The sequence below is a fragment of the Actinomyces marseillensis genome (genome assembly GCF_900155605.1).
Taxonomy (GTDB): Bacteria; Actinomycetota; Actinomycetes; order Actinomycetales; family Actinomycetaceae; genus Pauljensenia; species Pauljensenia marseillensis.
In genome coordinates this window covers 788998-904340 of record NZ_LT707420.1, presented here as the reverse complement: position 1 = coordinate 904340, position 115343 = coordinate 788998, and the positions used below count along the sequence as shown (strand labels likewise).

Sequence of the window (115343 nt, the reverse complement as noted above, 5' to 3'; positions counted from 1 at the left end):
TGACGAGGCCGGGGCAGCTCCCGGGAAGACGATCGTCGTCGTGGGTGACGGGGCCGTGGGCCTGGGCGCAATCATTGGCGCCAAGCAGCTGGGCGCCTCGCGCATCATTGCGATGTCGCGCCACGCGGATCGCCAGGCGCTAGCCCGTCAGTTCGGCGCGACGGACATCGTCGAAGAGCGCGGCGAGGAAGGTATTGCCCGGGTCAAGGAAATGACTGGCGGTCTAGGTGCAGACGGCGTTGTCGAGGCGGTGGGCAATGAGGCAGCTTTCGATCAGGCGCTCGGCTGCGTGCGCCCCGGCGGACATCTGTCTTTTGTGGGTGTGCCCCACGGTGTTTCCTTGGACATGGGCCACATGTTTAATGCCGAGGTCCACATGTTCGGCGGTCCCGCTGCCGTGCGTAAGTACCTGCCGGCAATGATTGATCTGATCTTTGGCGGCGAGATCAACCCGGGCGCTGTCTTCGATCTGGTCCTGCCGCTTGAGCGGGCGGCCGAGGGCTACGCTGCCATGGATGAGCGTCGCGCAACAAAGGTCATGTTGACACTCTGATCAACAGGCCTGTTCGCTCTTAGTGCCCTGTCTTCGCCGAAGACAGGGCGCTATGCTATTCACTATGTCCGAATCGACACTGACACCAAGCCCTCAGGAATCACACTCACAGTCGAGGTGCTGCGCTGGGCAGAGCGAAAATGCCTGCGGAGATACTGCGGAAAAAGTATTAGCGAGCAGCCACGAACACACGCATTCCCATAGTCATGATCATTCGCACGGACATGCTGCTTCTCGCAAAAGGCTTGCGATCGCACTAGCAATCACAGCGACGGTTTTCAGTGCAGAGCTTGTTGCCGCTTTCTTCACGTCTTCTTTATCTCTAGCAGCCGATGCCGGACATATGGCGGTCGACTCTGCCGGACTGATTATCGCATTCATTGCTGCGAGCCTGACCATGCGACCTCGTGATAATCGCAGGACGTGGGGATGGGCGCGTTCAGAGGTTCTCGCCGCCGCTTTCCAAGCGGGCATGCTGGTGATCATCACTCTTTTGGTTGCGATCGAAGGCATTCAGCGCTTAGTCTCCCCCGTTGAGGTCCGTGCAACGCCCATGCTGTGGGTTGGAATTTTGGGATTGGTCGCAAATGCGCTCTCTCTCATGGTGCTCATTGGCGGGCGTCACGCATCGCTCAATATGCGCGCAGCCGTTCTTGAAGTAGCAAACGACGCTATGGGGTCTTTTGCAGTCATCATTGCTGCAACTGTTGAATTGATCGGCGGGTGGAGTCGCGCGGATGCCCTAGCCTCAATTTTCATCGCACTCTTAATGGCCCCGCGCGCATACATGTTATTGCTTCGAACCCTGCGGATTTTGATGGAAGAAGTACCCGCAGAGATTAATCTTGAACAGGTCCGTCAGCACATGCTGTCGATTCCCTTGGTCGAGGATGTCCACGATCTTCACGTCAGTTCGGTGGCTTCAAACCTAGTGACGGTTACCGCACATATTGAGGTTTCCGAGGCGGTTACCGCCGGTCAGCGAGACCAGATTATCCACTCTCTGAACGAGTGCGCGATGCACCATTTCCCGGTCGAAATTGCCCATTCGACCTTCCAAGTTGAATCGATTTCGCACGCGCAGCACGAACACCTCCGACACTGAAAGACTTTTCCTTTCCAGAGGGACGTACGCCGTCTATGGATTAATAGATAAGCCCCCACCCCAAGGCAAGCAAAAGCGGGCCGAAGCCACTGCCTCGGCAATGACGACGACCCGCACAAGCTGCGAGCTACCCCTCTAGCGATTCGCGCGGTAGAACTCGATGAGCGCGCGAGTGGAGGAATCCTGCTCGGCCAAAACGCTCTGGTCACCCTCGATTGCGGGGAGGATCTGCTTGGCGAGAACCTTGCCAAGTTCCACGCCCCACTGGTCGAAGGAGTCAAGACCCCACACAGCGCCTTCAACGAAAGTGATGTGCTCGTAGAGGGCGATGAGCTGACCGAGGACAGCGGGAGTCAGCGCGGGCGCCATAATCGAGGTCGTCGGACGGTTTCCGGTAAAGACTCGGGCCGACACCAGCTCTTCTGCGGTTCCTTCGGCGCGAACCTCTTCTGCAGTCTTACCGAAAGCAAGCGCCTTGGTCTGTGCGAAGAAGTTCGACAAGAATAGCTCGTGCATATCGGCCTCGCCGTCACGGATGGGCCAGGTCGGGCGGGCAAAGGCGATGAAGTCTGCCGGAACCATGCGGGTTCCCTGGTGGATCAGCTGGTAGAAGGCATGCTGACCGTTGGTGCCGGGTTCTCCCCAGAAAACCTCACCGGTGTCGTAGAAGACCGGAGAGCCATCGCGACGAACGGACTTACCATTGGACTCCATGGTGAGCTGCTGGAGGTAGGCGGGGAAACGGTGCAGGTACTGCGAATACGGGAGCACTGCGTGGGTATCAGCGCCCAAGAAGTTCGAGTACCAGACGTTGAGAAGGCCCATGATCAGCGGGAGGTTTTCCTTCGGCGCTGCCGAGGCGAAGTGCTGATCGAGCGCGCGCATTCCGCCGAGGAATTCTTCGAAGTGCTCAGGGCCGATGGCGATTGCCAGCGAGGTACCGATTGCGGAATCTACCGAGTAACGTCCGCCCACCCAGCTCCAGAATCCGAAGGCATTCGCCGGGTCGATACCGAATTCAGCAACCTTATCCAGTGCCGTTGAGACCGCGACAAAATGCTTGGAGATTGCATCCTTCTCCTGCTCGGGATCATCGCCGATGACACTCTTTTCACGCAGCGACTTCAAGAACCAATCGCGCACGGCGTGTGCGTTGGTGATGGTTTCCAAGGTGGTAAAGGTCTTCGAAGCGACGATGACCAAAGTGGTTTCGGGGTCCAGATCCTTAGTGGTCTCCCCCACGTCGGTCGGATCAATATTGGAGATGAAACGGCACTCCAAGCCCTCTTGGACGTATGGCTTAAGAGCTTCGTAGGCCATGACGGGACCCAGATCAGAGCCACCAATTCCCACGTTGACCACAGTCTTCACGGGCTTGCCAGTGACACCAACCCATTCACCCGAGCGAACGCGGTTTGCGAAGGAATAGACGCGTTCCAAAACCTCGCGAACATCGGCGACAACGTTGCGTCCATCGACGATGAGTTCCTCGCCCGCCGCGCGACGAAGTGCCGTGTGGAGGACGGAACGGTTTTCAGTCACGTTAATGCGATCGCCTCGCAGCATCGCATCACGAAGAGCGAAAACCTCGGTTTGATCGGCCAGTGCAAGAAGCTGCTCCAAAGTGGCATCATCGATCAGGTTCTTGGACAAATCAACATGCAGGTCTGCCACATTCAGCGTCCACTTTTGGGCGCGCTGCGGATCGTCTTGGAACCACGCGCGCAGGTCAGGGTTAAAGACCTCCGCGTGTTCGTCCAGTTCTGCCCAGGCAGGGGTCGTCGTCGGGTCAATTGCGCTCATCGTGCATTCTCCTGATTATCGAAAGTTCCGGTATTCCCGCTCAGTGGCCAAAGCCCTCAGCCTGAATAATAGTCACTGGCTGTAGTTCACGCGGCGGGGCTTGCACCGATACTGCAGCAAGAATCGGACGAAGATCGCGCCACCATTGGTTGAAGGGGCGCCGGTTTGCAAAGTCGAGGTCATCGAACATGCGCTCAACAGGACGCACCTGAATTGCATTCCCCATATCGCCTACGTAGACGGCTTGTGCTCGCCCGTCGGCAAACTGGTCTGCGCATTCGCTAAGTGCAGCATTGACTAGGCGAGTCGCAAGAAGGCGATCATAGGGAGTTGGAGTTCCGCCCTGCTGGAGATGGCCCAGCGCGGAGGAACGCACATCATAGAGACCTCCACTTTCGGCCTCGAAAACGTTAGCGAGGAATTCGCGGTTGTAGTGCGCATCAGCCTCTTCGTTGACAACGACAAGGAAAAGTCGACGCCCGTTTTCGAAGGTCTGGTGCATGCGATGCGCGTCCTGATCGATTTCAGCCAGAGTCGTGTTTTCTTCATTCAAGTAGGCGTATTCCGCGCCCGAGGCGATGCCTGCCATGAGGGTCAGGTATCCGCAGCGGCGTCCCATGAGTTCCGCTACGAAACACCGCTTCGAGGCCGCGGCGCTTTCCTTGATCCGATCGAGCGCCCACACCGCGTTGTTGAGCGCAGTATCGGTACCAATTGCCAGTTCCGCACCGGGAAGGTTGTTATCGATCGAGGCCGGAACCAGAACGATCGGGATGCGGAACGCCGGGTAGCGATCCAATTCAGTCGTCATTTCCTTAACGGCGAGGTAAGCGTTCAAACCGCCAACCACCAAGAGCGCATCGATCTCATTGCGCTCGATCGCACGGCCCAGTGCGTAGTACTCGTTGACGGGGGGAATTGGGCGACGAGTGCCCAGTTCAGCACCACCTTGGAAAGCCCAACCTTCAACGTCTTCCCACGTCAATTCGCGAACTTGGTTATCTGCCAAGCCGGCCCATGAACCGTCAACGCCGAGCATCGTCCAGCCCTTGGCGATGCCGAGCCTGACCGCTGCACGTGCCGCGGTGTTCATGCCCGGCGCAAGGCCTCCGGCGTGCAGAATGGCGACGCGCTTGCCGCTTTCCTTCGGGGGATTATCCGCAAGATGAGGAGGCGTCGCCAGAAGCTGGTTGATCCCCACCATCAAGGTAAAGGAACGACCGCGAGCAGCCTGAGCAGACTGGAAATCTCCGGACTTGATGAGGTCTTTAACGCCGCGAGTTTCATGAACCGCTTCCATGAGAGGAATGCGGGTCACGCGGTTGTGCCGCACGCCCAGAATCGAGGCAACATCGGGATCTGCGGGATCAAGGATCTCTTGAACTGCGGCGTAGCCAAGCAGGGTCGACATCCAGCGGTCATAGGCCGAGGGGGTACCGCCTCGTTGGACGTGGCCCAAGATGGTGATTCGCGCGTCTTCGCCGGTACGTTCCTTGAAAGCATCGGCAATGTCTTGAGAAGTAATGGGGGTTCCCGCGCGATCCATTGCTCCTTCGGCAACGATGATGATCGATTCACGTCGACCTGCCGCGCGCCCTTCCTTGAGCAGATTGACCATCTCGTCTTCCCAGCCGTCACGAGCCGGGTCTTCGGGAGTGAAGACATAGTCTGCGCCGCCTGCGACTGCAGACATCAGGGGAAGGTAACCACAGTGACGTCCCATGACCTCGACAATGAAGGTGCGCTGGTGCGAGGCCGCGGTTGAAGAAATCTGGTCGATTGCGTCGACGATTCGGTGCAGTGCAGTGTCCGCGCCAATCGTCATGTCGGTGCCGACCATGTCGTTGTCGATGGAACCAACCAGCCCGACGATGTAGAGGCGTTCGTGGGCTTTCGCCTGTTCGGCGCTGATCTGGCCTTCATTGACCAGCTCGCTCAGGTGTTGGGCCCATTCCGTGCGGAATTCTTCAGTTCCCGACAGAGATCCGTCACCACCGATGACGACGAGGCGGTCGATCCCCTGTTCGATCAGGTGCAGTGCCGCTGCATGACGCCCTTCGTACTCGCGAAATTCTGGACAACGAGCGGTACCAATTACCGTTCCGCCCTGCGCGAGGATTCCCGAGGCGTCGGTCCAGGTCATGGGGCGAATACTATCGCCGCCTTTCACTGCGCCCGACCAGCCGTCGAGAATTGCAAAGGGGCGAGCGCCTCGGGCAAGAGAGGTTCGGACGACTGCGCGAACCGCGGCGTTCATTCCCTGCGCATCCCCACCAGAGGTGAGGACACCGATCTTTATCGGTTCTGACGTGCTATCGATGGCGACTTGCTCCACGAGTCATGCTCCATTCCCACAGTGATCAACAGCGAACGGCGTGCATTAAGTCTATTGCTTAATGCACGCCGTTGCATCCACCTTAAATTCGCGGTGAGAGATTGTTCAGGAACGCCCACTCTCGGTAATGGTTGTACCGTTCAGGGCAGCAGACTCCGCGAGCTCTTCGGGGCTCACAACACCCTCGACAGAAACCTTGTGGAGGTATGCCATTCCATCGAAGGCAAGTTCGCGGGTGTGCTCAGAATCGCCTTCGGGCCCCAACTTGCCGCCGGTGACGCGATCCATGATGATCGCGATCGCACCGTCACCCGTCACGTTCGTTGCAGTTCCGAAGGAGTCAAGAGCAATGTAGGTGGCAATCATCAGAGCAACTGCAGAATCATCGAAGCCCAGCATCGACTGCAAGATACCGGTGGCGGCCATAATTGCGCCGCCGGGGACACCCGGAGCAGCAACCATGGTGATGCCGAGCATGAAGATAAATCCGACCCACTGAGTGGTGGTAACCGTCATACCCTGGGTGTAAACGATCGCAAAGGCGAAAGCGAAAATCTTTGAGGTTGAACCCGCCAAGTGAATCGTTGCGCACAGAGGAATGGTGAAAGAGGAAACGGCATCGGACACGCCATTCTTACGGGTCTGTCGCAAGGTGACAGGAATCGTCGCTGCCGAAGAGGAAGTTCCCAAGGCGGTCAGGTACGCCGGAAGCATGGTGAAGAGCGCCTTAAAGGGGTTGACGCGTCCAATGGCGCCAGCAACGAAGTACTGGGTCAGCAGAATGACAACTTCAAGGATGAGCACGATCACGACGACGCGGATGAGCGTGCGCATAATGTGCACTGCTTCACCGGTGTAGGTCAGGTTCAAGAAGATACCGAAGATGTGCAGGGGCAGAAGAGGAACGATGATGTTCTCAATCAAGCGGGTGATGATCGCGCGGAACTCAATGAAGCCCTTACGCAGAACGCCCCGGGGCACCAAGGACAGACCGATTCCAACAACGAAGGACAGCAAGAGTGCGGTCATCACACCAACGACCGGAGGCATTTCGATGGTGAAGTAGGTCTTGAGGACTTCCTTCGGAGTTTCTACCTGAGTCAGCTGTCCAACAAGAACCTTCGGGAAGAAGTATGCGCATACACCGTAGGTCAAGAAGCCTGCGAACATCGTCGAGGCGTAGGCGAGCGCTGCGGTAAGCCCCAGCCAGTGGCCGGCTCCCTTACCGAGGTCTGCGATTGCAGGGGTCACTAGGCCGATGATGATCAGCGGAATAGAGAAGGACAAGAACTGCCCGAAAATAGTAGAGAAAGTGACGAACACATTGCCCAGACCGGAGGGCATAATGTGGGATCCACCAACGGTGACGGAGCCGAGGACCAAAGCCAAAACAATAGCCGCCAGCACCCATAAAAGGATGCCGCTTTGTTCGAGGAACTTTCTCATTGCATAAACCTCTTGTGATTGATTACGGACTTGGCAAGAGTCTCAGGTTTAGAACAAGAAGTCAGCAATGCCCACAATATGAAACAAATGTTTACTGGGTCACATTAGCCGAGACCAAGGGTTGCGGTGTAGGGAGAGAAGTACCAGATAAGCGCTCCAAGAACGACATAGAGCCCAACATCGGCCCACCGACGGCGCGAAGCGAACCATGGGCGACCAGGCCACACTGCGCGCATTGCCGCCATGACGAACATGGTCACCACCAGGAGAAGAACCGCTTTATGAGGATGATTCATCACCGCAAGAACAGCCATCGCCATGCAGGAGAGGACAACAAAAGCAACGCTCGCTAGCGTCGCAATTCCGCCTGTCGATCCTGAGGATTCCTCTTCCATAGCTCACAGCCTATCGCGTCAACGGGGATGAGCGCGACGCACTCAACACGGGAGGACTACCATGGTCTCGTTGGCTTCCTTGGTTTTCAACCAATGAGCCCCGCTAGTAGACCCAACACACAAGGAGCATCCGTGACCGCCCGTTTTATCGTCATTGCCGCACAGGCAGAAGCCGCCTCACAGGTCAGTGACGACTTCGCCAAGCTTGTCCCCTCTTCAACGCTGGCACGGGTGAGCGCCGGTGGCACCTCGACAATCGAGGCCATCACCTCCAACCCCGAGCAAGCCCTCCCCCGCGTCCTGGAAGATATCCGCTCTCACACAGAAGACGTCGTCCTCATTGATGCACTCCCCGAGGGCTCCGTGTCGACTTTTGACACCTTGGGCTGGAACCTCGACGTCGCTGCTTCAACCAATGCGCGCGTGATCGCCGCTTTTGACACCGAAGGCGCATCGCCCGAGCTCGTGCAGCGCGAGATTGAGGTTCTTGAGCGCCGTGCACGCCAGCATGCAACCCGCCTCGCAGCGGTTGCTCTCCCCGCGGCCATGGCCTCGCACGTTCAGACGGAACTACCCATTCTGGAACTACCTTTCAGCGCACAGACTCTGGAAGCGGCCTCGGCGCTTGAGGCACCGCAGGTTGTCACTCCCCTGTCTTTCCAGGCAGACCTCATCGAGCGCGCCCGCTCGAACCGCAAGCGCATTGTCTTGCCCGAACCCGAAGATGATCGCGTCCTGCGCGCAGCCGCAATCGTTCTTGAGCGCGGAATTGCCGACCTCGTATTGCTCGGCGATGCTCAGGCGATCAACGCACGTGCAGCGGAACTTGGCTTGGATGTTTCGGCAGCTACCGTCGTTTCCGTCGATGACCCCGCATACGCAGAGCGCTACGCCGAGGAATTCGCACGTCTGCGCGCCAAGAAGGGCGTAACCATTGAGCAGGCTCGCGATAAGGTTCGCGACGTTTCCTACTTCGGCACGATGATGGTCCACATGGGCGACGCCGACGGCATGGTGTCGGGCGCCATCCACACCACCGCTCACACCATCGTTCCTTCCTTCCAGATCATTAAGACCGCCCCCGGCGTCTCGATCGTTTCTTCGGTCTTCCTCATGCTACTGAAAGATCGCGTGTGGGCATTCGGCGACTGCGCTGTCAACCCGAACCCGACCCCCGAGCAGCTCGCAGATATCGCAATCTCTTCGGCCGCGACCGCGCGCCAGTTCGGCCTCGATCCGAAGGTTGCCATGCTCTCCTACTCCACCGGAACCTCCGGTTCGGGCGTGGACGTGGATGCGGTTGTCGAGGCCACCCGCCTGGCCCGCGAGAAGGCTCCCGAGCTGGCCCTTGAGGGACCGATCCAATTCGACGCTTCCGTTGACGAGGCCGTCGCCTCGGTCAAGCTGCCCGACTCCCCCGTTGCCGGCCACGCGAACGTCTTCATCTTCCCCTCGCTCAACGCTGGAAATATTGGATACAAGGCCGTTCAGCGTTCTTCCGGAGCCGTTGCGATTGGCCCGGTTCTGCAGGGACTTAACAAGCCCGTGAACGATCTCTCACGCGGCGCTTTGGTTGAAGATATTGTCAATACCGTCGCCTTGACAGCCGTTCAGGCACAGGGCTAACAGATTTCGAGGGTGTGGGGACAATCCCACACCCTCGAATCACGTCCGCGTAATAGACGCGAGTAAAATTCAGTTAACTGCCCACAACAATCCGGGCGGACGGCCTCCGGCTTCGTCGAGTTGCCCCGGGTCGTCAGCACTCCCAAGGAAGGTATGTCGTGACCGACACCGTTCTCGTTATTAACTCTGGTTCTTCCTCCATCAAATACCAGCTTGTCAACCCCGATAATGGTGACGCGATCGCCAAGGGCCTCGTTGAGCGCATCGGCGAATCTGAGGGCCACATCCAGCACAAGTACGGCGAGAAGGTCGTCGATGTGAACGAACCTATTGCCGACCACGAAGTTGGCATGCGCGAAGTTCTGCGCCTCTTTGATGAGGTCGGCCCCTCTCTTGCCGAGGCCAACATTGTTGCCGTTGGTCACCGCATCGTTCAGGGCGGTAAGTACTTCGACGGACCGGCACTGATCACCGACGAAGTCCGCGACCTCATCGATGAGCTGTGCGCCTTGGCTCCCCTGCATAACCCCGCACACCTCAAGGGCATTGACGTTGCCCGCGAGCTCATGCCTGACACCCCTCACGTGGCAGTCTTCGATACCGCTTTCTTCCAGCGTCTTCCCGAAGAGACCGCAACCTATGCTCTCAAGCAGGAAGTCGCTGAAAAGTACGCTGTGCGCCGCTACGGCGCTCACGGCACTTCTCACCAGTACGTCTCCGGTCAGGTTGCTCGCCTCATGGGTAACGATGCTCTGCGTCAGATCGTCCTTCACCTGGGTAATGGCGCATCGGTGTCTGCGGTCAAGGCCGGCCGTCCGATCGATACCTCGATGGGCCTGACCCCTCTTGAGGGTTTGGTCATGGGAACCCGCACCGGCGACATCGACCCCGCCGTCGTTTTCCACCTGCAGCGTCAGACCGGCTGGAGCGCCGACGAAGTCGACGATCTCTTCAACAAGCAGTCAGGTCTCAAGGGATTGACCGGAGAGAATGACATGCGCGCCGTTCGCCACATGGTCGATTCCGAGGACCCCGAAGTCGCACGCCGCGCACGCCTCGCCTTGGACATCTACGTCACCCGCATCATCAAGTACATCGGCTCCTACACTGCTGAGCTCGGCGGACTGGATGTCATTACCTTCACCGCTGGCATTGGCGAGAACGATGCGGATCTTCGCCGCGAGGTCTGCGAGCGTCTCCTCCCCTTCGGTGTGCGCATCGATGACGAGGTGAACAACCAGCGTTTCTCGGCCGCAACGACCATTTCGACCGACGATTCCTCTGTTACCGTCATGGTTGTTCCCACGAACGAAGAACTTGCGATTGCACGTCAGGCTCTCACTCTGATCTGAGTTCAGACGCGACTTTTCATCGCAATACGAGGCCGGGGCTGCCATGTGCACCCCGGCCTCGGCGTATTCTTGAAGGCATCGAACGACAAAGGAGTTACGGTGTCCACTGATATTTCAACCCTTACGAATTGGATTCGCACCTCTCCTTCAACAGTATTTTTCGGTGGGGCTGGCGTCTCCACGGAGTCAGGCATTCCCGACTTTCGCGGCGCGAACGGCTTCTACTTCCAAGAGCGCACAATCCCCTTGGAGCAGGTCCTCAGTATCGATTTCTTTTCGGTTCACCCCGAGGCCTATTGGGAGTGGTTCCGCGAGGTACACAAGCCGGTAGAACCCAACGGCGCCCACCGCGCACTTGCCACGCTCGAGGCAGATGGGCTTCTCGAGTGCGTCATTACCCAAAATATCGACGGTCTTCACCAGCGCGCCGGCTCACGCACAGTCTGGGAGCTTCACGGAAATTGGGAGCACCTTCTGTGCACCGCTTGCGGCGCTGGCTATTCGCTTCCTTCCATTCCCGATGCCCTGGAAGAGCTAGTCCCAACCTGCCGTCGCTGCCACGGACAGCTCCGTCCTGATATCGTCATGTACGGCGAGGCACTGAACGAGGACGTCATCAGTGGCGCCGTGCAGGCAATCTCGCACGCCGATCTCTTAATCGTGGCTGGAACATCTCTGGTCGTCTATCCCGCTGCGGGATTACTTAACTATTTCTCGGGTTCACACCTGGTCTTGATGAACGCGACGCCGACGAGCGCCGACGCTGACGCAGACCTCATCATCCGCGACCCCGTTGCTCACTCTTTTGAACAGATCATGAACGAACTGAAGTAGACACACCAAGCCAGCTACGACCTCGAGAAGGCGCAAGCCGCCCAAGTAGGCGACAATAGCCCTAGCGACTCAGGAGGAAAGCCATGAACTTCCATTCCCTTTACGACCAGGGCTTCGCACGCGTGGCGGCAGTGACGCTCCCCGTTCATCCCGCACAGCCACTGGCCAATGCCGAAGAAATCATTGCAGCCGCGCGAAGCTGCGATGAACGCGGCGTCTCGATCGCGCTCTTCCCTGAGTTGTGCGTTTCGGGGTATGCAATCGATGATCTTCTCCTTCAAGACGTTCTTCTTGATGAGGTCGAGCGCGCGCTGACCACCATCATTGCTGCCAGCGCGGATCTTCTCCCCCTGATCGTCGTCGGCGCGCCACTACGCAAGGGAGCAGCCCTCTACAATTGCGCGGTTACAATCCACCGAGGCCGCGCACTTGCCGTCATCCCGAAGTCCTATCTTCCAAACTACCGCGAGTTCTATGAAAAGCGTCATTTCGTGACTCCGCCGAGCTTTGATAACGATCTTCTTCAGGCTCCGTGGGCCCCAACAGAGCCCTACACGGGCGACGCTCCCCTATTGCCTTTTGGCTCCGTCACAATCGACGTGACCGACATCCCGGGGTTGTGTGTGGGTATTGAGGTCTGCGAAGACATGTGGGTTCCCGTCACCCCCGCTTCACTCCTTGCGCTCGCAGGCGCAACCGTCCTGCTCAACCTGAGCGCCTCCCCCATCACCGTCGGACGAGGCGACGAACGCAAGCTCCTTGCACAGTCGACCTCCGCGCGCTGCGCCTGCGCGTACATCTACACCGCAGCCGGCCCGGGTGAGTCAACGACCGACCTTGCGTGGGATGGGCAGACCCTGATCTACGAGGCCGGGCAGCTTCTTGCCGCCGGGCAGCGTTTCGCCTCGGGAACCCAAATCACCATCGCCGACGTTGATGTCGAGCATCTGCGCACCGAGCGCACGCGTCAGAATTCTTTCACCGACAACGCTCAAAAAATGCTTGAGGGCCTCTCAATCCCACGCCCCTACAGCATCGCCATTGAGATGAACCCGCCGCGAACGGATCTGGGTTTGGAACGCGAGGTCGATCGCTTCCCCTTCGTCCCCGACGACCCGAACCAGCTGGAGCAGGACTGCTACGAGGCCTACAACATCCAGGTTGCGGGGCTCGCAAAGCGTTTGAGCGCTATAGGCCAGCCCAAGGTTGTCATTGGTGTTTCTGGCGGCTTGGATTCAACGCACGCGTTGATCGTTGCGGCTCGAGCAATGGACCTCTTAGGTCGTCCGCGTACAGATATTCTGGGCTACACGCTTCCCGGCTTTGCAACTTCTGCGCGCACGAAGACCAATGCGATTGCGCTGTGCGAAAGATTGGGAGTCTCCTTCAAGGAAATCGATATCACCCCTGCGGCTAGGCAGATGCTGGCTGATATCGATCACCCCTACGCCGATGGCCACGACGACTATGACGTGACCTTCGAAAACGTTCAGGCAGGACTGCGCACGGACTATCTTTTCCGCCTCGCAAATCACCTGGGCGGTATTGTCTTGGGTACCGGTGATCTCTCAGAGCTTGCGCTGGGTTGGTGCACCTACGGTGTGGGCGACCAGATGAGCCACTACGCCGTCAATACCGGCGTCCCCAAGACGATGATCCAGCACCTGATTCGTTGGGTGGTATCTTCTGGCCAGTTCTCCCCCGAAGTTGGCGAGATCTTGCTGTCGATTCTGGGAACCGAAATTTCTCCCGAGCTCGTCCCAGCAAAGCCAGGACAGAAGATGCAGTCCACGCAGGACAAGATCGGCCCCTACAACCTGCAAGACTTCAACCTGTACTACGTGCTTCGACGCGGGGCTCGCCCGTCGAAGATTGCATTCTTGGCAGAGCACGCCTGGTCAGATGCATCTCGCGGCAACTGGCCAGCCGGCTACCCCGAAGAGGACAAGGTTTCATACTCCTTGGACGAAATCGTGAAGTGGGAGCGCCTGTTTATCCGTCGCTATTTCACCCAGCAGTTCAAGCGCAGCGCGCTTCCCAATGGCCCCAAGGTCATGGCTGGCGGATCGCTCTCCCCGCGCGGAGACTGGCGTATGCCTTCGGATGCTTCCGCCGAGGCCTGGCTGCGGGAGTTGGACAGCGCCGTCAGCGGCCTCGTCGACTGAATCTCTCACACGAAAGGGGCTGGGTTACTCACAAACCCAGCCCCGATCAACATTTTCTCACCTTACTTCTTTGGTGATCGCTCACGTGAATCCAACATGAACAGCGCCATCTTGGAAGGCTCAAGCGCGCGCACGGCGTGAGGCAGTCGCGTTCCAAAGTGGATCACATCACCGGGGCGCAGAATCACTGTACGACCGTCAGCGGTGATTTCCAGGGCCCCCTCAAGGGTCTGAAGAATCACGGGCATTGCCGCAGTGTGCTCACTAAGTAGTTCGTCGGTATCGAAGGAAAAAAGAACCAGTCGCATTCCCTCACAGTGCATAACCGTGCGAGAAACCGTTGCCCCCTCATTGACCTGAATCATGGACGCAATGTCTTGAACATCGGTCATGATCGGCACGGGGACCTCAAGATTGGTGTCGTCACTGAGCGTCATTGGTGTCTCCTTCCAGCGGCTTGTGGGCCACGATTGTCACCCCGCACATTGAATCTTGATAGGTGCGGAAAGTCTTTCTCATTCCTAACACACGGGCCCGCAGCTCTCGATCCGAAAGAACATTTCGAATGATTCGCAGTGTCTGTACAAAGCCTTCGTCACGGACATTGCGCGAGAAATCGAGTAGAGCCATCGGCGCGGTTTGGATCGTTTCAACCACGAGGCCGCATTCTTCCAATAGTTCCGCCCACTGCTCGCAGGTCAGCGGGCGCGCGTTCACGTGAATAGCTCGCGCAAGATCTTGACGAATCCGCGTGTGCAATTCTTCGTCAATGTCGTCAGGTTGGACGGCAAGCTCATGGATCGCATAGCGGCCTCCCGGTGCCAGCAGCCGCACGGCCTCGGAAATGATGGCTTTCTTAGACTTCTCTCCCTGCATGGTGAGCATGGCTTCACCAACGACAACATCAGCAGACCCCGACTCCAGTCCGGTGTCGGCGGCATCAGCATTGATCACTGTCCCCCGCGTGCCGACCAACTCTCTTACGTGTTTGGCGGCAACCGGATCTTTATCGACCCCCGTGTACGAGGCCGGGCGTGCAGCAAGAATTTCCGATGCGGTTCGTCCCAACCCGGGAGCGTATTCAACCACCCGGGAGCCCGTTAGCTTCGCCTCGGAGAGCATCTGAAGAGTCAGTTCCAAGCCGCCGGGACGTAGAACTTTCTTTCCGACTCTTGCGAGTACCCAGTGCCCGGGAGCGTTCGAGGCCGGGCGTTGTGAAATGGGAAGGGCCTCGCTTACGTCTGCGTGTTCACCCGTCTGATTCGAGTCACTCACCACATATCCCCTTACTCAAAGAGCTTCTGGCCGACATAGGTGTCCTTCTCACGCACTCCGGGGAGCATGAGGTAGACACCCGACGCCAGGTGCTGAAGGTATTCAGTCAGCTGATCGCTCTTCATCTTCGCCAAAACGGGAATGAAACCCTCAGCGGGGTTCCGCACATAGGCAACGAAGAAGAGGCCCGCATCCAAGCGCCCCAAGTAGTCCACGCCTTCAAGGTAGTTGTATCCACGTCGCAGCATGCGCCGCCCCGAATTGTTATTCGGGTTCATCATGGCGACATGCGAATCTGGAGCAATTGCCAGACCTGAAGATCCAACAGTGGGGTTACCCTCTTGTCCTTCCTTCGCGAAGTCCGGATTCGTGAATTCTTCGCCGCCCGACAAAGGTGCTCCATGGATCTTGTCGCGTCCGATGATCTGTTCTTGTTCGGCCAAGACCAGATCGTCCCAGACCTCCATCATCATCTTGATTTTGCGAACGCACATGTAGGAGCCTCCTGCAGCCCATGCACCCTGATCGTCACCGGCTTGGATCCACAGGTGCTTATCCAATTCGGCTTGAGAGTCTTCGGCCTTGATGTTGGAGGTTCCGTCCTTGAAGCCAAAAAGATTACGAGGCGTTTCCTGGGACTTTGAGGTCGATGAGGTTCGCCCGTACCCCAGTTGCGTCCAGCGCATGGTCGCGCGACCAAAAGCGATGCGCGTGAGGTTGTGAAGGGCGTGGAGATTGACCATGGGGTCTTCGGAACAGGCCTGGATGATGAGGTCTCCGCCGCCGCGCTTGGGGTCGAGCTTTTCTGCTGCCATGGGCGGAATGCCGTCACGCAGAGCAACGGGAAGTTTATCGCCAAGACCAAAGCGATCTCGGCCTTCATCGTCGATGAACAGGGTTTTTCCTACACCGAAAGTGATGGTCAGACCTGCAGGGCCAAGCCCCATCGATTCACCGGTATCGGCCGGCGCCTTCGTCAGTGAAGTTGTGTAGTCCTTGACGAGTTCGCCATGAGTCATGCGTTCAGCGGCCAAGGTCCAGTCTTGGAGAAGCTCAATGAGCGTATCACGGTTCGTGGTCGACAAATCGAAAGCGGCAGTGTGCATCTGCTGCTGAGCGGGAGTAATGATTCCCTGCTGGTGTTCACCGCGGAACTCGTAGGTCTTCTTCATGACATCGGAATCGATGCCATCACCCGCGTGGCGACCGAGGGCAAATCCGCCGCCACCGCCCAGCCCAAGGGTAAGTGCACCGAGGCCGGCTAATCCTAAAAATTGGCGACGCGAGAGTCCTTCTTTGGTGCCCTCGTGATCGGCATTGCCATTGTTTTCAGCTGCTTCGTGATGCTGAGTCATGACTGGGTCCTTTGATGACAGACGGATGGTGAAAGTGATGCCGTTGGGCGTGGCGCGCCTTCAGGTGCGCCACGCCCAACGAGTTGTAACTAGTACTTACTGGACAATTGCTGCCGTCAGCTGTGCCAGGGGCAAGCGAAGCGCATTGACCTTGTCGGAAAGCGCCTTACGGCCAGCTTCGTCGATGCTGTCGTAAGAGACGTAACCGTCGCCGTCCTTGTGCTTATCGAGCTCGTGCTGAAGCTCGGTGAAGGCATCGGTAATCTTTCCTGCCAGCTTGGGATCCTTTGCCTTCGCAAGATCTTCAACGTCACCGTAGGCAACCTTCGCGCCCTCGACGTTTGCGACGAAGTCATACAGATCAGTGTGAGAGAAGGCTTCTTCTTCGCCGGTGATCTTCGTGGTGGCAACCTCTTCAAGCAGCGAGATTGCACCGTTGGAAATATCCGACAGAGAGATCTTGAAGTCGTTGGAGTAGACCAGATCGTAGAGCTTCTGAGTATCTTCGACCAGCTTGTCAGCCATTGCTGTGCGCTGTTCCTCGCTCAGCCCCTGGTAGCCATCGGGACGCCACAGGTCCTTTTCGATTGCGTGCCAGCCGGTCCATTCACCGTCAGCACCTTCTTCCTGCCAGTCAGCTTCGCGCTGGTCCAGTGCGGGGTCAATGTCACCGAAGGCCTCGGCAGTGGGCTCAATGCGCTCGTAGTACATACGGGCGGGAGCGTATGCCTTGCGAGCCGAATCGAAGTCACCCTTCTTGTACAGCTCGGCGAAGGACTTGGTTTGCTCCAGGAGCTGACCGGACTGATCGCGGACGTATGCGGTGTAGTTGGTGACGGCGGCATCGATCTGTGCCTTCTCGTCCGAGCTGACCTCGACTGCCTTGCCCGAGTCGGTCACGGTGAACTCCGCGGCACCAACCAGCGCGCCAACCATGTTCTTCTTGCAGGCGGTGAAGTACTTGCCGGGCTGCAGGGTGACGGTGTAGTCGACCGAGGTTCCGGGGCCCAGATTTTCGCGCTCTCCAACAATGCGGAGCTTGTCTTCGGCAAGAATTTCAAACTCGTTGCGGACGGTTCCGTTGTTGGTCAGCTTGAAGGTGACGACGCCTGAAGGAACGCTCGCGGCAGAGACCTTACACGTGTCATCGGTGATGGTCACGGTCAGCGGTGCGTCGCTTGCGCCAGCACTTCCCGAAGCCGAGGTGCTTGAGGGATTATTGGCGACGCATGCGCTCAAACCCAGCGCAGAAACAGCCGCAACTCCAATGACGAGGCGCGTGCGGGAGGTTTTCATTGTTCTCCTTTAGGGGTGGGGTGTTTGGCGCCGACCATTCCGGAACGGACCAGGAAGAGCGGCAGAATGATGACGATGTAGAGCACCCAGCCGATGAGCTGGAGATGTGTCGGGGAAGCATTGACGTTGAACATTGCTTCCAGAAGGGTCCACCACCACGAGGAGGTGGTCAGCCACGAGTAGACCGAGCCATCTAGGTATGCGGTGATGTTATAGATGGGGATGCCCCATCCGGGAAGTACGGACGATTCTTGAAGGTCTCCAATACCGTAGGAAACGATTCCTGCAGCGACGAAAATTAGAAGAAGACCGGTGATATTGAAGAAGATTGAAAGGTTAATTCGAGCTGCGCCGGTGTAGATGAGCCAGCCGATAACAACGGCGACGAGCAAACCGGTGACCACTCCGAGTGCGGGCGCTGCAATTGCATTTTCAGCAGAAGATTTGATTGTTGCCCACACGAAGAGCGCGGTTTCAATGCCTTCTCGTGCAACTGCAATGAAGGCAATCCACACGACTCCCCACTCTGAGCCAGATGCAAGTTGCGCTGCAGTATCCTCACGAAGTTTGCGCGCAAATTGGCGGGAGTTTGAACTCATCCACAGGATCATCCACGTCACCATGGCAACGGCGACCAGTGAGAGCGTTCCGCCGAGGATTTCCTGCGCCTGGAATGACAGGGTGTAGGGACCCCAGGTCATGATTGCGCCGAGGCTTAAGGGCAGCGCTGCGGCAATGATGACGCCAAACCATACTTTGGGGAGCAGGTTCCTGCGTCCAACCTTCACCAAGTAGGCCGCTACAACTCCGACGATCAGTGCGGCTTCAACGCCCTCTCTGAGGGCAATCAAGAAGTTCGCGAGGAACATTCATCTCCCAACCGAATGATTTACGACAACCATTCATAACCTAATTTACTGAACTTAGGATAACCTGTGTTACCTAAGTACGTCCCCTTTCGTTGTCTTTCTCACGCTGAACAGACGAAAGGCGGTGTAGGCTCAACCCAGAAGCCGCATCAGAAGGAGAACCCATGCGTCCCATCCACTGGATCATCGTCTTGATCGTTGTCCTTGTTCTTTTTGGCGCTCAAAAGCTCCCCGACTTGGCACGCTCCATCGGCAAGAGCGCAAAAATCCTCAAAGAGGAAATGAACGACCTGTCTCAAGACTCCTCATCCACCAGCGAGCAGACATCCATGTCTGAGCCTGAAAACACAGATTCGTCGAAGTAATTCCCTTCTCAACGCGCCATCATTTCGCTGCGAACCAATGACCCGGGCTGATTCTGACGCATATATGTCATTGACGCGCCACCTCCTCGAGCTGCGCGCGCGGCTTCTGCTCAGTCTTGCAGGCATCCTCGTTGGAGCAATCGGCGCGTGGTTCCTCTACACTCCGGCAACCACGTGGCTCACGCGTCCACTCGCCTCAGCCGGGGCCTCGGGAATCAACTTCCGCACGATCATCGGCCCCTTTTCGACACACATCACCTTCGCACTCTGGGCGGGCTTCATCCTGACAACTCCGTGGTGGCTGACCCAACTCTGGCTCTTCATCGCCCCCGCTCTCACGCGCACGGAAAAACGACGCACCGCACTGATCGCAATTCCCAGCGCGATTCTTTTCCTTGCGGGAGTCGCCTCGGCGCTGTGGTTCCTCCCCCACGCGGTCAGCCTTTTACTTTCTGAGCTTCCCCAAGGCACCTCTGCGCTGCTGGATTTTGATTCCTATATCAGCTTCGTCGTGATCCTGACTTTGGTGATCGGTGCGTCTTTCCTTTTCCCCATGATCATCATCGGGATTCACACCCTTGGCTTGGCCTCGACTTCTCAGATTCTGCGCCGCTGGAGGTGGGCAGTCGTGGGTGCGACAGTTTTTGCGGCGATTACGAATCCACTCCCCGACCTGTGGTCGATGATTCTTCAGATGTGCGCACTTCTTGCCCTGTATTTTGGTGCGCTTGGGGTGTGCTGGCTTCGCGATCTTCTTGCGAGGCGTCGGAAGCGTAAGCGCGAAGCTGCGCCATCGCCTGATCCGATTGGCTCCTGAACGAGGCCGACACCTCCAACCAGCGTCTGCGCACTTCGAGGATGCGTCGCGCAGCCTCGCTCATTCCCTTGGGCCCCAGAACCACGAGGACCACCACAGCGATGATGATCGCTTCGGGCCCGCTGATTCCTAAGAAGTCCATGTCGTCACTCTTGCACGTTAACGCCCCTGCGGGCAAGCACAGTTGAGGTCAGGACCAGCCCCGCGCCCGCGAGTGGGATGACGATCATCGCCGAAAGCAACGAGGTGTGCTGCACAACGAGGCCGACAAGCGGGGGTGCCGCAAGGAAGGCGAGGCGCCCCAGCCAGGAGACGATCGTCAGTCCCGTGGCGGGGTTCATCCCGCGGATATCGTGGGCTGCGTTGTAGGCCAGAGGTACCGAGGCCGCGCATCCCAGTCCTGCGGCGGCGAAACCAACGAGAAGCGCGGGGAATGTGCCAATGGCGAGAGCACTTCCCATTCCGATCAAAATGAGGGCTCCTCCCCCACAAATGACGGCACGGGGGCCATAACGATGAACAAACGAATCAGCGATAAAACGACCACACGCATGCGTTGTTAAGAGAACGACATAGCCCGAACCAGCGAGTCCCGCACCGGCGTGGGCATAGTCTCGCATGAAGAGCGTCGCCCACGAGGAGGCGGCGTCTTCAATCAGCATGCCTGAAATACACAAGATGACGAGCAGAGCAAGGACAAGGACCGGATGCCACGAAACTGTCCGCACTCGGGAGGAATCATCGGCCTCGTCTTCGTTGTTGTCTTGTGGGTCTGCACCGCGGATAGTGAAGGGCATCACCGCGAGCCCAAGTACGATGCAGATGCATGAGGCGACGAGGCTGTGGATCAGAAGAGAAATGTGAAAAGTAGTGGTCAAGACGCCAAAGAGACCACCAACCGCAGCTCCGACAGACCACATCCCGTGGAAAGCATTGATGATTGGCCGACCGTAGAGGCGCTGGAGACGAAATCCCTGCATGTTCTGTGCAACATCAACAATTGAATCGCTGCAGCCATTGAGGAGGAAACTCGAGGCAAGAATGACGTAGAGAATTGTGGCAACAGTTGGCGAGACACCTGCATGGGCGCGAAGCGTTGAGGTGAGGCCAATGAAGAGAACCGCAAGACCGACCCCGATGGTCATGACCGAGGCAACCACGCGCGAGGTTAAGCGGCGAACCGCTCGCGCAGCGAAAGGACCAGCGAGAATTCCTCCCAGGGATGACAGCGCGATGGTTGCACCATAGGCACTGGAGGAAAGACCGAAGGCATCTTTAATTTCAGGGAAGCGTAAAACAAGACTGCCCAAGAGCGCGCCATTAGTGAAGAAAAGCGCAAAAATCGCAGCGCGCGCCCTGCGACGCGCACTGCGGGTCACAACTGCTTGTTCCACCTAACACTCCTTGACGATCGACAGAGCGCGTCGCGTTCTAGTGGATCGTAGCAGTCAAAGATGGGAGAAAACTCATCGCATCAGCGGCTATCACCACCGCGAAAGTCGCTGGCTGGTCCACTCGCGCTCTTGCGTTTTCTATTTTCTGTCTAAGGCTAGGACGAGTGACCCCTGAAAATTGGCACTCTCCGAGTAGGCTTAAGACGTACATTCCTGGTCACAGATGTGAAGGAGGCACTCGTGGCAGAAAATACTCGTACCGAATCCGATTCCATGGGCACCGTTGAGGTTGCTGTCGATCGTTACTGGGGCGCACAAACAGAGCGTTCGCTCCACAACTTCGACATCGGTCGTAACACTTTCGTGTGGGGACGCCCCATGGTTCGCGCACTTGGCACTTTGAAGAAGGCTGCTGCGCTTGCAAACGCCGAACTCGGCGAGCTCCCCCAGGACATCGCAGACCTGATTGCTCGCGCCGCCGACGAGGTGATCGAGGGCAAGCTCGATGATCACTTCCCGCTGGTCGTCTTCCAGACTGGATCCGGCACGCAGTCGAACATGAACGCGAACGAAGTCATCTCCAACCGCGCGATCGAGCTTGCTGGTGGCGTCATGGGCTCCAAGACTCCCGTTCACCCCAATGACCATGTGAACCGCGGCCAGTCCTCGAATGACACCTTCCCCACTGCAATGCACATTGCTGTGGTCCAGGAACTCCAAGCGATGTATCCGCGCGTTGAGCAGCTGCGCAATACTTTGGATGCAAAGTCAAAGGAATACGCGGATGTCGTCATGGTGGGACGCACCCACCTGCAGGACGCCACCCCCATTACTCTTGGCCAGGTTATTTCCGGCTGGGTTGCGCAAATTGATTTCGCCCTCGACGGCATTCGCTACGCGGATTCTCGCGCACGCGAGCTGGCGATCGGTGGAACCGCAGTGGGAACGGGCCTTAACGCTCACCCCGCTTTCGGCAAGCTCGCCGCGAAGAAGATTTCTGAGGAAACCGGCATTGAGTTCAAGCAGGCCGATAACCTCTTCGCAGCCCTGGGCGCACACGACGCACTCGTTTTGGTCTCTGGCGCACTGCGTGTTCTGGCCGATGCGCTCATGAAGATTGCCAACGATGTGCGCTGGTACGCCTCCGGCCCGCGCGATGGCATTGGCGAACTGATCATTCCCGAGAATGAACCCGGTTCGTCCATCATGCCCGGCAAGGTCAACCCGACCCAGTGCGAGGCCATGACCATGGTCGCGACCCAAGTCTTCGGCAACGACGCAACCGTTGGTTTCGCCGGCTCTCAGGGCAACTTCCAGCTCAACGTTTTCAAGCCCGTTATGGCGTGGAACGTTCTGGAATCCATCCGACTGCTTGGCGATGCGTGCGTTTCCTTCGATATCCACTGCGCGTACGGCATCGAGCCCAACCGTGAGAAGATCCAGCATCACTTGGATATCAACCTGATGCTGGTGACCGCTTTGAACCGCCACATCGGTTATGACAAGGCTTCAAAGATTGCGAAGAACGCACATCACAAGGGCATTTCTCTGCGTGAGTCCGCTCTTGAGCTGGGCTTTGTCACCCCCGAAGAGTTCGACGCGTGGGTTGTTCCCGCCGACATGACGCACCCCAGCGCAGCAGATCAGTGATCTAGGGCGCCTCTAGCGAATTACTGAGTGGTCCCCGGTCTGGATGTCCAGGCCGGGGACCACTTTTCACGCTCTAAACCATTGACGAAGCATCACTATTTATGCATGTAGCTGGAAACTATTCAGCCGTAATATGCACACAGTCGCAGACTTAATCAAAATCACAAGCGCTTGTACTGAAGCTCCCTCTACCCAGATTTATGATTTTTTCGTGAGAAAATCCCTAATCACTCCCATCATCCTTGCAGTCGCCCTTTTCGCCTGCGTTTTTGCTCCAGCACTGCGCCCCATGGTTCTCGTTGCGGGACTAGTGGCCGCAGTCTTCTTACCTTTTGCAGCGATCTGGCATCAGACCGCTTCTGAAGGCCCCTCATACCAACGAAATCTCTACGGCGCACTAGCCTTAGCTCTGATTCTCATCAGCCCGGCGATCACTGCCCTGGTGATGAACACAGCCGCCTAAAGCCAAGCACCAACCCCCTTCAATAGTTGTGGGGCGATCACAACTGTGGTCGCCCCACATTTTTATGCCTTGACCTGCAGAAAAACTATTGACAAGGGATTAAACACCCGGGGATAATTATTCATGGGTGCACCAAAGAACCGCTGCACGCCACCTGTCTTTCCTTCGCGGCTTCCCTCACCGCCACCGCCAGCTTTGCGCGACCACTTTCCTTCAATTTCAAGGAAGAAGTCTAGTTCACTCCAAACTGGCCATCGTTTACATAATCGGCTCCTGCTGCAACCAATGGGATCCGAATTCGTTCCACTAGGAGGAATAATGTCAAATCTACGCAGCGCGACTGTCGACACTCAATGGAACGCATGGGAGACATCCACCTATCTTGTTTTCGTTGGCGGCCTTCCACTTCTCTTACTTTGGCTTCCACCTCTCTTCCATGACAACCCATTAATTTGGCTCACGAAACCAGTCGCTATCGCCATTGTTGTTGGGCTCTTACTGGCACTCACTGGAAGCATTCTCAGGATTAGAAATATCGTCGGTCCCTCACGGGTGATTCGAATTATTTCAGTCGTTGTGAATTTCAGTATTCCTCTAATCGTCATTGGAACACTGTTGGGGACGCTCCATATGACCGCCGCCGAAAGCTTCTATGCTTTCTCACTAGAGTACGAAAACATTCTCTGGCCGAGCTGCTTGTCTTTGGCCTTTGCTGGATTCACGGCATTGGATCTGTGGGTTCCACGACCGGAAGTTGCTTCGCTCACTCTTCACAAACCAACCCTCTAACTGATCTGGGTGGCGAACTAAGACGTTCGCCACCCAGAATTTTGTCTCAGCGCACATAGGGGCTGACGACGACTTCCGCCTTTTGCAGGTCCTTCACTTCCGAATACCCTGTCGAGGCCATGGTCCTCTTAAGCGCACCGATGAAGTTGAGCGTTCCATCCGCTCGCGTCGAGGGACCGTACAAGATTTCACTGAAGGTCCCCGAAGTTCCCACGCGCACGCGGTGACCGCGCGGGAGTTCTGGGTGCGTGGCCTCGGAACCCCAATGCCAACCGCGTCCGGGGGCCTCCTCGGCGCGCGCAAGGGCAGCCCCCATCATTACCGCGTCTGCACCACACGCGATTGCGCGCGTCATGTCACCGGAACGCCCAATTCCGCCATCCGCAATCACGTGGACGTAGCGACCGCCAGACTCATCCATGTAGTCACGGCGTGCGGCAGCAACATCAGCGATTGCCGTGGCCATGGGAGCATGGACACCCAGGGACTGGCGAGTTGCATGGGCCGCTCCCCCGCCAAAGCCGACCAGAATACCTGCAGCACCCGTACGCATTAGGTGCAAGGCAGCGGTGTCGGTAGAAACTCCACCGACAATAACGGGAACATCAAGCTCATAGATGAAGCGTTTGAGGTTGAGGGGCTCTGCACGCGAGGAGACATGCTCGGCAGAAACCGTCGTCCCACGGATCACGAAGAGATCAACACCCGCCTCGACAACAGCGCGCCAATAGCGCTGGGTCCGCTGGGGGGAAAGCTTTCCGGCGACCACGACTCCCGCGTCTCGGATGTACTGGAGGCGTTCGGTGATGAGATCAGCCTGGATGGGTGCCGAATAGATTTGCTGAAGCCGCGCGATCGAACCTTCGGCGGGGAGCTGGGCAATCTCATCCAAGATCGGTTGAGGATTTTCGTAACGAGTCCACAGACCATCCAGGTCTAAAACCCCAATTCCACCGAGCTTGCCAAAAAGAATTGCCGTATCAGGACTCATCACCGAGTCCATGGGGGCGGCCATGATGGGGACGTCGACATGGTAGGCATCGATCTGCCACCCAACGTTTACGTCGGCAGGGTCCCTGGTTCTGCGTGCCGAAACAAGTGCGATGTCATCTAGCGTGTATGCGCGGCGGCCTCGTTTTCCTCGACCGATTTCGACCTCATTACCCATGGAGCCATTGTAGTCACTCCCCCGGTGGGGCGATATTGTCCCCGCATCGAAGACACGCCACATACATCAACATTAAAGTGGCACATTTCACAGTTGGCTTGCATTCTGATACGACTTTACCTTTGACCAGAAAGCTCTGTGGAGACATGACGATCACCCACAAATTTTTACCCAATTTTTAGAATATTAAGGACGAGGCCATGGGTGCACTTCACCAGTTCCCAACCTTTTACTTTTCCATCCACACCTGCAGAAACCACCCTGAACGCCGAGGATGAAAAACACTTGAAGAGAAGGGCAGCAATGCGCAGAATGTATACGTCATCACAAATACACCCGCAAGTGGTGTTCGCCATTTGATCCGCAGGAGGTCATCATGTTGACAGCAGCAGCTGCCACTCAAAGGGATTTCCGTCGCAGTTCACGCGCGGAAAGCCGCATTGCGCAGGACGTATCGCGCCGCACAAACGAGCGCACACCCCGTAAGTTGGGATCTCGCGATCGCGCCCAGATGCCTGGTGCATACACGCGTTTCTCATTCCCCTTGCCTTTGCATCCCTGATTCATCACAGTTCATCTAGCGATGTCCCACTTCCAGGACGAAGTGGGACATCTTTTTATCCGGATCCGAAATTGGACGCAAATGACGGAGCAACGGTGCACACTTAAGGCATGACACACACATCAGTTCCCTCGTGGGACCAACTCCCCTGGCTTGGCTTTGATACTGAGACGACTGGGGTCAACCCACACACTGACCGCTTGGTTACCGCGGCGCTGGTGCTGCGCGAAGGCGGCGCCGCAGCCGCTACTGGCTCTGACGTCATCACGACGTGGCTTGCAGACCCCGAAGTTGACATCCCTGACTCGGCGGCCCAGATTCACGGGATCACGACCCAGATGGCACGAACCCAGGGCCGCCCGATCCGTGAAGTTCTTGAAGAGCTTGCCGCTTCTCTCGCCTCACATATGGGACACGGATATCCCGTTGTCGCGTTCAACGGAAGCTTCGATTTCACCTTGCTCGAAGAAGAACTCCGCAGACATGGACTCCCCACTCTCGCCGAAAGGCTCGGCCTGAGCGAACCCGCGCCCATCATCGACCCCTTGGTCTTGGACCGCCATCTTGATCGCTACCGCAAGGGGAAAAAGCAGCTTTCTCTCATGGCCAGCGCATACGGGGTCCCCGTTTCAGAAAATGCGCATACCGCCGAATATGACGTGGTCATGACCCTGGATGTACTGGCAGCAATCGCCCGCAAGTTCCCGGATTGTGCAACGCAGAGCTGCGCTCAAATCCACGCATTTCAAAAGGAAGCTCACGCTGCCTGGGCAGAAAACTTTGAAAGCTTTCTACGTTCGCGGGGACGGGACACACACATCGACCGAGAGTGGCCCCAGATCACGCCGAGAGGTCGTAGCGACGACCAGGAGTAAGCATGCTTCGTGCGGGTACACCGAGTACCGCCGTTTTCACCATGTCTTGGGAATCGCCTGCGTCTGGGCGCCTGTACGAGGAAGCCGCCGGACAACGGCCACGGTACCCGGCGTAGAGGCAGGGCTTGGTCGATCTTCGAGCCGAACGCTGAACTGCAGGCTCGCTGCGCGGACAGCGGGCTGGTGAGAGAAAGCCGAAGTCTCGGTTCTGGTCCTCGATAGCGGCGTCGGTCGCGGTGACCTACATGCCTTCGCACACAATGCATGGGATTGCAGCTACCCCCTCGCGGGAAACGGGAATCTTGATGAAGAGGTCGCCGCCGATCTCGCGGTGCAGAGCGCGGACCTCGGCGACCATGTCGTCAGCGCGCTGGGAGACGTTCTGGACGCGCAGTTGGGCGCCCGTCGGGCAGGAAGATGTTGAATTAAGTGCCGAACGCCGAGGAGTTCCTTGTCCTCCCGGTGCAGAATCGTTCGGACGGTCGTCACTCCGTCGATGGGCGGCCATTCCAGAGGCTTTGCTGTGGAATAGACATCCGCATGATCGATGAGGATGAACATTGGAGCGATTCTTTTGCACTCTTGCGAGTTTTCGTAGCTCTAAAACAGTGCGGGCGGGGAGCAGCCCGTCGACTGCACCCCGCCCGCGTTTCACGCTCGATTGAGCCGTTCGACGATGAGCTTCGCAGCTTCTGCATTGCCACCTGCGTTGCATGTCTCTCTCCGAAACTCGGAAAGACGCGTGTGACACTCACGATCAGATAACACACGCATGGCAGCCTCACGAAGCACATCGGCAGTTACTGCATCGGCCTCCAACACTTCGCCCAATCCCAGCTCTTTCACCCGCCGAGCCACAGTCGGCTGATCGTTACCAACTGGTACCACCAGCATCGGCACTCCGTAGAAGAGTGCCTCATTAACGCTGTTCATTCCTCCGTGGGTAATAAAGAGAGATGCTCGTGCAAGCACCTCAAGCTGCGGAACCCTGCGGCGGACCATAATCGTGGGTGGCAAGGAGCCCAGGCTTTCAGGACGTACAGACCCACCGATCGCCATAACAACGCGCACGCCACAGCTGCGGAACGCTTCCACACACCGACGGAAGAAACGCTCGGACTTATTGAGTTCTGTCCCAAGAGATATGTAGATGAGGGGGCCACTACCCCCGGGAGGCGAAAATGACTCACTGCAACGTCCATCGATAGACGCCCCTACGAACGCGTATCGAGATGAAGGAAATTCCTTGGCATATATCTGAAAGCTCCGGGGCGTATAGACGATATTGAGGCTAGGGCTATTACACGCAATCTCGGCTTCGATCTCTCGGAAGCGTCACCCATATCTCCTACTTAAAGGTGCAGAAATGAGCGATCTAAGGCGCGGAAAACGGAAGATCGAGGTTAAGTACAACCCACCGCTTCGCCCGAAGTCGTCCAGTACATGCTCATTGAGCGCAAAGGTTGAGAAGATCCTGATCGGGACTATCCCCAAACGGTCGGCGAGTGCTTTTCCTGAAACAAAGAGCATCTCGTAAATAAGGCAATCGTAGTCTGAGCCGACACGCAGCACCGTCCGGTAAGCAGCACTCCAGCAGTGCATGCGATCCTGGAATGGACTCGGACAGAGGGGATAGTCGTCATAAGGGACAAAATGTGCGCCCGTATCTTCCACAGCTTCCCGCCACGTAGGCGAATGAATGTAGGTCACACGATGTCCCATATCAGTGAGTACCCGAGCTAAGCCGAGCGTCGGGTTCGTGTGCCCAGAAAACGGTAGATTCACCATGAGAATGGAGTAGAAATCACGCTCATTCATAGAAACGACCTACCCCATTTTTGATGACTGCGATAGAGTCCTCACTGAGCACCGGGGCGTCGAAACGCTCGAGGAAAGCAGCGATAAAATCCACCTTTTGGCACTTTCGCTCATAAGAATCCGAAACGATCAGCGGGTCAATCCACACATCTACAAGCAGAACCAACACTTCAGCGACTTCACCCGGGAACGCACAGCCAATTTCACCAGACTCCATTCCCTGGCGCAGCATTCGTTCCAAGTGGGGCGCGAGCGTTGTCAGGGAGTGACGCAATGATCCCAGCAAGGCTTCAGGAACCTCGCTTACCCAGTTGGCGCGCCCGATACCATTTTGCGGACCGGAGGCGACCATATGCGCCGTGAGGCTTGTCATCCTATCGATCACCGACACATCCGATTGTGCAGCCAAATCTTCGACAAATGCATTCAAATACTGCAACTCACCCTGAATAACGGAACCCAACACCTCCTGCTTCGATGAGAAATGGTGATAGATCGCCCCCTTCGACATTCCACTTGCCCCGACGATATCTTGCATGGTTGTACTGTCGTACCCGTTCTCCGCGAATAGCTGTCGGGCAGCTGCACAGATCATCTCCCGAGTACGCTCGGACTTCTCCGCCTGATTCATACAACCTCCATAACAAACCGCTGGTCGGTTTTATTTTAACGCCCTCCCCACACTGCCGCGACTTGACGGAAGAACCAGCTCCCGCCCCGCTTTTCCCAACACCTATCTACACAGCGGCTATATAAAAATTTAATTACCTCCAAAACACGAACGCCCCTACCGCCTCAGACACCATCATTCGTCCCGGTCACCTTCAGCAATAGAAAGCGGGCGGGAGCAGTCCACCGACTGCTCCCGCCCGTCACAAACGCTCGAACCGCGATTACTTCGCCGAAGAGTGATAGTTCGGAGCCTCAGTTGTCATCTGGACATCATGCGGATGCGACTCGCGCAGACCCGCAGACGTAATGCGAACAAAACGACCATTACGCTTCACAGCATCGATGGTTGAGGCGCCCAGGTAGAACATCGTCTGGTGCAAACCGCCAACCAGCTGGTAGACGACGGCTGCAAGTGCCCCGGTGTAGGGAACCTGACCTTCGATACCTTCGGGAACGATCTTGTCGTCCGAAGACACATCCGCCTGGAAGTAGCGGTCCTTCGAGTAGGACTTGCGTCCACGCGAACTCATCGCACCCAAGGAGCCCATGCCGCGGTAACGCTTGTACTGCTTACCGTTGGTGAAGACAACCTCACCAGGAGATTCTTCACAGCCTGCCAGCAAGGACCCCAGCATGACCGTGTCGGCGCCGGCAACGATGGCCTTACCAATATCGCCCGAATACTGCAGACCACCATCAGCGATGAGCGGAACACCCGCAGGCTTGCAAGCCAAAGAAGCCAAGTGAATCGCGGTCACCTGAGGCACACCGACGCCCGCGACGACTCGAGTCGTGCAGATCGAGCCCGGTCCAACGCCAACCTTCACAGCGTCGACACCCGCATCGATCAGAGCCTGAGCACCTTCGGTCGTTGCGACGTTGCCGCCAATGATCTGAACGCCATCAAAAGTCGGGTCCGCCTTGATCTTACGGATCATCTCCAATGCCAAAGCTGCGCCGCCGTTTGCGGTGTCTACTACCAAGACATCGACACCCGCATCACGAAGCGCACACGCACGCTCCCAGGTATCTCCCCAGTAGCCCACTGCAGCGCCAACCATGAGGCGGCCGCGTTCATCCTTTGTTGCATTCGGGTACTGCTCAGTCTTGACGAAGTCCTTAACGGTAATCAGACCCGTTAGTCGCCCATCCTCATCGATAATTGGCAGCTTTTCAACGCGGTTCGTCGCAAGCAAAGCCTTCGCTTCTTCACGGCTAGTTCCAACCTTTCCGGTTACCAGTCGCTCGCGAGGAGTCATGCAATCACGAACCTTCAAGGAAGCCCACTGATCCGTGGGAACGAAGCGTAGATCGCGGTTGGTAATGATGCCGATGAGCTGTTGGTCATCATCCACGACAGGCAGGCCAGAGACGCGATAGTGCCCACACAGCTGATCCAGTTCTTCGATGGTCGCATCGGGGCCGATGGTCACGGGATCCTCGACCATTCCCGACTCGGAACGCTTCACCTGACGAACCTGGGAGGCCTGTTCTTCGATCGAAAGGTTGCGGTGCAGAATTCCGATACCACCTTGGCGGGCCATCGCAATCGCCATGCGCGCCTCGGTCACCGTATCCATCGCCGCAGAAAGCAGAGGAATACGCAGGCGGATCTTCTTCGTCAGCTGCGCCGAGGTATCAACCTGTGAGGGAACAACATCGGTCAGTTCGGGAAGAAGCAGAACGTCATCGTAGGTCAGTCCGGTCAAAGCAAAAGGATCATTGTGAATGTCTGCCATGAACGAAGTCTAGGCCTCTTGAAGCCCAAGAGCATACTGCCGTCGACCGAAATACCGCGAGGCGTGGCTAAGGTCACCAATAATGAGCCGTATTACTCCGCGAGTTGCTTGAGAGCCAGGGCAAAGCAGGGAGTGTTTCCGACCTGCGGGAGCAGGAGCATCTGGGCCACATGGTAAGCATCCGCCTTGCCTTCCCACGTCGTACCAGACTCCACACCCGAGGCGTCCACTTCATGAATCCAACGCCCCGTGGCCTCGCGAAGATAACGGTCCGCCCAATCAACCCACTGCGCATACAAGGTACTCAACTCAGCCACGCGGGAAGCGTCCCCTGCTTCTTCATGAACTCGACCAAGCACACACGCACTATTAACGGCCTCGCACAAGACCCAGTGCATACGGGTATCAACGACCGGGCGACCGTTCCAGTCGGTTGTGTAGACGAAGCCTCCGGCGCCATGGCGATCCCAACCATCGGCGCACGAACGATTAAAGAGTTGTTCAGCAGCTTCGACCATCCAGTCATCGTGATCACCGAGGCCGATCAGTGCTGCGCGCGTATGAAGAATCAGGCGCGCCCACTCCATACCGTGACCGGGGGTGGCGCCATAGGGACGGAAAGGATCCGAAGGGCGATCCGCATTGTGCTCGGGGAGCATATTCCAGTCAGCATCGAAGTGTTCAGGAATGCGCCAGTGAAATTGCTCGGCAGTGTCGGCAACGAAACGGCAAATGCCGCGAGCACGGTCCAGCCACAGGCGATCCCCTGTCGCATCGAAGGCGGCAAGGTAGGCCTCGACAGTGTGCATATTGGCGTTCACGCCGCGGTAGTCCTCGCTGATGGTGTAGTCGCGGTTCCAGGCTTCGCGGACGCGTCCGAACTCAGGTTCCCACCAGTGTTGGTCTTGGTCAGTCAACGCACGATCGAGCAGCTCTCGAGCTCCGGGACGTCCCAGAACAGTAGCGGCACTCGAAGACAGAATGACAAAGGCATGCGCGTAGGCTTGCTTGAGGCCGCCATTTGCGGGTTCAACGACCTTCCAATGTGGGCCGTCTTCGCGTTCAACAATTTCAGTGACGAGGCCCGAGTACCATCCACCGTTCTCGCGGTCGTACATCGGGCCTTCGGAGAGGCAGCGAATTCCGTGGTCTACCAGAGGAATTGCCCAGTCATAGCCCTTGAGTGCAGCCAGTGCAAAAACATAGGTCATGCGCCCCGTAATCCACAGTTCAACGGGCTTGGAAGGATCGACGACACCATTGCGATCGAGGTATCCGAATCCACAGTCAACGACGGATCCTGCTGCAAAATGAGCGAGTTCTTCGAATTCTTCGTCAAATGCCTCAATGAGCTGAGGATCTTCCCACGGGGTCATCTTTATTCCTCTGCGTGTTGCCGCACCTGCGCGGCGTAATAGATACGCGTCTACGCTAACACGTTCTTCAACGTGCAGTAACCGTTACGAGGCCAATTCCACTAAACCGGGCAAGTTCCCTGTTTATGCGGGGTTACTTTGTGCGCGCTGCGGCTCGAGCAAGCTTCGCTCCAAGCAGCGCTAAAGTTTCTTCCACACACGCTGAAACAGTGCGAACACGCAACACATGATCATCCAGAACGCGCGGCGACTGGGAGCCAACCGCGATCACGTCAATTCCATGGTTGTGCACTGCCGAGGCCACGAAGTTCTTACACTCTTCCCCTTGGCCCAAGGTAATAAGTGCAGCGACGTTGGAATCGATATTCTCGACAAAGGCATCGAGCTTTTCTTTTCCGCCAACCCATCCGCGGCTGCAGGCGCCCAAGACAACAACATTGGGCCCATACCAGCGAAGAGCAACTCCGATAACGTGAGCAGGAAGCAGGTGCGCACGGTCTCCCAAAATAATGATGCTGGGAGAGGAAGGGAACTTCGGTTCAGGGCGCTGCTCCGACATCGCACGCAGAACGTCATACATCGCTTGGGTTAAGAGCGATGAACCTGCAACACCGGGAATCTCCCCATGATAGTCCGTTGCCATGACTTCGAATGCAGGCTCAACTAAAAGCATCCACGTATGAAGCAGGCCTTTTTCACTGATGCTCGCCTCGATCAAGTGAACAAGCTTCTCGCGGTCTCCCGTGCGCGCGGCAGCAACCAGTTCATCCGCTGTGCGCGGAGGGGCAACTTCTTCGAGATCTCCTCTGGACTGAGAAAGCACAATCGCAGCGGCATCTGCAGGAGTAACACCACTTTGAATCAGTTCAATCATGTGGCTGAGTCGAGCAACATCTTCAGGAAGGTATCGCCGGTGACTACCCGCGGAGCGCTCGCCCGGTCCCAGACCATAACGTCGTTCCCAGGTTCGAAGAGTCGAGGCAGAGACGCCAAGCTTGGAAGAAACAGCAGTAACGGTCAGCGGTGCGTCATGAGCGGGGGGAAGCACAAGTTGTGCGCGGGGCATCGCCTTCTCCTGCCTTTCTGAAGGATACCTAAATGAATGCTACCTATTGATTGTCAGCTCTGAAGGTCGTCTTCGCCAATCGAGGGCTGAGATTTTGTCCGCTCACAGCTGAGCAAGAATATGTGACAGGCAACAAAATTGCGCTTTCAGCCTCCTTACAGCTGACCGTTATATGCCGTAATAATGCGGTTTTGGCTGGAAGTTAAAGCATTTTCGGTTTCCTGTGAAACAACTATGATTATGTGACAAGGGCTTGAATAACTCTTGCACAATTCGGTAGCCTTCATTCAGTCCTTCCTCAAGAGATCGTCTCTTGCCGGAAAGACCAATGAATGGAGGTACTCATGTCTGACGTCTCCCGACTGCCCGGACCTTCGATTGATGCGTGGGAATGGCAGTACCAGGGCGCATGTCGCGACCTCGACACGGAACTTTTCTTCCACCCCGAGGGTGAACGAGGCTCTACTCGTCGCCGTCGTGCAGCTGGCGCTAAGGCCATTTGCGCAACCTGCCCCGTCATCGAGCAGTGCCGCGAATATGCTCTGCGCGCTCAGGAGCCCTATGGAATCTGGGGCGGCATGACAGAAGAGGAACGACGCGAAGAAGTTCAGCGTCGTCGGATCCGCCGAGCATCCTGACGCACTTCATACGTAAACAACAAACTCGCTCGGGACGCTTCCCGGGCGAGTTTCTCATGCTCGCAGATTATTCGCCCTCACGAGCCCCATACAATACACTGAACTGATCCCCATCAATTCAGGCGAAAGGTGACCAATGACGACGCGCCAAGGCAGCAAACAACGAATCATCGCTATCGCTCTTCTCGCATGTGCTGTCGCACTCATTTGCGGTGCCGTGTGGTGGACCAACCGCCCCTCTACCCCCGCAGCAACTTCATCGGCCTCGGCGATGCCCAGCGCAACTGCAATGCAGCAGACACCACAAGCGACGGTCGCGCCCACCGCGCAAAGTTCCTTTGCCCCCACGGTTACCGACGAGCAGGGACTCAGCATCATCCACGCGCAGCAGCACCGTGACCCCGGCGATGCTCGCGCGAAGGGAAGCGTTGACGCTCCTGTTGTCATGGTGCTCTACTCTGATTTCTCGTGCCCCTACTGCACGCGCCTTGCCAAGCAGGTCGAACCTCAGCTTGAGGATTTGGTCGCAAACGGCACGCTCAGGATCGAGTGGCGCGACCTCGCACAGATCTCCCAGTCCTCTCCCCTTGCCGCTCAGGCGGGAATCGCAGCGGCCAATCAGGGACGTTTCTGGGAATTTGTTGCAGCAGCCTACGGAGAAGCTGATCCCTCCGGACACCCCGAATACACGATGGATTCTTTGACGGCACTTGCCCAAAAGGCCGGCGTGAGTGACCTCGATAAGTTCCGTGCGGATACGACGGATGCGAATACCGCAGCCCAAGTTAAGCAGGCGCAGAATGATGCCTACCAGATCGGGATTCAAGGCACTCCCTTCATGTTCATTGGCGATAGCTTCATTTCGGGCTACCGCGATGCTGACTACATCCGCGCAACCATTGCGAACCAAGCCGAGCACCTCAAGAAGTGAACCCTTTTATCGCCTTCTTAGGCGGAGTTTTGACGCTGTGTGCGCCCTGCTCAGTCATGCTCCTGCCTGCGTTCTTTTCCTACGCATTCCGTTCTCCTAGTCAGCTCATCGCACGCTGCGGGATCTTTTGGCTCGGGCTCATGACTCCGCTCATCCCGCTTGGCATTGCTCTATCTGGGGTCGTTGCGCTCATCCGCGAGCATGCCTCTTTGATCACCCACGTTGTTGCCTTCCTCGTGATCTGCGCGGGAATCATCACCATCGCGGCCCTTGACTTTCCAAAATTCCACTTCGGTAGTCCGAGGCCTGCGCCCACGCGGCCGGCCACGAAACTTACCTTGAGCACGCCCACTGCAGCTGGCCAGCTCAGCGCCCACGCGGCCTCGACGCCTCAAGTTTCTCTTTCCCCCGCCGGCGCACCCTCGGGAGAAAAGAGCACCCCCATCGCGGTTTATCTTCTGGGGATTACCTACGGGATCGCCGGCGTCGGATGCGCGGGGCCCATTCTAGGAGCGGTTCTTGCGACCTCAGCGCTGGGAGGCTCCCCGGTTTCTGGCGCAATTTCGATGGTCTTCTACTCGGCAGGAATGGCATTTCCTTTGCTTGTCCTTGCACTGGTCTGGAGAAAAACCGCCGGCCGCGTTCAAGCAATTATCCGCCCCAAACCGCTGCGATTTTTGGGCCGCGAAACGACCTGGACCAATGTCATTTCGGGCTTGGTTTTAATCGCTCTGGGGCTGCTTCTCCTGCTCGTTGACCTCGGCAATCCTCTTGGAGGTCTCATCTCACTGGGAACCTTGTCGGGGTGGGAGGAAACGATCATCGCTACCTTCGGCGCGATCCCCTGGTGGGTCTTTGCAGCTGCTGGAGTATTGATTGTTGCTGCTATTTTCATGCTGGTTCCCCGCAGCGAGTCCTCGAATCAACCCGGGACTTCTTCAGATAAAAAGTGATGGGCCCGGACCTTATTGTCCGGACCCATCCTCAACAAGCGCTGAGCGCGCCTGTATCAAGATTTTCAGCGCTCGACGATCGCCAGAACGTCGCGTGCAGACAGGATCTGCAGCTCTTCGCCGTCGTACTTGACTTCGGTGCCACCGAAACGGCTGAAGATCACGTGGTCGCCAACCTTGACGTCGACGGGGACGCGGTTGCCGTTGTCATCAACGCGGCCGGGGCCAACAGCCAGAACTTCGCCTTCCTGGGGCTTTTCCTTGGCTGCATCGGGGATGTAGAGACCTGAAGCGGTCTTTTCTTCGCTGTCAACCTGACGGATAACAATGCGATCTTCGAGGGGCTTAATGGTGATTGCCATGTCAGCACTCCCTTTCTTCTCGTAACGATTTGTCATCCCTTCCCTGCCGTCGCGGGGGTCAGGTATGGGATCGCAATGTGTTTACGGACTCAGTTTAGGCTTCGATTGGCACTCTAGCAAACTGAGTGCCAGCTTCTTCCTTTCTCTCCACCTGAACCCCCCACACACCCCACTAGGTTTCTCTTCTACCTTGAATTTCAGCAAGAATAGTGTGCATGTCCTCCATTACGCCCCTCCTGTCCTCCCCCGGCCGCGAGCTGCTTGCCCAATGGGAACGCGAGGGTGCGTTTCGTTCTCTCTCCCCCATGGATCTTGCGCTCGCAATACGCTCCCAAGTCGCAGACCCGGAAGTCGCCTCGGCAGTTGCTTCCCAACTGCAGCTGCGCACCCAAGCGGAGAAGAAGTTCGGCTCTCTTGCTCGCACGCTTTTGTGGACGCGCGATGGCTATGAGCAAGCAACCCGCTGGGTGGTCGCCCGCCTGCACGCGCAACGTTTCCTTGATTCAGGGGCACACCACATCGGCGACCTCGGGTGCGGAATCGGAGCGGATTCCTTTGCTTTCGCCCGTGCGGGAATGCGCGTGACATCCTTCGACATCAACGACGAGGCCCTTGCCACAGCGGGTGCGAACCTTTCTGCTTTCCCATCGTGCCGCGTTGAAAAAAGAGACGTGACGACGCTTCACGGCGAGAACTTTCACACCTATGGTTTTGACGCTCTTTTCGCCGATCCCGCGAGGCGCACGGGCAAGCAGGGCGGGTCGAAGCGCATTACTTCCCCCGAGGATTGGTCACCTTCCCTAGACCACGTGCTGGCTTGGGGGGATTCCATCCCCCGCCTCGGCGTCAAGGTGGCCCCTGGGATCCCCTACAACTTAATCCCCGAGTACTTCCATGCGCAGTGGACCAGCGTCGATGGAGACCTTCTCGAGGCCGCGCTGTGGGCGCCTGAGCTTGCACCAGAAGGGGCGGGGCGATCGGCAAGCGTCATCACTGCTGATCAGGTCCACACTCTCATCGATCCACAGACGCAGGCGGCAAATTCGCAGCCTCGCCAAGCCGAGTGCGGCCCGCTGGACAGTTATATCTTTGAGCCAGATTCTGCGGTGATCCGCTCAGGGACAATCGCCTGTCTTGCAGAGCAGATGGGGGCTCACCTTGTCAGTGAATCGATTGCATACCTGAGTGGTCCCACCCTGCACCAGACACCTTTCGCCAGTGCTTTCGAAGTGATCGATCACGTGAATCTGCGCGTCAAGAACATTCAGCAGGTACTGCGTGCGCTTAACGTCGGGCGCGTCGAAATTAAGAAACGCGGGGCTGACATTCAGCCAGATGCCTTAAGAAAATCCCTGAAACTCAAGGGAGACGCCGAAGCCGTCATCATTGCAACGCGCATCGGCGGCGCCCACCGGGCAATTATTGCCCGGAGAATCAGTGACGGGGAAGCATAGAAGTCTGCGTCAGCGGCATCCCAGAATCAGGAGAGAAATCCCAGTCTGAAGGTGCAACGCCCGCGCGGACCAATTCCGATCCCATCGCCGCGATCTGCGCGCCGTTATCCGTGCAGAACCGCAAGGGAGGCATACGGACACTCAGTCCCGCGTCCTCGGCACGCTGAACAATCAGGGAACGCAAGCGCGAGTTAGCGGAGAACCCGCCACCCACGACGATGGTGTCGCAACCATGATCCAGTGCGGCGCGTACCGCCTTTGAGGTCAGGGAATCATTCACAGCTTCCGAGAAACCGGCACAAATATCCTCGGCGGGAAGGGCTTCTCCGCGTTCCTTAAGGCCTTCTACGTAGCGCGCGACAGCAGTCTTGAGCCCGGAGAAGGAGAAGTTGTACTTGTGACGCTCCTGGTCTTTCCCGGCTGCCAAACCACGCGGGAAACGGATCGCAGTCGGGTCGCCCTTTTGCGAGAGACGGTCAACGTGGGGGCCACCCGGATAGGGAAGATCCAGCAGACGACCTACCTTATCGAAGGCTTCACCGGCAGCATCGTCAAGGGTCCCGCCGAGTTCACGGACATCGGTCGCGATGTCGTTAATGAGAAGCAGGTTCGAGTGTCCGCCCGAGACCACCAAACCGATGAAACGCTCTGCGAGGGGGCCATCGGCGAGTTTGTCGACGGCGAGGTGGCCGATAACGTGATTGACCCCGTACAGCGGCTTTCCAATTGACGAGGCCAGCGCTTTGGCTGCGCAAATACCGACGGTGAGTGAGCCGACGAGACCCGGACCGGCAGCAACCGCGACTGCGTCCACCTCGTCAAGAGTGACCCCTGCTTCTTCGAGGGCACTGTCCAAGGTCGGAATGAAGGATTCCAGGTGTGCACGCGAGGCAATTTCAGGGATGATGCCGCCGTAGCGGGCGTACTGATCCATGGAGGTCGCGGTCCGATCAACTAGAAGATCACAGCCACGCACCAAGGCGACACCTGTCTCATCGCAGGTGGATTCAATTCCCAATACCAAGGGGTCTTTTTCACTCACCCGGCCATTTTAGTCCGGCGGCTCATGATGCGCATACGCCGCAAAAGGGATGGGGACGATCCCGAAGGATCGTCCCCAAACCAGTGAGTATTGAAAGACTCAGACGCCCTTGAGAGCTGCCTTTCCAAGCTGACGGTTCAGCGTGGAGATCACGTCGAGCGGGATCTGCTTGGGGCAGACCGCTGCACACTCACCGATGTTCGTGCAGGAACCGAATCCTTCTTCGTCCATCTGATTGAGCATGCTGACAACGCGACGGTAGTTCTCGGGCTTGCCCTGCGGAAGCAGGTGCAGGTGAGTGACCTTCGCCGAGGTGAAGAGCATTGCCGAGGCGTTCGGGCAGGCCGCCACGCAGGCGCCACAGCCGATGCAGGCAGCGGCTTCGAAAGCGCGATCTGCGTCCTGCTTGGGAATCGGAGTGCCGTTCGCATCCGGAGCTGCTCCCGTGTTCACCGAGATGTAGCCACCGGCCTGGACGATTCGGTCCAGAGCGCTGCGGTTAACAACCAGGTCCTTGATGATCGGGAATGCTTCTGCGCGCCAGGGCTCGATGGTGATGACATCACCATCGTGGAAGGTACGCATGTGCAACTGGCAGGTCGTGGTGACCTCGGGGCCGTGGGCAATGCCGTTGATGACAATACCGCACTGGCCACAGATACCTTCACGGCAGTCCGAATCAAATGCGATCGGTTCTTCTCCGCGGGCAAAGAGCTCTTCGTTCAACACGTCGAGCATTTCCAGGAACGAGGATTCCTCAGAGATGCCGCGGACTTGGTATTCGTGCATGGCACCCGGATCCTCGGGTCCGTTTTGGCGCCAAATCTTCAGTGTCAGGTTCACTTGTAACTCCGCTGCTTCAGCTCGATGTTGTTGTAGATCAAGGCTTCCTTGTGGAGGATCGGAGGCTGGTCCTCGCCACCCCACTGCCATGCTGCAACATAGAGGTACTTGTCATCGTGACGGAGGGCTTCACCTTCCGGTGTCTGCGACTCCGCACGGAAGTGGCCACCGCAGGATTCCTCACGGTGCAGGGCATCGATGCACATGAGCTCGCCCAGCTCCATGAAGTCCGCAACGCGGCCGGCCTTTTCCAGGGACTGGTTAAGCTCGCCGATGGACTTGCCCGGAACACGAACATCACGCCAGTAGTCAGCGCGAAGCTTGCGGATCATCTCGATGGCCTTCTTCAGGCCTTCCTCGCGACGCTCCATACCGCAGTATTCCCACATGATCTGGCCCAGTTCCTTGTGGAAAGAATCCACCGAACGCGAACCGTTGACCGACATGAGCTTATCGATGCGCTCCTGAGCGGAGTTCAGTGCCTCGACGACATCCGGGGACTGAGCATCCAGCTTCGGCAGGTTGAAGCAGTGTGCCAAGTAGTCGTTGATGGTGTTCGGAAGAACGAAGTAACCATCAGACAGACCCTGCATCAGTGCCGATGCGCCCAGGCGGTTGGCGCCGTGATCGGAGAAGTTTGCTTCACCAGCGACGTACAGGCCGGGCAGGTTGGATTCCAGGTCGTAGTCAACCCATAGACCACCCATCGTGTAGTGAACGGCCGGGTAGATACGCATGGGCACTTCGTAGGGGTTATCGCCCGTGATGCGCTCGTACATATCGAAGAGGTTGCCGTACTTGGCGGAAACTGCAGCCTTACCCATGCGCTGGATGGCCTCGGAGAAGTCGAGGTACACGCCGCGTGCAACACCATCGATCTTCGGGCCAACGCCGCGTCCCTCATCGCACATGTTCTTTGCCTGGCGGCTTGCGATATCACGGGGAACGAGGTTACCGAAGGAGGGGTAGATGCGCTCCAAGTAGTAGTCGCGATCTTCTTCGGGAATGTCGCGAGGATCCTTTTCGCAGTCCTCGGCCTTCTTGGGAACCCAAATACGACCGTCGTTACGCAGGGACTCGGACATCAGCGTCAGCTTGGACTGCTGGTCGCCGTGCTGCGGGATGCAGGTCGGGTGAATCTGGGTGAAGCAGGGGTTCGCGAAGTATGCGCCCTTGCGGTATGCACGCCAGATTGCGGTGGCGTTGCAGCCCATCGCGTTCGTCGAGAGGAAGAAGACGTTTCCGTAACCGCCGGTTGCCAGAACGACCGCATCAGCGATGTGGGTTTCGAGCTTGCCGGTGGCCATGTCGCGCGCAACAATACCGCGAGCGCGACCGTCGGAAACGATGAGTTCCACCATCTCGTGGCGAGAGTGCTCGGTCACGGTGCCGGCGGCAACCTGACGCTCCAGTGCCTGGTAGGCACCGATGAGCAACTGCTGACCTGTCTGGCCGCGTGCGTAGAACGTACGCGAGACCTGGACACCACCGAAGGAACGGTTGTCCAGCAGGCCGCCGTATTCACGTGCGAAGGGGACGCCCTGCGCCACGCACTGGTCAATGATGCTGGCGCTGACTTCAGCGAGGCGGTACACGTTGGTTTCACGTGCACGGTAGTCGCCGCCCTTGACGGTGTCGTAAAAGAGTCGGTAAACGGAGTCGTTATCGTTGCGGTAGTTCTTCGCAGCGTTGATACCACCCTGCGCTGCAATGGAGTGCGCGCGGCGGGCGGAGTCCTGGTAGAAGAAGACGTCGATGTTGTAGCCCATCTCGCCCAGCGATGCGGCGGCTGCACCACCGGCAAGACCGGTGCCGACGATGATGACGTGGAGCTTACGACGGTTGGCGGGGTTCACCAGAGCCGCGTTGAACTTACGCTGTTCCCAGGCCTGAGCCAAGGGAACATCCATGGGGGCCTTGGAGTCGGCGATCTCTTCGCCTTCGCGGTACAGCCCGTGAATCAAAGTATCAGTCATGTCTCAATGTCCTTGTCAGGAGATGTAACCGGCAACGATCGCCAGAGGAGGAAGCGCGAACATCAGGAAGATCAGGGCTCCGACCAAGCCGGAAACGATCTCCATGAACTTACGAGTTCCACCGCGGACCCATCCCAGCGACTGGAATGCTGACCAGAAGCCGTGGGAGACGTGAAGCGCTGCAAGACCGACGAAGATCAGGTAGACAACAACCATCAGCGGGCTGTGGAAGGTTGCAACCATGCGCTCGTAAGGAGTGGAGTCTGCAGTGAAACCGGTGCGAACCGTTCCCGTCGTGAAGTGCAGGATGTGGAAGACAATGAGGAAGAAGAGCAGGACGCCGGTCATGCGCATTGTGCGTGCGGCGTAAGCATCTGCCGCACTGCGCTTAACGACGTATGCACTGCGACGTGCACGGCGCGAACGCTTCCAGGTCACGGCAGCTGCCCAGATGTGGATGACCAGCATCAGGACCATTGCACCGCGGAACACCCAGATGAATCCGCCGTGGGGGAAGATCGGCACAAAGGCTTCTTCTTTCAGCCAGTGTGCATAGTGGTCGTAGGCGTCTTGTCCCAAGAACATCTTGAGATTGCCATAGGAATGGAAGAGCAGGAAGAGCACGAACACAATGCCGGAAATCGCCATCAGCTGTTTGACGAAAACCGTCGTGGTCCATGCGCGACGCTTCTTTGTTGCGACTGTTTGTGAGGCCATGAGATAAGCCTATGCTGAGGAAGCGTCACTTCGATGGGACCGGCGGCCCTCTTAGGAAAAAACCGCCTCCCGCGTCAACGAAGTATTCCGGAAAACCTGAGGTTTTGAGGGACAAAGCGCACGAATTAGTCAGGAAAAAGACTCATCACAGATTCGACAAAATCGCCCTAAAATCCCGCCATTAAGGCAACATCCTTTTTCGTATTTTATTCATCGGACAATGAGCCGCATATTCAGGGCATCTTCACGCGGGTTGCGGAAGTAGGCTTTTGTCCGACCAACGACCTCAAAACCAGAATGCTCATAGAGAGAAATCGCAGCAGCATTGGACTCGCGAACCTCGAGGAAAACCCGTTCACTCCCCCAGCGACGGGCGACATCGATCAGAGCATCCATCAAAACGCGACCCAGTCCACGGCCTCGAAAATCGGGCAAAACACCCATGGTCATCACATCTGCGTCGATCCCCAGTGCGATTCCCGCATACCCGCATAAAATCGGCGCCGCTACCGCATCATCATTCACGCAGACACCGAAATACACGCTGCGACCCGAGCTCAGCTCTTGAGCGATCATCCCGGTCGTCCACGGGTCTTCGGGAAAAATCTCCTGCTCGAGAGTGACAAGAGCCTGCCGGTCCTCAATTCCGAGGACAAGAAGCTGCCCCCCAGAGGCCTCGGCTCTCTCGCGAGCAATAGATTCAAGCGAGGTCACATGCGCTCCGGGGCCTGGCCGTGAATATCGGGACGACGCAGGTAGAGGGGTTCGGTTCCTAAACGCTCTTCCTCCCCGCGAGCCAAGCGAGTGCGAACAATACGAACCATAACCGCGGGATCAAGCGGGAGCACCGGCCCCATCTCAGCACCAGCCAATACATCGGCACTGTGAGAAGGAATGGGAGCATCCGAGACTAAAAGCCCGGATTGCTCGCGAAGAGCTCCCCCGAGAGCGCGTGCAAATCCGACTTCGAGCTGGCCGATGAGGCGCACGTCATCGGGGCCTTCAGCCACGAAATGACCCCAGTACAATTCCTTTCGTCTAGCGTCGGTGAGGGCGTAGACATGGGTATCGGGCGAGAGATGATCAAGAGCAAGTCGCGCAATAGCATCGAGACTGCAGACCCCGTACACAGGAATGCCTGCAGCTTTGGCAAAGACCCGCGCCGACACCAGGCCTGCACGCAAACCTGTGAAGGGAGCCGGTCCCGTTCCTACGCAGACGGCGTCTAATCCCGCATGCGAGGCGTCAGCGGGAAGACCAGCGTCCTCGAGGGCCTCCAGCACGCAGGGGGTGATGGACTCGGCGTGGTGACGTCCTGACTCATTACGAGAAGCGCCGATCACTTGCCCATCGCGAACGATGGAGACAGCGGTTGCCCCGGAGGTATCAATACACAATTCGGTCATAAGTCGATCCTATTCCACGCTGGTTTTCAGCTCAGGAGCAAGCTCGTCGAAAACCCCATCCCAGCGGCTCGAATAGGGAGTAAATGTAATAATTCGCTGCCCATCATCCATGCTTTCCAGGTCAACGACGCCACCGTCTAGTGAGGCCTCCCCGCCTTCTTCACGTCGCACCTCGATCTCGAGGCGGGAATCACTCATCGCTTCCGTCTTGCCTTCGCCCCACTCAACGACCGTGACCGCCTGGTCGATGGTTGAGTCCAAGTCCAGGGTTTCAAGATCGTCCAGGTCGCGGATCCTGTAGGCATCGGCGTGGATCAGGTCCGGACCGCCGACCAGTGAGGGGTGGACGCGCGCAACGATGAAGGTCGGCGAAGCGACGGTTCCGCGTACGCCGAGCCCACGCCCGATCCCCTGCGTCAGAGTCGTTTTTCCCGCTCCCAAGCCGCCTCGGAGCATGATGAGATCTCCGGCGCGCAGGTGATGCGCAAGTTCTTCGCCCAAGTGTCGAGTCTGGTCAGCATCACTCACGCGATAGCTGAAGTGGATAGTGCTGTTCTCGGTCATCGTTCCTCTTCGTACTGATAGTTGCGGGGGATGCGCTCACCTAAACGCGTAACAATCTCGTAGTTGATGGTTCCCGCGTGAAGCGCCCACTTGTCAGCCGATGGGCATCCCTTTTCGGGATCGCCGAAAAGAAACGCTCGGTCGCCCACGTGGGCAGGCGGGCGCCCGCTGGCAGAGGTCGCCGTCCCCTCCTCGCCTTCGGCTGGACCAAGGTCAATCATGAATTGGTCCATACACACTCGCCCGACAATCTGCGTTGGGAATAATCCCCGCTCAGTTTCGACGACGACCGGCGCCCCGTTTGAGGATGCCCGCAAAATCCCATCACCGTAGCCCAGCGGCACCAGCCCGATCCACCTGCGCGTCGGCGCCTGCCAGGTTCCTCCGTACGAGGCCGGGGTTCCTTCCTCGATGACCTTCACTGAGGTCAGTGGCGCGCTGAGTGTCATTGCGGCCTCGACTCCCAGTTGACGTGCGCTTTTGACGGAGGGGTCAGGAGAGAGACCGTACATCCCGATTCCCGCGCGGACCATGTCGTAGTGGGTCTCGGGATGCCATAAGATTCCCGAGGTCGCGGCAAGGTGGCGGATTTGCGGACGCACACCTGCCTGGGCAAGAATTCGCAGTCCTTCTTCGAAGATCTTGACATGAGAGCGCGTTGATTCTTCGCCCGAGGGACTGGGGTCATCGGCACGCGACATGTGGCTCCAAGCACCCACGACTTCAATGAGTCCCTGATCCTGCGCTCCGCGAAGAGCCTGCGCTAATTCGGGAAGGTCAGCAAGAGTCGAACCTGCACGCGACATTCCTGTATCGATCTTGACGTGCACTCGGGCGGGCCTGCCCAGCGCCCGTGCGGCCGCGCACATCTCATCGAGCACCCACGTCCACGAGACTGACAGGTCAATATCTGCCTCGATCGCCGTGGAAAAGTCAGTGCCCGTCGAAGAAATCCACGCGAAAATCGGTGCATCCTTGCGCGCAATACCGGCCTCGTCAAGACCTGCACGAAGTTCCAGCGCCTCGGCCAGCTGTGCAACGCCCAACCACTGTGCTCCCGCCTTCAACGAAGCAAGAGCGACGGGAATCAGGCCGTGTCCATAGGCATTAGCTTTAACGATTGCCATTTGAATAGTCGTCGGCGAAGCGGCACGCAAGACAGCTAAGTTTCGCGCAATAGCGGAGAGATTTACTGAGGCTACAGACGGATAGCCTCGTCCAACTTCGGAAAGTTCCACTCCCCCAGTATCGCACCCTCGTCTATCAGGAACACAGCGGCCCTACGATATCTGGAACTTTGCGGGCAATATCGATGGCTTGGATGGGGCGGAAACACGCGTCCTCACCCATGCTGGCCTTCGCCCCTGCCCGCGAATGAACCCAGACTCCCGCTCCCGCGCACTCGCCGCACTCGGCCTCGGAAATGGTCGTACCCGGACTGCGGCGTTCCACGCGGGCTTGGTGCGCGGCCAAGGTTCCCGCGACAACCCCGGCGAGTACGTCTCCGCTTCCGGCGACTCCTGCCCACGGAGTTTCCTGGGGGATTTCGACGGCGGTGATGCGGCGCTGCCCCTGGCTATACTCCGAAAAAACACACAGTGTGCGCGCACTCTTAAGAACAACAACCGCGTCCGTTAGTTCCACCAGCGCTCGTGCCGCTCCAAGAGGATCAGCATCGACCTTCGCGCGCGTCGTCTCTTCCCCAAGTTGGGAAAGCAGGCGCGCGGCCTCGCCGTGGTGCGGGGTGAGGATTGTGCGCGACAAGTTTCTACCGCGCTCCTTCCCATAAGCCACGAGGCCTGCGACCTCGTCGAGTGCACCGGCATCGATCACCAGTGGGAGCTTGGAATCGATACAAAAACGGGCGAGTTCCACGCAGTCCTCGCGCCTGTCAGTATCGCAACCAGGACCGACGAGGCCCGCTTGAATCCTTCCACCGACGGTGACGACACCGGGAACATGCGCCAGCACCAAGTCTTCTACCCTGCGCGGGGCGTTCAAACGCACCATCCCCACACCGGTCTGCGCGGCGGCGAAAGAAGCAAGAAGCCCGGCCCCGGGATAGGTATCAGAGCCCGCGACTACTCCAACAACGCCTCGGCGATACTTATCGTCGCTGGGGCCAGGAGTGCGAAAGTAGGCGCGTGCTTGTTCCTGAGAGAAGGCAAGAGTGTCCGGTGTCATGAGCGTATTCTTTCACGCCCGGCGCCAACCTCAGCTGAAGGAACGAGCAACGCCCACCATGATGACGCCGATAACCATGATGACAACGCCAATGATGGTCCAGCGCATCTCACGACGCGTGCGCGTCTCGTGGAGGATCACAATTCCACCGAAAGTCTGAATAATGACGCCCATCTGCGACAGAGGGAAAGCAACCGCGACGCCAAGGAGCGAAGAGGACACTTGGGTCAGAAGAATCGCGGCTCCCCACATCATGCCGGGGATCAATTGGCGAAGAGTGAGCAGGCTCCAGCGATTGTCTTCCTTGCCAAGTTGAGGCGAAAGCGCAGGAATCGTTGCGATGAGACCTACAAGGAAGTAACCGACCGATTGAGGAAGGATCACGGAGCGGCCATCCAAACCAAAGCCTTGAACAATCAGCAGGTAGGCGACAAGGCAGGAGGTTGACACAACCAGAAGAATTGTCCCGCGCTTCCAATCAACGTTTTCTTCGGCAGCTTTCTCTGTTTTTTCAGTCTTGGAGATGAAGACCACGCCCAAGGTGAGAAGCGCAATAGAGCTCAGTGCAAAGACAAGTGCAAGACCATGGTTCATCTCACCGAAGAGAATGATCCCACCCAGGCACATGAAGATAATCTGGCCGGCAGTCGTCAGCGGCATAGTGCGTGAAACACCGAGCACCTTCAGGCAGAGAATTTGGAGATACTGCCCGAATCCAAGGATCAAGCCTGAGAGGAAGGAAATGAGCAGGGTCTTGGTTGTCCAATGAACATCAATGAAGGGGGTTGCCAGAGCTGAGAAGAGGAAGGCACCTCCCAAAGTTCCCAGTGTCTTTTGGCGATCATCGCCGCCTTGAGCGACAAGGACGATGGACATAAAGCCAAGGAAAAGGGCCGGAAGCAGAGCGACGAAGTAGTCGATCACCGCATACTCGCTTTCTGGTGCGTCAATTAGTGCAACCAAGGAATGTTGTTTTCAGACTAGTGGACAATCAAGCAAATACAAGGGGAGAGATCCCCTTCTGGCCTGCGCGATAGATAACAATTTGGCGCACACCTAGCCCTAAATCGTGTGCGCGGCACAGCAAATTGCGACAATGAAGACCGTGAGTGAAATCAGCAACACCGAAGAATCGCCCTTCGACTTTTTCTCCCGCGACCAGTGGGATCGCCTCGCCGATAGGTCGCCTCTTCCACTCACTCATACTGACCTTTCGCGTTTGGCATCCCTTGGCGATCCCATCGATATTGCCGAAGTCGACGCGATCTACCGACCGCTGACTGCACTGCTGCAGCTCTACGTTGAGGGACACCGACGCGTTGAGCGTGAACGCTCTCATTTCCTCACGCGCTCTCACCGGGCTCCCGTCCCCTTCATCATCGGAATTGGAGGCTCGGTCGCGGTTGGAAAATCTACTGTCGCCCGCCTCTTACGTTTTCTCTTGTCCCGATGGGAAAAGACCCCGCGAGTTGATCTGATCACGACAGATGGTTTCCTTTTCCCCAATGCGGTACTCCGTTCCAAAGGCCTGCTTGGGCGAAAAGGTTTTCCCGAGTCCTATGATCGCCCAGCGCTCATTTCCTTCCTCTCAGCAGTGAAATCAGGGATGCGCAATGTTCAGGCTCCCGTCTATTCGCATGTCGTGTACGACATCGTCGAAGGCGAGAGCGTCGTCGTAGACTGCCCAGACATTCTCATTGTTGAAGGGCTCAATGTCCTTCAACCTCCCAAATGGGGACCTGGCGTCATGCCGATCGCGGTCTCAGACTTTTTCGACTTCAGCATCTACGTGGATGCAGACGCCGAGCACATCCAGCAGTGGTACGTGGATCGTTTCCTCACCCTGCGCCAGACCGCGTTCACCCGCGAGGATTCTTTCTTCCGCACCTACGCTTCCTTAACGGATGCTCAGGCCGAGGCTACGGCTCGCTCGATTTGGGAGGAAATCAACCTCCCAAACCTCTTGGAGAACATTGCCCCAACCCGCGAGCGCGCAACGATGATTTTCACCAAGGGCGCGGATCACCGTGTCGAGTCACTGCGGCTTAGAAGATGAGTTCCACTCCCAGCGCATAGCGCAGATCGGTCTGCGGAATCACGAGGCGTGATGCGCCTTCACGCGCTTCGACGATGACCTTTTCCTCGCTTCCAAGGATCCGGGCACTGCGCACCTTCCCAGGGACCTCGAGCCACGTCGATGCAAGACCGACGGGCGCGAAGGTTGCGTCCTCAAGCGAGGGTTCCGCGGCCTCGGCGCCAGATGGTGCCGGGGGCATCCCGAAAAGGAAGACGCGAGCCTCACTGTCCTTTGGGTGGGTCGCGTACCAAGACCAGCCCTCTTGCGCGCGTACCGAGGTGATCGGTGTCCACGGACGGGTTGCGTAGATCCCTTCGCCGTTGATACGCAAGAAATCGCCGAGCTGTTCGAGGCCGCGCTGAATCCACGTGGACATGCCTCCGCGCGCGTCGGGACCGATCCCAATGAGGTAGTTCCCGCCTCGCGACACGATCGCCAATAGGTTGGAGATGATGTGACGCATGGGCTTGATTGGCTCGTCGGGACGCATCGAGCACCAGCCGCGAGTCATGGTGATGCATGATTCCCAGGGGTAACGTCGAATATCGTCCGGAATTTCCTGCTCGGGGGTTCGATAGTTTTCGTTCGCCCCGTGGACTTCTCGGTCAACGACCAAGATATCGGGCTGAAGACGGCGTGCATTTTCAGCGATCTCGTCGATATCAATGGGTTCATCAGGTTCTCGAACCCAACCGGCATCGAGCCATAGCACGTTGATACGCCCGTAATTGCGCAAGAGTTCGTCGATTTGATTGTGGGTGTAGCGGACGAAGGAATCCCACTTTGCGCGGTGTTTCTCGATATCGAAGTTGTGGTAGCGGTCAGTGATGGTGCGGGCACGATCCCAATATCCCGGGTGGTTCCAATCGGCCTTGGAGAAATAGACGCCTGTTTCCATGCCACGTTCGCGGAACGCATCGAAAATTTCACGAACGATGTCGCGACCAAGACCGGATTCTTCACTGGTCGACTTAAAGTTCGAGAAGTCCGTGTCGTACATGGCGTAGCCGTCATGATGCTTAGTCGTAAAGACGACGTAGCGCATTCCGGCATCGGCGCACGCGGCGGCCCATTCCTTGGCGTTAAAGTCCTCCCCCGTAAAGGAGCGAGCTTGGTCGCAGTACCACGAGTGGTACTCCTCGTCGGTCCCCTTCCACTCCTCGGGTGGGTCAGTAAAGCCGCCCAAACGCTGGCGATGCAGGGACCAGGAGCCATCTTGGCCAATGTGAGAGAAGATCCCCCAGTGGATGATGACACCGACCTTGTGGTCCCTCCACTGCTCAAGCGCTGCGACGGTGCGCGGGTTCGTTGGCCAGATGTACCCGGGATCGGGGTATTGACGCAGCGCACCCGCAGCTTCTAGTGCATCGGGAGCAAAATCTTCGCTCAGTTCGTCGCTCATTGGTGTGTGCCTCTATCGGTCTAGAACTTCAATCCGCCGTCTTCGATTCCACGGAAGAAGTACTTCTGCGAGAAGGCGAAGACTACGACAACAGGAACCAGTGCAACGACCGCTCCTGCCAAGACCAATTGATAAGTCGTTCCCTGAGCGGAATTTTGAATGGCTGTCAGTTCCAACATCAAGGTGTGCTTGTCGTTGTCGACCAGCATGAGGAGCGGGAAGAGGAAATCAGACCAGGCGCCGATGAAGGAGGTCAGTCCAACGACCGTGAGAGTTCCGCGAACCTGAGGAAGGAAGATTCTCCAAAAACGCGCCCATTCGCCCGCCCCGTCAATCAGTGCGGCATCTTCAATTTCTTCGGGGATCCCAAGGAAAGCTGCGCGCATCATAAGGATCTGGAAGGGGCCAATCATGGCGACCATCCACACGCTGGTCAGTGTCTTGTACGTGCCGATGGACACCATCATCGAGTACAAGGACAGCATGATCGATTCGAAGGGGAAGATCATCGCCGAGAGGACGACGAAGTACATGATGTTGCGACCGGTCCATCCCCGCCGCGAGAGCATGTATCCACCCAAGCAGGACAAGATGATATTTGAAATGACCGTCAGCGTTGCAACGATGACCGAGTTCCCAATCGCACGCAGGATCGCGGTTTGCTTAAACAGTGTCGTGAAGGCTGCAAGAGACCAGGTCTGCGGGAAGATCGTGGCACCTTGGCCGAAAACCGACTCCCCCGGAGCTTTGAATGCCGCGAGGAGAGGAAGTAGAAGCGGTCCCACCATGAGGATCGCGACGACGACCAGCGTGATGTAACGCAGGACAAGGCGAGAGCCTTTGAGCTGACGCGATGCGACATTGCGCGATTGATGCTCAAGCTTGCGAGCTTTGCGCCAGCTCGCGAACTTTGACGAGGCCTCGGCGGGGCTGGTGGAGGAAACTGCGGTGCTCATTGATCTTCAGCCTTCCTCTGGAGCTTCTGGGAGGCAATGATGAATCCGAAAGTGATGAGGAAGAGGCAGACCGAGGCCGCATCGCCCTTACCTAAAGACCCGTATGTCGGATCGGTCCAGTCTCGGATGTACATGGTCAAGGTCTTTGTCGGAGAGGCACTTCCACCAAGGAGGTAGACCTCGGTAAAGATCTTGAGGCATCCAATGGTTGTGAGTGTCGCGACCAAGAACATCATGACTTTGACGCCCGGAACAGTGACCGTGAAGAAACGACGGACACTGCCCGCACCGTCAAGCTCGGCGGCTTCGTAGAGGGATTTATCGACGTTCGCAAGAGCGGACAAGTAGAGAATCATGTAGTAGGGCAAGCCCTGCCACAAGGTAATGAGCATTGCGCAAAAGAGGATGAGCCATTGGTTCGAGAGGAATGGGACCGTATCCATTCCCCACGAAGTCAAGAGGTTGTTTACTGGTCCTCTTTCATTAAGCAGGTAGCGCCAGGCCAAGGAAATCACGACGAGCGAGGAAACCGCAGGCAGGTAGTAAAGCGCGCGGAAAAATCCGATGCCCGGAACATAAGACTTGACTAGGAGGGCAAGGAGAAGAGGGAGAAGCACCATCAGAGGGACAACGCAGACCGCGTAGATCAGCGAGTTACGAAGAGATCCCCAGAATTCCGGATCGTTCAGCACGTAGGTATAGTTTTCGACCCCGATGAAGGGACCAATTTTTCGCAGCGGTTTTGTTTTTGTAAAAGAGACGAAAACCGTTGTGATGAAGGGATAGATGTAGAAAGTAATAATTGCCAAGACCGGGAGTGTAATCCAGATCCACGGCATCCATCCCGGGCGGAAACGCGCGGCCCCATTAAGAGATCGGCTTGGGGCACGTCCTGTACGCGACGACATTGTCAGGTCCTTCGGTGCTGCTCAAGGGGTTTGCCGGGGCGAAACCGTAGTGTTTCGCCCCGGCAAGGGGTAGATCATTCGCCCAGAGCCTTGAGCTTCTTGTTCATCTGATCTTGTGCAGTCTTCAGAGCGGTCTTCGGGTCAACCTCTCCGCGGATTGCCTTATTCACATTCTCAACCAGGCTGTCCTGAACAGCCCCGGTGGTGTAGAAGACGTCGGTGTAGGCCTCGGCGTCCTTTGCAGCCTTTGCAGCTTCTTCGTAGGCAGCCTTGAAGACCGGGTCGTTAGCGATCTCCGGCGGGTTGGCAACGAGCTTGTCAAGAGCGCTTGTTGCTGCCGGGAAGATGATCGCACCACCGTCGTGGGTCCATGCGTATTCGTTCTCAGCGTTGGTGATCCACTCGGCGAACTTCATTGCCAGAGGAGCGTTCTTGGTCGAGACGGACACGCCGATGTACTGGCCTTCGAAGACCGGCTTGATTCCGGGGTTGGTCGGGAAGGGGCCGACACCGGTGTTGTTGTAGACGGTCGCGTTGTTTGCCTTGACGGACTTGAGGAAGGAGGCGTTCGGGGTACCGAATGCCAGGTTTCCATCCGCGTATGCCTTGCCCGGATCAGGTTCGCCGGTCAGCGAGTCCTTCGGGATTGCACCGCTCTTGTAGAGCTCAGCGAGGCGGGTCACGTACTTGATGGCCTGCTCATTGTCAGCAAAGTTGAACTCGGTCTTGTCAGCGTTCATCAGGCTGACACCCATTCCGTGCAGCTGGGCGGTCATGTACCACTGCGGGGAGCCGTAGATACCGTAGTCACCCTTACCGTCAGCGCCGACCTTTGCGGCGTAGTCAAACATCTCTTCCATGGTCTTGGGAGAGGTGTTTTCATCCAAGCCTGCGCGCTTGAAAACTTCCTTGTTGTAGGTGGTGATGTAGGGGCCGAAGTACCACGGGAGTGCGGTGTGGTGCTTGTTTGCACCCAGCTCGGTCGAGTCCCAAATGGTCTTGACGAACTTGTCACCAATACCGGGAGCCTTCACGTCAAAATCCATGAGGAGGTTGGACTTTGACAGGGCCAGGATGGTGGAGGAAGGAACGTTCACAACGTCTGCCATCTGGCAGTTGGTTGCCTGAGCAGTGATGGTCTGGTCGAATTCGGCGCCGCCTGCCTGATCAGTCCACTTGATTTTGACACCGGGGTTAGCGTCCTCAAATTCCTTGATCTTCTTGGTGAAGAAGTCGCCGAAGTCGGTCTTGAGGCCCTGGGTCTGGAAGGTGATTTCGCCTTCGACCTTTGAGGTGTCGATCTTCGAATCATCGAGATTCGTTGCGGGAATATCACAGGAAACATCGGGCTTGGGGATTGAACCTGATGCGGATCCACCGCTTGCAGAACTTGAGGAAGAGTCGCTGCTGCCGTTCGAGCAGGCGCTCAATCCTAGAGTGCTCACCATGGCCAGTGCGACGACGCCAGCGGCCATCTTTTTCTTCAACATGCGAAACCTCCATTGGTTCGTGTCGTAGATCGATATGAATACCGAATCACTAACTATCTCGTGTTAGTTGATAAGCCTAGGCTACCGTTGAGAACCTAGCTTTACGTTGCGTAGCGGACAATTGTTATAGATCCGTTACACAAACGATGAATTCGATGGTCAGCGGATTCATCCGTGCACCAAATTCGGGGCGCGCATCAGGGCCACACGAGCGAGTCCCGATACCATCTTGAATGGCATCAAGCCAAACAAAAGTCCGATTCGAATCCGGCAAATCTTCCCAGTGACCCGCCAGGGCAAGCTCTCGCTCATTCCACGGCGAGGCACTCCACCCCACCTCACTTCGAGGAACGATCGTGAGCGCACGACCTTCCCCTCGCAGCTCGAGGACCTTCAGTCCCGGTCGGTGCCCACCTTCTTGAGGCTTGACGCCCACATCCCATAGATCTTCAAGCTCAGCGCACCCAAACCCATCTGGATGAGCGCCGGGCATATCCGTATAAGCAATATCTGTCTCCCCCACCCACGAGGCCGTCCACCCCGTTCCCGGGATGCACAGACGAACCCCCGTGCGAGGGATGCGCTCTGGCCAGTGCCCATAGGGAGTCATTTCGACCTTGACGACGAGGCAACTTCCCGGCAGCGCAGCACCCGCAGATGCGCCTGCGGCTTTTCCGTCTACGGGAGTAAAACTCCAACGAGCCTCAAGCCCAAACTGCGCGGCTGGCGGCGCCCAGCGTTCAATTAGCACCCGCGTTCCGCTCTCACGGGCGCCTCCATGCCATGTTCGGCGCAGGAGATGCAAACGTGCCATTTCCCATCGTTGAGCGTGGGAGACTCCCCATTGCCCGGTCCCTGTTCCCAGTGGACCCAGAGCATCAGAGGAAATCCCCCAATAGTCGACGGGACCGCGACCGCGATCATTGTCCGTTGGCGCACGGTAAACGCTGATCTCTGCCATGATCGGAAGCCCGCCCACGGACTCCATGCGCCCACGAGCATCAAACACGGCGCCGCACTCGACCTCGTCAGAGGAAAGCAGGGAAGAGGCCGACGAAGCCAAAGCACGCAAGCGCTCCTCGGCCTCGCCACCCGATTTCTGCGAGCGCTCACGAAGGATCGGCGCATCAGGTGCGAGCGCGCGAATCCATGCCCAGGTCCCCGCATAGGGACGTGAAAGCGCATCAACCAAGCCATCGCAGACGAAATTTCCGTCGTGCACGTCCTCTCCGAAATCGCCGCCGTAGGCAAGAGCACGACGCCCATCAGGAAGGGTGCGCCACAGCGCATGGTCACGCCACTCCCACACAAAGCCTCCAGCGTGACGAGGATGGCTCATTTGCTCGGCATAAGCGGCAGCTCCACCGGGGCCGGTTCCCATCGCATGAAGGTACTCGCACATGATGTAGGGAGCACTGCGAATACGTTCTTTCGCAGCGTCATCCACAGTCGCACTTGCATGGCTTGGGACAGCAACAGGGGCATGTAGATCCGTGTCTTCAAGCACCGCAGCAACTTCTTCAAGCGTCGGATACATCCGCGAGTAGATATCGACGTACTCCATGGCGTGGTCGCCTTCGTAATGGACGATCCCGCGTCCGTGGGTGCGTGCGTGGAGCCAACGCGCGCCCCCTGCCAAGTTACGTCCCGTTCCAGATTCGTTCCCCAGGCTCCAGCAGAAAATGCTGGCATGATTCTTGTCGCGCTCAAAGGCGCGTTCGGTGCGGTCAAGGTAGGAGGCTTCCCACCGCGGATCATCGGAGGGGTTATCGATCCAGGTACGGTCCCCCTCGAAACCGTGGGTTTCGATATCTCCCTCGAGCATGACCCACAGTCCAATTTCATCGGCCAGATCAAGAAGGTGCGGGTGAGGCGGATAATGAGAGCTTCGGATCGCGTTGATTCCCATCGATTTCATCAGTTCAAGATCGGTTCGCGCGAATTCTTCGCTGAATACTCGCCCTTCGTCGGCGCGAATTTCATGGCGATTGACACCATTAAGCGTCAGGGGATGCCCATTGGCGTGCAGAACACCATCAACGATTTCGACCCTTCGGAAGCCGAGGCGCAGGTGGCGCTCTTCCGTCAGGCGGCCTCCCTCCCCCACCGCTTGCACGCGCGCGGCGTAAAGTTTCGGGGATTGCGGGCTCCACGGCTGGACAGTTCCGAGGCCGATGTTTTCGCTCCGGTAGCGACCATCCTCCCCTCGCGCGAGCGTCAGCGTTGATGCCCCGAGGCCTTCGATGTCCAGATTCGCTTCAAGAGTTTCACTTTGCGCTCCCCGCACTCTTAGCTCAAGGGTTGCAAATCCTTGCCCAGCCTCGTAATCGGTGTTGATCCACAGATCTTCGATTGAAAAAGCGGGGAGATAGCGGAGCGAAACTGAACGAAACACGCCTGGAAGCCACCACTGATCCTGATCCTCAAGGTAGGAGCCAGCACTGAACTGATGGACGCGAAGAGTAACTGTATTTTCACCGGGGACAAGTACCTCGGTGATGTCGAATTCATGCGCAAGACGTGAGCCGCGGGCCATTCCGATCCATTGGCCATTCACCCAGACAATGATCTGGGATTCAACGCCCTCGAAGCGCAGGCGGATCTGGCCTCCCGAGGAAAGCCACGACTCTGGACAGATGAAATGCCGCGAATAGTCGCCGACAGGATTATCTTCCGGAGGAAAGGGCGGATCCACGGGGAATGGAAAATCAACATTGGTATAGGCGGGGGCACCCCAACGACCTTCTCCCCTCAACACCCAATGGCTGGGCACGTCAATAGTCTCTTTCTCAGGGACAAGAGGTTGCTCAAAGGCCACTTCGGGATTGATATCGGGGTTTGGATCGCTGCGGTGATAGTCGAAAAACCACGTTCCATCCAGACTCAACTCACCCGGGTCATCAGCGAAATATGCACGCGGTAACACGAGTTTTCCTCTTCCCGGTGCATATGAGGGCGTAGTCTTCATCATGAGCCTTTCAGGTAAGTCAACATCGACGCCTTGTAGCACACCTAGACTAACACGTTATAGTTGTTATATTCACACAGATTCGATGGGCCCAGCACCAAGGGAGATGAAATGGATCGAGCCACTCGGGCAGACGTCGCTCGTGCAGCGGGCGTCGCTCCCTCAACCGTATCGCTCGTGCTCAATGGTCGCGGGCCAGAAGTCAAGATTGCACCAGCGACGATCCAGCGTGTTCAAGATGCTGCACGCGAACTCAACTACATCCCCAACGCAGCCGCCCGGTCGCTGCGCCGCGGCAAGTCCCACCTCATCGCCCTCCTTATGGCCGAGCTGCCGGACGATCCCTTCGTGCCCGTCGTCCACACGGTCCTCACGACCGCAATGATCGACATTCAGCGCCACGGCTACCTACTCCTCCCCCTGTTCCAGTCGGGCGACGGAGCCTCGGACGCCGAGGTCATCCGCGGGGTCCTGGGCGACACACAACTGGCCGGCATCATCCGCGAGACCACGTCGGCCGAGGCCTTCACCTCGCGCCTGCTCGCCAACCTCGGCATCCCCGTCGTCGCCATGTCGATGATCGAGGCCAACCCGACCGGATCAGAGTCCTCCCTCATTCGCATCGACGAGGGTGCCGGCGTGCGCGACGTTCTCTCTGACTGCGCGCTCGTAGATCCGGCAACCGGCACGGGTCAGGGGCATGCCGTCTTCCTGGCTGGCCCGAACACGAATCACGCGCGCCAGAACCCGATCGCGAGCGCGTTCGGCACGAAGTTCACCCTCTACTCACTGCCCGACTGGGAACCCACCACGGCCTACCAGGCCGCGCTGCGCCTCCTCGACGAGGACCCCTCAATCTCTCTGATCGCCCTGGCCGACGACTCGCAGACCCCCGGCGTCTTCCAGGCTGCCGCAGACCTGGATCTGTCCGTACCCGGCGACCTGTCGATCCTCGGCTTCGGCAATCAGGACCACCGCAGCGCCTCCGCACTCGGCCTCACGACGGTCGAGTGGCCCCTCAAGGACATGACCGAGGCTGCCGTCTCCTCGATCATCAACGTGATCGAGGGGCGCTCCCCCATGACCGACATTCACCCGCAGGCATCCATCGACGAGGAGGCCCCGGACGGCACCCCAATCGCGACGATCCCGACGCGCCCGGTGTGGCGCTCATCGGTTGCCAGGCGCGCATAGGAGACGCACTCCCTCACCGCGCCGGCAGTCGCGAGCTTATTCCCCCCACCCGCCCAGACACACGTACCCATTGCTGACACGGTCCCACCGGAAACACCACAAATACTGACAGGGAAACTATGATGGGGGCATTCCAACCTGCGCAGGAGAGTGCCATGAGCGACAACGAGCTAACGACCACCCCACACGACGTCCAGTTCACCGTCGCGACGCGTGACAGCCAGCCGACCCAAGGGCTCATCGCCGTCACCGGGCGCACGCGTGATGCCCTCATCGCGAGCCTGACGAACAGCCTCGCCACGACTGGCAAGTACACTCCCGACGCCCGGGCTGTCTCTCCGCAGATCCTCGGCTTAACAGCATCGACGGCGACCGCTGTCGCCTCCACTGCAGCATCCGCAGCAATCGCCCCGACCCTCTTCATGGCCACAGCCAACCCCGCAACGCTCATGCAGCTCGGCTCCGGCGTCGGTTCCGCCGTCATGGGAGCAGGCGGCATCGTCGCCCAGGCACCCTTCATTCCCGTCGCCGCCTCAATGCCCGTCGTCGTCCCACTCGCACTGATGGGGGTCGTTAACACAGCCGTGACCATGCGCCAGTTTCAGGCAGTCAACGCCAAGCTGGACACCCTCGCAAACACTCTCACCAACCTCCTCGTGCGCGCGGACATCACCCAGATCGCCGGACTCATCGCCGCTTCGAAAACCTTGGGCGACATCACCGAGGAATACGGCGAGCTCGGGCACTTTACCCCGTCCATGACCGCCCGTTTCGCGGTGGCCGAACAAGCCCTCGAGGCCGTCGCTCGACGCCAAGAGTTGCTCCTCCTATCCGCGGAAAATCGCGCTCTCGATACCGGGACACCCATCGAGGATGTCATCCGCGACATCAACGCAGCTGGGCTGGCATACATTACCGAGGTCCAGGTGCACGCCCTGTACGTGGCGCTCGCCCTGCAGGAAAGCCCAGCACTGGTCACCAAACGCACGCAGCAGCTGACGGACTGCATCACTCGCACCAACGACAGATGGAGCGAGCTCAAAAACCTGTCGGAAAGAGTCAAAGACAGGATCGCTTCCCTTGAGGAGTCCGATCACAAGAAGTCGTGGGGCGAATGGGGCAAGGAACGCATCTCGGGCCCGACTCACGATTTCTTTGCTTTGAAAGAGCGCCGAGAGAAGATCCTCGAAAACGAAAAGGCCCTCATCGATGAACACGGGTCGAAGCTGGAGGCCTTCAAGGACCTCTCGCAGAGCCTGTGCGAGCAGCAGGAATCGCGCGCGACGCTGGTCTACTGGCGCGACGATGCGGGCGAGCATTCGTTCCTCACCGAGCAGCTGAGCATCGACCCCGCCCGTTAAACACCCATAGGCAGTTCACCTCTGCACGCGCCCGCTCGGTGCCGACACAGCACCGAGCGCCGATTTCGCATGCCCGCAGGCCCGGTAGATGTCGGAGGACGGAGGCCGTACGTGGATCGCATCGCGCACCTTCAACCCGGCGCACTACGTCTACCAGTGCATGACGATCCTGCCCGACGGAACCCTCGGCCTGCTATGGGAGCGCGGGATGCAGGGGCTGTACTTCACCCGCATCCCGCTTGAGTGGATCGAGGCCGCGAAGATCTGACGGTTCATCCCACGCTGACACGAGGCCGCCTGCCGCTCTCTCCACACAAGGAGGACGGCAGGCGGCCTCGCAAGCCGAGGACATATAACGTGTAGGGCGGGCACCGGTGGGTGCCCGCCCTACACGCGTACGTCTCTCAGAGGCTCACAGCGCCAAGTTTTCCTTCACGACATCAGCCAAGCGCGAAGCGACACCATCAGCTTGCGCCTGTGTCGCTGCCTCGACCATGACGCGAACCAAAGGCTCGGTACCGGAGGGGCGGAGCAAGACGCGTCCGGTATTGCCCAGCACAGCCTCGGCGGCAGCAACGGCCTCGGCCACGACCGGGTCGCTATTCGCGCGCGAACGATCCACTCCCCCAACGTTGATGAGCGTCTGAGGAAGGCGCTTGATGAAGCTGGTCAGGTCGGCCAGATCTCGGCCAGATTCCTTCACCATGCGTGCCAACAGCAGCGAGGAGAGGATGCCGTCGCCGGTAGTTGCGTACTTCTTCGCAATGATGTGTCCGGACTGCTCTCCGCCCAGCGAGTAGCCACCTTCGAGCATGGCTTCTAGGACATAACGGTCACCAACTCCGGTCTGGACCGTCTTGATCCCTGCCTCTTGCATGGCAAGAATCAAACCAAGATTCGACATGACAGTGACAACCAAGGTGTCCTTTGCAAGCTGGCCCTCATCACGCATGTGCACAGCCAGTGCGCCCATAATCTTGTCGCCGTCAACAATGTTGCCATCGCGGTCCACAGCCAGGCAGCGGTCGGCATCGCCATCGTAGGCAACACCGAAGTCAGCTTCGGAAGCAACGGTCAGGGCCTGAAGCTGCTCGGGGTGGGTTGAACCGGCCTTGTCGTTAATGTTGCGACCATCGGGAGCCGCGTTAATAACAACGGCATCTGCACCCGCCTGCCGGAAAGCCTCGGGAGCAAGGAAAGAGGCACCGCCATTTGCGCAGTCAACCGCAATTCGGAGGCCATGAAGGTCGGTGCCCAAGGACGTCATCAGGTGCTCGATGTAGGACTTTTCCGCCCAGTCATCGTCATATTCGACCTCACCGACAGCAGCGCCGGTCGGACGATCCCACGAAGTGTTGAGAAGCTCTTGAATCTGGTCTTCAACTTGGTCGGGAAGCTTGTAGCCGCCGTGAGCAAAGAACTTAATGCCATTGTCGGGCATGGGGTTGTGCGAGGCGGAAATCATGACGCCCAAGTCGACTGAGGACGAGGCCGTCAGATGTGCAACGGTGGGAGTGGTCACGACGCCAACGCGAACAACGTCCATTCCCGCGCTAGCCAAACCTGCTGCCAGCGCGTGGTCCAGGAACTCGCCGGAGATTCGCGTATCGCGACCAATGATCGCCTTTGGCTTATGTCCCGAGGCCGGGCGTCCCTGAATCGTCAGGCGCGCTGCCGCTTCACCCAGTTCCAAGGCAAGGGGCGCAGTCAAGTCAACATTTGCAAGTCCACGCACGCCATCTGTTCCGAACAACCTGGCCATCGGGGTACCTCCCGCTCGAAAATTAATCCACCGCTATTCTAGCTGCTCACTCTTCACTCAATCGATTGACCTGCAACCAACATTGCAGGAAAGCAAGCAGAGAACTAGGCATTCCGAATACAAAAAGTGTGGCCCCAATCTTCCGATTGGGGCCACACCTTGAAGTAAAGGCGAAGATCAGCGCTTCGAGAACTGCGAAGCCTTGCGTGCCTTCTTGAGGCCTGCCTTCTTACGCTCAACAGCGCGGGCATCGCGGGTCAGGAAGCCAGCCTTCTTCAGTGCGGGACGGTTCGCGTCACGATCGATCTCGTTCAGTGCACGCGAAATGCCCAGGCGCAGCGCACCGGCCTGGCCGGAGATGCCGCCGCCATTGATACGAGCGATCACGTCGAAGCGACCGTCGATATCAAGCAGGGTGAAGGGGGACTTCACGAGCTGCTGGTGCAGCTTGTTCGGGAAGTAATCTTCAAGAGTGCGTCCGTTAATGGTCCACTGGCCGTTGCCGGGAACCAGGCGAACACGGGCAACGGCTTCCTTACGGCGGCCAAGGCCCGCGCCGGGCGCGGTGATGGACTGACCAGCACCAGCAGGCGCTGACTCAGTCTCTGTGGTGTAGGAGCTGGGGACAACTTCCTCATCCAGCTCAAGAATCTCGGTGGTCTCAGCCACAGTTCTCCTCAGTGCAGTTCGTTGGGCTCAGAAGCGCGACGCGCTCACTGGGCGACCTGGGTGATTTCGTAGGGAATCGGCTGCTGGCCGATGTGCGGGTGCTCAGCTCCAGCGTAAACGTGCAGCTTCTTGAACTGCGCGCGGCCGAGGCTGGTGTGAGGAAGCATGCCGCGGACTGCCTTCTCGACTGCGCGTTCAGGACGCTCAGCCATGAGATCGCGATAGCGTGTTGCGCTCAGACCACCGGGGCGACCGGAGTGGCGGTAGGCCATCTTCTGGTCAAGCTTCTTACCGGTGAGGGCAACCTTGTCCGCATTAATGATGATGACGTAATCGCCCATATCGAGGTGAGGGGCAAACGTCGGCTTGTGCTTCCCACGAAGGATAGCGGCAACTTGAGCCGCCAGGCGACCGAGGACGACGTCAGTGGCGTCGATGACGTACCACTGCTTGTCGGCATCCGCCGGCTTAGGTGAATAGGTGCGCACGGGCGTAACCTTCAATTCTTTCTGTCATGGGGCCTAGCATCGAGTGTTCGACGCACCGGCCCGCTATGAAACGGTTCCGCGAGGCATCAGCCGAATTTCTTCTCCGGCGAGTGGGAAGGCACCAGAGGTCCAGCTGACACACAGCACCTGTTAGTTTATGCGCCAAAAGGCAGCGGGGTCAAAGCGCAGACCAGAGTGTGGCTTATTCCTCATATCGTTTCTGAATCAACCAGCGCAGCAATTGCCACCCATCGCCCACTCTTCAACGCTTCCATCGAAGGCAAAGCCGCGAACCCTGCGAGTGCGGCGAACCTGCGCACTCCACTCGGCCTCGTCGGGGTAGCTAACGGATTCCAAAGTCAGCCCGTGGGCGGGGGCAATAGGCGCCGCGTCTCGGCGCGAGGCCTTCTCGAGCAGCTGCACGGGCCACGTCTCCTCGCGCGCTCCCCTACCGACTTCAATAAGGGCACCGACAAGGGATCGAACCATAGAGTGGCAGAAGGCATCCGCACGCACGTGGCACTCAAGGACGCCACTCCCCCCGGCCTCGGGAATAATACGCAACTCACGCAGTTCGCGAATCGTCGTCGCCCCCTCACGCGGGCGGCAATACGCAAGGAAGTCGTGCTCACCCAGCAGTGGTTGCGCCGCGCGGTTCATCGCCTCGATATCGAGAGCGTGGGGGACCTCGCACACGTCCCAGCGCCGAGCCAAGGGAAGCTGTCCCTCGGGGGCGAGGCGATAAGTGTAGGCGCGCTCAAGGGCAGCGAAGCGCGCATCGAAGTCAGAACTGACGACACTCACGCGATCAATGCGCACATCGCTGGTTCCTCGAGGGACCTTCAGTCCACTGCCGATTGCGAAATCAACATAGGCGCGCCCCAAGAGGGAGTTCACTCGCCGCTGGAGAGCCTCGGCGCACACTGCGCTCAGTTCCCCTTCGTCGCTAGGTTGGTTCTTCTCCCTCACGAGGCCGTGGAAGGCTTCAGCGGAGCAGTCGAAGTGAGCAACCTGGTGACGCGCGTGGACTCCCGCGTCGGTCCGCCCTGCGACGGTGAGCGTAATGGAGTGGCGAAGAATCGTCTCAAGGGCAAGGGTGAGAACTCCTTGAACAGTGCGTAGGCCATCTTGAGAGGCCCAGCCGTGAAAGAAAGTCCCATCATAGGCAAGGTCAAGACGGATCCTCAGCGAGGCAGATTCTAAAGCTCCCACGAGCGCACTCCCCCAATAATTCCCGCGTCGTTGGGGACGATGATGACATCATCCCCAAGCTTTTCACGTTGCGAAGGAACAATGCGCTTAGAGTTTCCCCCACCCAAATAGAGGCGATCCCACATGTACATGGGGCGCAGGCCCTCAACGACGCGGCGGACGCGACGTGACCAGTGCATATCACCCAAGCGCAAGCGTTCATGCTCGCCGATGTAGTCGTCGTAGGTGAGTCCCCAGCGAATCGGCCCCTGGGAGACTTCAACGTGTGGGGCAAGGCGCCCGCCGTCAAAAACGGCGTTTCCAAGCCCCGTGCCCAAAGTGATAATCATTTCGAGGCCTCGGCCGGTCACAACACCCGCACCCGCGACTTCTGCATCATTGAGGACTTTAGTGGGCAGGCTCAACGCCTTCTCCAACGCACCTGCCATATCAAAGTGATCCCACAAGGTGACAAGTTCAGGGACAACGCGAGAACGGGGACCATCTTTGGTGATGTAGTGCGGAGTGGCAATGACAATGCCGTGGCGAATCATTCCCGGCATTCCAAGGGTGACTCGATCGGCAGCCGGAAGCTGCGAGGCCAATTCGACGACAGTATCGACCAAGAGCTGCGGAGGAAGAGGATAGGGAGTCGGAGTACGTTTTGGCGGAGCAACCATTGTTCCCTGTCCATCGAGTACAGAGGCTTTAATTCCGCCGCCGCCGCAATCCACTGCCAGTGTCATCTCGCGAGTCATAGCTACAGGCTACAGCCACCACCGGCTTTCATCCTGAAGAGGAAAGAAAAATAGAGGTCACATTGGGTGTAGCACAAGGGCCGGGCACCACACGTGTGGTGCCCGGCCCTGAAAAGTCGCCTACGCGAGCGTGGTCACTTCTCTTCTTCGACCTGCTCGGCGGCGTCAGCTTCTTCGCCGGCCTCGGCTGCGATTTCTTCAGCCTCGTTAGCCTTGGCGAGGTCGCCTTCTTCACGAGCCTCTTCGGCGCGCTCTGCAGCTGCTTCTGCGGCTTCCTCAGCTTCTGCTACAACTTCAGCAGCAGCGGCCTTTTCGGCGGCCTTCTCAGCAGACTTCACGACTGCCTTCTTCTCGACGGCCTCCATGCAGAACTCGATCTGCATCATGGGGGCGTTGTCGCCCTTGCGGTTGCCCAGGCGGGTCAGGCGGGTGTAGCCGCCCTTACGCTCGGGGTCAAGAGCAGGAGCAATGACGTCGAACAGGGTGTAGAGGGCATCGCGGTCGGTGATGACGCGTGCAACGGTACGGCGAGCGTGGATGTCGCCGCGCTTTGCCTTGGTCACGAGCTTCTCAACGAAGGGGCGCAGGGCCTTAGCCTTGGCCTCGGTCGTGGTCAGAGAGCGGTGTTCAATGAGCTGAGTCGCGAGGTTCTTGAGGATCAGCTTCTGGTGTGCCGGGCTTCCGCCCAGACGAGCACCCTTCTTGGGGGTGGGCATTTTGTCTCCTAGGAATTTATGCGTCCACCGGACGCAGCATGTCAGATGGACTGGTCGTCGCTGAAGTGGATGGACCCGGATTCGCTGGCCTCACCGGAGGGCAGGACGGAATCCTTCAGGGTCATACCAAGGGTTGCAAGAGCTTCCTTGATTTCTTCAATCGACTTCGTTCCGAAGTTGCGAATGTCAAGCAGATCCGCCTCGGAGTGAGCCACGAGCTCGCCAACAGTGAGGATTCCGCGGCGACGCAGGGCGTTGTAGGAACGCGACTGCAGGCCGAGGTTCTCAATGGGCAGCGCGAGGTCGGCAGCGAGAGTGGCATCGGTGGTCGAGGGACCAACTTCAATGCCTTCGGCTTCCTCGTTCAGTTCGCGCATCAAACCAAAGAGCTCAACCAAGGTCTTGCCAGCGGAGGCAACGGCGTCACGCGGGGTGATTGCCGGCTTGGTTTCGACATCGATGATCAGGCGATCGAAGTCGGTGCGCTGCTCAACACGCGTTGCCTCGACCTTGTAGGTCACCTTGACAACGGGCGAGTAGATCGAATCGATCGGGATGCGAGAAATCTCAGCCTGAGGATCCTTGTTCTGAGCTGCCGAAACGTAGCCGCGGCCACGCTCAACAGTCAGCTCGATCTCCAGCTTGCCCTTCTCATTGAGGGTTGCCAGGTGCAGATCGGGGTTGTGAATCTCAACGCCAGCCGGAGGGGTGATATCCCCTGCGACGACCTCTCCCGGACCTGCCTTGCGCAGGTACATAACAACCGGCTCGTCGTTCTCGGAAGAGAGAACGATCTGCTTGATGTTCAGGATGATCTCGGCAACGTCTTCCTTCACGCCCTCGATCGTGCGGAACTCGTGAGGCACTCCATCAATACGGATGGAGGTCACAGCAGCGCCGGGGATCGACGAGAGCAGGGTTCGGCGCAGGGAGTTACCCAGCGTGTAGCCGAAACCGGGCTCAAGGGGCTCCAGGATGAAACGGGAGCGCAGTTCGCTGACCTTCTCTTCGGTCAGGATGGGTCGCTCTGCAATGAGCACGTCTTAGTCCTTTCTTCCCGGCGCCCGCCATATGACGCCGGATAGGGGTCCCGCATTGCGGGGAAAAAGGTAAGGACGAGGCCACGGATTCTTTTGTGATCCCGCCCAGACGTGGGGGGTGGATTTCCGTCGGATTTCCACCCTCCGAGGCTCAGACGCGACGACGCTTCGGGGGACGAGCGCCGTTGAATGCCTGGGGCGTCACGTCCTGGATCGAGCCAACTTCCAGGCCAGCAGCCTGCAGCGAGCGGATCGCGGTCTCACGGCCGGAGCCGGGACCCTTCACGAAGACGTCGACCTTCTTCATGCCGTGCTCCTGAGCGCGACGCGCGGCAGCCTCGGCGGCAAGCTGAGCAGCGAAGGGAGTCGACTTACGCGAACCCTTGAAGCCCACCTGACCGGAAGAGGCCCAGGAGATCACTGCACCGGTGGGGTCAGTGATAGAAACGATAGTGTTGTTGAACGTCGACTTGATGTACGCGTGTCCGTGAGTAACGTTCTTTGAAATCCGGCGGCGCGGCTTGCGTCCAGCGCCGGAACGAGTGGTCTTTGCAGCCATTACTTTCAGTTCCTTCGAAGTCGTGTTGTATCAGTCCACACAGGACTGAGTGGCTTTACTTAGCCTTCTTCTTACCTGCAACGGTGCGCTTGGGGCCCTTGCGGGTACGCGCATTGGTCTTGGTGCGCTGACCGTGGACCGGCAGGCCACGACGGTGACGAAGTCCCTGGTAGGATCCGATCTCAATCTTGCGACGGATATCTGCCTGAACCTCACGACGCAGATCGCCTTCCACCTTAAAGGTGTTCTCGATGTATTCGCGCAGCTTGACGAGGTCTTCCTCGGTAGCATCCTTCACGCGAAGATCGGGGCTCACGCCGGTGGCCTCGAGGGTCTCCTTGGCGCGGGTGCGTCCAACTCCATAGATGTACGTGAGCGCGATCTCCATACGCTTTTCGCGAGGGAGGTCGACGCCGGCAATACGTGCCATGTTTATGCTCCAAATTGTTCATCGGAGGTCGTCACCACTCCTCCCGGGTGAGCCACCCGGCCCCGGCCTCCGAACCGAGGGTCGCGCAAGCGCGTGTGGAATGATGCTGCCGGATTGCTCCGGCGTTTTCACAGCGAGGGATCAGCCCTGACGCTGCTTGTGCCTGGGGTTGTCACAGATGACCATGACGTTGCCGTGGCGACGAATCACCTTGCACTTGTCACAGATCTTCTTGACACTCGGCTTGACCTTCATGGTGTGTACCTCCGCTACCCGCGGGTAGCTTGTGTCGGTTTGTTCACTTGTAGCGGTAGACGATGCGGCCTCGGGAGAGGTCGTAGGGGCTCAGCTCGACGACCACACGGTCCTCGGGCAGAATGCGGATGTAGTGCTGACGCATCTTGCCGGCAATGTGGCCAAGCACGATGTGTCCATTGCTCAATTCCACGCGGAACATCGCATTCGGCAAGGCTTCGACAACCGTACCTTCGATTTCGATGACGCCGTCCTTCTTCGCCATATCCTCCGTCTATCCTCTACTACTTTTTCGGAATCGGGCGGCCACAGGCCGCTCGGGATGGTCTTTGAAAACAGGCATACTGATCCCAAAGACACGTCCAAGGGTCGAGCCTACGCTATTTGAGGCCCTCTTGAAAAGCCGGAGACAATGTCTATCGCCTCACGCTTAATGTCAGTCGAGGCTGACCGGGGTCACGCCGAAGGGCGCTAAGCCAGCCACTCCCCCATCGATCGCACTGAGAATACTGATGCCATCGTCGAGGATCGCCACGGTATGCTCCCACTGAGCGGCATCTGAACCGTCAACCGAACGCACGGTCCAGTCATCGTTTTCTGTCAGGGTCTCAATATCACCGGTCGTCAGCATCGGTTCCACAGCAAGAACCATTCCCGGACGCAATTTCGGCATGAGTCCGCGCACGCGATAGTTCAGAACCTCCGGGTCCTGATGCATCTTTGTTCCGATGCCGTGCCCCGTGAAGTCCTCAATGATTCCCGCTTCCCAGCCCAGGTCTTCCGCGCGTTCAGCAACGACGCGTTCCACGGCCTCGCCGATCGCGCTCACACGCTTTCCATGCGCGACGGAAGCAAGCGCGGCCCACAAAGCCTCGCGCGTCACCAGGTCCAGCTCACGCCTGCGCGCGACGCTCCCCTGCTTCGATACCACTGCCGAGGCCTCGGCCGGCGAGGACGCACCTGCTGCAGGAAGTGCGCTACCCCAGCGCTTGCCTGCTCCGGGGCCTTGGTGGCGGCGCACCCAAGTGGCGGCAAAGTCCTCGTCGCTCGTGAATTCGTCGCCAATGACCAAGGTGAAGGCAGCGTCACCGTGCCACTGCTGGCCAGAGCGCTCGAGCCATGCGCCACAGTCAAAGCTCACGATGTCACCGGCGGCAAGCTTGTACTTTCCAGGAATGCCATGGACGATAACGTCATTGGGGGAAATACATACGGTGGCGGGATAACCGTAGTAGTTGAGGAAATTCGAACGAGCACCACAGCGGCGGATCGCGTCGGCGCTCACTTCGTCAAGTTCAGCTGTCGTGATACCAGGGCGTGCTGCTTCACGCAGGCTGCGGTGAATTTCTGCGACGACAAGTCCAGACTCACGCATCCACTTCATCTGGTCGCGAGTTTTGTATTCAATGCGAGACATGCTGTTTCCTTCAGATAAAAATTATGGGGCGCGATGGTCGTTTGCCACCGCGCCCCAGTTTTGCGTCAACGCCACATCGAGCGCCATGTACGCAATGCTTTAGTTATTGAGACCGTCCAAGACTGCGAAGATGCGTTCGCTGACTTCGTCAATCGTTCCGCGACCATCGATTGCCTGAAGCAGATCCTGGTCTGCGTAGTAGGTGGCCATGGGCTCGGTCAGTTCATGGTAGATCTCGAGGCGGTGGCGGATCACGGGTTCGGTGTCATCCGCGCGGTTCTGCTCGGTCGCGCGCTTGAGCATGCGAGCAACAACCTCGTCTTCGTCGACCTGAATTTCGAGGACGACGTCGAGGCTAACACCCAGCTCAGCGAGCATGTCGCGTAGCACATGTGCTTGCTCGAGCGTGCGCGGGTATCCGTCAAGAAGGAAACCATTTGCGGTGTCGGGCGCCGCGAGGCGAACCTTCACCATGGGGTTCGTGACAGAGTCGGGAACGAACTCTCCGCGTTCCATGTACTCCTTGGCACGCTTGCCCAGCTCAGTGCCCTCGGACATATTGGCGCGGAAAATCTCTCCGGTCGAGATCGCGGGAATACCCAAACGCTCGGCGATACGTGCTGCCTGTGTGCCCTTGCCCGCTCCGGGAGGGCCGAGGAGAACGATAGCGGTCATCGCAAGAATCCTTCGTAGTGGTGCTGTTGAAGCTGTGTATTAATTTCCTTCACCGTCTGCAGGCCGACACCGATGATAATCAGAAGGGTCGTGCCGCCGAAGGGCATTTGTCCTTGAGAAATATGCAGCGGGATGATCGCCAACGACGGGATCAATGCGACAGTGACCAAGTAGAGAGCACCGGCGGTGGTGATTCGGTTGATCACGTAGCGCAGATATTCAGCCGTCGGACGGCCGGCACGATAGCCGGGAATAAAGCCACCGTAGCGCTTCATGTTGTCCGCTACTTCATCGGGATCGAAAGTGATCGCGGTGTAGAAGAAGGTGAAGAAGAGCGTGAGCAGGGCGTAGGTGGTCAAGTAGGGCCACGCGTCCTGATGGAAGTTGGCGCTGATCCATTGGACCCACTTGGAGTCCTGGCGGCCAAACTGAGCAAGCATCGGGGGGAATGCAAGAAGAGATGATGCGAAGATGACCGGGATAACACCGGACATGTTGATCTTGAGCGGGATATAGGTGGTGGTTCCACCGTATTGGCGCCGGCCGATCATGCGCTTTGCGTACTGAACCGGAATTCGGCGCTGAGCCTGCTCGAGGTAGACAACCACAATCGAGACGACAAGCATGAGGCCGAGGATCGCGAAGACCGCTCCCCACTTACCGCCCTGGCCGATGGTCAGAAGCTGCGCGGGCATACGCGCGGTGATTGAGGTGAAGATCAAGAGGGACATACCGTTACCGATGCCGCGCTCGGTGATCAATTCACCCAGCCACATGATGACACCGGTACCGGCCGTCATCACGATCATCATGAGGAGGAAGGTCCACACGGAGTTTGAGGGAATAACCTTCTCTGCGCATCCGGCGAAAAGGTTGCCGGAGCGGGCCAGTGAGATCATCGTCGTCGACTGGAGAATACCCAAGAAGATTGTGAGGTAACGCGTGTACTGCGTGAGCTTTGCTTGGCCTGTCTGACCTTCCTTGTGGAGGTCGTCGAAGCGCGGGATCACGACGCGAAGAAGCTGGATAATAATCGACGCGGTGATGTAGGGCATGATGCCCAACGCGAAGACAGACAACTGGAGGAGCGCCCCACCGGAGAATAGGTTGACGAGGTCCAAAAGCGAGGCGTCGTTTTGCTGAGCTAGACACTTCGCAACTGCCTGTGAGTCAACGCCCGGAGTTGGGATGAAGGATCCAAGACGGAACATCGCCATAATGAACAGCGAGAAAAGAAGCTTCCGTCGAAGATCTGGGGTACGGAATGCCTGCGCGAACGCACTGAGCAAGGCTTCCTCCTAGTAGATGGAATAAATGCGATCCACAGATCGCAGGACTCCCAAAAGCCTACCTGAAATAACACTGATTCTGTGAATTAAAGGTAGCAAACTTGGAAAACTGTGAGATGAGTAAAGGCCCTCTCCCCTATGTGCGATGCCGCTTGTGGGGATCAGGCCGTGTTGGTGAGAAAGCGGAACGGGGGTGGCCCGGAAACCGAGCCACCCCCGTGGCAATCACTACTTAGCGGGTCTTGATAGATCCGCCAGCAGCAGTAATCTTTGCTTCTGCAGAAGCCGACCAGGAGTCGACCTCAACCTCGAGCTTAACAGTGAGCTCGCCGGTGCCCAGCACCTTAACTGCCCAACCGTCACGCACCGCATTGCGTGCAACGAGATCCTCGACAGTCACCTTTCCACCTTCGGGGAAAAGCTCCTGCAGACGACCGACGTTGACGACCTGGTACTCAACGCGGAAGGGGTTCTTGAAACCACGCAGCTTGGGAAGGCGCATGTGGATGGGCATCTGTCCACCCTCGAAGCCTGCGGGAACCTGGTAACGGGCCTTGGTGCCCTTGGTACCACGTCCAGCGGTCTTACCCTTTGAACCTTCACCGCGGCCAACGCGGGTCTTCGCGGTCTTTGCACCAGCGGCGGGACGCAGGTGGTGCAGTCGAACGACGCGCACCTGCTCTTCACCGGTGTTCTTCGTGGAGTCCGCCATGGTCAGTCGACCTCCTCAACAGTAACCAGGTGACGCACCGTGTGGATCGCACCGCGAACGGTTTCCGAATCCTCACGAACGACGCTCTGGCCGATCTTGCGCAGCCCGAGGGTGCGCAGTGTGTCCTTCATGTTCTGCTTGGCGCCGATGGAGGACTTGACCTGTGTGATCTTCAGATTTGCCATCACTCAGTCACCCCCGCTGCAGCCTTGTCAGCTTCGCTTGCCTCTGCGGCAGCGCGCTTCTCAGCTTCGCCTTCTGCGCGTGCACGGAGCATCGAGGCCGGAGCAACGCGCTCGAGCGGAAGACCGCGGCGAGCTGCGACTGCTTCGGGCTGTTCCAGAAGCTTCAGTGCGGCAACAGTTGCATGAACAATGTTGATTGCGTTGTCAGAACCGAGCGACTTCGTCAACACGTCGTGGACGCCTGCAGCCTCGAGGACTGCACGGACGGGGCCGCCGGCGATAACGCCGGTACCGGGGGCTGCCGGACGAAGCAGAACTTCGCCGGCCGCGTCGCGGCCCTGAACAACGTGAGTGATGGTACGGCGGATCATGGGGACGCGGAAGAAGTTCTTCTTCGCTTCCTCAACACCCTTGGAAATAGCCTGGGGAACTTCCTTGGCCTTTCCGTAGCCGATACCGACGGTGCCTTCACCGTCACCGACGACAACCAGAGCGGTGAAGGAGAAACGACGTCCACCCTTCACAACCTTGGACACGCGGTTGATGGTGACAACACGCTCGATGTACTGATCTTTGTTTTCGCCCCGACGAGCGTCGCGGTTCTCGCGACCGGAGCGACGGTCACGGCGTTCGCCGTCGCCTGAGCGCTCGGCGCCTTCCTGACCGTTCCTGCTTCGCTGCGATGCAGCCATCAGTTGATCTCCCTTTCCTCGAGCCTCAGTCACAGCTCAAGTCCGCCCTCACGGGCGGCTTCTGCGACTGCCGCAACGCGGCCGTGGTACTTATTGCCACCGCGGTCGAAGACCACAGCGGTGATGCCTGCGGCCTTTGCGCGCTCTGCGATGAGAGTGCCGACCTGGTAGGCCTTGTCCTTCTTCGTACCTTCAGCGGCAACGAGTGCAGCTTCCTTGGTCGAAGCGGAGACCAGAGTGTGACCGATGGTATCGTCCACAATCTGTGCGACCATATGGCGGTTCGAACGGGTGACAACCAAACGCGGACGCGCAGGGGTGCCCTGAACCTTCTTGCGCAGGCGCAGGTGACGACGCTTGCGAGCGACGAACTTGCCCTTGCCCTTGACTGTGTACGCCATCACTTACCAGCCTTTCCAACCTTGCGACGGATGGTCTCGCCCACGTAGTGGATACCCTTGCCCTTGTAGGGTTCAGGCTTCTTGAGCTTACGGATGCGAGCGGCGGTCTCTCCGACGAGCTGCTTGTCGATGCCTGCGACGGTGAACTTCGTCTGAGACTCAACGGTGAACTCGATGCCCTCGGGAGCGGTGACCAGGACCGTGTGCGAGAAACCGAGGGAGAACTCAAGGTCCTTGCCCTTGGCAACAACGCGGTAACCGGTACCGGCGATTTCGAGCTGCTTGGAGAAGCCCTTCGTCACACCTTCGATCATGTTAGCGATCAGGGTGCGAGTCAGGCCGTGAAGCGAACGCGCGACGCGGTCATCGCTGGGGCGGGTCACAACGACCTGGCTTCCTTCGATGGCGACGTTGATCGGTTCAGCCACAACGTGGCTCAGCGTTCCCTTGGGGCCCTTGACGGTAACGTCTGCACCATTGATGGTGACGTCAACGCCGGCGGGGATATCGATCGGATTCTTACCAATACGCGACATTACTCAGCCTCCTCATCACCAGATGTAGGCGAGGACTTCCCCACCCACACCCTTCTCGGCTGCCTGGCGGTCGGTGAGCAGGCCGGAAGACGTGGACAGAATTGCCACGCCGAGGCCGCCGCGGACCTTGGGCAGGTTGGTGGACTTGGCATAGACGCGCAGACCGGGCTTGGAAACGCGCTGCAGGCCCTCGATGGCGGACTCGCGGTGCGAGCCGTACTTGAGGGTGATGACGAGCGTCTTGCCGACCTTGGCATCCTCGACGTCGATAGAGGCAATGTAGCCTTCCTCGACGAGAATCTTCGCGATTGCGGCTTTGAGCTTCGAGTACGGCATTGAAACCGACTCGTGGCGCGCATGGTTCGCGTTACGCAGACGCGTCAGCATGTCTGCGATCGGATCAGTCATTGTCATTTGGGGATTCTCCCCTTCCTCGTCGCGGTTTCTCCGGTAACCCGGGACCTACGACGTCAGTTTTACCAGCTGCTCTTGGTGACACCCGGAAGATCGCCACGAAGGGCGAGCTCACGCAGGCACACACGGCACAGTCCGAACTTGCGGTACACCGAGCGGGGACGACCGCAGCGGTTGCACCGGGTGTAGCCGCGCACGCCGAACTTGGGCTTACGCGCAGCCTTGATCTTCAGTGACGTCTTAGCCATGGTCAGTCCTCCTTAAACGGGAAGCCGAGGTGACGCAGGAGGGCGCGGCCCTCTTCGTCGGTGGAGGCCGAGGTGACGACCGTGATATCCATGCCGCGAACGCGGTCGATGGAATCCTGATCGATCTCGTGGAACATGGACTGCTCCGTCAGGCCAAAGGTGTAGTTGCCGTGTCCGTCGAACTGCTTCGAGGACAGACCGCGGAAGTCACGAATACGCGGAAGCGCAGTCGAGAGCAGACGGTCAAGGAACTCCCACATGCGATCGCCACGCAGCGTCACGAAAGCGCCAATAACCTGGCCCTCACGCAGCTTGAACTGTGCGATCGACTTCTTCGCCTTACTCGTCTGAGGCTTCTGGCCAGTGATGGCAGTGAGGTCGCGGATCGCGCCCTCAAGTGCCTTCGAATCACGAGCCGCCTCGCCGACGCCCATGTTGACAACGATCTTGACAAGACCGCCAACCTGCATGGGGTTTTCGTGCTTGAACTCTTCGCGCAGAGCGTCACGAATTTCGGAGTTGTACTTTTCCTTCAAACGCGGGGCCATTGTCAGATCTCCTTGCCCTGCTCGATACCGCGGCGAGCACCGCCACGGGTGACGCGGACGCGAACGGTGCGCGTACGGCCGTCACGCTCAACGGTGTCCTCGCGGAAGCCAACGCGAACGCGCTGCTTCGTCTCGGGATCCACCAGAGCAACCTTCGACAGCGAGATCGGAGCCTCGACGGTGATGATGCCGCCGGCCTGGCCCTGAGTCTGTCCCTGACGAACATGGCGGGTCTTCAGGTTAATGCCCTCAACGAGGACCTTTTCCTCAGCGGGGAAAACGCGGATAACGCGACCCTGCTTGCCCTTGTCGCCGGGCTTGAGGGGCGCGAGGCCCTGCTCTGCACGGCGAGCATTGCGCTTTGCGAGTTCCTTTTCATCCGAGGTACGTCCACGAACGACCTCGACCAAGTCACCCTTACGAATCTTCGCTGCCATCAGATCACCTCCGGTGCGAGAGAAACGATTCGCATGAACTTCTTTTCACGCAGCTCGCGGCCCACGGGGCCGAAGATACGCGTACCGCGGGGTTCACCGTCATTCTTGAGAATGACTGCCGCGTTTTCATCGAAACGGATGTAGGAACCGTCGGGGCGACGGGTCTCCTTGCGCGTACGCACGATGACCGCCTTGACGACGTCCCCCTTCTTAACATTGCCGCCAGGGATAGCATCCTTGACGGTGGCGACGATCACGTCGCCGATTCCGGCATAACGCCGACCAGATCCGCCGAGAACACGGATGGTGAGGATTTCCTTAGCACCTGTGTTGTCGGCGACCTTCAGTCGCGACTCCTGCTGGATCATTTTCTACTGACTCCTGTCGTCGAGCCGGTTCTCTGCCCCGGAGTTTCCTCCGGGGCCGAGCCTTGCCGAACGGATTTCGGTCTGTTAGGCGAAGGTCACTTCGCCTTTTCGAGAATCTCGACCACGCGCCACCGCTTGGTGGCGGAGAGCGGACGAGTCTCCATAATCAGGACGAGGTCGCCAACGGAGCACTCGTTGTGCTCGTCGTGAACCTTGACCTTCTTGCTCTTGCGCATAACCTTGCCGTAGAGGGCGTGCTTGACACGGTCCTCAATCTCAACGACAACGGTCTTGTCCATCTTGTCACTGGTGACGTAGCCACGACGGACCTTGCGCTCGTTGCGCACAGTGCTTTCTGCCATGTTTGTCACTCCTCAGTGCCAGGTGCGGTGCGGTAGCCAAGCTCCCGTTCACGCGCGATGGTGTAAATGCGGGCGATATTACGACGAACAGTCTTCATACGACCGTTGTCTTCAAGGGAGCCAACTGCCTGCGCGAAGCGGAGGTTGAAGAGCTCAGCCTTTGCCTTCTCGAGTTCGGTGGACAGTTGTGCATCGTCCATGGCGTCGAGATCGGCGGTGGTCAGACCCTTTTCGGCCATCAGTTGTCACCACCCTCGCGGACCACGAAACGGGTCTTCATCGGAAGCTTGTGCTGGGCGCGACGCATTGCCTCGCGGGCAAGAGCCTCGGGCACGCCGGCCAGCTCGAACATGATGCGTCCCGGCTTAACGGGAGCGACCCACCACTCAACGGCACCCTTACCGGAACCCATACGGGTTTCGGCGGGCTTCTTGGTCAGCGGGCGGTCGGGGAAGATGTTGATCCACACCTTGCCACCACGCTTAACGTGACGGGTCATTGCGATACGAGCAGCTTCGATCTGACGGTTGGTCACGTAGGCACCCTCAAGTGCCTGAATGCCGTAATCGCCGAATGCGAGCTCCGTGCCGCCGGTCGCAAAACCGGTGCGGTGCGGGCGGTGCTGCTTACGCCACTTAGTACGACGGGGAATGAGCATTGGGCTCAGGCCTCCGTTCCGGTCTCGGTAGCGGCAGGTGCCTCAGTTGAAGCTTCCTGCTGCTGAGTGTTCTCCTGCTGCTGCTGGCCACGCTGGCCGCGACGCGGGTTGCGGCGCTCGCCACCACGGCGTCCGCCGCGGTTGGCCTGCTCAGCCTGCTGGCGGGCAAACTCACGCTCGGTGATATCGCCCTTGTAGATCCACACCTTGACGCCAATACGACCAAAGGTGGTACGCGCCTCGTGGAATCCNGCCATTGTCAGATCTCCTTGCCCTGCTCGATACCGCGGCGAGCACCGCCACGGGTGACGCGGACGCGAACGGTGCGCGTACGGCCGTCACGCTCAACGGTGTCCTCGCGGAAGCCAACGCGAACGCGCTGCTTCGTCTCGGGATCCACCAGAGCAACCTTCGACAGCGAGATCGGAGCCTCGACGGTGATGATGCCGCCGGCCTGGCCCTGAGTCTGTCCCTGACGAACATGGCGGGTCTTCAGGTTAATGCCCTCAACGAGGACCTTTTCCTCAGCGGGGAAAACGCGGATAACGCGACCCTGCTTGCCCTTGTCGCCGGGCTTGAGGGGCGCGAGGCCCTGCTCTGCACGGCGAGCATTGCGCTTTGCGAGTTCCTTTTCATCCGAGGTACGTCCACGAACGACCTCGACCAAGTCACCCTTACGAATCTTCGCTGCCATCAGATCACCTCCGGTGCGAGAGAAACGATTCGCATGAACTTCTTTTCACGCAGCTCGCGGCCCACGGGGCCGAAGATACGCGTACCGCGGGGTTCACCGTCATTCTTGAGAATGACTGCCGCGTTTTCATCGAAACGGATGTAGGAACCGTCGGGGCGACGGGTCTCCTTGCGCGTACGCACGATGACCGCCTTGACGACGTCCCCCTTCTTAACATTGCCGCCAGGGATAGCATCCTTGACGGTGGCGACGATCACGTCGCCGATTCCGGCATAACGCCGACCAGATCCGCCGAGAACACGGATGGTGAGGATTTCCTTAGCACCTGTGTTGTCGGCGACCTTCAGTCGCGACTCCTGCTGGATCATTTTCTACTGACTCCTGTCGTCGAGCCGGTTCTCTGCCCCGGAGTTTCCTCCGGGGCCGAGCCTTGCCGAACGGATTTCGGTCTGTTAGGCGAAGGTCACTTCGCCTTTTCGAGAATCTCGACCACGCGCCACCGCTTGGTGGCGGAGAGCGGACGAGTCTCCATAATCAGGACGAGGTCGCCAACGGAGCACTCGTTGTGCTCGTCGTGAACCTTGACCTTCTTGCTCTTGCGCATAACCTTGCCGTAGAGGGCGTGCTTGACACGGTCCTCAATCTCAACGACAACGGTCTTGTCCATCTTGTCACTGGTGACGTAGCCACGACGGACCTTGCGCTCGTTGCGCACAGTGCTTTCTGCCATGTTTGTCACTCCTCAGTGCCAGGTGCGGTGCGGTAGCCAAGCTCCCGTTCACGCGCGATGGTGTAAATGCGGGCGATATTACGACGAACAGTCTTCATACGACCGTTGTCTTCAAGGGAGCCAACTGCCTGCGCGAAGCGGAGGTTGAAGAGCTCAGCCTTTGCCTTCTCGAGTTCGGTGGACAGTTGTGCATCGTCCATGGCGTCGAGATCGGCGGTGGTCAGACCCTTTTCGGCCATCAGTTGTCACCACCCTCGCGGACCACGAAACGGGTCTTCATCGGAAGCTTGTGCTGGGCGCGACGCATTGCCTCGCGGGCAAGAGCCTCGGGCACGCCGGCCAGCTCGAACATGATGCGTCCCGGCTTAACGGGAGCGACCCACCACTCAACGGCACCCTTACCGGAACCCATACGGGTTTCGGCGGGCTTCTTGGTCAGCGGGCGGTCGGGGAAGATGTTGATCCACACCTTGCCACCACGCTTAACGTGACGGGTCATTGCGATACGAGCAGCTTCGATCTGACGGTTGGTCACGTAGGCACCCTCAAGTGCCTGAATGCCGTAATCGCCGAATGCGAGCTCCGTGCCGCCGGTCGCAAAACCGGTGCGGTGCGGGCGGTGCTGCTTACGCCACTTAGTACGACGGGGAATGAGCATTGGGCTCAGGCCTCCGTTCCGGTCTCGGTAGCGGCAGGTGCCTCAGTTGAAGCTTCCTGCTGCTGAGTGTTCTCCTGCTGCTGCTGGCCACGCTGGCCGCGACGCGGGTTGCGGCGCTCGCCACCACGGCGTCCGCCGCGGTTGGCCTGCTCAGCCTGCTGGCGGGCAAACTCACGCTCGGTGATATCGCCCTTGTAGATCCACACCTTGACGCCAATACGACCAAAGGTGGTACGCGCCTCGTGGAATCCAAAGTCGATGTTCGCGCGCAGGGTCTGCAACGGGACACGGCCTTCGCGGTAGAACTCGCTACGGCTCATTTCAGCGCCACCCAGACGGCCGGAGACCTGGACACGGATGCCCTTGGCTCCCGCACGCTGTGCAGACTGAATACCCTTACGCATCGCACGACGGAAAGACACACGGGCAGCGAGCTGCTCGGCGATTCCCTGTGCGACCAGCTGTGCAACCAAGTCGGGGTTCTTGACCTCGAGGATGTTCAGCTGAACCTGCTTGCCGGTGAGCTTCTCCAGGTTCTGGCGAAGACGATCTGCTTCTGCTCCGCGGCGACCAATAACGATACCGGGGCGAGCGGTGTGCAGATCGACGCGAACGCGATCGCGCGTACGCTCAATATCGACCTTTGCAATACCTGCACGCTCAAGATTCTCAGTCAGGTTCTTACGAATTGCGACGTCTTCTGCAACGTAGTCGGCGTAACGCTGACCTGCAGTCGTCGAATCGGAGAACCAACGAGACCGGTGATCAGTAGTGATTCCCAGGCGGAACCCGGTGGGGTTAACCTTCTGGCCCATTTACCGGTCTCCCTTCTTCTGATCTTCCTTAGTGCCGACCACAACAGTGATGTGGCTCGTGCGCTTAAGAATGCGTCCTGCACGGCCCTGAGCGCGGGGGCGGAAGCGCTTCATGGTGGGACCTTCATCAACAAAGGCTTCGAGGATCAAAAGATCCGCCTCGTTGAAGGTCTCCTTAGCGGCTTCTGCCTTCACCTTCGCGTTAGCGACGGCGCTCAAGAGAACCTTGCGGACATCGGTGGCGACGGCCTGCGGGGCAAACCGCAGAATGTCGGCTGCCTCCAAAGCAGCCTTGCCGCGAACCTCGTTCACGACACGGCGTGCCTTCTGGGGCGTGACGCGGACAAAACGCGCCTGCGCCTTGGCTTCCATGAAATCCTGCCTTTTCTTCCGTACGCAAGGCCGGCTCAGCGCCGACGTCCCTTGCGATCGTCCTTGTCGTGGCTACGGAAAGTACGCGTGGGAGCGAACTCTCCGAGCTTGTGGCCCACCATCGACTCAGTGACGAAAACGGGCACGTGCTTGCGACCGTCGTGCACGGCGATGGTCAGTCCCAGGAAATCCGGGGTGATGACCGAACGACGCGACCAGGTCTTGATAACGTTCTTCGAGCCGGATTCGACCGCCGCGTCAACCTTCTTCATAAGGTGATCGTCGACGAAGGGGCCCTTCTTCAAACTACGAGGCATTCCCAGCTCCTACTCAGCGATTCTTGCCGGTCTTGCGACGACGCACGATCATGCGGTCGCTGGCCTTGTTCGGACGACGGGTGCGTCCCTCGGGCTTGCCCCAAGGCGACACAGGGTGACGACCACCAGAGGTACGGCCTTCACCACCACCGTGCGGGTGGTCAACCGGGTTCATAACAACACCACGGACATGCGGGCGCTTGCCCTTCCAACGCATACGGCCGGCCTTGCCCCAGTTGATGTTGGACTGCTCGGCGTTGCCGACCTCACCAATGGTTGCGCGGCAAGTGATTTCGACGTTGCGAATTTCACCGGAGGGCATACGCAGCTGAGCGAAGCGGCCTTCCTTTGCGACGAGCTGAACCGAGGTGCCAGCACTACGAGCGATCTTTGCGCCACCGCCGGGGTAGAGCTCCACAGCGTGGACCACAGTACCGAGGGGGATGTTGCGCAGGGGCAGGTTGTTGCCGGGCTTGATATCGGCCGCGGGGCCAGCCTCGACAATGTCGCCCTGGTTGAGCTTGGCGGGTGCCAAGATGTAGCGCTTCTCGCCATCTGCGTAGTGCAGGAGGGCGATACGAGCGGTGCGGTTGGGGTCGTACTCGATGTGAGCAACCCGTGCGGGCACGCCGTCCTTGTCGTGACGACGGAAGTCGATCACGCGGTAGGCGCGCTTGTGGCCGCCGCCGCGGTGGCGGGCAGTCACACGGCCGTTGTTGTTACGGCCGCCAGTCTTGTGCAGCGGACGCACCAGCGACTTTTCGGGCTCGGAACGAGTGATCTCGACGAAGTCAGAGACGCTCGAACCACGACGACCCGGGGTCGTGGGCTTGTACTTGCGAATTCCCATGATTTTCCTCTAGTTCTCCGACGCTCAGGCCTGCTCGCCGAAGATGTCGATGGTGCCTTCACGCAGGGTCACGATCGCGCGCTTGACATCCTTGCGCGTGCCGATTCCGTTGCGAGTGCGGTAAACCTTGCCCTTGCGGTTCTGCGTCGCCACAGAAGCAACCTTCACGCCGAAGATTGCTTCGATCGCCATCTTGATCTCGGTCTTGTTCGAGCGAGGATCAACTTCGAAGGTGTACTTGCCCTCATCCATCAGGATGGAGGACTTTTCGGTAACAACCGGACGCAGGATGATGTCGCGGGGGTTCTTAGCGGATTCGATCGAGCTCACTTCGTTTCCTCCTTGGTGCCAAGGAATGCCTCGAGGGCGCCCTGGGTGAAGATGACATCTTCGTGATCGAGGACGTCGTAGGTGTTGAGCTGATCGGCCCACAGCACGTGAACTTCGCGTGCGTTACGCAGCGAAAGAGCGGTGAGCTCGTCGCCGCGCTCGAGCACGACGAGTGCCGGACGATCGGCAACAAGAGCGCGAACCGCAGCCAGTGCCTGCTTGGTCGAGGGCTTCTCACCTTCGAACAGAGCGGTCACGACGTGGATGCGACCATTGCGTGCGCGGTCTGACAGAGCCGAGCGAAGAGCGCCCACCTTCATCTTCTTGGGGGTGCGCTGCGAGTAATCGCGGGGCTGCGGACCGTGGACGATGCCACCGCCGGTGAAGTGAGGTGCACGGATCGAGCCCTGACGAGCGTTACCGGTGCCCTTCTGGCGGAACGGCTTCTTGCCACCACCGGAAACCATGCCGCGCGTCTTGGTTGCGTGCGTGCCCTGACGGCCTGCAGCAAGCTGAGCGACGACGACCTGGTGCATCAGCGGAATATTGGTCTCAACGTCAAAGACCTCTGCGGGAAGATCGACCGAACCGGCCTTCTTGCCCTGCAGGTCCAGAACATCGATGGTACGGATTTCAGACATGATCACGCACCCTTCACAGCGGAGCGAACCAGCACGATGCCGTTCTTAGGTCCGGGGATTGCACCCGAGATCAGGAGCAGACCCTTTTCCACGTCGACGGCCTGCACGTGCAGGTTCTGGACGGTACGACGGACACCACCCATGTGGCCAGCCATACGCTGACCCTTGAAGATGCGACCGGGGGTTGCGCAAGCACCGATCGAACCGGGCTTACGGTGGTTACGGTGAGAACCGTGAGATGCGGACACGCCAGCAAAACCGTGACGCTTCATAACACCGGCAAATCCCTTGCCCTTGGTGTTACCGGAAACATCGACAAGCTGTCCTGCTTCAAAGATGGAAGCGTCCAGTTCCTGACCGAGCTCGAAGTTATCAGCCTCGGAGGTGCGGACCTCGGCGAGATGACGACGGGGAGCAACCCCAGCCTTTGCGAAGTGAGCAGCCAGGGGCTTGGTCACCTTGCGAGCATCGATTTCGCCAAAGCCAAGCTGGATTGCGGTGTATCCGTCGGTTTCCTCAGTGCGGAGCTGAGTAACGACGTTAGTGCCGACCTGCACGACAGTCAGGGGCACGAGGCGGCCGTCGGCGTCCCAAACCTGGGTCATACCGAGCTTGCGGCCGAGCAGCGCCTGAACAGGCGCAGCAGCGTGCTGCTTATTCTTTGTCATTGCAGATTACCTCAGAGCTTGATCTCGATGTTGACATCCGCGGGCAGATCGAGACGCATGAGCGAATCGACGGCCTTAGGCGTCGGGTCGATGATGTCGATGAGCCGCTTATGCGTACGCATTTCAAACTGTTCGCGGCTGTCCTTGTACTTATGGGGCGACCGAATCACGACAAACACGTTCTTTTCGGTCGGCAGCGGCACCGGGCCCACGACAGTGGCACCTGCTCGCTGCACGGTGTCCACGATCTTGCGCGCGGAGCTGTCGATGACCTCGTGGTCATACGACTTGAGCCGGATGCGGATCTTTTGTCCCGCCATGCCGTCTTACCTCTTCTCGTACAGATTCGGCGCCGGTACCCGTACTCGGGCGTGTCACTCTTCGCGAGAGCGCCCGATGCGGACCGGCGTCTTGTCCAAAGATCTTGGGCATTTTGCCCGGTTAAACAGTGATTGCACTGTCTAACCGCCCTACCTCTAGTAGGGCAACCCTCCTATTTTTGCAGAAAGACGCAGGTCTCCTCAAGCTTGAAGCCAAGGAAACCTGTGTGAATCCACTGACATAGAAGGTATGCGCACACATTGCTCCGGTGGAGGTACTGTGCGCACCGAGTTCCTACACTACACCGCACTCGGGCGTGTCGCAAAGTCAGATCGGTCACTTCCCTGCTCCACACGCCAATTTCGCCCCATTGCCGAGGCCGTGGCGCAGGTAGAGGAGACGCGAGCTTGGCCGCCGCCTCCGTCATCACGTCGCGCCCACTCCCCCGCACCCGCCCGACGACCACACAAGGAAACCAGCCACGGCCTCGGCAATTGCAATAAAAAAGAGCAGGCCCGCTCAAAAGAGCGGACCTGCTCTACTGAAGAATCAGCGATCGCTAGGCGATCAACAAAGTCACTTCAGGATGTTGGTCACACGACCGGAACCAACGGTGCGGCCACCTTCGCGGATTGCGAAGCCGAGGCCGGGCTCCATGGCGATGGGCTGGATCAGCTGAACGGTGATCTCAGTGGTGTCGCCAGGCATGACCATGTCGGTGCCCTCGGGGAGGGTGATGACGCCGGTCACGTCGGTGGTACGGAAGTAGAACTGAGGACGGTAGTTGGTGAAGAACGGGTTGTGACGTCCGCCTTCTTCCTTCTTCAGGATGTAGACCTGGCCCTCGAAGTCGGTGTGAGGCGTGATGGAGCCGGGGACGGCCACGACCTGGCCGCGCTCCACCTCGTCGCGCTTGGTGCCACGGAGAAGCAGACCACAGTTCTCGCCTGCCCATGCTTCGTCCATCGACTTGTGGAACATTTCAATTCCGGTGACGGTGGTCTTCTGGGGCTCACGGATACCGAGGATCTCAACTTCGGAGTTGATCGGCAGCTTGCCACGCTCGACACGACCGGTGACGACGGTGCCACGACCGGTGATCGTGAAGACGTCTTCGATCGGCATGAGGAAGGGCTTGTCCATGTCACGCTCGGGGGTGGGGACGAAGGTGTCCACAGCGTCCATGAGCTCTTCGATCTTCGCGGTCCACTCGGGGTCACCCTCGAGGGCCTTCAGAGCGGAGACCTGGATGACGGGAGCATTCTCGCCATCGAAGCCCTGCGAGGTGAGAAGATCGCGGACATCTTCCTCAACGAGCTCGAGCATGTCGGGATCGTCCTGCATAACGTCGGCCTTGTTCAGGGCGACGAGGATGGTGGGCACGCCGACCTGACGGGCGAGCAGAACGTGCTCGCGGGTCTGGGCCATGGGGCCGTCGGTGGCGGCGACAACGAGGATGGCGCCATCCATCTGTGCCGCACCGGTGATCATGTTCTTCACGTAGTCAGCGTGGCCGGGGGCGTCAACGTGTGCGTAGTGACGCTTCTCGGTCTGGTACTCAACGTGAGAGACGTTAATGGTAATACCGCGATCGCGCTCTTCGGGAGCGTTGTCGACCTGATCGAAGGGGGTGAACTCGTTCAGATCCGGGTACTTGTCGTGCAGAACCTTGGTGATTGCTGCAGTCAGCGTGGTCTTGCCGTGGTCAACGTGACCGATGGTACCGATGTTGACGTGCGGCTTGGTGCGCTCGAACTTGGCCTTCGCCACTTGTGTCCTCCTGGACTCGGGTAGAAATTCTCAGCCTATGGCTAGGTGTCAGCATAACACCCAATGGGGCATGAGACCTACAGGTTTATTGATTCTTGTCAGGTTGGTCACAACTAAGAGGTTTCTTAGCCGTGACCAACCCTGTGGGACTCACTCGCCCCGAGACTTTCCGATGATCTCATCCGCGACGTTACGCGGGACCTCGGCGTAGCTATCGAACTGCATGGAGTACACCGCGCGGCCCTGCGTCTTGGAACGCAGATCGCCGATGTAACCAAACATTTCGGACAGCGGAACCTGTGCGCGGACCACGCGCACACCGTGCTGCTCATCCATTGACTGGACTGCACCACGACGAGAGTTGAGGTCGCCGATGACGTCGCCCATGTACTCTTCGGGCGTACGGACCTCGACGGCCATGATCGGCTCGAGTAGAACCGGGGAAGCCTTCTTTGCGGCTTCGCGGAATGCCATCGAACCGGCGATCTTGAAGGCCATTTCCGAAGAGTCAACTTCGTGGTATGCACCATCAAGCAGGGTTGCCTTGACGTCGACCATCGGGTAACCAGCGAGAACACCGTTTTGCATGGCGTCCTGGATACCAGCGTCGACCGAGGGGATGTATTCGCGAGGAACGCGTCCACCGGTGACCTTGTCCTCGAAGATGTACTCTTCTTCGGAACCGGCCGGGATGGGCTCGAGTGCGATGATGACGCGCGCGAACTGGCCGGAACCACCGGTCTGCTTCTTGTGCGTGTACTCGAACTTCTCGACGTTCTTACGGATGGTCTCGCGGTAAGCAACCATGGGCTTACCAACGTTGGCCTCGACCTTGAATTCGCGACGCATACGGTCGACGATGATGTCGAGGTGAAGCTCGCCCATACCGCCAATAACGGTCTGGCCGGTTTCGGCATCGAGCTCAACCGTGAAGGTCGGGTCCTCTTCTGCCAGCTTCTGGATGGCGATGCCCATCTTCTCCTGGTCAGCCTTCGACTTGGGCTCAACGGCCACGAAGATCACGGGCTTCGGGAAGGTCATGGACTCAAGAACAACCGGCTTGTCGATCGCGCACAGCGTGTCGCCAGTGGTGGTGTCCTTCAGGCCAATAACCGCGTAGATGTGGCCTGCATGTGCCTCTTCGACCGGGTTTTCCTTGTTGGAGTGCATCTGGAAGATCTTGCCGATGCGTTCCTTCTTGCCCTTGGTCGAGTTGAGGATCTGCGAACCCGCCTCCAGCTTGCCGGAGTAAACGCGGACGAAGGTCAGCTTGCCGTAGAAGGGGTGGGCAGCGATCTTGAATGCAAGAGCTGCGAAGGGTTCCTTCTCCGAGGCCTCGCGGACCTCAGTGCGCTCTTCTTCGTCGTGGCCGGGCTTGAAGCCCTGAACGGCGGGAATATCGAGCGGCGAGGGCAGGTAGTCGATGACCGCGTCAAGCACGGGCTGAACGCCCATGTTGCGAAGTGCAGTACCGCAGAAGACGGGGAATGCGCGACCGGAAATGGTCAGGGCGCGAACGCCTTCCTTAATCTGATCAATGGTCAGCTCGCCGTTCTCGAGGTAGGCCTCGGTCAGCTCATCCGAGCCTTCCGCTGCTGCCTCGATGAGGGCCTCGCGGTACTCTTCAGCCTTCTCCTGGAGCTCTGCGGGGATCTCGCCGCGAACAACGAGCGCGCCAAGCGTGGGCTGGCCGTTCTCATCTTCGGCGGGGTAACGCACAGATTCCATGGTCAGCAGATCGATGGTTCCCTCGAAGTCATTCTCTGCGCCGATGGGCAGATGCATGACAATCGGGGTTGCGTGAAGACGATCGCGAATGGTCTGAACCGAGAAGTAGAAGTCAGCGCCCATCTTGTCCATCTTGTTGATGAAGCAGATGCGGGGGACGTCGTACTTGTCAGCCTGGCGCCACACGGTTTCAGACTGGGGCTCGACACCTTCCTTACCGTCGAACACGGCAACTGCACCGTCGAGGACGCGCAGCGAGCGCTCAACCTCAACCGTGAAGTCAACGTGACCGGGGGTGTCGATGATGTTGATTTGGTTTCCGTTCCAGAAGGAGGTGACGGCTGCGGAGGTGATGGTAATACCACGCTCCTTTTCCTGCTCCATCCAGTCGGTGGTGGAGGCACCATCGTGCGTCTCACCAATCTTGTAGTTGATGCCCGTGTAGAACAGGATTCGTTCGGTCACGGTGGTCTTGCCGGCATCGATGTGAGCCATGATGCCGATGTTGCGAACCTTCTTGAGGTCAGTAAGCACCTCGTGTGCCACTACATCAGTCCTTCGTTTGAAGTGAGGGTGTTAAAACATCCTGCCCGCTCCGGATGGGGTCATCACGAAGCGGGAGGGGTGGTCACCAGCGGTAGTGAGCGAACGCGCGGTTCGACTCAGCCATCTTGTGCATGTCCTCACGACGCTTGACAGCGGCGCCAAGACCATTGGAGGCGTCGAGAATCTCGTTGGCGAGACGCTCGGTCATGGTCTTCTCACGACGCTGGCGCGAGAAGTCCACCAGCCAACGCAGTGCGAGGGTGGTCGCACGTGCGGGGCGAACCTCAACCGGAACCTGGTAGGTCGCGCCACCAACACGGCGGGAACGAACCTCGAGGGCCGGACGAATGTTGTCCAGTGCGCGCTTGAGCACGGAAACGGGTTCCTGCTCGGTGCGCTCACGAACCATTTCGAGTGCGCCGTAAACAATGCGCTCTGCAACGGTCTTCTTACCGTCGAGAAGCACGCGGTTCACGAGCTGGGTCACGATCTTTGAGCCGTATACCGGATCGTCGACCAGGGGGCGCTTGGGAGCGGGGCCTTTACGAGGCATTACTTCTTCTCCTTCTTTGCGCCGTAACGGGAACGGGCCTGCTGGCGGCCACGGACACCCTGGGTGTCGAGGGCGCCACGGACGATGCGGTAACGCACGCCGGGGAGGTCCTTCACACGACCGCCACGAACGAGGACGATCGAGTGTTCCTGCAGGTTGTGGCCTTCACCGGGAATGTACGCGGTGACTTCGATGCCCGACGAAAGGCGCACACGAGCGACCTTACGCAGAGCCGAGTTCGGCTTCTTAGGGGTGGTGGTGTACACACGGGTGCACACGCCGCGACGCTGGGGCGAGCCCTTGAGCGCGGGGGTCTTCACCTTTGCGCGCTTGGTGCTGCGGCCCTTGCGGACGAGCTGCTGAATGGTAGGCACTGGTTCTCCAGTTCAATTCCGTCTACGGTTTAAGGATTTCCTTAAACCCATGTCTCAGTCTTCCACGACTGTCCTTATCCCCCAGCGCGCACAGCGATCCGCCAGGGGCCGGTGTGCCATGATAACGGGCCTAGGCCTCGTCAGAGAATGACACCCGGAGCTCCGACGGAGGGAGCCCGCGCGTTCCAAGTTCTTCTTCAAACGACCGCTCCATAGAGGCGATCTACAAAAGAACAGGAACCGTCCACCAAAAGTGGACATAGGAGACCCGCACAGTCACGGGTACCGGGTTCAAGAATAGTCAGCTATTCCCAGTCCCGTCAAAGCCAGATTGTTCACATTGTTTGTGGGACTGCCCACTTCTGTCTTAGCTCACCCATTCCTGGTTTCGCTCCCCCATTCCGGTTTTAGCTCGCTCACCTGCGGCCTCAGAACAGCAATAGGCCCGGAATCAGTGAGCTAAACCAGGAGTGCACTGCACTAGAACAGAACCAGCCCTAGGTGAAAGCTCCCCGTTGCACCGCTCGCTATCCTTCTTTCCACAGGAGCACCCATTTCCACAGGACCGTCGGGAAATAGGCGTTTTCCACAACTACATCGTTCGTACTTTCGGCGTCGCCTACTAATGGCGACACTTGCAAAATGAGCCCCGTTACCATTGAAAACATTCAAACTCGACATAACGCATTCCGCCATTTACGCGAAGATTCAGAGGTCTGCCGAATTCGCCGCGGGTATTATGCGCGTTTTCATTCCCCAGACAACGTTCCTCTCTGGGATTTGTGGCAGGCCGTTGCGCTTTCCCGCATATTCGCATCAGCTGCGCTTGCCCGAAGCGGTCGTGTATTTACCGGAAGATCCGCATTGCTCCTTCACTCAATCCCTACATGGGTCACGAATCCCAATGTTGAGTATTGGCGGAAAGACGGGTGTAGAAGAACTATCCCCTTCTCTAGTGTGCAGTTTCAGAGCAAGAGCGTTCCTCCGTGTGCGATCACTCTTCGTTCTCAGGAACCTCACGCGGTGGTACGACTTCCTGAAGGCCTCATTGTTGAGTCGATTGAAAGTGCAGTAGTTCGAATTGCACTCAACGAAGAACCTCTTGAAGCCTTTGTCGCCGCATGCATGGCGTTACATTCACTTTCGGATTTTTCGCGTTATGCGCTGGAAATATCTCGCACTCGCGTTGAGATAGCAAGAGACAAGCTATTGACGGTATTACATGATCGACTAACGCACAGGAACTATGCGATCGCACATTCGATTCTCGCTTTTGCCGACGGTGGCTGCGACAACATTTTCGAGGCCGCGGTCCTTTGGGTGGTCCGTACTCTTTACCCGGGTGAAGTGGTCACACAATTTGAGATTCACGGCAGATATGGTCACTACTTCGGTGACATTGTCATTCCCGCTCTCCACTTGATCATCGAGACAGATGGAGTGAGCAAGCTTTCTCTTCCGCGTTCAGATGGATTGTCCGCAGAACACGTTTGGATGCGTCGCCAGCAGGATCTCATTAATCTCGGATGGAACATCTTCAGAGTCTCTTGGGCAGACCTTGAAGACTTCGCAGCTTTACGTCGTGCTATTGCGTCACATTTAGGGATAAGACGTCTTCCGCCAAGTTCAGAATGCGCACGAATATGGGCCCTTCCCAGCGCTGAATGCGATGGACCGAAACGTCGCATCCATACAAAGAGACATCGCTCAGCCTCATTTGTGGGCGCCGATGACCAACCGGACTCCGGGTTTGGCTCACCCATTCCTGTTTTAGCTCGCTCACCTGCGGCATCAGAACAGCAATAGGCCCGGAATCAGTGAGCTAAACCAGGAGATGGCGGAGTACGGAGTGAGAAGTGCGAAGGGCAGAGGGCGGAGGACGACGCACCGCGGACGACAGAAGACAGACGGAGGACACCGACCGGTCCCGATATAACGACACACAACGGGACAACAGCAGAAGACAGACGAAGGTCTTAGCCGCCACGCAGAAAGTCTCTCTCCCCGACAGCCTCGATCCTTGACCGAGGTCGGGCTCGCGGAGCTTAATGCCGGGGCGCCACGGCGGTATCAGCCCNCTTTGCGCGCTTGGTGCTGCGGCCCTTGCGGACGAGCTGCTGAATGGTAGGCACTGGTTCTCCAGTTCAATTCCGTCTACGGTTTAAGGATTTCCTTAAACCCATGTCTCAGTCTTCCACGACTGTCCTTATCCCCCAGCGCGCACAGCGATCCGCCAGGGGCCGGTGTGCCATGATAACGGGCCTAGGCCTCGTCAGAGAATGACACCCGGAGCTCCGACGGAGGGAGCCCGCGCGTTCCAAGTTCTTCTTCAAACGACCGCTCCATAGAGGCGATCTACAAAAGAACAGGAACCGTCCACCAAAAGTGGACATAGGAGACCCGCACAGTCACGGGTACCGGGTTCAAGAATAGTCAGCTATTCCCAGTCCCGTCAAAGCCAGATTGTTCACATTGTTTGTGGGACTGCCCACTTCTGTCTTAGCTCACCCATTCCTGGTTTCGCTCCCCCATTCCGGTTTTAGCTCGCTCACCTGCGGCCTCAGAACAGCAATAGGCCCGGAATCAGTGAGCTAAACCAGGAGTGCACTGCACTAGAACAGAACCAGCCCTAGGTGAAAGCTCCCCGTTGCACCGCTCGCTATCCTTCTTTCCACAGGAGCACCCATTTCCACAGGACCGTCGGGAAATAGGCGTTTTCCACAACTACATCGTTCGTACTTTCGGCGTCGCCTACTAATGGCGACACTTGCAAAATGAGCCCCGTTACCATTGAAAACATTCAAACTCGACATAACGCATTCCGCCATTTACGCGAAGATTCAGAGGTCTGCCGAATTCGCCGCGGGTATTATGCGCGTTTTCATTCCCCAGACAACGTTCCTCTCTGGGATTTGTGGCAGGCCGTTGCGCTTTCCCGCATATTCGCATCAGCTGCGCTTGCCCGAAGCGGTCGTGTATTTACCGGAAGATCCGCATTGCTCCTTCACTCAATCCCTACATGGGTCACGAATCCCAATGTTGAGTATTGGCGGAAAGACGGGTGTAGAAGAACTATCCCCTTCTCTAGTGTGCAGTTTCAGAGCAAGAGCGTTCCTCCGTGTGCGATCACTCTTCGTTCTCAGGAACCTCACGCGGTGGTACGACTTCCTGAAGGCCTCATTGTTGAGTCGATTGAAAGTGCAGTAGTTCGAATTGCACTCAACGAAGAACCTCTTGAAGCCTTTGTCGCCGCATGCATGGCGTTACATTCACTTTCGGATTTTTCGCGTTATGCGCTGGAAATATCTCGCACTCGCGTTGAGATAGCAAGAGACAAGCTATTGACGGTATTACATGATCGACTAACGCACAGGAACTATGCGATCGCACATTCGATTCTCGCTTTTGCCGACGGTGGCTGCGACAACATTTTCGAGGCCGCGGTCCTTTGGGTGGTCCGTACTCTTTACCCGGGTGAAGTGGTCACACAATTTGAGATTCACGGCAGATATGGTCACTACTTCGGTGACATTGTCATTCCCGCTCTCCACTTGATCATCGAGACAGATGGAGTGAGCAAGCTTTCTCTTCCGCGTTCAGATGGATTGTCCGCAGAACACGTTTGGATGCGTCGCCAGCAGGATCTCATTAATCTCGGATGGAACATCTTCAGAGTCTCTTGGGCAGACCTTGAAGACTTCGCAGCTTTACGTCGTGCTATTGCGTCACATTTAGGGATAAGACGTCTTCCGCCAAGTTCAGAATGCGCACGAATATGGGCCCTTCCCAGCGCTGAATGCGATGGACCGAAACGTCGCATCCATACAAAGAGACATCGCTCAGCCTCATTTGTGGGCGCCGATGACCAACCGGACTCCGGGTTTGGCTCACCCATTCCTGTTTTAGCTCGCTCACCTGCGGCATCAGAACAGCAATAGGCCCGGAATCAGTGAGCTAAACCAGGAGATGGCGGAGTACGGAGTGAGAAGTGCGAAGGGCAGAGGGCGGAGGACGACGCACCGCGGACGACAGAAGACAGACGGAGGACACCGACCGGTCCCGATATAACGACACACAACGGGACAACAGCAGAAGACAGACGAAGGTCTTAGCCGCCACGCAGAAAGTCTCTCTCCCCGACAGCCTCGATCCTTGACCGAGGTCGGGCTCGCGGAGCTTAATGCCGGGGCGCCACGGCGGTATCAGCCCCGTCACCGACGATGGCAATCACAGGGGATGCACGAGGGCCCGGCCCCCTCGCGGGGACCGGGCCCTGTGACGTTGTCGACCGGATCTCCGATCAGTGTGCGCGGCGCCTCGCCGCTACGAGGCCGACGCCGGCGACGCCTAGCAGGCCGACGAGCGCGATGGCAACTCCGGTGTTTGCGCCAGTGCTGGCAAGCTTGTTGCCTTCAGTGCTCTTGCCGCCCGTGGGCTGCACCTGCTCAGGAGTCGGCTGGGACTGCTCGGTAGTGGGCTGCACCTGCTCAGGAGTCGGCTGGGACTGCTCGGCAGTGGGCTGCGGCTGCTCAGGAGTCGGCTGGGGCTGATCGGGCTTCGGAAGCTCGGGGAAATCGCACGTCGAAGACTGCGAGGTATCGGACTCGACGATGGCTGCACCACTCGTCGTCGTCCCCGAGATCTTCACGAGCGGAGTAACCTCAGTGCTGCCTGTGATAAGGAACGAGAACTTCACCGACCCGTTGGCGGGAAGCTCCAGATTCTTGAAGGTCAGAACCTTACCCGCGACCGTCGGCTCGGGGGCGCCGGTGGCCGACTGGGGAACGTAGGTGGCGTCGTCCGACAGGGTCGCGACGACCGTCTGGACCGACTTGACGTCCGGGTTCGGATTCGTGATCGTCACGCCGATGGTGCGCGTCCCGGTGGAGTCGGCGCCCGGCTTGGCGACGGCGCACGTCGCGGAGGACAGCGCGACCTGGCCCTTCGGCGAGAAGGAGGTGACGAGAGAGTAGTCGACCGTCGCATTCGGCTCGAGGGTACGAGTCCAGCTCAGAGCCATGCCGTTGTCCCGGTTGGAATCTGCGCGCTCGAGCTTGTTGGGCAGCGGCGTACGATTCTCGACCTTATCCCAGACCTGGTAGAAGGCACCGTAGTAGTAGTTCGAACCGGCGGTCGTCGGGACGAACTGTTCGACTCGGCCACGATCCGAATGCTCGCCGGTTTCCGGATCCTTCGCTCGACAGATGACCGTCCCCGTGTTTGCGTCGTACTCGCCGAAGCCGTAATCGTCGTCCTGGAGGTAGCAATCTGCCGCGTGGTAGAGAGTAAAGTCCTGAGCTGCACCCGAGACGTTCTTCACCGAGGTTGTCGTCGCGTAGAAGTCATTGCCCGTTGAGTAGGTATCCGTCTGCGTGATCTCGAATCCGCCGCCGCGAACGACAGTCGTGAGGACCCACGGATCGGCTTGGGTACCCATGCCGGACTTCGTTTGCGAGACCGGCGTCCAGGCGATCGTCCCCATGGATTTCGCCGAACGAGATTTCAGCACACCCGGACCGAAGAGCTCAGATCCCACAGCGAGGAAGGTTCCACAGTCGGCTGGATCCGTAGTGGAGTAACCGTTGTAGAACTCGTTGTACCTATCGCCCTTGTAGTTGATCGAGCAGTTGAGCGTGTCGGAGATGGCGATCCGGACAAGCGGACCTTCCGTATCCTCAATCGTGGGACCGGCGGCGAAGGCTACCAACGGGTTGATAACGAGGGTCGCGGAGCCGAGCGCTGCAATGACCAGCTTCTTGGACAGGCGCATGAGGAGACATCCTTAAGCGTTAACGGATAGTGTGCAGCCAATCTAGCATCCGCGCGTCAGCTTTCCAAATTGTTGAACTTGTAATGTTCGATCGTCGCCGCCAGTGCTTGATCTGCGCCGCCGTGAGACATCCCCGGCGCGCTCAGCCAAGCAAGCAGACACGACAAGGAACCCCGGCCTCGTCACGCTTACGCGGAAGAGGCCGGGGAATTTCAGGAAACCGCTGAGGCGGTTACTCCTTGAAGGTCATACCGAAATCGATTGCACCAAGGGCATCCAGGAAGTCCGCGGACACCTGGCCGTCTTGGAAATCAAGCTCGGTGTAGTTCGAGTTCGCCAGAGCCTCGGGCGTGGGCTCGACCGTAACGTTGTTGTAACGCGACAGGCCGGTACCAGCCGGGATGAGCTTACCGAGAATGACGTTCTCCTTGAGGCCAAGAAGCTGATCCGACTTGCCGTTCATTGCGGCTTCGGTCAGGACCTTCGTGGTCTCCTGGAAGGATGCAGCAGACAACCACGAATCGGTTGCCAACGACGCCTTGGTGATACCCATGAGCATCTGACGACCGGAAGCCGGCTGTCCGCCCTCGGCAGCAACCTTACGGTTCTGCGCAAGGTAGGCCATGCGGTCAACCAGTTCGCCAGGCATGAAGGTCGTGTCGCCCGGCTCCAGGATGGTGACCTTGCGGAGCATCTGGCGAACGATGACCTCGATGTGCTTGGAGTGGATACCCACGCCCTGATCGCGGTAAACCTTCTGGACCTCGTCGACGAGCTGCTTCTGGGCCACGTTGCGGCCCATGATGCGCAGAACTTCCTTGGGATCCAGCTGGCCTTCGGTCAGTGCAGTACCGGCATCGATGTGCTGTCCTTCTTCCACCAGGAGCTTCTGGCGACGAGAAACCTCGATGACCAGGTCTTCCTTGGCGTCATCACGGATGATGACGATGCGACGCACCGAAGGATCTTCGTCGTCAATGTGAACGCGACCAGCGGCCTCGTTCATCTTGGCTTCGATCTTCGGGCTACGCGCCTCGAAGAGTTCCTGAACACGAGGCAGACCCTGGGTAATGTCGGCTGCCGAGGCCGCACCACCGGTGTGGAAGGTACGCATCGTCAGCTGGGTACCCGGCTCGCCAATCGACTGAGCGGCGATAATGCCGACGGCCTCGCCGATGTCGACCTGCTTGCCGGTGGCCAGCGAGCGACCGTAGCAGGTCGCGCAGGTGCCGACCTGAGATTCACAGGTCAGGACGGAGCGGCAGACAACTTCCTCCACGCCAGCTGCAACGAGCTGTGCGAGCAGGTCATCACCCAAGTCGCTTCCTGCCGGAGCAACAACGGTGCCATCTTCTGCAACCGCATCGCGAGCAAGGGTACGTGCGTACGCCGTGGTCTCGATGGTGTCCAGAGCTTCCCACTCTCCCGCAGAGTTCTTCTGCGCGATCTGGATGCGCACGCCCTGGCGGGTGCCACAGTCGGCCTCGCGAACGATCACGTCCTGCGAAACGTCGACGAGGCGACGGGTCAGGTAGCCCGACTCTGCCGTACGAAGAGCGGTATCAGCCAGACCCTTACGAGCGCCGTGGGTAGCGATGAAGTACTCGAGAACCGTCAGGCCCTCGCGGTAGTTCGCCTTAATGGGCTGCTCGATGAGCTTCTGCTTCGGGTCGGACACGAGGCCTCGCATACCAGCAAGCTGCTGGACCTGAGACCAGTTACCTCGAGCACCGGAAGAAACCATGCGATACACGGTGTTACGTGCCGTGAAGTGTTCGCGCATATCCTGCGCGACTTCTTCGGTGCACTTGAGCCACAGGTCAACCAGCTCTTCGTAGCGGGTTTCCTCGAGGATGATACCGGTCTCGAACTGATCCTGGATCTCGGCGGCCTTGGCCTCGTAGCGAGCGAGGATCGCACGCTTGTTCGGGGAAGCCTGAATATCCGAGAAGGCAATGGTGATACCCGACCAGGTCGACCAGTGGAAGCCAGCCGACTTGAGGGCATCCAAGCAGTCCGCAACCAAGACGTTCGGGTAGCGCTCGGTGAGGGTGTTAACGATCTGGCCCAGCTGCTTCTTACCGACGACCTCGTTCACGAAGGGGTAGTCAACAGGAAGCTGCTCGTTGAAGATCGCGCGACCCAGCGAGGTTTCCAGAATGATGTCGTCGCCCTCGCTCCAGCCTTCGGGAGCTTCCCAATCCAGCGGAGGAACGATACCCGAGAAACGGATACGAGCGCGCTGGTTCAGGTGAAGATCGCCGTTATCGAAGGCCATGCGGGCCTCGGCAACAGTGGAGAACACGGGGACGATTTCCTCGCCGTTCTCATCGCGGGCAACCTCAACCGAGGGATCGGGATCCGAGGTCAGGTGGAACAGACCGATGATCATGTCCTGAGAAGGCATGGCCACGGGGCGTCCATCCGAGGGCTTCAAAATGTTGTTGGTCGACAGCATGAGGATGCGGGCTTCAGCCTGCGCCTCTGCACCCAGCGGCAAGTGAACTGCCATCTGGTCACCGTCGAAGTCAGCGTTGAATGCGCCACAAGCCAGCGGGTGAAGCTGGATTGCCTTACCTTCAATGAGCTGAGGCTCGAAGGCCTGAATACCGAGGCGGTGCAGCGTAGGTGCACGGTTCAGCAGCACCGGGTGCTCGCGGATGACGTCGTCGAGGACGTCCCACACCTCGGGGCGCTGACGCTCAACCTTACGCTTTGCAGCCTTCACATTCTGCGCGAAGTTCTTCTCAACCAGGCGCTTCATAACGAAGGGCTTGAAGAGCTCCAGAGCCATCTGCTTGGGCAGACCACACTGATGGAGCTTGAGCTGAGGTCCAACGACGATAACGGAACGACCCGAGTAGTCCACGCGCTTACCCAGAAGGTTCTGGCGGAAACGACCCTGCTTGCCCTTGAGCATGTCAGAGATGGACTTGAGCGGCCGGTTACCGGGGCCTGCGACAGGACGGCCACGGCGGCCGTTGTCGAAGAGCGCGTCAACGGATTCCTGAAGCATGCGCTTCTCGTTGTTGACGATGATCTCGGGCGCACCCAGCTCGAGCAGACGCTTGAGTCGGGTATTGCGGTTGATCACGCGACGGTACAGGTCGTTCAGGTCAGAGGTCGCGAAACGACCACCATCAAGCTGAACCATGGGGCGAAGATCCGGCGGAATAACCGGGATGTTCGTCAGAACCATGGACTCGGGCTTGTTGCCGGTCGCAACGAATGCGTTGATGACCTTCAGGCGCTTAATCGCACGAGTCTTGCGGGGACCATTCTCATTCTGAATGATCGAACGCAGCTGTTCGACCTCGGCTTCCAGATCAAAGGTCTGCAGACGCTTCTGGATAGCAGAAGCGCCCATGTCACCCTTGAAGTAGGTGCCGTAGCGAGCAACCATCGCGCGGTAGAGGCGCTCGTCACCTTCAAGGTCACCGACCTTGAGGGACTTGAAGCGCTCCCAAACGGTTTCCAGGCCTTCAATGTCACCGTCGTAACGACGACGAATCTTGGCCATGTCGCGCTCGCCGGCCTTGCGGCGGCGTTCAATCTCGGTTGCGGAGGCATCGGAAGCTTCGAGCTCAGCGATCTCGGCTTCCAAGCGCTCTGCGAATTCGTTGATAGCGGCATCGCGCTGGTTTTCGAGGTGGGTCTTTTCGACCTCGAGCTCGGAACGAAGATCCATCAGGTCTTCGTCGCGGCCCTTCTCGTCAACCTCGGTGATCATGTAGGCAGCGAAGTAGATGACCTTTTCGAGGTCCTTCGGAGCCAGATCCAGCACGTAGCCCAGGCGCGAGGGAACACCCTTGAAGTACCAAATGTGGGTAACGGGAGCTGCCAGGTCGATGTGACCCATACGCTCACGACGCACCTTGGAGCGCGTCACCTCGACACCACACTTTTCGCAGATGATGCCCTTGTAGCGCACGCGCTTGTACTTACCACACGCGCATTCCCAGTCGCGGGTGGGGCCGAAGATCTGTTCACCGAACAGGCCGTCGCGCTCGGGCTTGAGCGTGCGGTAGTTGATGGTCTCCGGCTTCTTCACTTCACCGTGGCTCCACGAGGCGATGTCCTCGCCCGTGGCCAGGGTGATCTTCAAACTGTCGAACGTCTTGGCGTCCAGCAAAGTCATTGCTCCTTATCAGATCGCATCGATGGTCGCCGCGGCGTTCGGACGCGCATCAAGAGTGATGCCCAGTTCCTCACGCGCATTGAAGTCGTCATCTTCTTCACGCAGGTCAATGACGTTGCCGGCTGCGTCGAGAGCTTCGACGTTCAGGCACAGCGAACGCATTTCCTGGATCAGAACACGGAAGGATTCGGGGATGCCAGGCTCGGGGATGTCCTCGCCCTTAACGATCGCCTCGTAAACCTTGACACGTCCGGTGGTGTCATCGGACTTGATGGTGAGCAGTTCCTGAAGGGCGTAGGCTGCGCCGTACGCTTCCAGGGCCCACACTTCCATTTCACCGAAGCGCTGGCCACCGAACTGGGCCTTACCACCCAGAGGCTGCTGCGTAATCATCGAGTACGGGCCGGTTGAGCGAGCGTGAATCTTGTCGTCAACCAGGTGGTGCAGCTTGAGCATGTAGGCGTAGCCCACTGCAATCGGGTACGGGAAGGGTTCGCCAGAGCGGCCGTCGAAGAGGCGTGCCTTGCCCTCGGCGTTGGTGAGGACGTCACCATCGCGGTTGGGGTTGACATTGCGCAACAGACCGGCGAGCTCTTCGGCCTCGAGGCCGTCGAAGACGGGGGTTGCCACGGGGGTCTCGGGGGCGACGACGATGCCTTCCTCGGGAAGGTGCTTCGTCCATTCTTCGCCGGCCTTGACAGCTTCCGAGGCGTCCCAGCCCTGGTGGGCGAGCCAACCGAGGTGGTATTCGAGCACCTGGCCGACGTTCATACGACCGGGAACACCCAGCGGGTTGAGGATGATGTCAACCGGGGTGCCGTCCTCGAGGAAGGGCATGTCTTCGACCGGGAGGATCTTGGACACAACGCCCTTGTTACCGTGGCGGCCTGCCATCTTGTCACCAATGGTGATCTTGCGGCGCTGGGCAACGTAGACGCGAACCGTCTGGCGCACGCCGGGGTTGAGATCGTCTTCGTCGTCGTTGAATTCACGAACGCCAATGACGATGCCTTCTTCACCGTGGGGAACACGCAGCGAGGTATCGCGAACCTCGCGAGCCTTCTCACCGAAGATGGCGCGCAGCAGGCGCTCTTCGGAGGTCAGTTCGGTTTCACCCTTCGGGGTGACCTTACCGACGAGGATGTCACCAGCGGTGACCTCGGCGCCGATGCGAATGATGCCGCGCTCGTCCAGGTCTGCGAGGGATTCCTCGGAGACGTTGGGGATATCGCGGGTGATTTCTTCCTCACCGAGCTTGGTTTCGCGTGCGTCGACTTCGTACTCTTCGATGTGAATCGAGGTGAGGACGTCCTCTTCGACGACGCGACGGCTCAAGATGATGGCGTCCTCGTAGTTGAGGCCTTCCCACGACATGTAAGCAACCAGCAGGTTCTTACCCAGTGCGACTTCACCATTGTCGGTCGCGGGGCCGTCGGCGAGCACGTCGCCTTCTTCCACGCGCTGACCTTCGTCAACGATTACGCGCTGGTTCGTGCAGTTACCGGGGTTGGAGCGTTCGAACTTCTCGAGGCGGTAGGTGTCGCGTCCGCCTTCATCCGTGGTGACGACTACCAGGTCTGCCGAGACCTCGGTGACAACACCGGAGTGCTGGGCGATAACCATTTCGCCAGAGTCGTGTGCGGCACGCTGCTCCATGCCGGTACCCACCAGCGGAGCTTCCGTGGTGAGCAAGGGCACCGCCTGACGCTGCATGTTCGCACCCATGAGGGCTCGGTTTGCATCGTCGTGCTCGAGGAAGGGGATGAACGCGGTTGCCACGGACACCATCTGGCGAGCAGAAACGTCCATGTAATCCACGCGATCACGTGCGATGAGGGTCGGGTCTTCGCCGGCAACACGGCACAGAACCTGCTCATCGATGAAGTGTCCATTAGCATCGACCGGCGAAGAAGCCTGTGCGATGAAGTGACCCTTTTCGTCATCGGCGGTCAGGTACTCGACCTCGTCGGTGACCTGTCCGTTGCGAACGATACGGTAGGGGGTCTCGATGAAACCGAAGGGGTTGATGCGGGCGAAGGTTGCCAGCGAACCAATCAGACCAATGTTCGGGCCTTCAGGGGTTTCAATCGGGCACATACGACCGTAGTGCGAGGGGTGAACGTCACGAACCTCCATGGAGGCGCGGTCACGAGACAGACCACCAGGACCCAGGGCCGACAGACGACGCTTGTGCGTCAGGCCAGCCAGGGGGTTGTTCTGGTCCATGAACTGTGAGAGCTGCGAGGTTCCGAAGAACTCCTTGATTGCAGCCACAACAGGACGGATATTGATCAGGGATTGCGGGGTGATGGAGTCCGTTTCCTGCGTGGTCATACGCTCACGAACGGTACGTTCCATACGTGCAAGGCCCGTACGCACCTGCGCCTGGATGAGTTCACCCACGGCGCGGATACGACGGTTTCCAAAATGATCAATATCGTCGGACTCGACGCGAACCTCGACGGGCTCACCGTGACGGACGCCTGCGAAGGTCTTCTCACCGGCATGCAGGGCAAGCAGGTACTTGACGGTCGCAATAATGTCACCGATAGAGAGCACCAGTTCGGGGCTATCGGCCGGGGTGTCAACAGCCAGCTTCTTGTTGATCTTGTAGCGACCGACCTTTGCCAGGTCGTAACGCTTGGGGTCAAAGTAGAAGTTGTGCAACAGAGCCTCAGCGGCTTCAACGTTGGCGGGTTCGCCCGGACGCAGCTTGCGGTAGATATCGGTCAGCGCCTCGTCGCGGGTACGAACGGTGTCCTTCTCGAGGGTCTCAAGAAGCACCGGGTAGGCGGCGAAGTGCTCGCGAATCTCGGCCTCGGACAGGCCAAGAGCCTTGAGGAAGTGCGTCACCGACTGCTTACGCTTACGGTCGATACGCACGCCCACGGCGTCACGCTTATCGATCTCGAACTCGAGCCATGCACCACGGCTGGGGATGATCTTCGCGTTGAAGATTTCCTTATCGGATGCGCGATCCGAGGTCCGCTCGAAGTACACGCCCGGCGAACGGACGAGCTGCGAGACAACGACACGCTCGGTGCCGTTAATGATGAAGGTGCCACGGGCGGTCATGAGCGGGAAATCGCCCATGAAGACGGTCTGCGACTTAATTTCGCCCGTGTTGTAGTTCATGAACTCGGCGGTCACGTACATGGGTGCCGAGTAGGTGTAATCCTTAGCCTTCGCTTCTTCAACGGAGTACTTCGGTCGTTCCAAGCGGTGATCGCGGAACGAAAGAGACATGGTGCGAGCCACGTCTTCAATCGGTGAGATCTCTTGGAAAATTTCTTCAAGACCGGAGACATCCGGAACATCTACGCGTCCAGCAGCCTTTGCGGCATCCACGCGTGCTTTCCATGCATCGTTTCCCAGCAACCAGTCAAAGCTTTCGGTCTGCAGGCCGAGCAGATTCGGTGCCTGCAGAGGCTCGCGGAGCTTAGCGAAAGAAATGCGGTTCTTGGGCTGGTTGGCAGTGTTGGTACTTGCAGCCAACGGGGGTCCTTCCCTGCGTTTTCATTGCGCGCACACGCTTTTCGACCCATTAACTGACACCGTCCGCATCCGCCCAGCGCCTATTACAGCGAATGGATACGGGTCACCTCGGGCACAATAAAGCGCAAATACTCATCATAGGCACAGGGATATAGGGGCGCAATGCTCGACGGACAATATGTCCAACCTCACGTTCAGGTTGCCCCCAGAACTACTTCAGCGCAGAAACGCTTCCAGTGCCCCAAGTCGGGCTTGAACCGACGACCCACGGATTATGAGTCCGCTGCTCTGACCGACTGAGCTATTGGGGCTTAGAAAGTGTAACGCGAAGTATTGGCCTCAGCGCAACACGAGCCCCGCAGTCCCCTACTTACTTGAGAACAACAACGACGTCGGGATCGCCCGTCTGCGTTTGAACAACGCGCGAGATTCCCAAGACATTTGCGACCTCTTCAGCGGTGGGCTTGAGGTTGGGATCCTCGTAGTAGACGGTCGTAACTTCGGTATCCCAGCCACGCGCGTTTGCGGCGCTTGCACCATCGAAACCGGCGTTAGCCAGTGCAGAAACCTTCTGCGCAGCAAGACCTTGAGTTCCGGTTCCGTTCAGCACGGAGATCTTCGCGGAGTGACGCACCGGGATGCTCGGCGAGGGAGAGGGGGTCTCACTTGTCGTCGCCGACGCGGAGGGCGAGGCGGTGGCCTCGGAAGAAGGAGAAGCAGAGGGAGTGGTCGCGCTTGCGCTGGCAGATGCCGTCGCAGTGACGCTGGTCGTAGCCTTCGGCTGCGAGCCACCCGAGGTCAGGATGTGGCTAATCCCCCATGCTGCCGCGGGAACGATCACCAGCACTGCAAGGAAGGGCCACACGCTCTTCCAACGCGAGGGCTGCTGAAGGTGCATGCCCTGGGGCATGTCTTCGCCGGCGCGGTCAAATTCATCCTTTGGATACTGAGAAGTCACGGTTTCAGGGTAGCGAAAACACTATCCCTGCGCATAGTCCCTCCCCGCGTGGCTGAGATTTCCCCATTTCAACCGATTGACGAGGCCGCGGCCCGGCAAGCCTGCGGCTACAGTAGGTCCGTGGAATCTTTGGATCGAGTGATTGACCCCTCGTGGGCACGTGCACTGGCGCCGGTTGAAAACAAAATTCATGAGCTGGGTGCTCAGCTGCGCGCTGAAGTCGAGGCTGGGCATGGGTATCTTCCCGCCGGAAGCGATGTTTTGCGGGCTTTCACCTACCCCTTGGATCAGGTGAAAGTCCTCATTGTCGGCCAAGACCCCTACCCCACTCCCGGGCATGCGATGGGCCTCAGTTTTTCTGTTGCACCCGGTGTTCCTTTCCCCGCATCTCTGCGCAATATTTTCAAGGAACTCACCACCGACGTGGGCGTTCCCATGCCCACCAGCGGGGATCTGACCCCTTGGTCGAGGCAAGGAGTGTGCCTTCTCAACCGCGTGTTGACAGTTCGCCCCGGACAGGCCGGCTCTCACCGAAAAATGGGATGGGAAGAAGTCACCTCGCGGGCCATTGACGCTCTGGTTGAGCGCCGCGATTCCTCGGGGAATCGTCTTCCGCTGGTTGCAATCTTGTGGGGACGAGATGCGCAGTCCTTGCGCGAGCAGTTGGGGGATACTCCCGCAATTGAGTCTGTCCACCCCTCTCCCCTGTCGGCCAGGCGCGGGTTCTTTGGCTCGAGGCCGTTTAGCCGCGCAAACACCCTGCTTGAGCAGCAGGGGGCGACAGCGATTGATTGGCGGCTTCCCTAAAGGCGTGCCCATCCACGGTCGCCGCTAAGAGAAGAGGGGCACCCACGTACTCTGCGCGGGCGCCCCATCTCTGTAGAGTTCTTGCGATTACTGCTTGATGAAGCGGAAACGCTGAGCCTTTGAACCGTTGTATCCATAGGTCTGCAGAGGTGTTCCATCAGCATTTCGCCCGCCCTCTAGGTCGAGGAAAAGCAAGGGAGCAACAGCGGATGCAATGGCCAGATCACCGTTGTCGGTCTCGACGACCATCCATTTCTGCGCATGAGTACCGTTTGCAGGTTGTTGAGTCACCTTGGTCCCGAAGGCTTTGCTAGCACCGTAGACATCCAGCACCTTCCCTGAGCCAACATTCGTCAAAATGACATAGCCCTGAGCATCGTGACTGACACGCCACTTTTGCGCTGAACTACCATTCGCCGAATAGAGCCACACGCGTGCGCCGGCGTCCTGTGACGCCCACTGAACATCCAAACGCTTTCCGGGAGCGGCAATCGGTTCAATCTCGTAAATCCCATCTTTGACAAGGCCACGCGTTGCATCGGCGGCATCATCAAAACGACTGATGGGATCGTTGAGCTTGTCGAGGCGCCACTGCTGAGCGGTCGTGCCATTTGCAAGGTAACCGTCAATGGGTCTGCCATTTTGAGCAATACCGGCACTGAGGTCGACGACCAATCCCGTTCCCACATTGCGAAGCATGTAGGCCCCGCCCGTGACCGAAGTGATCACCCACTTTTGATTCGGGTTGTTCAGATCCGTTGTCCAGAGCTGAAGTTGGCGGCCCGGAATGGGCGTCCCATCTGTACTATCCAGGGATTTATTCGACCAAACATTTTCGAGGCGGTAGTAGCCATCGGCGTCACGGGAGATCTTCCAGATTTGGTCGTGGAATCCGTAGTTGGTCCACGCATGGACCTTTGCACCGTTATCCAAAGAATAATTTGCAAGAGCCATAATCATATTGGGGTTCACAACACTGGAAATCGAGTAGTAACCCGGGGCAATATCTGCCTGCCCTTCAGGACTTAGCAATGGCTTCGTCGGGATAAACGCGAAGGTCTGAGCGTCTGAACCATTGGCCGTCCACAGTTGAACGTTCGCACCGGAGAATCGCCCTCCCGCCGAGATATCAAGGACGATTGACGGATCCAAGGCGGAAACAATGGTGATACGCCCCTTGTCACCGGTCACGATCTTCCACTTCTGTGCGCGGCTTCCATTACCGCTCCACTGTGCGACATTCGTTCCGGGGCGGGATGATCCCCACTGCGCATCAAGGACCTTGCCCGAGGCGACGTTAGTAATGGTCGCAAACCCCTCAGAGTCATAAGAGACCCGCCACTTCTGAGCAGCACTCAGGTTGGAATTCCACAACTGCACATTCGCGCCATCATTTCGGCTCGCCGCCCAAACATCGAGCACCAAGTCATCAGCAAGCGCGGACTTAATGTAGTACTCGCCCGCTTCAACCGACGACTTAGCACCCACGCCGTTTTGGACGCGGATCTTCTCGAAGGAACTGCCGTTCTTCTTGTAGTAGATAATGACGGAGTCTGTCGAATCCCACAGCGCGTGGGTGTAGCCTTCCTTCGCGCTGATTGAGTCAGAGAATTCCACTTGGTAGCAGGTGTGGCCGCCTGGACACAGCTTCTTAAGCTCGCTTTCGGCCTTGTCCATGGGAACGATCCAGTATTCAAGCCCGCGGTAGGGCGAAGCCTCGGATTCCATTGCCTTGGTCTTCGTCAGGTTGAAGACGCCTTTCGCTTTCCCCGGCTGCGTGCTGGCAAAGGTCGATGACTCATACCCCGCAACATCAATGCCCGGATTGAAGAACAGGATGAGCTCCGCAGCGATTGAGGCATCGACATCGGTCATTTCAAGGCGCTTGAGTTCATCTTGCTTTGCGGTAGAAAGCTCGGTCGGGGTCGCTGGATGTCCCTTGTAGTAGTAGAGGTAGCGATCCCCGTAGTAGCTCTGCGTGAATCGCGCATAGTCTTCGAAGCCAGTCTCCTGCTTCAGGTGGGTTCCAAGCATGAGCATGACTTCTTTGCCCTGTTTCTCAGCTTCGTTGAAGTAGCCGTCATTGAAGTTGTAGAGGGCCTTGAACTGAGCTGTCGCTTCAGCAGAGGGCGCGATATTGGTCTTGAGCAGAGCAGAGATATTGACGGCCTTGACCTTGGAAGAGCTCTGAATTTCCTTGGCGAATGCGTCTCCATCTCCGGGCGAGCTCAGCAGTTTCGGCCGAGAGAGCCACCACTGCGCATTCGGCTCAGAATCAACCATCGCCCACAGGTATGGCGACATCTCCAAAGTACTATCAGCAGGGTACTCGGCACGCCCATTGGCATAGGTCTTTGCCTTCAGGTCTTTCCACTCACGCACCAAGCGTTCGTGTGTCCCCTTGGGATTTCCGTCGTTATAGACATCGGGGAACTTCACGTAGGAGTATGCGCCGTCAGTGATCAACCGGATCGTGTAGCGATCCTGCGGGATTTTATTCGCGTAAATGACCTTCTGGACAACGTTGACGAAGACGTCAACGACGTAGAGGTTGATCGTCGAGGAGGGGTCTAATTCGCGTAGGTCGCGCACGTAGTCGGCGACGATGTCGATGCGATCACGGAACTGCTGCGAGGCCTCGTCGAAGCCACCGGGTTGGAGGGCGATTTCCTTTTCGGACAGGTAGGGAAGCCCGTAAACGCCGTAGTTATCAGCCTCAGGTCCGGGCAGCGCCTTCCAGTTGTACGCGTTCGGGCGCTCAAACATCGCGATTACCGGGCCGGATTTACGAATCGAGTTTTCTCCCCACAAGTTCAAGGAGAACATCGCTACGGGTAAGGTCGCGCTGACCGGTGCGATGTTGTAGCTATCTGCAGTCACGCCAATAGTTTGGTTGGACAGAGTGCGAACAGTGTTCCCGTTCTTTTCCAAAGTAACCGAAGCAGTGAATTTTCCGAAGGTTCCAAAGTCGAGAGAGTAGTTTCCCTCCTGCACCTGAGCGAGTGGAATCTTCTTGTCGATCTCGCGAGTAACTTTTCCGCGGTAGTTCATCGTCGCGCGAACGTGAACAGTATCCGCATTGGCAGCAACATCACCTGCGGCGTCATCGCCGAGGCGCACTCGCACCTGGGTGGTGTTCCTTTGCGGCTCAAGAAGGATTTCCGAGGCGGCAGTTGAGCGAGCGATACGCCTACCCTGGGCGGAAGGCGCAGTGCCTTCTTCGAGTGAGGGTGAAGCACTGACTTCAGGAGTGGCAGTCGGCGAGGCTTCAGAAGGCTGCGAAACCGTCTGCGTCGCATGTGGTGCCCTTGGTGTTGCCTCAGTGGAGGGAGCCGTAGGAGCGGCCTGTGCGGGAAGCACAGCGGTTCCAACTCCAAGCGCGCTTGACAGCAGTGTTGCAATGAAAATGCGTCGGAGGGGGCGCTGTGGCATCGAAGGATATACACGGTGCATGAGAAGTAAACCCATCTGTCGTGAACAGCTCAGGTGCGAATTGGGGGCGCACCTTTGCGTAGGCTGGATGGACAGTTACGAGTTTACCGAGCGGGCGGAGTATTTATTGCTTCGACAACCTTAATCTATTAGATTCAAAAATGTTTTGAAAGCTTGAAAACACAGGGAAAAATAGGAGTCGGTTTCCCGGATTAAAAATGAATACCTCTCTATCCAATCGGCACACCAGTAGTGTCAGAATGGTGGTTCAACTGACCGGTCCGCATCGCTCAGGTCGGCCACATCCGACAGCTCATCATCAATCGGCTCGATGATAAGTGGTGAGAGCCACTCATCCACTACTGACATGGTGCGACTGTTCGGCTCGGCTTCAAGAGGGAGTGGACTGATTCGCGTCACCACTGGAACTTGCGCGGATACCCCGGCAAGAACGCACGTCCCCGTCGGAAGGATCGGTAGCGATTCAAATGACACTCGGTCAAGATAGGCGACTGCCTTTTCGATAGCGTGCACATCCAGATTGTTCACCAGTCGATGGAGGAAATAGTTGTGCAATTGCGAGACGATCGTCTCGGAAATGTCATGAGGGCGCTGGCTCGCAATCGTCAGAAAAACGCCAAACTTGCGCCCCTCCTTGACGATCTCCTCGAACGTCTCCAAGCGGTAGTCTCGCCAAGCTTCACTCTCGCGCGAGGACTGAGAGGACAAGATATTGTGTGCTTCGTCAATAATAAGATTCAGATACTTCTGCCCATGAGGATCTGATCGCTTCTTGTCGTCGTAGAGGTGTTTACAAACAATCATGGGGATGACCTTGCGCATAGCAAGGTTAACGTTTCGCAGCGATACGACCGTTAAGGGCACTTTAGTAAGAGCGTCATCGGACACGCGGACGAGCCGCTTGACACTTGGCACACGGGCGGCCATGCGCTTCATCATCGGACCAAGGTGCTCTCGATTCGCAAATCCGCTGATCACGTCGCGGTAATACTGAAGCACCAACTTGAAGCGCACGAGATCGACGTCATCAACCGAAGAAAAATCCTGTCGGATTGCAGTGACTTTACCCTTGATGAAATCACTCCAGTCGTCAGCAGTCGCCCACTTCGCGACTGCGCCACCGGGCGAACTCCAGTAAAAGTTGTGATCACGGCTGAAGTACTGGAGATCGGCCTTCATTTCCCGGATCAAGCCCGTAAGCGCCTGATGATCCACATCATCACCAAGGCACTCCTCGACCTCCTCCAAAAAATTGACGGGGAGTTGCCTATCGATCGTTGGATCATTACTCTTAGTAGCTCGCGCGACAAGGTCGCCGATGACATCAAGAAGCGCCTCCGAGTCTGGAAGTAAGGAATCCCAGTAGTCGCTCTTCAAAACGCGAGCGATAAAGGGCGCCTGTGTTTTCTCCGTCGCATCAAGCAACACCGTCCAAAACACCGGATCGTGCACTGCGGCTTTCGGTAGAGGAAGACGGTCTCCGCGATCGTCATGAGTCGACAGATCATAAACCTGCTTCACGTCATCACCAGCAATAACGGCCGTTGCGTACTCATCAGCCTTACCGAGTCGGTTCACATACTCGCCATTGAAGTCAATCAGAACGAACTGAGACCGCTGTCGGAATGTTTTGATAGTTCCATACTTCTTGAAGAGTTCGTGGTAGAGCTTCGCCAGGGTGTACGACTTTCCACTCCCGGTGTTTCCGAAGATCCCGATGTGGCTGGCAAAAATCGCGTTGATTCCTACGGCTACGGGCTGTGTCGGTTCCATTGCCAACGCGCCAATCTCTAGTGGCTGATCACTGTCTGAGACGAAGGTGTGAATGAGGCCATACTCTTCTTCGGTGAGGATGAAGCACTCGTTGTCCAGGAGTGGCATCTCACGAACACCACGTTCGAATCGCCCATCTTCGATGTAGCCGATAAGGCTGACATCGAGTTGACGGGACAGCGGGTCTACCCCGCGGCGGTAAGCCGATACGGCGCTGCGGTCCTCTTCGACCACCTCGCCGTCAACTTTGGCGATCAACTCGACAAATCCTTTGACAATTTTCACGTAGCTCGAAACAGCGACGTTTCGCACAAGACCACCACGGTACAAGAGGTGCGAACCGTTCTTGAGCTTATCGACGGCGATTCGCACACGTCGGCCATCTACAGACACAACTCGGCCGACCCGGAACACGGATTCCTGGTCAATCATGATGTCCTCAATCACCAGTTGTCTCTGTCGTAGAGGTGTGGATATCGAGTTCGATCCGCTGGTCAGAGTAGGGAATCTTGTCGGGAACGATCGGCGCGAAGTAATCGGATTCGAGCACGTCGAGGCTGATCTTTCGCTCTCTTTCGCCTTCGGACGGCTCGGCGGGGACCACGAATTCGATGTTGCCGTTCTTGACGTCGGCGTCTGGTAAGAGTTGCTCATACAATTGGAGCCCTTCGCGGGAATAGCAGAAGACGATGACCTGCAGGGTAGGGTTCGTTCGGGCTGCTCGGAGCACAATATCGCGGAGATGTTCATCTCTGAACGAGAAACCGTGGACGAAAAGTACACTGTTCTCTTTCTCGAGTTCGTTGGCGAAGCGGCGGATTAGTTCGTAGTAAGTCTCGTTCAGTACGGTAGTTGCGAACTTGCGCTTGTCTGGGTTAACGATGCCAAGTCTGTTGTAAGTTGCCGCGAAGGCCCCAACTTGCTGAGGTTCGTTGTCGGCCCCTCCTAGGCGCTGATCCGCGTCAACAATCAGTTCATCGATCGGACGGATCGTCGGCCCCTGCCCCTCAGGTTGAGGATCGACGAGAACGTCGATTAGGTACGGTTGCGCTGCTTCCAGCTGTGTCCCGGCCTCGCTCACGAGGGAGAGAGTGTGGTCAAAGTAGATGTCTGCCTTTCGATGTTCTCGCTTGTGCTGGCGCCAGGCAGCCGATCCATGAATCTTGATGAGGTTGAATACAGGCACCTCGAATCGGTGCTCGTATCGGTTGCCCGTCCGGAAGCGGAGCGTGCTGAAATCACCGAGGTCAAACTTGGGTCGGATCTTACCGTTGAATCCGTCGGAGTAGTCGATGCCGATTTCCTCCATAGCCACCTCAAACAACATGTCCACGTTGGTTGTAAAGATGTTCACCTGCTTTGACAGGAGGGTGCTTCGCCTGCGGAGCAAGATGCGGTTTAGCGTACGAACGAAGCGCGCGTACGACCGGAGGACACCTTCCGCTGATTCATCACGGTCGATAATCTTTGAATTTGGAGCGAGAACCTGTTCAAAAAAGTACGCCTGGATTGAAGCGCGAACGAGCGCCTTGGCAGCTTCCGAAGCATGCGAATCAGCAACCTCCGTGAGGGCATCCTCAATGTTGCCCAAAGCAGCGAAGTAAGGGCTAGATGTGCCCGCACCGATCAGGAAGTTCAGATGGGCAGACTCAACGATGGTACGAAGCCGCTCCGGAGTGAGCCGATGGGGTAGAACCTCAGGAACAGGCTGTTGCGCCGCGCCATTGATACGTACCGAAGTCACTTCCCAGCCTCCTGCCCAACCCATGAGGGCACCGCACGCAATACACGTACGCAACCGTGGCAGCGTTGATCACAGAGGTACCAGTCTGGACACTTGCACATCGTTTGCTCCCTCTGCTCCAGCCCGATCATCTCGCTGGGCGCCGTCGGGAACCTCGCAACTAGTACGTCCATTGAACCACACTATCGGGGCGAACACACTGAGCCACGCACACCCCGAGGCTCAGACCATGATCTGGCAGACCATCACCCAACAAAACGACGAGCCCACACCTGCCCCAGCGCCGGCATCACCGGGCTCATCGACCTTGGCGACCAACCGTGATGCAGAAAGAGTCCTCGAGAGCACGTCCGCGACGTCAATTGCTTGGCGACTGGCCCACGGTGTGTTCCACAGGAACGCCACTCTCCGTTCGTACCTGCCCTGGCGGTAGACCCTTTCGTGAAGCCCAACCACGTACGTACGCGAACAGCTCTTCAGTCGCTTGAATGGCCGCTCCGTAAATCTCTTGCCAGAGCGATTCGGGAATGACATCTGCTCGCAGCGGCACTGCCATGTGAAAGCAGTCCGGATCTGCGGCTTGCGTCGTTGCAAGCATGTGGCTGAGAGAGAAATGAACCCAGCTCGACGTCTTCTCATAGACGGGCAGCGCCCAAGCGTGGGTGTCGGCTGCCAGTTCTTTGAGTCGAAAGTCGTTCAAAGGCTTACCATCAGCATCCTTGATTTTGCGCAGCTCTTCGCCTCGCAAGAGCTTCATGGCGAGGCTGTCAACATCCGGACCGCTGGCGACGTAATGCGCCCGGAACAACGTGTCGAGCTGAAGGCGCAGCAAAGGGGCAGCCGCATGGATGTTGTACGTGTCTACCGCATCAATAAGAGCATCGAGCACCCCGTAACTGCGCTGAATCATCGCCGTTACAATCAGGTCAGGCAGGTACAAATCACCGTCAGCAGCCATCAGGGACTGCGCGGCAAGATCCAAGTGGGCGACGCGCAGCTGGTCAAGGATTCGCCGTGGTTCCGCGAGCTTGGGATATCGATCCACTGAGCCACCCGCGAGCTGAGGTTTGGGCGCTCTGGGCAAACGAACCGGTGACAGATTTGCTTCTGGATGCCACTTCATACAACCACTATGGTTTCCAAAGTGCAGCTCCAATAGTCAACCGGCCCACATCCTTTCTGGTCCGGCCAGCACACCTGACAGGCAGACCCATCCAAGGGCCTTCCCGCTGCAGTGGGTCGACCGTCTGTTTCATAGGAGATTACTGTGCTTGATCTGTTGATTTCTGTCCTCCCCACGCTGCCGATGATACTGCCGATGGAGGTGGAAATCACGCCGAACGATGATGGGCTGCCGGGGATCTCACAGTTGCACACGATCGTGGGAGCGGTGATGACGATCGGTCTGATCGTGTCGGTGCTGGATCTGATCATCTCCGCGATCATGTGGGGATTCGGCGCGAACTCCTCCAACCCGTACCTCGCCTGCCGCGGCAAGGTCGGTGTCCTGGTCTCGTGCAGAGCATCGATCATATGCGACACCGCAGTCACGCTGATTAACTTCTGAAACATCGGCCAGTCCGTCTAGCCCTACCCAACCGTTCCAACCCGCGTGTGTGAGGAGTGATTGCGCTGGGGATCTGTGATCTGCCCGTCATCTCAGGTGTCTGCGAAACCGCTGGTGAGGCCGCCGCTTCGTTAGTGTCGTCCGCGTTCGACTGGCTCGCCCGAGCCATGGGCTCGGGCGCGGGCTGGTTTTTCGACGCCGCTTCGAAAGCGTGTGGAACATCTTCGACGTCAACACCCTGGTCGATATCACCGACGACGGATATCTGTCGGTCCGCAACCTGCTGCTCGGCATCGCAGTGTTCGTGATGCTGCTGTTCTTCTGACTACAACTCATCACCGGCCTCATCAGACGTGATCTCACCGCGCTCACCCGGGCCGCCCGCGGCCTCGCGAAATCAATGTTGGGGTCATTCGTGGTGATCACGCTGACCGGTTCGCTATTGGAAGTAGTCGACCAACTGTGTGTCGGGATCGTCCAAGCCGCCGAGAAACCAGCGAATCCGTGGGCGACAAGATCACGATCTTCCACGACGGACTAGCCGGGAACAACATCGCCGCCCATATGTCGGGGCGGTTATCATGATCTTCCTCACCGGCCTCGCGATCACCTCCGCAGCGATCGCATGGCTCTACCTGCTGGTCCGCAAGTCCCTGCTACTGGTCGCGATTGTGTTCCACCCCTCGCACTGTCAGGATCGTCGTGGGACGCCACGAGGGGTGGATCAGCAGATGGGCGATGCTCGTGGTCGCGCTGATCTATTCCAAGCTCGTGCTGGTCATGATATTCCTGGTCGCGTTCGCTCAGGTCACCGCCCCAATAAAAGTGGAACTGTGCTCCATCAGCGACCGCTAGGCGGGGTGGTGCTGATAGCGATGGCCACATTTACCCCGTATCTGACCTACCGGTTCATCAGCTTTGTCGGGCTCGACATGTAGCACGCGATCAGCGTGGAACAGGATGCCAAGAGCTCCCTCAACCGGCCCATCCCGCTACTGAACCGTCAGCCAGGCACCCCACAACAGGTCTTAAACAGCGACAACAGCGGCAGCAATGAGAACAGTGGTGGCGGAAGCAGCCGACAAAACCCGGCACCCGAACCCGCTGCCCCCGTCAGTGACGACCAGGGTCGAGGCACGATCCGGCTCATGTGCGCACCCCAAGCCCGAGAATTCTCACTCCTAGCCGCGTACCAACCCAGCACGTGATCGGGAGTTTGAGCGATGAGAACCACAGCGCATCGGCCCAGGTGGATACCATCGACGAAGTTGACATCATGAACCTCATCGATGATCGGGCGAAAGGCCATAACTGCCACAACGGCTCACAACGCCTACGAAACAAGCGGCCCCACCAAGCAAATCTGCCTGACGGCGCCGACTGAGCAGCCAGGCCAAGAATTTATCAAGATGCTTGGCTGTGGAGTCTATTTCGTTCAGCGTCGTGATTTTGCAGGGTTTACACCGCCAGCGCTGACGACCTGATGAAGTCCTACCGTGACGGATCATGGGGCGACCACACACAGGGCACAATGCAGTATCCACAGGAACGACGCAAACACGACCAACTTAAATAGTGACTTTCCCGCACAAGAAAGCCAAAACGTCGCCCTTCCAGCAACACGCAGTGTCCTATAACCCGCATGACAGACCGCGCGCTGCGTAAGCACAACGATGAAAAGGCAACAGAAAACCTCGGGCTTCCAACGGAAGCCCGAGGTGGGATGGTGGAGATGGGGGGAATTGAACCCCCGTCCAATGGCCGGCCCCAAATTCTTCTCCGAGCGCAGTCTACGGTTTTATTTCTCAGCCCCCAGCATTGCGCAGATACACAGCCAGATAGGCTCAGTTGATGAAGTGTCGGAGGCGCCCCGCCAACATGGGTGACTCCCAGTGGCTCCCTAGACGACGCCAGACACCGGGCCGGAAGCAACTCCCGGGCTGGCGGACTAAAGGCTCAGGCTGCGAGAACGTAGTCGGTGCGATTCTGTTCGGCACCTATTGGTTTGCACGCATCGTTAACGAGTTGAGCGTACATTCTCAGCTCACTTCACTCGAAACAAAGCAGTAACCCGGAGCAATATCTGCCTACCCTTCAGCACTTACCGATGACTTCCTCGGGATAAACGCGAAAGTTTGAGCGTCTGAGCCATTGGCCATCCACAGTTGAACGTTTGCGCCGGAGAATCGCCCTCCCGCCGAGATATCAAGGACGATCGAAGGATCCAACACATACAGTGGACTCCATAGCCTTCGAGAGACTGCCACACGCACATAGGCTCACCAGGGCACTCTCCAACGTAACGTCCCGCATAGTGGTGTAACCGTGTGATGGTCGGCCCGTTTGATATGGGTGCGGTCACCGTATGCTCCCTTCGAGAAAGCTCTCTCCTCCTGACTCAATATTTTTGGAGCGCAACGATGACCGAATTCATTTTTGCTTAATTCTCTCGGAGACCTCACTGCTTCCGCTCTGGTTTTTGCGACGGATCGGAGTCACGGCTCACCATGTACATCCATATAGTTCCGACTAGGCTCTGTGCGCTAAACACAATTACTGGAATCAGTACGGAAATAGCCTCATGGTAGATTCCTTGAAGGATAAAGAGTAAACCTGAATCTACATAAGCAACGGCTACGCAAATGACTGGTACTGAACCTGCTCGTTGAATCTGATACCAGGACGACTCCGACTCTGATGCCGCCTTCGTCCTGATTCCCACCCACGCATTCGGAGGCAACTTGTCATTGCGCATCGCTCGCGCAAGACCAGCCAAGCAGAATGCGGCAACAAACGTTAAGAGTCCTAGACCAAATGATATGAGTCCGTCCATCCCTCTCCCCTGTCATCTAGGCGCGCCTTTGCATATGTTGGATCGACAATTGCAATTGTATCGAGTCAACGGAGTATTTATTGCTTCGACAACCTGAATTTATTAGATTCAAAAACGTTTTGAAACCTTGAAAACACAGGGAAAAATCGGAGTCGGTTTCCCGGATAAAAAATGGATACCTCTCTATCCAATCGGCACACCAGTAGTGTCCTGCATAGTGGAGCAGGTTATTCGAGCGGTAAATCCTTCCGCAGGCGGCACGCGTGGACGAGGGAGCCAACGCAGTGGGCAGCGAAGCCGAGCACGCTATAGCCCACCCCGTAGATGAGGGCGCTGTCGTTGAAGAACAGGAACATCGGCACCAGGAAACACATGAAAGGCGCGAGCAACCACAGGAGACTGAAGCCCTCCCGCACCCCATCCCAGGCTCCGAAGACCACCGCGAGGAGCGGCAGGATCGCGAGCAGGATCAGGAACACGAGGCTCTTCACGATCTCCATCGAGTCCGCGGCGCGCGAGGCACTGAACCATACCGCCGGCACCAGCAGGTAGATGCCGAACAGCACAGCGATACGAATCCACGTTGATTTTCTCGCCCACCTCATAACTCAATGATATGCGTGTTCTACGAGAAATAATCCTGCTTGAGACATTGAGTTCGTGAGCCTCGAAAAAGGCGCACCGAAACGATCGTCGCGGTGCGCGGCGATGCCAGAAGGGCCGAGGGCTAGCTGCAGAGGCTACCGAAGAAACCGCGTTTCTTCTTCGCGGCGGCATACTCCTCTTCGGTATGGTCCTTATCGCACCACTGATCCGGGGGCACTTGTGCCCTCACCGAGTCAATGTGCTTGCCGCAGCCCTTCCAGGTGGTCTTTCCGCATACCTCACAGGTGGTGGGTCGACACATGATTGTCTCCTTCGTTGATCGGGCCTCGAATCCGTCAGCGGATCCGCTGCATGGTGTTATGAGGTTTTTCTAGGCGGGCTGCCTGCTCCGTCGCATCAGGCCAGCCGGAGGAACAATTGCTCGAGCTCTTCGATCGAGATGCTCCCAGTTTTGACTAGAGATTCTTCCGCTTCAGGTATCGGCGCATCATCGTTTTCGAGGCTGGAATCCTCGAGCGCACACTGCGACATGATCGTCGCAACCGCGAGGTAGCTAGCGCGTTTCATCGCGGAGTTAACGGCCGCGAACTGGGTCAGCACGTCCCGACAGTTCGCATCTCCACTCTCGATATGGTCGATGAGGCTGTCGAGCTGCCCGCGAGCACGCTTGAGGCGATTGATGACCTGCTTGCGCGTCGTCATGAGTGCCCCTCCCCCATGACGAGGACAGCCTCGGCCTTCTCTCCGAGCCACGCACGCAGTGTCTGGATGCCTCCCGACAACATGGTGACGTTGAAGCCCGCGTGACGCACAATACGGTAGCCGATCCAGGAGCGCACGCCAGCGGCGCACATGACGACGAAGGGCTGGTCGCCGACGTACTCGTCAACCCAGGAGCGGACTTCATCGAGGCGGTCGCGCAGCTGGGTGTGCGGAATGTTGAGTGAGTTTGGCATGTGCCCGGCCGCGTATTCCCCCACCGTGCGTACGTCGAGGACTGGCATGTCCTCGGTCAGAGCGTCCGGACCGGTGAGGATGAGTTCGCCGGCCAGTACGTTGTGCGCGACCATGCCAGTCTGGTTGACGGGGTCCTTGGCCTGGCCGTAGGGCGGGGCGTATGCGAGGTCCAGGTCGATGAGGTCCGTCGCCTTCAGGCCAGCCCGCATGGCGGTCGCAATGACATCGATGCGGCGGTCCACGCCGTCGGCACCCACGGCTTGCGCGCCGAGAATCTGTCCGCCGGTGCCGACATGCATGAGGATGTGCACGGGCTTGGCGCCGGGAAAATAGCCCGCGTGCTGGTTAGCGTGCGTGTGCACCGTGAAATACTCCGCGCCCGAGGCATCGAGGGCCTGGCGGTTAGCGCCGGTCATGGCGGCGGTGAGGCTCCCAATCCGGACGATCGCGGTGGCCTGGGGGCTCGGGATGGGGCG

The 115343-nt window shown here is 58.2% G+C and carries 117 protein-coding genes, 1 tRNA gene, 1 other RNA gene and 3 pseudogenes (1 of these 122 running past the window's edge); 26 read left to right on the top strand and 96 right to left on the bottom strand.

The features are described 5' to 3' along the window. Positions 1-553: the 3' portion of a zinc-dependent alcohol dehydrogenase family protein gene (locus BQ8011_RS03900; RefSeq protein WP_072457490.1), read on the top strand. Its footprint begins 488 nt before the window's first position; 553 of the gene's 1041 nt are visible here — the last part of the coding sequence; its start codon lies off the left edge, out of view; it ends in the stop codon at positions 551-553. 64 nt (positions 554-617) lie between these two features. Further along, positions 618-1658, top strand: a complete 1041-nt coding sequence (locus BQ8011_RS03895; RefSeq protein ID WP_072457488.1) for a cation diffusion facilitator family transporter — start codon at positions 618-620, stop codon at positions 1656-1658. Positions 1659-1793: 135 nt separating this feature from the next. On the opposite strand, the gene pgi is transcribed toward BQ8011_RS03895, so the two are convergent. The 4 genes from pgi to BQ8011_RS03875 all read right to left on the bottom strand — a co-directional run bounded on the left by pgi (position 1794) and on the right by BQ8011_RS03875 (position 7637). After that, positions 1794-3461 carry a glucose-6-phosphate isomerase gene (gene pgi / locus BQ8011_RS03890; protein WP_072457486.1) on the bottom strand — a complete coding sequence of 556 codons (1668 nt, stop codon included), beginning with the start codon at positions 3459-3461 and terminating at the stop codon, positions 1794-1796. A gap of 40 nt (positions 3462-3501) precedes the next feature. Further along, positions 3502-5796 (bottom strand): 6-phosphofructokinase, encoded by a 2295-nt coding sequence (locus BQ8011_RS03885; RefSeq protein WP_072457484.1) that lies wholly within the window; start codon positions 5794-5796, stop codon positions 3502-3504. Between the two features lie 105 nt (positions 5797-5901). Next, positions 5902-7242 (bottom strand): dicarboxylate/amino acid:cation symporter, encoded by a 1341-nt coding sequence (locus BQ8011_RS03880; protein ID WP_072457482.1) that lies wholly within the window; start codon positions 7240-7242, stop codon positions 5902-5904. 104 nt (positions 7243-7346) lie between these two features. After that, the gene (locus tag BQ8011_RS03875) at positions 7347-7637 is read right to left on the bottom strand and encodes a DUF3017 domain-containing protein (RefSeq protein WP_072457480.1); all 291 of its coding nucleotides are present in this window, start codon (positions 7635-7637) and stop codon (positions 7347-7349) included. Between the two features lie 132 nt (positions 7638-7769). On the opposite strand from BQ8011_RS03875, the gene pta reads away from it, so the two are divergent. The 4 genes from pta to BQ8011_RS03855 all read left to right on the top strand — a co-directional run bounded on the left by pta (position 7770) and on the right by BQ8011_RS03855 (position 13614). Next, positions 7770-9263, top strand: a complete 1494-nt coding sequence (gene pta / locus BQ8011_RS03870) for a phosphate acetyltransferase (RefSeq protein ID WP_072457478.1) — start codon at positions 7770-7772, stop codon at positions 9261-9263. Between the two features lie 158 nt (positions 9264-9421). After that, positions 9422-10615: an acetate/propionate family kinase gene (locus BQ8011_RS03865; protein WP_072457476.1), complete on the top strand. Its 1194-nt coding sequence runs from the start codon at positions 9422-9424 to the stop codon at positions 10613-10615. Positions 10616-10714: 99 nt separating this feature from the next. Then, complete coding sequence (locus BQ8011_RS03860; RefSeq protein ID WP_072457474.1) at positions 10715-11449, top strand: NAD-dependent protein deacylase; 735 nt, start codon at positions 10715-10717, stop codon at positions 11447-11449. An 83-nt stretch (positions 11450-11532) separates the two neighbouring features. Beyond that, positions 11533-13614, top strand: a complete 2082-nt coding sequence (locus BQ8011_RS03855; protein WP_072457472.1) for an NAD(+) synthase — start codon at positions 11533-11535, stop codon at positions 13612-13614. A 62-nt stretch (positions 13615-13676) separates the two neighbouring features. On the opposite strand, the gene BQ8011_RS03850 is transcribed toward BQ8011_RS03855, so the two are convergent. The 5 genes from BQ8011_RS03850 to efeU all read right to left on the bottom strand — a co-directional run bounded on the left by BQ8011_RS03850 (position 13677) and on the right by efeU (position 18409). Beyond that, positions 13677-14051 carry a cupin domain-containing protein gene (locus tag BQ8011_RS03850; RefSeq protein ID WP_072457470.1) on the bottom strand — a complete coding sequence of 125 codons (375 nt, stop codon included), beginning with the start codon at positions 14049-14051 and terminating at the stop codon, positions 13677-13679. Beyond that, on the bottom strand, positions 14038-14889 hold the full coding sequence (locus BQ8011_RS03845) for a class I SAM-dependent methyltransferase (RefSeq protein WP_072457861.1): 852 nt from the start codon (positions 14887-14889) through the stop codon (positions 14038-14040). The genes BQ8011_RS03850 and BQ8011_RS03845 overlap by 14 nt, the downstream gene beginning before the upstream one ends. A gap of 11 nt (positions 14890-14900) precedes the next feature. After that, a complete protein-coding gene (gene efeB / locus BQ8011_RS03840; protein ID WP_072457468.1) occupies positions 14901-16244 on the bottom strand; it encodes an iron uptake transporter deferrochelatase/peroxidase subunit in 1344 nt (447 codons plus the stop codon). A 96-nt stretch (positions 16245-16340) separates the two neighbouring features. Next, on the bottom strand, positions 16341-17540 hold the full coding sequence (efeO, locus tag BQ8011_RS03835) for an iron uptake system protein EfeO (RefSeq protein ID WP_072457466.1): 1200 nt from the start codon (positions 17538-17540) through the stop codon (positions 16341-16343). Beyond that, positions 17537-18409 carry an iron uptake transporter permease EfeU gene (gene efeU, locus BQ8011_RS03830; RefSeq protein ID WP_072457464.1) on the bottom strand — a complete coding sequence of 291 codons (873 nt, stop codon included), beginning with the start codon at positions 18407-18409 and terminating at the stop codon, positions 17537-17539. The genes efeO and efeU overlap by 4 nt, the downstream gene beginning before the upstream one ends. Before the next feature lie 164 nt (positions 18410-18573). Between efeU and tatA the strand changes: the two genes are divergently transcribed. After that, positions 18574-18774: a Sec-independent protein translocase subunit TatA gene (gene tatA, locus BQ8011_RS03825; RefSeq protein WP_072457462.1), complete on the top strand. Its 201-nt coding sequence runs from the start codon at positions 18574-18576 to the stop codon at positions 18772-18774. Positions 18775-18838: 64 nt separating this feature from the next. Next, positions 18839-19591: a twin-arginine translocase subunit TatC gene (gene tatC / locus BQ8011_RS03820; protein ID WP_234952144.1), complete on the top strand. Its 753-nt coding sequence runs from the start codon at positions 18839-18841 to the stop codon at positions 19589-19591. Positions 19592-19649: 58 nt separating this feature from the next. On the opposite strand, the pseudogene BQ8011_RS09295 reads toward tatC, so the two are convergent. Together BQ8011_RS09295 and BQ8011_RS03810 are read right to left on the bottom strand one after the other, a co-directional pair. After that, positions 19650-19733: pseudogene (locus BQ8011_RS09295) on the bottom strand (twin-arginine translocase TatA/TatE family subunit); the annotation flags it as partial. A gap of 4 nt (positions 19734-19737) precedes the next feature. Continuing rightward, positions 19738-20985, bottom strand: a complete 1248-nt coding sequence (locus BQ8011_RS03810; RefSeq protein ID WP_072457456.1) for an MFS transporter — start codon at positions 20983-20985, stop codon at positions 19738-19740. A 240-nt stretch (positions 20986-21225) separates the two neighbouring features. Here BQ8011_RS03810 and fumC point away from each other — a divergent pair, with 240 nt between their 5' ends. The 3 genes from fumC to BQ8011_RS03795 all read left to right on the top strand — a co-directional run bounded on the left by fumC (position 21226) and on the right by BQ8011_RS03795 (position 23887). Next, positions 21226-22635 carry a class II fumarate hydratase gene (fumC, locus tag BQ8011_RS03805; protein WP_072457454.1) on the top strand — a complete coding sequence of 470 codons (1410 nt, stop codon included), beginning with the start codon at positions 21226-21228 and terminating at the stop codon, positions 22633-22635. Between the two features lie 211 nt (positions 22636-22846). Next, entirely contained in the window at positions 22847-23098 is a 252-nt protein-coding gene (locus tag BQ8011_RS03800) for a hypothetical protein (protein ID WP_157885007.1), read from the top strand. Between the two features lie 318 nt (positions 23099-23416). Then, the gene (locus tag BQ8011_RS03795; RefSeq protein ID WP_072457450.1) at positions 23417-23887 is read left to right on the top strand and encodes a hypothetical protein; all 471 of its coding nucleotides are present in this window, start codon (positions 23417-23419) and stop codon (positions 23885-23887) included. 46 nt (positions 23888-23933) lie between these two features. On the opposite strand, the gene BQ8011_RS03790 is transcribed toward BQ8011_RS03795, so the two are convergent. After that, positions 23934-25055, bottom strand: a complete 1122-nt coding sequence (locus BQ8011_RS03790; RefSeq protein ID WP_072457448.1) for a GuaB3 family IMP dehydrogenase-related protein — start codon at positions 25053-25055, stop codon at positions 23934-23936. Between the two features lie 376 nt (positions 25056-25431). On the opposite strand from BQ8011_RS03790, the gene BQ8011_RS09130 reads away from it, so the two are divergent. Both BQ8011_RS09130 and BQ8011_RS03780 read left to right on the top strand, forming a co-directional pair. After that, positions 25432-25617, top strand: coding sequence for a hypothetical protein (locus BQ8011_RS09130; protein WP_034501400.1), 186 nt, complete (start codon positions 25432-25434; stop codon positions 25615-25617). 110 nt (positions 25618-25727) lie between these two features. Beyond that, complete coding sequence (locus BQ8011_RS03780) at positions 25728-26492, top strand: exonuclease domain-containing protein (RefSeq protein WP_072457446.1); 765 nt, start codon at positions 25728-25730, stop codon at positions 26490-26492. Between the two features lie 241 nt (positions 26493-26733). On the opposite strand, the gene BQ8011_RS03775 is transcribed toward BQ8011_RS03780, so the two are convergent. The 7 genes from BQ8011_RS03775 to BQ8011_RS03750 all read right to left on the bottom strand — a co-directional run bounded on the left by BQ8011_RS03775 (position 26734) and on the right by BQ8011_RS03750 (position 33163). Then, the gene (locus BQ8011_RS03775; RefSeq protein WP_231945369.1) at positions 26734-27000 is read right to left on the bottom strand and encodes a hypothetical protein; all 267 of its coding nucleotides are present in this window, start codon (positions 26998-27000) and stop codon (positions 26734-26736) included. Between the two features lie 143 nt (positions 27001-27143). Beyond that, on the bottom strand, positions 27144-27698 hold the full coding sequence (locus BQ8011_RS09125) for a nucleotide disphospho-sugar-binding domain-containing protein (RefSeq protein WP_327021917.1): 555 nt from the start codon (positions 27696-27698) through the stop codon (positions 27144-27146). A 129-nt stretch (positions 27699-27827) separates the two neighbouring features. Further along, positions 27828-28310, bottom strand: a complete 483-nt coding sequence (locus tag BQ8011_RS09120; protein WP_231945368.1) for a glycosyltransferase family protein — start codon at positions 28308-28310, stop codon at positions 27828-27830. Then, entirely contained in the window at positions 28303-28941 is a 639-nt protein-coding gene (locus BQ8011_RS03765) for a TetR/AcrR family transcriptional regulator (RefSeq protein ID WP_072457444.1), read from the bottom strand. Before BQ8011_RS03765 ends, BQ8011_RS09120 begins: the two co-directional genes overlap by 8 nt. Before the next feature lie 262 nt (positions 28942-29203). Then, positions 29204-30721 (bottom strand): IMP dehydrogenase, encoded by a 1518-nt coding sequence (guaB, locus tag BQ8011_RS03760; protein ID WP_072457442.1) that lies wholly within the window; start codon positions 30719-30721, stop codon positions 29204-29206. Positions 30722-30813: 92 nt separating this feature from the next. After that, entirely contained in the window at positions 30814-32097 is a 1284-nt protein-coding gene (locus BQ8011_RS03755; protein ID WP_072457440.1) for an AGE family epimerase/isomerase, read from the bottom strand. Between the two features lie 133 nt (positions 32098-32230). Next, positions 32231-33163 (bottom strand): MerR family transcriptional regulator, encoded by a 933-nt coding sequence (locus BQ8011_RS03750; protein ID WP_072457438.1) that lies wholly within the window; start codon positions 33161-33163, stop codon positions 32231-32233. Positions 33164-33507: 344 nt separating this feature from the next. Between BQ8011_RS03750 and BQ8011_RS03745 the strand changes: the two genes are divergently transcribed. From BQ8011_RS03745 to BQ8011_RS03735, 3 genes are all read left to right on the top strand, one after another. Then, the gene (locus tag BQ8011_RS03745) at positions 33508-33801 is read left to right on the top strand and encodes a WhiB family transcriptional regulator (protein WP_034501378.1); all 294 of its coding nucleotides are present in this window, start codon (positions 33508-33510) and stop codon (positions 33799-33801) included. 136 nt (positions 33802-33937) lie between these two features. Further along, the gene (locus BQ8011_RS03740) at positions 33938-34732 is read left to right on the top strand and encodes a DsbA family protein (RefSeq protein ID WP_072457436.1); all 795 of its coding nucleotides are present in this window, start codon (positions 33938-33940) and stop codon (positions 34730-34732) included. Next, entirely contained in the window at positions 34729-35685 is a 957-nt protein-coding gene (locus BQ8011_RS03735) for a cytochrome c biogenesis CcdA family protein (protein WP_072457434.1), read from the top strand. The genes BQ8011_RS03740 and BQ8011_RS03735 overlap by 4 nt, the downstream gene beginning before the upstream one ends. A 65-nt stretch (positions 35686-35750) precedes the next feature. Here the strand turns inward: BQ8011_RS03735 and groES are convergent, their stop codons facing one another. Continuing rightward, positions 35751-36047: a co-chaperone GroES gene (gene groES, locus BQ8011_RS03730; protein WP_034501374.1), complete on the bottom strand. Its 297-nt coding sequence runs from the start codon at positions 36045-36047 to the stop codon at positions 35751-35753. Positions 36048-36262: 215 nt separating this feature from the next. Between groES and BQ8011_RS03725 the strand changes: the two genes are divergently transcribed. After that, the gene (locus tag BQ8011_RS03725; protein WP_072457433.1) at positions 36263-37501 is read left to right on the top strand and encodes a THUMP-like domain-containing protein; all 1239 of its coding nucleotides are present in this window, start codon (positions 36263-36265) and stop codon (positions 37499-37501) included. Here the strand turns inward: BQ8011_RS03725 and tsaD are convergent. The 10 genes from tsaD to BQ8011_RS03675 all read right to left on the bottom strand — a co-directional run bounded on the left by tsaD (position 37482) and on the right by BQ8011_RS03675 (position 47196). Continuing rightward, a complete protein-coding gene (gene tsaD / locus BQ8011_RS03720) occupies positions 37482-38543 on the bottom strand; it encodes a tRNA (adenosine(37)-N6)-threonylcarbamoyltransferase complex transferase subunit TsaD (protein ID WP_072457431.1) in 1062 nt (353 codons plus the stop codon). The genes BQ8011_RS03725 and tsaD overlap by 20 nt on opposite strands. A gap of 99 nt (positions 38544-38642) precedes the next feature. Continuing rightward, positions 38643-39386, bottom strand: coding sequence for a succinate dehydrogenase/fumarate reductase iron-sulfur subunit (locus tag BQ8011_RS03715; RefSeq protein WP_072457429.1), 744 nt, complete (start codon positions 39384-39386; stop codon positions 38643-38645). Continuing rightward, a complete protein-coding gene (locus tag BQ8011_RS03710; protein WP_034501370.1) occupies positions 39383-41362 on the bottom strand; it encodes a fumarate reductase/succinate dehydrogenase flavoprotein subunit in 1980 nt (659 codons plus the stop codon). Before BQ8011_RS03710 ends, BQ8011_RS03715 begins: the two co-directional genes overlap by 4 nt. Positions 41363-41377: 15 nt before the next feature. Next, positions 41378-42079: a succinate dehydrogenase cytochrome b subunit gene (locus tag BQ8011_RS03705; RefSeq protein ID WP_072457427.1), complete on the bottom strand. Its 702-nt coding sequence runs from the start codon at positions 42077-42079 to the stop codon at positions 41378-41380. A 210-nt stretch (positions 42080-42289) separates the two neighbouring features. Beyond that, positions 42290-42793 carry a ribosomal protein S18-alanine N-acetyltransferase gene (gene rimI, locus BQ8011_RS03700; protein ID WP_072457425.1) on the bottom strand — a complete coding sequence of 168 codons (504 nt, stop codon included), beginning with the start codon at positions 42791-42793 and terminating at the stop codon, positions 42290-42292. Next, positions 42790-43485, bottom strand: coding sequence for a tRNA (adenosine(37)-N6)-threonylcarbamoyltransferase complex dimerization subunit type 1 TsaB (gene tsaB / locus BQ8011_RS03695; RefSeq protein WP_072457423.1), 696 nt, complete (start codon positions 43483-43485; stop codon positions 42790-42792). The genes rimI and tsaB overlap by 4 nt, the downstream gene beginning before the upstream one ends. 9 nt (positions 43486-43494) lie before the next feature. After that, the gene (tsaE, locus tag BQ8011_RS03690) at positions 43495-44049 is read right to left on the bottom strand and encodes a tRNA (adenosine(37)-N6)-threonylcarbamoyltransferase complex ATPase subunit type 1 TsaE (protein WP_072457421.1); all 555 of its coding nucleotides are present in this window, start codon (positions 44047-44049) and stop codon (positions 43495-43497) included. Continuing rightward, positions 44046-45287, bottom strand: a complete 1242-nt coding sequence (gene alr, locus BQ8011_RS03685) for an alanine racemase (RefSeq protein WP_072457419.1) — start codon at positions 45285-45287, stop codon at positions 44046-44048. Before alr ends, tsaE begins: the two co-directional genes overlap by 4 nt. Positions 45288-45312: 25 nt before the next feature. Further along, entirely contained in the window at positions 45313-46233 is a 921-nt protein-coding gene (locus BQ8011_RS03680) for an ADP-dependent NAD(P)H-hydrate dehydratase (RefSeq protein ID WP_072457417.1), read from the bottom strand. Between the two features lie 30 nt (positions 46234-46263). Then, positions 46264-47196, bottom strand: coding sequence for a GRP family sugar transporter (locus tag BQ8011_RS03675; RefSeq protein WP_231945367.1), 933 nt, complete (start codon positions 47194-47196; stop codon positions 46264-46266). Positions 47197-47329: 133 nt separating this feature from the next. On the opposite strand from BQ8011_RS03675, the gene coaA reads away from it, so the two are divergent. Then, on the top strand, positions 47330-48289 hold the full coding sequence (gene coaA / locus BQ8011_RS03670; RefSeq protein ID WP_173656068.1) for a type I pantothenate kinase: 960 nt from the start codon (positions 47330-47332) through the stop codon (positions 48287-48289). Here coaA and BQ8011_RS03665 read toward each other — a convergent pair. The 5 genes from BQ8011_RS03665 to BQ8011_RS03645 all read right to left on the bottom strand — a co-directional run bounded on the left by BQ8011_RS03665 (position 48279) and on the right by BQ8011_RS03645 (position 55992). Then, positions 48279-49712, bottom strand: coding sequence for an alpha-L-fucosidase (locus tag BQ8011_RS03665; protein WP_072457411.1), 1434 nt, complete (start codon positions 49710-49712; stop codon positions 48279-48281). The two genes, coaA and BQ8011_RS03665, sit on opposite strands and share 11 nt — an antisense overlap. A gap of 20 nt (positions 49713-49732) precedes the next feature. Continuing rightward, the gene (locus BQ8011_RS03660) at positions 49733-50668 is read right to left on the bottom strand and encodes a carbohydrate ABC transporter permease (RefSeq protein ID WP_072457410.1); all 936 of its coding nucleotides are present in this window, start codon (positions 50666-50668) and stop codon (positions 49733-49735) included. Further along, complete coding sequence (locus tag BQ8011_RS03655) at positions 50665-51576, bottom strand: carbohydrate ABC transporter permease (protein WP_072457408.1); 912 nt, start codon at positions 51574-51576, stop codon at positions 50665-50667. The genes BQ8011_RS03660 and BQ8011_RS03655 overlap by 4 nt, the downstream gene beginning before the upstream one ends. 74 nt (positions 51577-51650) lie before the next feature. Beyond that, the gene (locus BQ8011_RS03650) at positions 51651-53066 is read right to left on the bottom strand and encodes an extracellular solute-binding protein (protein WP_072457406.1); all 1416 of its coding nucleotides are present in this window, start codon (positions 53064-53066) and stop codon (positions 51651-51653) included. A gap of 124 nt (positions 53067-53190) precedes the next feature. Beyond that, on the bottom strand, positions 53191-55992 hold the full coding sequence (locus BQ8011_RS03645; protein ID WP_456047817.1) for a glycoside hydrolase family 2 TIM barrel-domain containing protein: 2802 nt from the start codon (positions 55990-55992) through the stop codon (positions 53191-53193). Positions 55993-56145: 153 nt separating this feature from the next. Here BQ8011_RS03645 and BQ8011_RS03640 point away from each other — a divergent pair, with 153 nt between their 5' ends. The 3 genes and pseudogenes from BQ8011_RS03640 to BQ8011_RS03630 all read left to right on the top strand — a co-directional run. Beyond that, positions 56146-57228: a LacI family DNA-binding transcriptional regulator gene (locus BQ8011_RS03640; protein ID WP_072457402.1), complete on the top strand. Its 1083-nt coding sequence runs from the start codon at positions 56146-56148 to the stop codon at positions 57226-57228. A 155-nt stretch (positions 57229-57383) separates the two neighbouring features. Next, positions 57384-58589, top strand: coding sequence for a hypothetical protein (locus BQ8011_RS03635; RefSeq protein ID WP_072457400.1), 1206 nt, complete (start codon positions 57384-57386; stop codon positions 58587-58589). 88 nt (positions 58590-58677) lie between these two features. After that, a pseudogene (locus BQ8011_RS03630) lies at positions 58678-58857 on the top strand (hypothetical protein); the annotation flags it as partial. Positions 58858-59001: 144 nt separating this feature from the next. On the opposite strand, the gene glmM reads toward BQ8011_RS03630, so the two are convergent. The 45 genes and pseudogenes from glmM to rpsL all read right to left on the bottom strand — a co-directional run bounded on the left by glmM (position 59002) and on the right by rpsL (position 86766). Further along, complete coding sequence (gene glmM, locus BQ8011_RS03625) at positions 59002-60351, bottom strand: phosphoglucosamine mutase (protein WP_072457398.1); 1350 nt, start codon at positions 60349-60351, stop codon at positions 59002-59004. A 177-nt stretch (positions 60352-60528) separates the two neighbouring features. Continuing rightward, positions 60529-61020, bottom strand: a complete 492-nt coding sequence (gene rpsI / locus BQ8011_RS03620; RefSeq protein WP_009408809.1) for a 30S ribosomal protein S9 — start codon at positions 61018-61020, stop codon at positions 60529-60531. Between the two features lie 44 nt (positions 61021-61064). After that, positions 61065-61508 (bottom strand): 50S ribosomal protein L13, encoded by a 444-nt coding sequence (gene rplM, locus BQ8011_RS03615; protein WP_019126481.1) that lies wholly within the window; start codon positions 61506-61508, stop codon positions 61065-61067. Between the two features lie 225 nt (positions 61509-61733). Then, positions 61734-62720 (bottom strand): tRNA pseudouridine synthase A, encoded by a 987-nt coding sequence (locus BQ8011_RS03610; protein WP_072457396.1) that lies wholly within the window; start codon positions 62718-62720, stop codon positions 61734-61736. Further along, positions 62708-63457 (bottom strand): ROK family protein, encoded by a 750-nt coding sequence (locus BQ8011_RS03605; protein ID WP_072457394.1) that lies wholly within the window; start codon positions 63455-63457, stop codon positions 62708-62710. Before BQ8011_RS03605 ends, BQ8011_RS03610 begins: the two co-directional genes overlap by 13 nt. A 134-nt stretch (positions 63458-63591) precedes the next feature. Next, the gene (gene rplQ / locus BQ8011_RS03600; protein WP_072457392.1) at positions 63592-64173 is read right to left on the bottom strand and encodes a 50S ribosomal protein L17; all 582 of its coding nucleotides are present in this window, start codon (positions 64171-64173) and stop codon (positions 63592-63594) included. A 41-nt stretch (positions 64174-64214) separates the two neighbouring features. Next, entirely contained in the window at positions 64215-65213 is a 999-nt protein-coding gene (locus BQ8011_RS03595; RefSeq protein WP_009408803.1) for a DNA-directed RNA polymerase subunit alpha, read from the bottom strand. A 151-nt stretch (positions 65214-65364) separates the two neighbouring features. Further along, entirely contained in the window at positions 65365-65772 is a 408-nt protein-coding gene (gene rpsK / locus BQ8011_RS03590) for a 30S ribosomal protein S11 (RefSeq protein ID WP_009408802.1), read from the bottom strand. 55 nt (positions 65773-65827) lie between these two features. Next, positions 65828-66202 (bottom strand): 30S ribosomal protein S13, encoded by a 375-nt coding sequence (rpsM, locus tag BQ8011_RS03585; RefSeq protein ID WP_009408801.1) that lies wholly within the window; start codon positions 66200-66202, stop codon positions 65828-65830. 141 nt (positions 66203-66343) lie between these two features. Further along, positions 66344-66457: a 50S ribosomal protein L36 gene (gene rpmJ / locus BQ8011_RS03580; RefSeq protein ID WP_003790577.1), complete on the bottom strand. Its 114-nt coding sequence runs from the start codon at positions 66455-66457 to the stop codon at positions 66344-66346. A gap of 43 nt (positions 66458-66500) precedes the next feature. Continuing rightward, positions 66501-66722: a translation initiation factor IF-1 gene (gene infA / locus BQ8011_RS03575; protein WP_034501345.1), complete on the bottom strand. Its 222-nt coding sequence runs from the start codon at positions 66720-66722 to the stop codon at positions 66501-66503. A 171-nt stretch (positions 66723-66893) separates the two neighbouring features. Further along, positions 66894-67874, bottom strand: coding sequence for a type I methionyl aminopeptidase (locus tag BQ8011_RS03570; RefSeq protein ID WP_072457390.1), 981 nt, complete (start codon positions 67872-67874; stop codon positions 66894-66896). 99 nt (positions 67875-67973) lie between these two features. Next, positions 67974-68549 carry an adenylate kinase gene (locus tag BQ8011_RS03565; RefSeq protein ID WP_034501343.1) on the bottom strand — a complete coding sequence of 192 codons (576 nt, stop codon included), beginning with the start codon at positions 68547-68549 and terminating at the stop codon, positions 67974-67976. After that, complete coding sequence (secY, locus tag BQ8011_RS03560) at positions 68546-69838, bottom strand: preprotein translocase subunit SecY (RefSeq protein ID WP_072457389.1); 1293 nt, start codon at positions 69836-69838, stop codon at positions 68546-68548. Before secY ends, BQ8011_RS03565 begins: the two co-directional genes overlap by 4 nt. A gap of 232 nt (positions 69839-70070) precedes the next feature. Next, on the bottom strand, positions 70071-70550 hold the full coding sequence (gene rplO / locus BQ8011_RS03555) for a 50S ribosomal protein L15 (RefSeq protein WP_034501341.1): 480 nt from the start codon (positions 70548-70550) through the stop codon (positions 70071-70073). A gap of 2 nt (positions 70551-70552) precedes the next feature. Beyond that, positions 70553-70735 (bottom strand): 50S ribosomal protein L30, encoded by a 183-nt coding sequence (gene rpmD, locus BQ8011_RS03550; RefSeq protein WP_034501339.1) that lies wholly within the window; start codon positions 70733-70735, stop codon positions 70553-70555. Beyond that, on the bottom strand, positions 70735-71427 hold the full coding sequence (gene rpsE / locus BQ8011_RS03545; RefSeq protein ID WP_034501435.1) for a 30S ribosomal protein S5: 693 nt from the start codon (positions 71425-71427) through the stop codon (positions 70735-70737). Before rpsE ends, rpmD begins: the two co-directional genes overlap by 1 nt. A 29-nt stretch (positions 71428-71456) precedes the next feature. Beyond that, positions 71457-71828, bottom strand: a complete 372-nt coding sequence (gene rplR / locus BQ8011_RS03540) for a 50S ribosomal protein L18 (RefSeq protein WP_034501337.1) — start codon at positions 71826-71828, stop codon at positions 71457-71459. After that, positions 71828-72364, bottom strand: a complete 537-nt coding sequence (gene rplF / locus BQ8011_RS03535; protein ID WP_034501334.1) for a 50S ribosomal protein L6 — start codon at positions 72362-72364, stop codon at positions 71828-71830. The genes rplR and rplF overlap by 1 nt, the downstream gene beginning before the upstream one ends. Positions 72365-72379: 15 nt before the next feature. Next, positions 72380-72778 (bottom strand): 30S ribosomal protein S8, encoded by a 399-nt coding sequence (gene rpsH, locus BQ8011_RS03530; protein WP_034501333.1) that lies wholly within the window; start codon positions 72776-72778, stop codon positions 72380-72382. A 62-nt stretch (positions 72779-72840) separates the two neighbouring features. Beyond that, on the bottom strand, positions 72841-73026 hold the full coding sequence (locus tag BQ8011_RS03525) for a type Z 30S ribosomal protein S14 (RefSeq protein ID WP_009408789.1): 186 nt from the start codon (positions 73024-73026) through the stop codon (positions 72841-72843). Between the two features lie 2 nt (positions 73027-73028). After that, positions 73029-73574, bottom strand: coding sequence for a 50S ribosomal protein L5 (rplE, locus tag BQ8011_RS03520; RefSeq protein WP_034501332.1), 546 nt, complete (start codon positions 73572-73574; stop codon positions 73029-73031). Between the two features lie 2 nt (positions 73575-73576). Continuing rightward, positions 73577-74011: a 50S ribosomal protein L24 gene (gene rplX, locus BQ8011_RS03515; RefSeq protein WP_034501330.1), complete on the bottom strand. Its 435-nt coding sequence runs from the start codon at positions 74009-74011 to the stop codon at positions 73577-73579. Further along, positions 74011-74379: a 50S ribosomal protein L14 gene (gene rplN / locus BQ8011_RS03510; protein ID WP_034501327.1), complete on the bottom strand. Its 369-nt coding sequence runs from the start codon at positions 74377-74379 to the stop codon at positions 74011-74013. Before rplN (BQ8011_RS03510) ends, rplX (BQ8011_RS03515) begins: the two co-directional genes overlap by 1 nt. 95 nt (positions 74380-74474) lie before the next feature. Next, entirely contained in the window at positions 74475-74741 is a 267-nt protein-coding gene (gene rpsQ, locus BQ8011_RS03505) for a 30S ribosomal protein S17 (protein ID WP_034501324.1), read from the bottom strand. A 5-nt stretch (positions 74742-74746) separates the two neighbouring features. Further along, positions 74747-74980, bottom strand: a complete 234-nt coding sequence (gene rpmC, locus BQ8011_RS03500; RefSeq protein WP_034501321.1) for a 50S ribosomal protein L29 — start codon at positions 74978-74980, stop codon at positions 74747-74749. Then, complete coding sequence (rplP, locus tag BQ8011_RS03495; RefSeq protein WP_034501318.1) at positions 74980-75399, bottom strand: 50S ribosomal protein L16; 420 nt, start codon at positions 75397-75399, stop codon at positions 74980-74982. Before rplP (BQ8011_RS03495) ends, rpmC (BQ8011_RS03500) begins: the two co-directional genes overlap by 1 nt. Before the next feature lie 5 nt (positions 75400-75404). Continuing rightward, positions 75405-75650, bottom strand: a pseudogene (locus BQ8011_RS03490) (30S ribosomal protein S3); the annotation flags it as partial. Positions 75651-75658: 8 nt separating this feature from the next. Then, on the bottom strand, positions 75659-76093 hold the full coding sequence (gene rplX, locus BQ8011_RS03485; RefSeq protein ID WP_034501330.1) for a 50S ribosomal protein L24: 435 nt from the start codon (positions 76091-76093) through the stop codon (positions 75659-75661). Then, the gene (gene rplN, locus BQ8011_RS03480) at positions 76093-76461 is read right to left on the bottom strand and encodes a 50S ribosomal protein L14 (protein WP_034501327.1); all 369 of its coding nucleotides are present in this window, start codon (positions 76459-76461) and stop codon (positions 76093-76095) included. The genes rplX (BQ8011_RS03485) and rplN (BQ8011_RS03480) overlap by 1 nt, the downstream gene beginning before the upstream one ends. Positions 76462-76556: 95 nt before the next feature. Next, positions 76557-76823, bottom strand: a complete 267-nt coding sequence (rpsQ, locus tag BQ8011_RS03475) for a 30S ribosomal protein S17 (protein WP_034501324.1) — start codon at positions 76821-76823, stop codon at positions 76557-76559. A 5-nt stretch (positions 76824-76828) separates the two neighbouring features. Next, positions 76829-77062 (bottom strand): 50S ribosomal protein L29, encoded by a 234-nt coding sequence (gene rpmC / locus BQ8011_RS03470; RefSeq protein ID WP_034501321.1) that lies wholly within the window; start codon positions 77060-77062, stop codon positions 76829-76831. After that, positions 77062-77481, bottom strand: a complete 420-nt coding sequence (gene rplP, locus BQ8011_RS03465; RefSeq protein WP_034501318.1) for a 50S ribosomal protein L16 — start codon at positions 77479-77481, stop codon at positions 77062-77064. The genes rpmC (BQ8011_RS03470) and rplP (BQ8011_RS03465) overlap by 1 nt, the downstream gene beginning before the upstream one ends. A gap of 5 nt (positions 77482-77486) precedes the next feature. Beyond that, a complete protein-coding gene (gene rpsC / locus BQ8011_RS03460; RefSeq protein WP_034501315.1) occupies positions 77487-78296 on the bottom strand; it encodes a 30S ribosomal protein S3 in 810 nt (269 codons plus the stop codon). Then, the gene (rplV, locus tag BQ8011_RS03455; RefSeq protein ID WP_034501311.1) at positions 78297-78668 is read right to left on the bottom strand and encodes a 50S ribosomal protein L22; all 372 of its coding nucleotides are present in this window, start codon (positions 78666-78668) and stop codon (positions 78297-78299) included. Between the two features lie 35 nt (positions 78669-78703). Continuing rightward, positions 78704-78985, bottom strand: a complete 282-nt coding sequence (rpsS, locus tag BQ8011_RS03450) for a 30S ribosomal protein S19 (RefSeq protein WP_009408780.1) — start codon at positions 78983-78985, stop codon at positions 78704-78706. 13 nt (positions 78986-78998) lie between these two features. Continuing rightward, a complete protein-coding gene (gene rplB, locus BQ8011_RS03445) occupies positions 78999-79835 on the bottom strand; it encodes a 50S ribosomal protein L2 (protein WP_072457387.1) in 837 nt (278 codons plus the stop codon). A gap of 24 nt (positions 79836-79859) precedes the next feature. Beyond that, positions 79860-80165, bottom strand: a complete 306-nt coding sequence (rplW, locus tag BQ8011_RS03440; protein ID WP_034501306.1) for a 50S ribosomal protein L23 — start codon at positions 80163-80165, stop codon at positions 79860-79862. Then, the gene (gene rplD, locus BQ8011_RS03435; RefSeq protein ID WP_034501433.1) at positions 80162-80806 is read right to left on the bottom strand and encodes a 50S ribosomal protein L4; all 645 of its coding nucleotides are present in this window, start codon (positions 80804-80806) and stop codon (positions 80162-80164) included. Before rplD ends, rplW begins: the two co-directional genes overlap by 4 nt. Positions 80807-80808: 2 nt before the next feature. Next, positions 80809-81474 (bottom strand): 50S ribosomal protein L3, encoded by a 666-nt coding sequence (gene rplC / locus BQ8011_RS03430; protein WP_034501305.1) that lies wholly within the window; start codon positions 81472-81474, stop codon positions 80809-80811. A gap of 11 nt (positions 81475-81485) precedes the next feature. Further along, positions 81486-81794 (bottom strand): 30S ribosomal protein S10, encoded by a 309-nt coding sequence (rpsJ, locus tag BQ8011_RS03425; protein WP_009408775.1) that lies wholly within the window; start codon positions 81792-81794, stop codon positions 81486-81488. A gap of 577 nt (positions 81795-82371) precedes the next feature. Next, the gene (tuf, locus tag BQ8011_RS03420) at positions 82372-83565 is read right to left on the bottom strand and encodes an elongation factor Tu (RefSeq protein WP_072457385.1); all 1194 of its coding nucleotides are present in this window, start codon (positions 83563-83565) and stop codon (positions 82372-82374) included. Between the two features lie 150 nt (positions 83566-83715). Continuing rightward, entirely contained in the window at positions 83716-85839 is a 2124-nt protein-coding gene (fusA, locus tag BQ8011_RS03415; RefSeq protein ID WP_072457384.1) for an elongation factor G, read from the bottom strand. A gap of 82 nt (positions 85840-85921) precedes the next feature. Further along, positions 85922-86392 (bottom strand): 30S ribosomal protein S7, encoded by a 471-nt coding sequence (gene rpsG, locus BQ8011_RS03410; RefSeq protein WP_009408772.1) that lies wholly within the window; start codon positions 86390-86392, stop codon positions 85922-85924. Next, a complete protein-coding gene (gene rpsL, locus BQ8011_RS03405; protein WP_034501299.1) occupies positions 86392-86766 on the bottom strand; it encodes a 30S ribosomal protein S12 in 375 nt (124 codons plus the stop codon). The genes rpsG and rpsL overlap by 1 nt, the downstream gene beginning before the upstream one ends. A gap of 1023 nt (positions 86767-87789) precedes the next feature. Between rpsL and BQ8011_RS03400 the strand changes: the two genes are divergently transcribed. After that, positions 87790-88572, top strand: coding sequence for a hypothetical protein (locus BQ8011_RS03400; protein ID WP_157885006.1), 783 nt, complete (start codon positions 87790-87792; stop codon positions 88570-88572). Positions 88573-89921: 1349 nt separating this feature from the next. Beyond that, positions 89922-90704: a hypothetical protein gene (locus tag BQ8011_RS03395; RefSeq protein WP_157885006.1), complete on the top strand. Its 783-nt coding sequence runs from the start codon at positions 89922-89924 to the stop codon at positions 90702-90704. Between the two features lie 362 nt (positions 90705-91066). Here BQ8011_RS03395 and BQ8011_RS03390 read toward each other — a convergent pair whose 3' ends face one another. The 5 genes from BQ8011_RS03390 to BQ8011_RS03370 form a co-directional block, all read right to left on the bottom strand. Then, positions 91067-92536 carry an LPXTG cell wall anchor domain-containing protein gene (locus BQ8011_RS03390; RefSeq protein ID WP_072457380.1) on the bottom strand — a complete coding sequence of 490 codons (1470 nt, stop codon included), beginning with the start codon at positions 92534-92536 and terminating at the stop codon, positions 91067-91069. Between the two features lie 232 nt (positions 92537-92768). After that, on the bottom strand, positions 92769-96668 hold the full coding sequence (rpoC, locus tag BQ8011_RS03385) for a DNA-directed RNA polymerase subunit beta' (RefSeq protein WP_072457860.1): 3900 nt from the start codon (positions 96666-96668) through the stop codon (positions 92769-92771). Positions 96669-96683: 15 nt separating this feature from the next. Beyond that, a complete protein-coding gene (gene rpoB / locus BQ8011_RS03380) occupies positions 96684-100169 on the bottom strand; it encodes a DNA-directed RNA polymerase subunit beta (RefSeq protein ID WP_072457378.1) in 3486 nt (1161 codons plus the stop codon). Positions 100170-100406: 237 nt separating this feature from the next. Further along, positions 100407-100480, bottom strand: a tRNA-Ile gene (locus tag BQ8011_RS03375). Positions 100481-100539: 59 nt separating this feature from the next. Then, positions 100540-101127, bottom strand: coding sequence for a LytR C-terminal domain-containing protein (locus BQ8011_RS03370; protein WP_231945365.1), 588 nt, complete (start codon positions 101125-101127; stop codon positions 100540-100542). A gap of 120 nt (positions 101128-101247) precedes the next feature. On the opposite strand from BQ8011_RS03370, the gene BQ8011_RS03365 reads away from it, so the two are divergent. Next, on the top strand, positions 101248-101934 hold the full coding sequence (locus BQ8011_RS03365) for a uracil-DNA glycosylase (protein ID WP_072457376.1): 687 nt from the start codon (positions 101248-101250) through the stop codon (positions 101932-101934). An 87-nt stretch (positions 101935-102021) separates the two neighbouring features. Here BQ8011_RS03365 and BQ8011_RS03360 read toward each other — a convergent pair whose 3' ends face one another. From BQ8011_RS03360 to BQ8011_RS03345, 4 genes are all read right to left on the bottom strand, one after another. Next, complete coding sequence (locus BQ8011_RS03360) at positions 102022-105366, bottom strand: RICIN domain-containing protein (protein WP_072457859.1); 3345 nt, start codon at positions 105364-105366, stop codon at positions 102022-102024. A 255-nt stretch (positions 105367-105621) separates the two neighbouring features. Continuing rightward, complete coding sequence (locus tag BQ8011_RS03355; protein ID WP_157885005.1) at positions 105622-107607, bottom strand: ATP-binding protein; 1986 nt, start codon at positions 107605-107607, stop codon at positions 105622-105624. Then, on the bottom strand, positions 107600-108904 hold the full coding sequence (locus BQ8011_RS08945) for an SIR2 family protein (RefSeq protein WP_072457373.1): 1305 nt from the start codon (positions 108902-108904) through the stop codon (positions 107600-107602). Before BQ8011_RS08945 ends, BQ8011_RS03355 begins: the two co-directional genes overlap by 8 nt. A 358-nt stretch (positions 108905-109262) precedes the next feature. Then, positions 109263-110027, bottom strand: coding sequence for a hypothetical protein (locus tag BQ8011_RS03345; RefSeq protein WP_072457371.1), 765 nt, complete (start codon positions 110025-110027; stop codon positions 109263-109265). 144 nt (positions 110028-110171) lie between these two features. On the opposite strand from BQ8011_RS03345, the gene BQ8011_RS03340 reads away from it, so the two are divergent. Both BQ8011_RS03340 and BQ8011_RS03335 read left to right on the top strand, forming a co-directional pair. Next, positions 110172-110471 (top strand): DUF6112 family protein, encoded by a 300-nt coding sequence (locus tag BQ8011_RS03340; RefSeq protein ID WP_231945364.1) that lies wholly within the window; start codon positions 110172-110174, stop codon positions 110469-110471. 581 nt (positions 110472-111052) lie between these two features. Continuing rightward, complete coding sequence (locus BQ8011_RS03335; RefSeq protein ID WP_072457369.1) at positions 111053-111409, top strand: hypothetical protein; 357 nt, start codon at positions 111053-111055, stop codon at positions 111407-111409. A 345-nt stretch (positions 111410-111754) separates the two neighbouring features. Here BQ8011_RS03335 and BQ8011_RS09320 read toward each other — a convergent pair whose 3' ends face one another. The 7 genes from BQ8011_RS09320 to BQ8011_RS03300 form a co-directional block, all read right to left on the bottom strand. After that, positions 111755-111994 (bottom strand): IS1/IS1595 family N-terminal zinc-binding domain-containing protein, encoded by a 240-nt coding sequence (locus BQ8011_RS09320; RefSeq protein ID WP_456047823.1) that lies wholly within the window; start codon positions 111992-111994, stop codon positions 111755-111757. A 201-nt stretch (positions 111995-112195) separates the two neighbouring features. Continuing rightward, positions 112196-112550, bottom strand: a transfer-messenger RNA (tmRNA) gene (ssrA, locus tag BQ8011_RS03325). Between the two features lie 379 nt (positions 112551-112929). Further along, positions 112930-113226 (bottom strand): SdpI family protein, encoded by a 297-nt coding sequence (locus BQ8011_RS03320; protein WP_231945391.1) that lies wholly within the window; start codon positions 113224-113226, stop codon positions 112930-112932. 305 nt (positions 113227-113531) lie between these two features. Next, complete coding sequence (locus BQ8011_RS03315) at positions 113532-113909, bottom strand: iron ABC transporter (RefSeq protein WP_072457367.1); 378 nt, start codon at positions 113907-113909, stop codon at positions 113532-113534. A gap of 122 nt (positions 113910-114031) precedes the next feature. Next, positions 114032-114211, bottom strand: coding sequence for a hypothetical protein (locus tag BQ8011_RS03310; protein WP_072457366.1), 180 nt, complete (start codon positions 114209-114211; stop codon positions 114032-114034). A gap of 95 nt (positions 114212-114306) precedes the next feature. Further along, complete coding sequence (locus BQ8011_RS03305) at positions 114307-114612, bottom strand: metal-sensitive transcriptional regulator (RefSeq protein WP_072457364.1); 306 nt, start codon at positions 114610-114612, stop codon at positions 114307-114309. Then, the coding region (locus tag BQ8011_RS03300) for a rhodanese-like domain-containing protein (protein WP_268753776.1) at positions 114609-115343 on the bottom strand (735 nt) is incomplete at its 5' end. The genes BQ8011_RS03300 and BQ8011_RS03305, both read right to left, overlap by 4 nt.

Coding starts and splice junctions, on each gene's coding strand:
- BQ8011_RS03895 (WP_072457488.1), top strand. CDS start 618: ATGTCCGAATCGACACTGACACCAAGCCCTCAGGAATCACACTCACAG.
- pgi (WP_072457486.1), bottom strand. CDS start 3,461: ATGAGCGCAATTGACCCGACGACGACCCCTGCCTGGGCAGAACTGGAC.
- BQ8011_RS03880 (WP_072457482.1), bottom strand. CDS start 7,242: ATGAGAAAGTTCCTCGAACAAAGCGGCATCCTTTTATGGGTGCTGGCG.
- BQ8011_RS03875 (WP_072457480.1), bottom strand. CDS start 7,637: ATGGAAGAGGAATCCTCAGGATCGACAGGCGGAATTGCGACGCTAGCG.
- BQ8011_RS03855 (WP_072457472.1), top strand. CDS start 11,533: ATGAACTTCCATTCCCTTTACGACCAGGGCTTCGCACGCGTGGCGGCA.
- BQ8011_RS03850 (WP_072457470.1), bottom strand. CDS start 14,051: ATGACGCTCAGTGACGACACCAATCTTGAGGTCCCCGTGCCGATCATG.
- efeB (WP_072457468.1), bottom strand. CDS start 16,244: ATGACTCAGCATCACGAAGCAGCTGAAAACAATGGCAATGCCGATCAC.
- efeO (WP_072457466.1), bottom strand. CDS start 17,540: ATGAAAACCTCCCGCACGCGCCTCGTCATTGGAGTTGCGGCTGTTTCT.
- efeU (WP_072457464.1), bottom strand. CDS start 18,409: ATGTTCCTCGCGAACTTCTTGATTGCCCTCAGAGAGGGCGTTGAAGCC.
- tatA (WP_072457462.1), top strand. CDS start 18,574: ATGCGTCCCATCCACTGGATCATCGTCTTGATCGTTGTCCTTGTTCTT.
- tatC (WP_234952144.1), top strand. CDS start 18,839: ATGTCATTGACGCGCCACCTCCTCGAGCTGCGCGCGCGGCTTCTGCTC.
- BQ8011_RS03795 (WP_072457450.1), top strand. CDS start 23,417: ATGTCAAATCTACGCAGCGCGACTGTCGACACTCAATGGAACGCATGG.
- BQ8011_RS03790 (WP_072457448.1), bottom strand. CDS start 25,055: ATGGGTAATGAGGTCGAAATCGGTCGAGGAAAACGAGGCCGCCGCGCA.
- BQ8011_RS09130 (WP_034501400.1), top strand. CDS start 25,432: ATGTTGACAGCAGCAGCTGCCACTCAAAGGGATTTCCGTCGCAGTTCA.
- BQ8011_RS03780 (WP_072457446.1), top strand. CDS start 25,728: ATGACACACACATCAGTTCCCTCGTGGGACCAACTCCCCTGGCTTGGC.
- BQ8011_RS03775 (WP_231945369.1), bottom strand. CDS start 27,000: ATGGCCGCCCATCGACGGAGTGACGACCGTCCGAACGATTCTGCACCG.
- BQ8011_RS09120 (WP_231945368.1), bottom strand. CDS start 28,310: ATGAATGAGCGTGATTTCTACTCCATTCTCATGGTGAATCTACCGTTT.
- BQ8011_RS03765 (WP_072457444.1), bottom strand. CDS start 28,941: ATGAATCAGGCGGAGAAGTCCGAGCGTACTCGGGAGATGATCTGTGCA.
- guaB (WP_072457442.1), bottom strand. CDS start 30,721: ATGGCAGACATTCACAATGATCCTTTTGCTTTGACCGGACTGACCTAC.
- BQ8011_RS03755 (WP_072457440.1), bottom strand. CDS start 32,097: ATGACCCCGTGGGAAGATCCTCAGCTCATTGAGGCATTTGACGAAGAA.
- BQ8011_RS03750 (WP_072457438.1), bottom strand. CDS start 33,163: ATGCCCCGCGCACAACTTGTGCTTCCCCCCGCTCATGACGCACCGCTG.
- BQ8011_RS03745 (WP_034501378.1), top strand. CDS start 33,508: ATGTCTGACGTCTCCCGACTGCCCGGACCTTCGATTGATGCGTGGGAA.
- BQ8011_RS03740 (WP_072457436.1), top strand. CDS start 33,938: ATGACGACGCGCCAAGGCAGCAAACAACGAATCATCGCTATCGCTCTT.
- groES (WP_034501374.1), bottom strand. CDS start 36,047: ATGGCAATCACCATTAAGCCCCTCGAAGATCGCATTGTTATCCGTCAG.
- BQ8011_RS03725 (WP_072457433.1), top strand. CDS start 36,263: ATGTCCTCCATTACGCCCCTCCTGTCCTCCCCCGGCCGCGAGCTGCTT.
- BQ8011_RS03710 (WP_034501370.1), bottom strand. CDS start 41,362: ATGACTGATACTTTGATTCACGGGCTGTACCGCGAAGGCGAAGAGATC.
- BQ8011_RS03705 (WP_072457427.1), bottom strand. CDS start 42,079: ATGGCCTCACAAACAGTCGCAACAAAGAAGCGTCGCGCATGGACCACG.
- tsaB (WP_072457423.1), bottom strand. CDS start 43,485: ATGACCGAATTGTGTATTGATACCTCCGGGGCAACCGCTGTCTCCATC.
- tsaE (WP_072457421.1), bottom strand. CDS start 44,049: ATGACCGAGAACAGCACTATCCACTTCAGCTATCGCGTGAGTGATGCT.
- BQ8011_RS03680 (WP_072457417.1), bottom strand. CDS start 46,233: ATGACACCGGACACTCTTGCCTTCTCTCAGGAACAAGCACGCGCCTAC.
- coaA (WP_173656068.1), top strand. CDS start 47,330: ATGAAGACCGTGAGTGAAATCAGCAACACCGAAGAATCGCCCTTCGAC.
- BQ8011_RS03665 (WP_072457411.1), bottom strand. CDS start 49,712: ATGAGCGACGAACTGAGCGAAGATTTTGCTCCCGATGCACTAGAAGCT.
- BQ8011_RS03660 (WP_072457410.1), bottom strand. CDS start 50,668: ATGAGCACCGCAGTTTCCTCCACCAGCCCCGCCGAGGCCTCGTCAAAG.
- BQ8011_RS03655 (WP_072457408.1), bottom strand. CDS start 51,576: ATGTCGTCGCGTACAGGACGTGCCCCAAGCCGATCTCTTAATGGGGCC.
- BQ8011_RS03650 (WP_072457406.1), bottom strand. CDS start 53,066: ATGTTGAAGAAAAAGATGGCCGCTGGCGTCGTCGCACTGGCCATGGTG.
- BQ8011_RS03640 (WP_072457402.1), top strand. CDS start 56,146: ATGGATCGAGCCACTCGGGCAGACGTCGCTCGTGCAGCGGGCGTCGCT.
- BQ8011_RS03635 (WP_072457400.1), top strand. CDS start 57,384: ATGAGCGACAACGAGCTAACGACCACCCCACACGACGTCCAGTTCACC.
- glmM (WP_072457398.1), bottom strand. CDS start 60,351: ATGGCCAGGTTGTTCGGAACAGATGGCGTGCGTGGACTTGCAAATGTT.
- BQ8011_RS03605 (WP_072457394.1), bottom strand. CDS start 63,457: ATGACTCGCGAGATGACACTGGCAGTGGATTGCGGCGGCGGCGGAATT.
- rplQ (WP_072457392.1), bottom strand. CDS start 64,173: ATGCCCACCCCCAAGAAGGGTGCTCGTCTGGGCGGAAGCCCGGCACAC.
- rpsK (WP_009408802.1), bottom strand. CDS start 65,772: ATGGCTGCAAAGACCACTCGTTCCGGCGCTGGACGCAAGCCGCGCCGC.
- rpsM (WP_009408801.1), bottom strand. CDS start 66,202: ATGGCACGTATTGCCGGCGTCGACCTCCCTCGCGAAAAGCGTATGGAG.
- rpmJ (WP_003790577.1), bottom strand. CDS start 66,457: ATGAAGGTCAAGCCGAGTGTCAAGAAGATCTGTGACAAGTGCAAGGTG.
- infA (WP_034501345.1), bottom strand. CDS start 66,722: ATGGCGAAGAAGGACGGCGTCATCGAAATCGAAGGTACGGTTGTCGAA.
- BQ8011_RS03570 (WP_072457390.1), bottom strand. CDS start 67,874: ATGTCTCGCATTGAATACAAAACTCGCGACCAGATGAAGTGGATGCGT.
- BQ8011_RS03565 (WP_034501343.1), bottom strand. CDS start 68,549: ATGACCGCTATCGTTCTCCTCGGCCCTCCCGGAGCGGGCAAGGGCACA.
- rplO (WP_034501341.1), bottom strand. CDS start 70,550: ATGGCGGACTCCACGAAGAACACCGGTGAAGAGCAGGTGCGCGTCGTT.
- rpmD (WP_034501339.1), bottom strand. CDS start 70,735: ATGGCAAATCTGAAGATCACACAGGTCAAGTCCTCCATCGGCGCCAAG.
- rpsE (WP_034501435.1), bottom strand. CDS start 71,427: ATGGCTGCATCGCAGCGAAGCAGGAACGGTCAGGAAGGCGCCGAGCGC.
- rplR (WP_034501337.1), bottom strand. CDS start 71,828: ATGGCGTACACAGTCAAGGGCAAGGGCAAGTTCGTCGCTCGCAAGCGT.
- rplF (WP_034501334.1), bottom strand. CDS start 72,364: ATGTCGCGTATTGGTAAGAATCCGATCGATATCCCCGCCGGCGTTGAC.
- rpsH (WP_034501333.1), bottom strand. CDS start 72,778: ATGACAATGACTGATCCGATCGCAGACATGCTGACGCGTCTGCGTAAC.
- BQ8011_RS03525 (WP_009408789.1), bottom strand. CDS start 73,026: ATGGCTAAGACGTCACTGAAGATCAAGGCTGCGCGTAAGCCCAAGTTC.
- rplE (WP_034501332.1), bottom strand. CDS start 73,574: ATGGCCCCGCGTTTGAAGGAAAAGTACAACTCCGAAATTCGTGACGCT.
- rplX (WP_034501330.1), bottom strand. CDS start 74,011: ATGGCAGCGAAGATTCGTAAGGGTGACTTGGTCGAGGTCGTTCGTGGA.
- rplN (WP_034501327.1), bottom strand. CDS start 74,379: ATGATCCAGCAGGAGTCGCGACTGAAGGTCGCCGACAACACAGGTGCT.
- rpsQ (WP_034501324.1), bottom strand. CDS start 74,741: ATGGCAGAAAGCACTGTGCGCAACGAGCGCAAGGTCCGTCGTGGCTAC.
- rpmC (WP_034501321.1), bottom strand. CDS start 74,980: ATGGCCGAAAAGGGTCTGACCACCGCCGATCTCGACGCCATGGACGAT.
- rplP (WP_034501318.1), bottom strand. CDS start 75,399: ATGCTCATTCCCCGTCGTACTAAGTGGCGTAAGCAGCACCGCCCGCAC.
- rplX (WP_034501330.1), bottom strand. CDS start 76,093: ATGGCAGCGAAGATTCGTAAGGGTGACTTGGTCGAGGTCGTTCGTGGA.
- rplN (WP_034501327.1), bottom strand. CDS start 76,461: ATGATCCAGCAGGAGTCGCGACTGAAGGTCGCCGACAACACAGGTGCT.
- rpsQ (WP_034501324.1), bottom strand. CDS start 76,823: ATGGCAGAAAGCACTGTGCGCAACGAGCGCAAGGTCCGTCGTGGCTAC.
- rpmC (WP_034501321.1), bottom strand. CDS start 77,062: ATGGCCGAAAAGGGTCTGACCACCGCCGATCTCGACGCCATGGACGAT.
- rplP (WP_034501318.1), bottom strand. CDS start 77,481: ATGCTCATTCCCCGTCGTACTAAGTGGCGTAAGCAGCACCGCCCGCAC.
- rpsC (WP_034501315.1), bottom strand. CDS start 78,296: ATGGGCCAGAAGGTTAACCCCACCGGGTTCCGCCTGGGAATCACTACT.
- rplV (WP_034501311.1), bottom strand. CDS start 78,668: ATGGAAGCCAAGGCGCAGGCGCGTTTTGTCCGCGTCACGCCCCAGAAG.
- rpsS (WP_009408780.1), bottom strand. CDS start 78,985: ATGCCTCGTAGTTTGAAGAAGGGCCCCTTCGTCGACGATCACCTTATG.
- rplB (WP_072457387.1), bottom strand. CDS start 79,835: ATGGGAATTCGCAAGTACAAGCCCACGACCCCGGGTCGTCGTGGTTCG.
- rplD (WP_034501433.1), bottom strand. CDS start 80,806: ATGTCTGAAATCCGTACCATCGATGTTCTGGACCTGCAGGGCAAGAAG.
- rplC (WP_034501305.1), bottom strand. CDS start 81,474: ATGACAAAGAATAAGCAGCACGCTGCTGCGCCTGTTCAGGCGCTGCTC.
- rpsJ (WP_009408775.1), bottom strand. CDS start 81,794: ATGGCGGGACAAAAGATCCGCATCCGGCTCAAGTCGTATGACCACGAG.
- rpsG (WP_009408772.1), bottom strand. CDS start 86,392: ATGCCTCGTAAAGGCCCCGCTCCCAAGCGCCCCCTGGTCGACGATCCG.
- BQ8011_RS03390 (WP_072457380.1), bottom strand. CDS start 92,536: ATGCGCCTGTCCAAGAAGCTGGTCATTGCAGCGCTCGGCTCCGCGACC.
- BQ8011_RS03360 (WP_072457859.1), bottom strand. CDS start 105,366: ATGCCACAGCGCCCCCTCCGACGCATTTTCATTGCAACACTGCTGTCA.
- BQ8011_RS03345 (WP_072457371.1), bottom strand. CDS start 110,027: ATGAAGTGGCATCCAGAAGCAAATCTGTCACCGGTTCGTTTGCCCAGA.
- BQ8011_RS03335 (WP_072457369.1), top strand. CDS start 111,053: ATGATCTTCCTCACCGGCCTCGCGATCACCTCCGCAGCGATCGCATGG.
- BQ8011_RS03320 (WP_231945391.1), bottom strand. CDS start 113,226: ATGCGCAATGACAAGTTGCCTCCGAATGCGTGGGTGGGAATCAGGACG.
- BQ8011_RS03315 (WP_072457367.1), bottom strand. CDS start 113,909: ATGAGGTGGGCGAGAAAATCAACGTGGATTCGTATCGCTGTGCTGTTC.
- BQ8011_RS03310 (WP_072457366.1), bottom strand. CDS start 114,211: ATGTGTCGACCCACCACCTGTGAGGTATGCGGAAAGACCACCTGGAAG.
- BQ8011_RS03305 (WP_072457364.1), bottom strand. CDS start 114,612: ATGACGACGCGCAAGCAGGTCATCAATCGCCTCAAGCGTGCTCGCGGG.